This window comes from Acinetobacter sp. MYb191 (assembly GCF_037572605.1).
Taxonomy (GTDB): domain Bacteria; phylum Pseudomonadota; class Gammaproteobacteria; order Pseudomonadales; family Moraxellaceae; genus Acinetobacter; species Acinetobacter johnsonii.
This window is the reverse complement of sequence record NZ_JBBGZP010000005.1, coordinates 115343-229395: the sequence shown is the minus strand read 5'-3', so window position 1 is coordinate 229395 and position 114053 is coordinate 115343. Positions and strand designations below refer to the sequence as shown.

Annotated in this window: 116 protein-coding genes, 3 tRNA genes and 1 pseudogene (2 of these 120 running past the window's edge); 62 read left to right on the top strand and 58 right to left on the bottom strand. The window is 42.8% G+C overall.

All coding sequences use genetic code 11. The annotated features are described in order from the left end of the window. Nucleotides 1–687, bottom strand: the 5' portion of a protein-coding gene (locus tag WH214_RS01160) for a monovalent cation:proton antiporter-2 (CPA2) family protein (protein WP_339421785.1). 1155 nt of this gene lie to the left of the window's left edge; only the first 687 of its 1842 coding nucleotides appear in the window; the start codon lies at nucleotides 685–687; the stop codon falls past the left edge of the window. 82 nt (nucleotides 688–769) lie between these two features. Continuing rightward, nucleotides 770–2992 (bottom strand): primosomal protein N', encoded by a 2223-nt coding sequence (locus WH214_RS01155; RefSeq protein WP_339421784.1) that lies wholly within the window; start codon nucleotides 2990–2992, stop codon nucleotides 770–772. Nucleotides 2993–3144: 152 nt separating this feature from the next. Between WH214_RS01155 and gspF the strand changes: the two genes are divergently transcribed. From gspF to WH214_RS01135, 4 genes are all read left to right on the top strand, one after another. Beyond that, on the top strand, nucleotides 3145–4350 hold the full coding sequence (gene gspF, locus WH214_RS01150) for a type II secretion system inner membrane protein GspF (protein WP_004692652.1): 1206 nt from the start codon (nucleotides 3145–3147) through the stop codon (nucleotides 4348–4350). Between the two features lie 33 nt (nucleotides 4351–4383). After that, entirely contained in the window at nucleotides 4384–4821 is a 438-nt protein-coding gene (gene gspG / locus WH214_RS01145) for a type II secretion system major pseudopilin GspG (RefSeq protein ID WP_339421783.1), read from the top strand. Nucleotides 4822–5104: 283 nt separating this feature from the next. Further along, entirely contained in the window at nucleotides 5105–5440 is a 336-nt protein-coding gene (locus WH214_RS01140) for a hypothetical protein (RefSeq protein WP_004978824.1), read from the top strand. Nucleotides 5441–5600: 160 nt separating this feature from the next. Further along, nucleotides 5601–5939, top strand: a complete 339-nt coding sequence (locus WH214_RS01135) for a tRNA-binding protein (protein ID WP_339421782.1) — start codon at nucleotides 5601–5603, stop codon at nucleotides 5937–5939. A gap of 66 nt (nucleotides 5940–6005) precedes the next feature. On the opposite strand, the gene lnt is transcribed toward WH214_RS01135, so the two are convergent. Further along, a complete protein-coding gene (lnt, locus tag WH214_RS01130; RefSeq protein ID WP_339992720.1) occupies nucleotides 6006–7565 on the bottom strand; it encodes an apolipoprotein N-acyltransferase in 1560 nt (519 codons plus the stop codon). Beyond that, entirely contained in the window at nucleotides 7562–8401 is an 840-nt protein-coding gene (locus tag WH214_RS01125; RefSeq protein ID WP_339992719.1) for an HlyC/CorC family transporter, read from the bottom strand. The genes lnt and WH214_RS01125 overlap by 4 nt, the downstream gene beginning before the upstream one ends. Before the next feature lie 212 nt (nucleotides 8402–8613). On the opposite strand from WH214_RS01125, the gene tusA reads away from it, so the two are divergent. Both tusA and WH214_RS01115 read left to right on the top strand, forming a co-directional pair. After that, complete coding sequence (tusA, locus tag WH214_RS01120) at nucleotides 8614–8871, top strand: sulfurtransferase TusA (RefSeq protein WP_004692640.1); 258 nt, start codon at nucleotides 8614–8616, stop codon at nucleotides 8869–8871. Nucleotides 8872–8943: 72 nt separating this feature from the next. Further along, a complete protein-coding gene (locus WH214_RS01115; protein WP_339421780.1) occupies nucleotides 8944–9471 on the top strand; it encodes a hypothetical protein in 528 nt (175 codons plus the stop codon). Nucleotides 9472–9624: 153 nt separating this feature from the next. Here WH214_RS01115 and WH214_RS01110 read toward each other — a convergent pair whose 3' ends face one another. Beyond that, nucleotides 9625–11337 carry an electron transfer flavoprotein-ubiquinone oxidoreductase gene (locus WH214_RS01110; RefSeq protein WP_224467595.1) on the bottom strand — a complete coding sequence of 571 codons (1713 nt, stop codon included), beginning with the start codon at nucleotides 11335–11337 and terminating at the stop codon, nucleotides 9625–9627. A gap of 191 nt (nucleotides 11338–11528) precedes the next feature. Here WH214_RS01110 and WH214_RS01105 point away from each other — a divergent pair, with 191 nt between their 5' ends. The 5 genes from WH214_RS01105 (at nucleotide 11529) to WH214_RS01085 (ending at nucleotide 15963) form a co-directional block, all read left to right on the top strand. Further along, nucleotides 11529–12140: a DUF1285 domain-containing protein gene (locus tag WH214_RS01105; protein WP_339421779.1), complete on the top strand. Its 612-nt coding sequence runs from the start codon at nucleotides 11529–11531 to the stop codon at nucleotides 12138–12140. 47 nt (nucleotides 12141–12187) lie between these two features. Further along, nucleotides 12188–13057: a glutamate racemase gene (gene murI, locus WH214_RS01100; protein WP_279693584.1), complete on the top strand. Its 870-nt coding sequence runs from the start codon at nucleotides 12188–12190 to the stop codon at nucleotides 13055–13057. 131 nt (nucleotides 13058–13188) lie between these two features. Continuing rightward, entirely contained in the window at nucleotides 13189–14214 is a 1026-nt protein-coding gene (locus WH214_RS01095) for a DUF4062 domain-containing protein (protein WP_259233712.1), read from the top strand. Between the two features lie 69 nt (nucleotides 14215–14283). After that, entirely contained in the window at nucleotides 14284–15306 is a 1023-nt protein-coding gene (gene hemH, locus WH214_RS01090; protein ID WP_339421778.1) for a ferrochelatase, read from the top strand. 12 nt (nucleotides 15307–15318) lie between these two features. Further along, nucleotides 15319–15963 carry an MBL fold metallo-hydrolase gene (locus tag WH214_RS01085; RefSeq protein WP_339421777.1) on the top strand — a complete coding sequence of 215 codons (645 nt, stop codon included), beginning with the start codon at nucleotides 15319–15321 and terminating at the stop codon, nucleotides 15961–15963. A gap of 396 nt (nucleotides 15964–16359) precedes the next feature. Here WH214_RS01085 and WH214_RS01080 read toward each other — a convergent pair whose 3' ends face one another. Next, complete coding sequence (locus WH214_RS01080) at nucleotides 16360–16533, bottom strand: DNA gyrase inhibitor YacG (protein WP_004692619.1); 174 nt, start codon at nucleotides 16531–16533, stop codon at nucleotides 16360–16362. 86 nt (nucleotides 16534–16619) lie between these two features. On the opposite strand from WH214_RS01080, the gene WH214_RS01075 reads away from it, so the two are divergent. From WH214_RS01075 to WH214_RS01065, 3 genes are read left to right on the top strand one after another with little or no spacing between them, the layout of a single operon-like run. Then, nucleotides 16620–17279 carry an SAM-dependent methyltransferase gene (locus tag WH214_RS01075; protein ID WP_339422955.1) on the top strand — a complete coding sequence of 220 codons (660 nt, stop codon included), beginning with the start codon at nucleotides 16620–16622 and terminating at the stop codon, nucleotides 17277–17279. A gap of 3 nt (nucleotides 17280–17282) precedes the next feature. Then, on the top strand, nucleotides 17283–18494 hold the full coding sequence (locus tag WH214_RS01070; RefSeq protein ID WP_339421776.1) for a TIGR03862 family flavoprotein: 1212 nt from the start codon (nucleotides 17283–17285) through the stop codon (nucleotides 18492–18494). Nucleotides 18495–18552: 58 nt separating this feature from the next. Then, nucleotides 18553–18963: a GFA family protein gene (locus WH214_RS01065; protein ID WP_224467582.1), complete on the top strand. Its 411-nt coding sequence runs from the start codon at nucleotides 18553–18555 to the stop codon at nucleotides 18961–18963. Between the two features lie 58 nt (nucleotides 18964–19021). On the opposite strand, the gene WH214_RS01060 is transcribed toward WH214_RS01065, so the two are convergent. Beyond that, on the bottom strand, nucleotides 19022–19582 hold the full coding sequence (locus WH214_RS01060) for a hypothetical protein (protein ID WP_339421775.1): 561 nt from the start codon (nucleotides 19580–19582) through the stop codon (nucleotides 19022–19024). A gap of 12 nt (nucleotides 19583–19594) precedes the next feature. After that, nucleotides 19595–20374, bottom strand: a complete 780-nt coding sequence (locus WH214_RS01055) for a class I SAM-dependent methyltransferase (protein WP_339421774.1) — start codon at nucleotides 20372–20374, stop codon at nucleotides 19595–19597. A 122-nt stretch (nucleotides 20375–20496) separates the two neighbouring features. Between WH214_RS01055 and WH214_RS01050 the strand changes: the two genes are divergently transcribed. From WH214_RS01050 to WH214_RS01040, 3 genes are all read left to right on the top strand, one after another. Continuing rightward, nucleotides 20497–21783: a hypothetical protein gene (locus WH214_RS01050; protein ID WP_339421773.1), complete on the top strand. Its 1287-nt coding sequence runs from the start codon at nucleotides 20497–20499 to the stop codon at nucleotides 21781–21783. A gap of 133 nt (nucleotides 21784–21916) precedes the next feature. Next, a complete protein-coding gene (locus WH214_RS01045) occupies nucleotides 21917–22111 on the top strand; it encodes a hypothetical protein (protein ID WP_339421772.1) in 195 nt (64 codons plus the stop codon). Nucleotides 22112–22234: 123 nt separating this feature from the next. Further along, complete coding sequence (locus WH214_RS01040; protein ID WP_339421771.1) at nucleotides 22235–23191, top strand: 2-hydroxyacid dehydrogenase; 957 nt, start codon at nucleotides 22235–22237, stop codon at nucleotides 23189–23191. Between the two features lie 50 nt (nucleotides 23192–23241). Here the strand turns inward: WH214_RS01040 and WH214_RS01035 are convergent, their stop codons facing one another. From WH214_RS01035 to WH214_RS01025, 3 genes are all read right to left on the bottom strand, one after another. Beyond that, a complete protein-coding gene (locus WH214_RS01035; protein WP_339421770.1) occupies nucleotides 23242–23805 on the bottom strand; it encodes a hypothetical protein in 564 nt (187 codons plus the stop codon). Between the two features lie 168 nt (nucleotides 23806–23973). Continuing rightward, complete coding sequence (locus WH214_RS01030; RefSeq protein ID WP_339421769.1) at nucleotides 23974–24501, bottom strand: hypothetical protein; 528 nt, start codon at nucleotides 24499–24501, stop codon at nucleotides 23974–23976. A 299-nt stretch (nucleotides 24502–24800) separates the two neighbouring features. Next, nucleotides 24801–25190: a hypothetical protein gene (locus tag WH214_RS01025; protein ID WP_336956483.1), complete on the bottom strand. Its 390-nt coding sequence runs from the start codon at nucleotides 25188–25190 to the stop codon at nucleotides 24801–24803. A 213-nt stretch (nucleotides 25191–25403) separates the two neighbouring features. Between WH214_RS01025 and WH214_RS16955 the strand changes: the two genes are divergently transcribed. From WH214_RS16955 to WH214_RS01015, 3 genes are read left to right on the top strand one after another with little or no spacing between them, the layout of a single operon-like run. Beyond that, nucleotides 25404–25595: an AAA family ATPase gene (locus WH214_RS16955; protein WP_445206340.1), complete on the top strand. Its 192-nt coding sequence runs from the start codon at nucleotides 25404–25406 to the stop codon at nucleotides 25593–25595. A gap of 17 nt (nucleotides 25596–25612) precedes the next feature. Then, entirely contained in the window at nucleotides 25613–26047 is a 435-nt protein-coding gene (locus tag WH214_RS01020) for a hypothetical protein (protein ID WP_339421768.1), read from the top strand. Next, a complete protein-coding gene (locus WH214_RS01015; protein WP_339421767.1) occupies nucleotides 26029–27201 on the top strand; it encodes an AAA family ATPase in 1173 nt (390 codons plus the stop codon). Before WH214_RS01020 ends, WH214_RS01015 begins: the two co-directional genes overlap by 19 nt. A gap of 45 nt (nucleotides 27202–27246) precedes the next feature. Here the strand turns inward: WH214_RS01015 and glyS are convergent, their stop codons facing one another. Both glyS and glyQ read right to left on the bottom strand, forming a co-directional pair. Further along, complete coding sequence (gene glyS, locus WH214_RS01010; RefSeq protein WP_339421766.1) at nucleotides 27247–29316, bottom strand: glycine--tRNA ligase subunit beta; 2070 nt, start codon at nucleotides 29314–29316, stop codon at nucleotides 27247–27249. Further along, a complete protein-coding gene (glyQ, locus tag WH214_RS01005) occupies nucleotides 29316–30305 on the bottom strand; it encodes a glycine--tRNA ligase subunit alpha (protein WP_339421765.1) in 990 nt (329 codons plus the stop codon). Before glyQ ends, glyS begins: the two co-directional genes overlap by 1 nt. Nucleotides 30306–31178: 873 nt before the next feature. Here glyQ and WH214_RS01000 point away from each other — a divergent pair. Continuing rightward, nucleotides 31179–32276, top strand: coding sequence for an HPP family protein (locus WH214_RS01000; RefSeq protein WP_010325819.1), 1098 nt, complete (start codon nucleotides 31179–31181; stop codon nucleotides 32274–32276). Nucleotides 32277–32371: 95 nt separating this feature from the next. Here WH214_RS01000 and WH214_RS00995 read toward each other — a convergent pair whose 3' ends face one another. Further along, entirely contained in the window at nucleotides 32372–32647 is a 276-nt protein-coding gene (locus WH214_RS00995) for a PspC domain-containing protein (RefSeq protein ID WP_336956480.1), read from the bottom strand. Nucleotides 32648–32928: 281 nt separating this feature from the next. Between WH214_RS00995 and WH214_RS00990 the strand changes: the two genes are divergently transcribed. Next, a complete protein-coding gene (locus WH214_RS00990; RefSeq protein ID WP_336956479.1) occupies nucleotides 32929–33573 on the top strand; it encodes a hypothetical protein in 645 nt (214 codons plus the stop codon). Nucleotides 33574–33716: 143 nt separating this feature from the next. Here the strand turns inward: WH214_RS00990 and WH214_RS00985 are convergent. The 5 genes and pseudogenes from WH214_RS00985 to WH214_RS00965 all read right to left on the bottom strand — a co-directional run bounded on the left by WH214_RS00985 (nucleotide 33717) and on the right by WH214_RS00965 (nucleotide 39693). Next, nucleotides 33717–33792 (bottom strand) — tRNA-Lys (locus WH214_RS00985). 102 nt (nucleotides 33793–33894) lie between these two features. Beyond that, nucleotides 33895–33970 (bottom strand) — tRNA-Lys (locus tag WH214_RS00980). A gap of 19 nt (nucleotides 33971–33989) precedes the next feature. Next, a tRNA-Lys gene (locus WH214_RS00975) sits at nucleotides 33990–34065 on the bottom strand. A gap of 130 nt (nucleotides 34066–34195) precedes the next feature. Then, nucleotides 34196–36037 (bottom strand): annotated as a pseudogene (locus WH214_RS00970) (long-chain-acyl-CoA synthetase). Nucleotides 36038–36207: 170 nt separating this feature from the next. Next, on the bottom strand, nucleotides 36208–39693 hold the full coding sequence (locus WH214_RS00965) for an Rne/Rng family ribonuclease (RefSeq protein WP_339421763.1): 3486 nt from the start codon (nucleotides 39691–39693) through the stop codon (nucleotides 36208–36210). A 757-nt stretch (nucleotides 39694–40450) separates the two neighbouring features. Between WH214_RS00965 and WH214_RS00960 the strand changes: the two genes are divergently transcribed. Continuing rightward, nucleotides 40451–41389, top strand: coding sequence for an RluA family pseudouridine synthase (locus WH214_RS00960; protein WP_004692575.1), 939 nt, complete (start codon nucleotides 40451–40453; stop codon nucleotides 41387–41389). A gap of 270 nt (nucleotides 41390–41659) precedes the next feature. Then, the gene (locus tag WH214_RS00955) at nucleotides 41660–42328 is read left to right on the top strand and encodes an HAD-IA family hydrolase (RefSeq protein ID WP_339421762.1); all 669 of its coding nucleotides are present in this window, start codon (nucleotides 41660–41662) and stop codon (nucleotides 42326–42328) included. A gap of 261 nt (nucleotides 42329–42589) precedes the next feature. Here the strand turns inward: WH214_RS00955 and WH214_RS00950 are convergent, their stop codons facing one another. Together WH214_RS00950 and hcaR are read right to left on the bottom strand one after the other, a co-directional pair. Beyond that, nucleotides 42590–43267: a DUF1345 domain-containing protein gene (locus WH214_RS00950; protein ID WP_339421761.1), complete on the bottom strand. Its 678-nt coding sequence runs from the start codon at nucleotides 43265–43267 to the stop codon at nucleotides 42590–42592. Nucleotides 43268–43574: 307 nt separating this feature from the next. Then, nucleotides 43575–44474 (bottom strand): DNA-binding transcriptional regulator HcaR, encoded by a 900-nt coding sequence (gene hcaR, locus WH214_RS00945; RefSeq protein WP_010325825.1) that lies wholly within the window; start codon nucleotides 44472–44474, stop codon nucleotides 43575–43577. Between the two features lie 318 nt (nucleotides 44475–44792). Between hcaR and WH214_RS00940 the strand changes: the two genes are divergently transcribed. From WH214_RS00940 to WH214_RS00925, 4 genes are all read left to right on the top strand, one after another. Then, nucleotides 44793–45731, top strand: coding sequence for a cation diffusion facilitator family transporter (locus tag WH214_RS00940; RefSeq protein WP_339421760.1), 939 nt, complete (start codon nucleotides 44793–44795; stop codon nucleotides 45729–45731). A 70-nt stretch (nucleotides 45732–45801) separates the two neighbouring features. Further along, on the top strand, nucleotides 45802–46857 hold the full coding sequence (locus tag WH214_RS00935; protein ID WP_010325827.1) for an MBL fold metallo-hydrolase: 1056 nt from the start codon (nucleotides 45802–45804) through the stop codon (nucleotides 46855–46857). A 433-nt stretch (nucleotides 46858–47290) separates the two neighbouring features. Continuing rightward, complete coding sequence (katG, locus tag WH214_RS00930) at nucleotides 47291–49483, top strand: catalase/peroxidase HPI (RefSeq protein ID WP_010325828.1); 2193 nt, start codon at nucleotides 47291–47293, stop codon at nucleotides 49481–49483. Nucleotides 49484–49620: 137 nt separating this feature from the next. Further along, complete coding sequence (locus tag WH214_RS00925; RefSeq protein ID WP_339421759.1) at nucleotides 49621–50130, top strand: hypothetical protein; 510 nt, start codon at nucleotides 49621–49623, stop codon at nucleotides 50128–50130. Between the two features lie 120 nt (nucleotides 50131–50250). Here the strand turns inward: WH214_RS00925 and WH214_RS00920 are convergent, their stop codons facing one another. After that, nucleotides 50251–50868: a TetR/AcrR family transcriptional regulator gene (locus tag WH214_RS00920; protein WP_339421758.1), complete on the bottom strand. Its 618-nt coding sequence runs from the start codon at nucleotides 50866–50868 to the stop codon at nucleotides 50251–50253. 78 nt (nucleotides 50869–50946) lie between these two features. Here WH214_RS00920 and WH214_RS00915 point away from each other — a divergent pair, with 78 nt between their 5' ends. Continuing rightward, nucleotides 50947–52599, top strand: coding sequence for an acyl-CoA dehydrogenase family protein (locus WH214_RS00915; protein WP_339421757.1), 1653 nt, complete (start codon nucleotides 50947–50949; stop codon nucleotides 52597–52599). A 6-nt stretch (nucleotides 52600–52605) separates the two neighbouring features. Here WH214_RS00915 and WH214_RS00910 read toward each other — a convergent pair whose 3' ends face one another. Together WH214_RS00910 and WH214_RS00905 are read right to left on the bottom strand one after the other, a co-directional pair. Then, on the bottom strand, nucleotides 52606–53742 hold the full coding sequence (locus WH214_RS00910; protein WP_125275009.1) for a DUF389 domain-containing protein: 1137 nt from the start codon (nucleotides 53740–53742) through the stop codon (nucleotides 52606–52608). A gap of 281 nt (nucleotides 53743–54023) precedes the next feature. Then, nucleotides 54024–54476 carry an Lrp/AsnC family transcriptional regulator gene (locus WH214_RS00905; RefSeq protein WP_058868864.1) on the bottom strand — a complete coding sequence of 151 codons (453 nt, stop codon included), beginning with the start codon at nucleotides 54474–54476 and terminating at the stop codon, nucleotides 54024–54026. 150 nt (nucleotides 54477–54626) lie between these two features. On the opposite strand from WH214_RS00905, the gene WH214_RS00900 reads away from it, so the two are divergent. Continuing rightward, nucleotides 54627–55241 carry a LysE family translocator gene (locus tag WH214_RS00900; protein ID WP_339421756.1) on the top strand — a complete coding sequence of 205 codons (615 nt, stop codon included), beginning with the start codon at nucleotides 54627–54629 and terminating at the stop codon, nucleotides 55239–55241. A gap of 189 nt (nucleotides 55242–55430) precedes the next feature. Beyond that, nucleotides 55431–55619, top strand: coding sequence for a DUF7230 family protein (locus WH214_RS00895; RefSeq protein WP_339421755.1), 189 nt, complete (start codon nucleotides 55431–55433; stop codon nucleotides 55617–55619). 6 nt (nucleotides 55620–55625) lie between these two features. Here WH214_RS00895 and ptsP read toward each other — a convergent pair whose 3' ends face one another. Together ptsP and WH214_RS00885 are read right to left on the bottom strand one after the other, a co-directional pair. Next, the gene (ptsP, locus tag WH214_RS00890) at nucleotides 55626–57923 is read right to left on the bottom strand and encodes a phosphoenolpyruvate--protein phosphotransferase (RefSeq protein ID WP_151835511.1); all 2298 of its coding nucleotides are present in this window, start codon (nucleotides 57921–57923) and stop codon (nucleotides 55626–55628) included. Nucleotides 57924–58004: 81 nt separating this feature from the next. Beyond that, entirely contained in the window at nucleotides 58005–58487 is a 483-nt protein-coding gene (locus WH214_RS00885; protein ID WP_004692547.1) for an RNA pyrophosphohydrolase, read from the bottom strand. 182 nt (nucleotides 58488–58669) lie between these two features. Here WH214_RS00885 and WH214_RS00880 point away from each other — a divergent pair, with 182 nt between their 5' ends. The 3 genes from WH214_RS00880 (at nucleotide 58670) to WH214_RS00870 (ending at nucleotide 60355) form a co-directional block, all read left to right on the top strand. Further along, entirely contained in the window at nucleotides 58670–59320 is a 651-nt protein-coding gene (locus tag WH214_RS00880; protein WP_339421754.1) for an HAD family hydrolase, read from the top strand. Nucleotides 59321–59532: 212 nt separating this feature from the next. After that, complete coding sequence (locus tag WH214_RS00875; RefSeq protein WP_004978928.1) at nucleotides 59533–59778, top strand: DUF2789 family protein; 246 nt, start codon at nucleotides 59533–59535, stop codon at nucleotides 59776–59778. Nucleotides 59779–59848: 70 nt separating this feature from the next. Then, on the top strand, nucleotides 59849–60355 hold the full coding sequence (locus WH214_RS00870; protein ID WP_339421753.1) for a DUF2628 domain-containing protein: 507 nt from the start codon (nucleotides 59849–59851) through the stop codon (nucleotides 60353–60355). Between the two features lie 58 nt (nucleotides 60356–60413). Here WH214_RS00870 and WH214_RS00865 read toward each other — a convergent pair whose 3' ends face one another. Next, nucleotides 60414–61271 carry a LysR family transcriptional regulator gene (locus WH214_RS00865; protein WP_004692542.1) on the bottom strand — a complete coding sequence of 286 codons (858 nt, stop codon included), beginning with the start codon at nucleotides 61269–61271 and terminating at the stop codon, nucleotides 60414–60416. Between the two features lie 161 nt (nucleotides 61272–61432). After that, a complete protein-coding gene (locus WH214_RS00860) occupies nucleotides 61433–61669 on the bottom strand; it encodes a DUF2061 domain-containing protein (protein ID WP_004692541.1) in 237 nt (78 codons plus the stop codon). Nucleotides 61670–62170: 501 nt separating this feature from the next. On the opposite strand from WH214_RS00860, the gene leuC reads away from it, so the two are divergent. The 4 genes from leuC to leuB all read left to right on the top strand — a co-directional run bounded on the left by leuC (nucleotide 62171) and on the right by leuB (nucleotide 66053). Further along, a complete protein-coding gene (gene leuC, locus WH214_RS00855; protein ID WP_339421752.1) occupies nucleotides 62171–63604 on the top strand; it encodes a 3-isopropylmalate dehydratase large subunit in 1434 nt (477 codons plus the stop codon). A gap of 21 nt (nucleotides 63605–63625) precedes the next feature. Further along, on the top strand, nucleotides 63626–64276 hold the full coding sequence (gene leuD / locus WH214_RS00850) for a 3-isopropylmalate dehydratase small subunit (RefSeq protein WP_339421751.1): 651 nt from the start codon (nucleotides 63626–63628) through the stop codon (nucleotides 64274–64276). Between the two features lie 99 nt (nucleotides 64277–64375). Continuing rightward, a complete protein-coding gene (locus WH214_RS00845; protein ID WP_005400864.1) occupies nucleotides 64376–64936 on the top strand; it encodes a hypothetical protein in 561 nt (186 codons plus the stop codon). A gap of 37 nt (nucleotides 64937–64973) precedes the next feature. After that, complete coding sequence (leuB, locus tag WH214_RS00840) at nucleotides 64974–66053, top strand: 3-isopropylmalate dehydrogenase (RefSeq protein ID WP_339421750.1); 1080 nt, start codon at nucleotides 64974–64976, stop codon at nucleotides 66051–66053. 53 nt (nucleotides 66054–66106) lie between these two features. Here the strand turns inward: leuB and WH214_RS00835 are convergent, their stop codons facing one another. From WH214_RS00835 to infA, 3 genes are all read right to left on the bottom strand, one after another. Continuing rightward, entirely contained in the window at nucleotides 66107–66535 is a 429-nt protein-coding gene (locus WH214_RS00835; protein WP_339421749.1) for a hypothetical protein, read from the bottom strand. Between the two features lie 117 nt (nucleotides 66536–66652). Next, on the bottom strand, nucleotides 66653–67027 hold the full coding sequence (locus tag WH214_RS00830) for a hypothetical protein (RefSeq protein WP_339421748.1): 375 nt from the start codon (nucleotides 67025–67027) through the stop codon (nucleotides 66653–66655). A gap of 156 nt (nucleotides 67028–67183) precedes the next feature. Next, nucleotides 67184–67405 (bottom strand): translation initiation factor IF-1, encoded by a 222-nt coding sequence (gene infA / locus WH214_RS00825; protein ID WP_004692529.1) that lies wholly within the window; start codon nucleotides 67403–67405, stop codon nucleotides 67184–67186. Between the two features lie 230 nt (nucleotides 67406–67635). On the opposite strand from infA, the gene WH214_RS00820 reads away from it, so the two are divergent. Continuing rightward, nucleotides 67636–68643: an AraC family transcriptional regulator gene (locus tag WH214_RS00820; RefSeq protein ID WP_004692528.1), complete on the top strand. Its 1008-nt coding sequence runs from the start codon at nucleotides 67636–67638 to the stop codon at nucleotides 68641–68643. Between the two features lie 56 nt (nucleotides 68644–68699). On the opposite strand, the gene truA is transcribed toward WH214_RS00820, so the two are convergent. The 5 genes from truA to asd form a co-directional block, all read right to left on the bottom strand. Then, a complete protein-coding gene (gene truA / locus WH214_RS00815; RefSeq protein ID WP_339421747.1) occupies nucleotides 68700–69497 on the bottom strand; it encodes a tRNA pseudouridine(38-40) synthase TruA in 798 nt (265 codons plus the stop codon). A 12-nt stretch (nucleotides 69498–69509) separates the two neighbouring features. Continuing rightward, nucleotides 69510–70478, bottom strand: coding sequence for an asparaginase (locus WH214_RS00810; RefSeq protein ID WP_445206339.1), 969 nt, complete (start codon nucleotides 70476–70478; stop codon nucleotides 69510–69512). 49 nt (nucleotides 70479–70527) lie between these two features. Continuing rightward, nucleotides 70528–71820 carry a hypothetical protein gene (locus tag WH214_RS00805; RefSeq protein WP_339992718.1) on the bottom strand — a complete coding sequence of 431 codons (1293 nt, stop codon included), beginning with the start codon at nucleotides 71818–71820 and terminating at the stop codon, nucleotides 70528–70530. A 65-nt stretch (nucleotides 71821–71885) separates the two neighbouring features. Continuing rightward, a complete protein-coding gene (locus tag WH214_RS00800) occupies nucleotides 71886–73253 on the bottom strand; it encodes a type IV pilus assembly protein FimV (RefSeq protein ID WP_339421745.1) in 1368 nt (455 codons plus the stop codon). Nucleotides 73254–73394: 141 nt separating this feature from the next. Beyond that, nucleotides 73395–74513 carry an aspartate-semialdehyde dehydrogenase gene (gene asd / locus WH214_RS00795; RefSeq protein ID WP_004692521.1) on the bottom strand — a complete coding sequence of 373 codons (1119 nt, stop codon included), beginning with the start codon at nucleotides 74511–74513 and terminating at the stop codon, nucleotides 73395–73397. Between the two features lie 185 nt (nucleotides 74514–74698). Here asd and WH214_RS00790 point away from each other — a divergent pair, with 185 nt between their 5' ends. Further along, nucleotides 74699–75808: an endonuclease/exonuclease/phosphatase family protein gene (locus WH214_RS00790; RefSeq protein WP_339421744.1), complete on the top strand. Its 1110-nt coding sequence runs from the start codon at nucleotides 74699–74701 to the stop codon at nucleotides 75806–75808. Nucleotides 75809–76098: 290 nt separating this feature from the next. On the opposite strand, the gene WH214_RS00785 is transcribed toward WH214_RS00790, so the two are convergent. Then, the gene (locus WH214_RS00785) at nucleotides 76099–77037 is read right to left on the bottom strand and encodes an LpxL/LpxP family acyltransferase (RefSeq protein WP_148826774.1); all 939 of its coding nucleotides are present in this window, start codon (nucleotides 77035–77037) and stop codon (nucleotides 76099–76101) included. A 249-nt stretch (nucleotides 77038–77286) separates the two neighbouring features. Between WH214_RS00785 and WH214_RS00780 the strand changes: the two genes are divergently transcribed. Continuing rightward, entirely contained in the window at nucleotides 77287–77637 is a 351-nt protein-coding gene (locus WH214_RS00780) for a hypothetical protein (protein ID WP_159127123.1), read from the top strand. Between the two features lie 50 nt (nucleotides 77638–77687). On the opposite strand, the gene WH214_RS00775 is transcribed toward WH214_RS00780, so the two are convergent. Continuing rightward, nucleotides 77688–79583, bottom strand: a complete 1896-nt coding sequence (locus WH214_RS00775) for an ATP-binding cassette domain-containing protein (protein WP_339421743.1) — start codon at nucleotides 79581–79583, stop codon at nucleotides 77688–77690. Between the two features lie 35 nt (nucleotides 79584–79618). Here WH214_RS00775 and WH214_RS00770 point away from each other — a divergent pair, with 35 nt between their 5' ends. The 7 genes from WH214_RS00770 (at nucleotide 79619) to WH214_RS00740 (ending at nucleotide 86270) form a co-directional block, all read left to right on the top strand. Further along, entirely contained in the window at nucleotides 79619–79864 is a 246-nt protein-coding gene (locus WH214_RS00770) for a SlyX family protein (RefSeq protein ID WP_004692513.1), read from the top strand. Between the two features lie 179 nt (nucleotides 79865–80043). Further along, the gene (locus tag WH214_RS00765) at nucleotides 80044–81033 is read left to right on the top strand and encodes a hypothetical protein (RefSeq protein ID WP_339421742.1); all 990 of its coding nucleotides are present in this window, start codon (nucleotides 80044–80046) and stop codon (nucleotides 81031–81033) included. A 70-nt stretch (nucleotides 81034–81103) separates the two neighbouring features. Continuing rightward, a complete protein-coding gene (locus tag WH214_RS00760; RefSeq protein WP_339421741.1) occupies nucleotides 81104–81553 on the top strand; it encodes an ammonium transporter in 450 nt (149 codons plus the stop codon). A 36-nt stretch (nucleotides 81554–81589) separates the two neighbouring features. After that, the gene (gene topA, locus WH214_RS00755; protein ID WP_339992717.1) at nucleotides 81590–84232 is read left to right on the top strand and encodes a type I DNA topoisomerase; all 2643 of its coding nucleotides are present in this window, start codon (nucleotides 81590–81592) and stop codon (nucleotides 84230–84232) included. 96 nt (nucleotides 84233–84328) lie between these two features. Beyond that, nucleotides 84329–84775 (top strand): NUDIX hydrolase, encoded by a 447-nt coding sequence (locus WH214_RS00750; protein WP_114836435.1) that lies wholly within the window; start codon nucleotides 84329–84331, stop codon nucleotides 84773–84775. Nucleotides 84776–84822: 47 nt separating this feature from the next. Beyond that, on the top strand, nucleotides 84823–85581 hold the full coding sequence (locus WH214_RS00745) for a hypothetical protein (protein ID WP_339421739.1): 759 nt from the start codon (nucleotides 84823–84825) through the stop codon (nucleotides 85579–85581). Nucleotides 85582–85700: 119 nt separating this feature from the next. Then, nucleotides 85701–86270, top strand: coding sequence for an HdeD family acid-resistance protein (locus WH214_RS00740; RefSeq protein WP_339421738.1), 570 nt, complete (start codon nucleotides 85701–85703; stop codon nucleotides 86268–86270). Nucleotides 86271–86354: 84 nt separating this feature from the next. Here WH214_RS00740 and WH214_RS00735 read toward each other — a convergent pair whose 3' ends face one another. Continuing rightward, nucleotides 86355–86804 (bottom strand): carboxymuconolactone decarboxylase family protein, encoded by a 450-nt coding sequence (locus WH214_RS00735; RefSeq protein ID WP_234965250.1) that lies wholly within the window; start codon nucleotides 86802–86804, stop codon nucleotides 86355–86357. Nucleotides 86805–87105: 301 nt separating this feature from the next. Here WH214_RS00735 and WH214_RS00730 point away from each other — a divergent pair, with 301 nt between their 5' ends. The 6 genes from WH214_RS00730 to WH214_RS00705 all read left to right on the top strand — a co-directional run bounded on the left by WH214_RS00730 (nucleotide 87106) and on the right by WH214_RS00705 (nucleotide 92129). Further along, nucleotides 87106–88266: a glycerate kinase gene (locus tag WH214_RS00730; protein WP_339421737.1), complete on the top strand. Its 1161-nt coding sequence runs from the start codon at nucleotides 87106–87108 to the stop codon at nucleotides 88264–88266. A 149-nt stretch (nucleotides 88267–88415) separates the two neighbouring features. Next, entirely contained in the window at nucleotides 88416–90404 is a 1989-nt protein-coding gene (locus WH214_RS00725) for an ATP-dependent helicase (protein WP_259233670.1), read from the top strand. A gap of 98 nt (nucleotides 90405–90502) precedes the next feature. After that, entirely contained in the window at nucleotides 90503–90763 is a 261-nt protein-coding gene (locus WH214_RS00720; protein ID WP_004692489.1) for an RNA recognition motif domain-containing protein, read from the top strand. 40 nt (nucleotides 90764–90803) lie between these two features. Continuing rightward, complete coding sequence (locus WH214_RS00715) at nucleotides 90804–91166, top strand: ASCH domain-containing protein (protein WP_171304155.1); 363 nt, start codon at nucleotides 90804–90806, stop codon at nucleotides 91164–91166. A 75-nt stretch (nucleotides 91167–91241) separates the two neighbouring features. Next, nucleotides 91242–91745, top strand: coding sequence for a DUF6586 family protein (locus tag WH214_RS00710; protein WP_004692488.1), 504 nt, complete (start codon nucleotides 91242–91244; stop codon nucleotides 91743–91745). Between the two features lie 105 nt (nucleotides 91746–91850). After that, nucleotides 91851–92129, top strand: coding sequence for a hypothetical protein (locus WH214_RS00705; protein WP_004692486.1), 279 nt, complete (start codon nucleotides 91851–91853; stop codon nucleotides 92127–92129). Between the two features lie 58 nt (nucleotides 92130–92187). Here the strand turns inward: WH214_RS00705 and WH214_RS00700 are convergent, their stop codons facing one another. The 4 genes from WH214_RS00700 to WH214_RS00685 form a co-directional block, all read right to left on the bottom strand. Continuing rightward, entirely contained in the window at nucleotides 92188–93903 is a 1716-nt protein-coding gene (locus WH214_RS00700; protein ID WP_004978997.1) for a cation:proton antiporter, read from the bottom strand. Nucleotides 93904–94047: 144 nt separating this feature from the next. Then, on the bottom strand, nucleotides 94048–94203 hold the full coding sequence (gene rpmG / locus WH214_RS00695; RefSeq protein WP_003654787.1) for a 50S ribosomal protein L33: 156 nt from the start codon (nucleotides 94201–94203) through the stop codon (nucleotides 94048–94050). Between the two features lie 12 nt (nucleotides 94204–94215). After that, the gene (gene rpmB, locus WH214_RS00690) at nucleotides 94216–94452 is read right to left on the bottom strand and encodes a 50S ribosomal protein L28 (protein ID WP_000048256.1); all 237 of its coding nucleotides are present in this window, start codon (nucleotides 94450–94452) and stop codon (nucleotides 94216–94218) included. A 159-nt stretch (nucleotides 94453–94611) separates the two neighbouring features. Beyond that, entirely contained in the window at nucleotides 94612–96060 is a 1449-nt protein-coding gene (locus tag WH214_RS00685; RefSeq protein ID WP_004979000.1) for a coniferyl aldehyde dehydrogenase, read from the bottom strand. Between the two features lie 116 nt (nucleotides 96061–96176). Between WH214_RS00685 and WH214_RS00680 the strand changes: the two genes are divergently transcribed. The 5 genes from WH214_RS00680 (at nucleotide 96177) to WH214_RS00660 (ending at nucleotide 99847) form a co-directional block, all read left to right on the top strand. Further along, the gene (locus WH214_RS00680; RefSeq protein ID WP_005400842.1) at nucleotides 96177–96878 is read left to right on the top strand and encodes a TetR/AcrR family transcriptional regulator; all 702 of its coding nucleotides are present in this window, start codon (nucleotides 96177–96179) and stop codon (nucleotides 96876–96878) included. A gap of 71 nt (nucleotides 96879–96949) precedes the next feature. Then, entirely contained in the window at nucleotides 96950–97816 is an 867-nt protein-coding gene (purU, locus tag WH214_RS00675; RefSeq protein ID WP_004692478.1) for a formyltetrahydrofolate deformylase, read from the top strand. Nucleotides 97817–98032: 216 nt separating this feature from the next. Beyond that, nucleotides 98033–98800: an energy transducer TonB gene (locus WH214_RS00670; RefSeq protein WP_114836430.1), complete on the top strand. Its 768-nt coding sequence runs from the start codon at nucleotides 98033–98035 to the stop codon at nucleotides 98798–98800. A 19-nt stretch (nucleotides 98801–98819) separates the two neighbouring features. Continuing rightward, entirely contained in the window at nucleotides 98820–99443 is a 624-nt protein-coding gene (locus tag WH214_RS00665; RefSeq protein WP_004692475.1) for a MotA/TolQ/ExbB proton channel family protein, read from the top strand. After that, nucleotides 99443–99847, top strand: coding sequence for an ExbD/TolR family protein (locus WH214_RS00660; RefSeq protein ID WP_004692473.1), 405 nt, complete (start codon nucleotides 99443–99445; stop codon nucleotides 99845–99847). The genes WH214_RS00665 and WH214_RS00660 overlap by 1 nt, the downstream gene beginning before the upstream one ends. 57 nt (nucleotides 99848–99904) lie before the next feature. On the opposite strand, the gene msrA is transcribed toward WH214_RS00660, so the two are convergent. From msrA to thyA, 5 genes are all read right to left on the bottom strand, one after another. Continuing rightward, nucleotides 99905–100432 (bottom strand): peptide-methionine (S)-S-oxide reductase MsrA, encoded by a 528-nt coding sequence (gene msrA / locus WH214_RS00655; RefSeq protein WP_234965256.1) that lies wholly within the window; start codon nucleotides 100430–100432, stop codon nucleotides 99905–99907. Between the two features lie 114 nt (nucleotides 100433–100546). After that, nucleotides 100547–101005 (bottom strand): META domain-containing protein, encoded by a 459-nt coding sequence (locus WH214_RS00650; RefSeq protein WP_339421736.1) that lies wholly within the window; start codon nucleotides 101003–101005, stop codon nucleotides 100547–100549. Nucleotides 101006–101142: 137 nt separating this feature from the next. Continuing rightward, a complete protein-coding gene (locus tag WH214_RS00645; protein ID WP_339992716.1) occupies nucleotides 101143–102153 on the bottom strand; it encodes an Lnb N-terminal periplasmic domain-containing protein in 1011 nt (336 codons plus the stop codon). A gap of 26 nt (nucleotides 102154–102179) precedes the next feature. Continuing rightward, on the bottom strand, nucleotides 102180–102692 hold the full coding sequence (locus tag WH214_RS00640) for a dihydrofolate reductase (protein ID WP_339421734.1): 513 nt from the start codon (nucleotides 102690–102692) through the stop codon (nucleotides 102180–102182). 116 nt (nucleotides 102693–102808) lie between these two features. Beyond that, complete coding sequence (gene thyA / locus WH214_RS00635; RefSeq protein WP_339992715.1) at nucleotides 102809–103651, bottom strand: thymidylate synthase; 843 nt, start codon at nucleotides 103649–103651, stop codon at nucleotides 102809–102811. Between the two features lie 525 nt (nucleotides 103652–104176). Between thyA and WH214_RS00630 the strand changes: the two genes are divergently transcribed. Then, nucleotides 104177–104686, top strand: a complete 510-nt coding sequence (locus WH214_RS00630; protein ID WP_087011366.1) for a CHAP domain-containing protein — start codon at nucleotides 104177–104179, stop codon at nucleotides 104684–104686. 39 nt (nucleotides 104687–104725) lie between these two features. On the opposite strand, the gene WH214_RS00625 is transcribed toward WH214_RS00630, so the two are convergent. From WH214_RS00625 to lgt, 3 genes are all read right to left on the bottom strand, one after another. Continuing rightward, complete coding sequence (locus tag WH214_RS00625) at nucleotides 104726–105094, bottom strand: hypothetical protein (protein ID WP_279669606.1); 369 nt, start codon at nucleotides 105092–105094, stop codon at nucleotides 104726–104728. Nucleotides 105095–105097: 3 nt separating this feature from the next. Then, on the bottom strand, nucleotides 105098–105481 hold the full coding sequence (locus tag WH214_RS00620; protein WP_183174976.1) for a hypothetical protein: 384 nt from the start codon (nucleotides 105479–105481) through the stop codon (nucleotides 105098–105100). A gap of 100 nt (nucleotides 105482–105581) precedes the next feature. Then, nucleotides 105582–106394 (bottom strand): prolipoprotein diacylglyceryl transferase, encoded by an 813-nt coding sequence (gene lgt, locus WH214_RS00615; RefSeq protein WP_339992714.1) that lies wholly within the window; start codon nucleotides 106392–106394, stop codon nucleotides 105582–105584. Between the two features lie 93 nt (nucleotides 106395–106487). Between lgt and WH214_RS00610 the strand changes: the two genes are divergently transcribed. Continuing rightward, a complete protein-coding gene (locus WH214_RS00610; protein ID WP_339421732.1) occupies nucleotides 106488–107270 on the top strand; it encodes an NRDE family protein in 783 nt (260 codons plus the stop codon). A 39-nt stretch (nucleotides 107271–107309) separates the two neighbouring features. On the opposite strand, the gene WH214_RS00605 is transcribed toward WH214_RS00610, so the two are convergent. The 4 genes from WH214_RS00605 to tatA form a co-directional block, all read right to left on the bottom strand. Beyond that, complete coding sequence (locus tag WH214_RS00605) at nucleotides 107310–109526, bottom strand: PhoX family protein (protein ID WP_339421731.1); 2217 nt, start codon at nucleotides 109524–109526, stop codon at nucleotides 107310–107312. Between the two features lie 173 nt (nucleotides 109527–109699). Continuing rightward, on the bottom strand, nucleotides 109700–110479 hold the full coding sequence (gene tatC / locus WH214_RS00600) for a twin-arginine translocase subunit TatC (RefSeq protein WP_339421730.1): 780 nt from the start codon (nucleotides 110477–110479) through the stop codon (nucleotides 109700–109702). After that, nucleotides 110476–110934 (bottom strand): Sec-independent protein translocase protein TatB, encoded by a 459-nt coding sequence (gene tatB / locus WH214_RS00595; RefSeq protein WP_339421729.1) that lies wholly within the window; start codon nucleotides 110932–110934, stop codon nucleotides 110476–110478. Before tatB ends, tatC begins: the two co-directional genes overlap by 4 nt. A gap of 17 nt (nucleotides 110935–110951) precedes the next feature. Then, entirely contained in the window at nucleotides 110952–111173 is a 222-nt protein-coding gene (tatA, locus tag WH214_RS00590) for a Sec-independent protein translocase subunit TatA (protein ID WP_078425212.1), read from the bottom strand. Between the two features lie 159 nt (nucleotides 111174–111332). Between tatA and WH214_RS00585 the strand changes: the two genes are divergently transcribed. Beyond that, nucleotides 111333–112217, top strand: coding sequence for a permease (locus WH214_RS00585; RefSeq protein ID WP_339421728.1), 885 nt, complete (start codon nucleotides 111333–111335; stop codon nucleotides 112215–112217). A 119-nt stretch (nucleotides 112218–112336) separates the two neighbouring features. On the opposite strand, the gene rdgB is transcribed toward WH214_RS00585, so the two are convergent. The 3 genes from rdgB to metW all read right to left on the bottom strand — a co-directional run. Next, entirely contained in the window at nucleotides 112337–112963 is a 627-nt protein-coding gene (gene rdgB / locus WH214_RS00580) for an RdgB/HAM1 family non-canonical purine NTP pyrophosphatase (RefSeq protein ID WP_339421727.1), read from the bottom strand. A 104-nt stretch (nucleotides 112964–113067) separates the two neighbouring features. Beyond that, a complete protein-coding gene (locus WH214_RS00575; RefSeq protein WP_004692440.1) occupies nucleotides 113068–113658 on the bottom strand; it encodes a tetratricopeptide repeat protein in 591 nt (196 codons plus the stop codon). Then, nucleotides 113655–114053, bottom strand: the 3' portion of a protein-coding gene (gene metW / locus WH214_RS00570) for a methionine biosynthesis protein MetW (protein WP_004979039.1). It continues 195 nt past the right edge of the window; 399 of the gene's 594 nt are visible here — the last part of the coding sequence; its start codon lies off the right edge, out of view — the gene reads right to left on this strand; it ends in the stop codon at nucleotides 113655–113657. The genes WH214_RS00575 and metW overlap by 4 nt, the downstream gene beginning before the upstream one ends.

Sequence of the window (114053 nt, the reverse complement as noted above, 5' to 3'; positions counted from 1 at the left end):
CAGCGCGACTACGCCTAAGACAATAAACAAACCGACTGCAGTAATCAGTTCGTGCGCGCCACTTTTAGCCACAAAGCGGAAAAAAGGGCGCATGAGGTAGCGGCTAAATAAAAACAAGCCTGTAAAGGTAGAAACAATCGCTGCAAAGTAGGCAATGCCATGATGGGTTGAGTTTGTTCCCGCAAGAAGGGGGATAATCGCAATCAGCGGAATCGCAGCGATATCTTGGAAGAGTAAAATAGAAAAAGACTGCTGACCAAAAGTGGTATTGAGCTGCTGTTTTTCGCTTAAAAGCTGTAGCACAAAAGCGGTAGAAGAAAGGGCAAGGGCAAAACCAATCACAACACTGGCCGCAATCTGCTGTTGCAGGGCAAAAAAGACGATGCACGCCAGTAGCACGCCGCAGAGTGTTACTTGTAAACTGCCCATCACAAAAATGGATTTACGCATTTCCCATAAACGTTGTGGGCGAAGTTCTAGTCCAATAATGAACATCAAGAAAATCACGCCGTACTCAGCGAGTTTATGAATGTCTTCAGGGTCATGGACGACATTTAATACACTGGGACCGAGTAAGATACCCGTGAATAAATAGCCGAGTACCGTGGCAATCCCCAGCCGTTTGGCCAACGGAACGATCATCAGTGCCGCAGCCAAAAAGAGGGTGATTTGAAGCAGTAGAGACATTGCCCTGTCCTAAATTTTTTTCTTTATGTTGGAAGTTTAAGGGACACCGCGACTCAGGTCTAAACCTTATTCACGTCAAGTCTTAACTTAACTCTTGTGGATCAATATCAAGGCTCAATTTCATACCATGTGGTTTGTTATGCCAGACATTTTGCCACCACTGACGAATATAAAAATGCATCCGCCCACGGTCTTTGGACAGGAGTACCATATGCGCTTGATAGCGGCCTGCTTTACGCTCCATCGGCGCAGGAATCGGTCCCCAAATATCAATACTGTTTTCTGAGGCTTGGCGCAGTGCTTGCGCATGCTCTTGTAAAAAGTTTTGATTTAGCTCTTGGTCTTTGGATTCACAGCGCAATAAAGCCGCATAGCGATAAGGTGGCATCCATGCAGCTTTACGCTCTTTCAGCGTTTGCTTGGCAAAGCTGCGATAGCCCGACTCTAGCAGGGTATTCAGCAAAGGATGATCTGGACGTAGAGTTTGTAAATAGACTTCGCCTTTTTTCTCGCCACGCCCAGCACGTCCAGCGACTTGGATGATGAGCTGTGCAGTACGTTCTGTGGCACGAAAGTCAACACTGAGTAAGCCTGAGTCGATGTCTAAAATCGCCACCAAAGTCACATAAGGAAAGTGATGTCCTTTGGCCAGCATTTGGGTGCCGAGCAAAATGATGGGTTCACTTTTCTGAATCTTGTTATAGATTTTTTGCCAGCTGCCGACCCGACTGGTCGAGTCACGATCAACCCGAATTACGTCAAAGTTGGGGAACAGTGCTTGTAGGTTTTCTTCAACTTTTGCGGTGCCTAAACCAATTGGTTTCAGTTCATTATGCTGACATTGCGGGCAGTGTTCAGGCATGCGGTGGATGGTGCCGCAGTGGTGACAGTGCAAATGCTGGTAGGGCTGTCGATGCACGGTAAAATTGGCATCGCAGTGGGGGCACTTCGCCTGCCAGCCACAACTTTCACAAATCAACACAGGCGCATAGCCGCGACGGTTTAAAAAAATCAGCACCTGTTCTTTTTTGTCTAAGCGCTTTTGTACTTCATGAATCAGCTGTTGGCTAATGCCATTTTGTTTTTGTGCCACTTTCAGATCGATCACATGCATTTTCGGCATCACGGCCACACCTGCACGTTGGTCCAACTCCAAACGGGTCATTTTACCTTGTTCAACCAATGCATAACTGTCGATACTTGGCGTTGCAGAACCGAGGATAATCGGACAGTTTTCTAAATGTGCACGGTATAAAGCCACATCACGAGCGTGGTAGCGGAAGCCTTCTTGTTGCTTGAAAGATAGATCATGTTCTTCATCTAAAACAATCAAACCCAAATGAGGAAGGGGCGTATAGATGGCAGAACGAGTCCCAATCACAATCGAAGCTTTTCCCGTTTGTGCACTTTGCCAAGCTTGCAGGCGCTTAGAATCATTTAAACCTGAATGTAGTAGTGCAATATGACAGTGAAAACGTGACTGAAAACGGCTCACTGTTTGTGGGGTGAGACCAATTTCAGGCACTAATACCAAGACCTGTTTGCCTTGTTTTAAAATCTCTTGCATGACTTGTAAATAGACTTCAGTTTTCCCACTACCGGTTAAACCATCCAGTAAGAAAGCATGGTAGCTATGACGAGCTTTGAGAATGTTTTGAATGGCTCGCTTTTGTTCATCATTGGGCGTGAGAGGCATTTGCGCCAGTGTCATGGCTTGCGGTTTAAAGTCTTGAGCTTCAAGTATGCACTGGGTGATTTGCTTTTTTTCTAAGGCTTTTAAGGTCGCAGTTTCAATGCCTGCCAAATTTAAAATGTTTTCAGAAGTTCCTGTGGGATGCAGCTTTAAAATTTTATAGGCATCTTGTTGTTTTTCAGAACGCTTCAATTTGTCTTCGGCATGATCATCGATCAGCTTCCACATTCGCGCCAGTAAATTATAGGGTTTACCTTGGCGTAAAAAGCTGGGTAAAGCAGCATGCATCACTTCCCCAATGGGAAATTGGTAATATTGCGCTGACCATGTCAATAAACTTAAAACTTTAGCATCTAGAATAGCGCTGTCATCGAGCAACTCAGTTATGGCTTTAAGTTTAAAGCCTAAATCGAGTGGTTTCTCATCAGTGAGTTTCTCAACAATGACACCGACCACATTTTGGCGACCAAATGAGACAGCCACACGTGCACCCACTTCAGCTTGGTGGTATTGTTCAGCCGTTAAACTATAGTCAAAACAGTCATATAGATAAACGGGAACAGCCACACGAATACGGTAGCTTGGTGTGGTGGAAAGTGTATTTTCTGGCATAAAAAGCTCAAACTGTCCTGATGAAATTGTCGTTGTGCGATGAATGAGTTGTGTTAGAGTGATGACATAATTTATAACTTAGAATATGAATGATTTTGGTGCCGACATGCAACAGCGCCAAATGACTAAATGGACAATTAGAAAGCGTAAACATGCCAGCATATCAATTTACCGCACTCGATGCCGCAGGAAAGCAGCAAAAAGGCGTGCTCGAAGGGGATTCAGCACGTCAAATTCGGCAACAACTTCGTGATAAAGCGCTGATTCCAGTCTCGGTTGATCCTGTTGAACAAAAAGATAAGCACAGCAGTAAAACATGGTTTCAAAAACAAATTACCGCCTATGATTTGGCTTTATTGACACGTCAACTTTCTGTACTTGTGGCGGCGGCCATTCCTCTGGAAGAAGCCATTCGTGCGGTCGGAAAGCAGTCAGAAAAAGCACATGTACAAAATCTATTGATGTCAGTGCGTTCTAAAGTATTGGAAGGCCACTCATTGGCGCAAGGCTTACAGCAATCGGGACGTTTTCCAGAGTTGTACATTGCTACGATTGCCGCTGGCGAACGTTCAGGACATTTAGACTTAATTTTAGATCAGCTGGCAGACTACACCGAAAATCGTTTTGCAATGCAAAAGAAAATCCAAGGCGCGATGATTTACCCGATTATTTTAATGCTGATGTCTTTTGCCATCGTGATGGGACTTATGACCTATGTGGTGCCTGACATTGTCAAAACCTTTGATCAAAGTAAAGATGCCTTGCCATGGATTACGGTTGCCTTGATGAAAGCCAGTGATTTTATTCGAGTGGCATGGCCATTTTTATTGGTGGGCAGTGTACTCGGTATCGGCTTATTACTGCGATTTTTAAGAACCACCGCAGGGCATTATGCCTTTGATCGTTTAACGCTCAAATTGCCATTATTCGGTAAACTTTCACGTGGTATAAATGCCGCACGTTTTGCCAGTACCTTATCGATTTTGACCCAGTCTGGTGTGCCCTTGGTGGATGCATTAAAAATTGGCGCGGCGGTGAGTAATAACTGGGTGATTCGCGATGCGGTCAATCATGCCGCAGAAAAAGTGACTGAAGGCGGGAACCTTGCGACCCAGCTGGAGCGCAGTGGTTATTTCCCACCGATGATGGTACAAATGATTAAAAGTGGTGAAACGTCGGGTGAATTGGATCGGATGTTGGAGCGCGCATCGACCATGCAAGACCGAGAAGTGACAACGCTTATATCGACCTTGCTGGCTTTACTTGAACCACTGATGTTGGTTCTGATGGCAAGCATTGTCTTGGTGATTGTGATCGCCGTGATGCTGCCGATCGTCAACATGAACAATATGATTTAATTTTAAAAATATAAGATGGAAGAGAAAATTCACATGCAATCAAAAATCTATAGACGCCAAGCTTCAGGCTTTACCTTAATTGAAGTCATGGTGGTGATTGTTATTTTAGGTGTGTTGGCAGCCTTAATTGTACCCAATGTGATGGGACGCAGTGAAAAAGCCAAAGTTGATACCACTGTCATTACCCTTAAAGGGGTTGCTGCGGCATTGGATCAATATAAATTGGATAATGGTAAATATCCTTCGATGCAAGAGGGTGGACTCGACGCTTTGGTGAATAAGCCTGAGTCTGCAAAAAATTGGTTGCCCGGCGGTTATGTGAAAGGTGGATATCCGAAAGACAGTTGGGACAATGACATTCAATATGTTGCACCTGGGACTGATGGACGACCATTTGATTTATATTCTTTTGGCGCAGATGGACAGCAAGGTGGTGAAGAAACCGGTGCTGATATTCAGTATCAACCTTAATTGAGAATTATTATATATTGGGTTTAATTGAATATATCATTACAGTGCATAGGTTATGTCAATGTGGACTGTAATGATAATACATCTTAATTTAAAATTAATATCTAAGATTATGATTTTAAAATATTAAATATAATAAGCATCAGCTGAGATTTATAATAATAATTATTCCCATATTTATTGATTACAAATAATGTAAATTATGGATAAAAATAGGCTTTTTATTTATTTAAATCCTTGCATAATGTTCTCAATGGCAACTGATTTGCCTGAGGAGAATAGAATGAAAGCATTAACCTTGTTGGATGAAATGAGTCAATTCCATTGGTCGATGCTCAAATCTGTTCTTTTGATTTTGAGTATGCTTCCTGTTGCTCAAGGTGTTTTAAGTGTCTGGCAGTCGACTGAAGGCAGCAGCCAAATTATGGTGGGTTTCTTTGCAATCAGTCTGTTCAGCACATGGGCGGTTTTGAGCTTTTGGTCTGCGTTAAAAGCAACCGTACTCACACTCGATCAAGTACAGATTACAGCATTAGAACAAAAAGTGGTCATGTTCTACCGTTATACCCCGATGCTCTTTTTAGCTGGTATGGTGTCCTATTTGGTCAGTCAAATTTAATACTGACATTCATAGTTGTGATAAAAAACCGAGCACATACGCTCGGTTTTTTATTGCGTCATGAAGAATGGCGGAAAGATAGGATCGCTTGTCTGTTTCGTTGTATATAATCCTAGTGTTCGCTCCCTATACTGTAAAAAATATAAATATAGAGTGAAATATGGAACAGATTGATTGGACGGATTTTTTAAAAGTAGAGCTCCGAGTCGGGCGTATTATTCAGGCCGAAGTCTTTGAGCAAGCACGTAAGCCCGCTTATATTTTACATGTCGACTTTGGCCATGAAATTGGCATTAAGAAATCGAGTGCGCAGATTACTGAGCGTTATCAACCTGAACTGTTATTGGGTAAATTGGTAGTGGCGGTGGTTAACTTTCCAAACAAACAAATTGGTCCCATCCAGTCTGAGTGCTTAGTGACAGGCTTTCATGATTCAGATGCAGGCGTGGTGCTGTGTGTGCCTGATACAGATGTTCCAGTAGGTACCAAGCTACTATAATTGAAAAAGAAAACCCCAAGCTCAGCTTGGGGTTTTCTTTGGAACAATCTGATCTAACAATAGCAACTATCGACGAGACTTAAACGATACATCGACTTTACGTGGACGATAGATCCAGCCCAAGATCAGTAAAAAGACTGAGAAACCTAAAATTGGCCAGTCACTTAAACGGGTATACAGCGTTTGACCTTGCATAGCAGGCAGTTCGCCGCGAAGCACGGTTGCCACATCTTGTGGGGCACGTTTTACGATATGCCCTTGATGGTCAATAAACGCCGTCACGCCTGTATTAGTGGCACGGATAAACCAGCGTCCATTTTCTTTGGCACGCATTTGAACCATCTGTAAATGCTGTAAAGGGCCTGCGGTTCCTGTAAACCATGCATCATTGGAAACTGTCACCAAGAAATCACTTTGGCTGGCATTACGACGCGTCAAGTTCGGATAAGCCACTTCATAGCAAATGGCCGCGCCTAAGTGCTGCTGATGAATAGAAAGCGGTTGTTGCTGTTGTTCGCCACGTGAAAAACCACTCATCGACGGATCATTCTGCATGGCAGGCAACACCCATTTCAGTAAACCAGATAGTGGAATATATTCACCAAAAGGCACTAAACGTTGCTTTTTATAGAGTCCTTCGGCTTCAGCACCATTGGCCATAATACTGTTGTAGTACAGTGGTCGACCTGCCGCTTCAGAGCCTGAAATATCCCAGTATGGAATACCGGTGACCCACGCCGTGGTGGTTTTCTTGGCCTGTGCCGTCATTGCAACTAAAAAGGGTTCGATATCACTCTGGAACATCGGAATAGAGGATTCAGGCCAAACAATGAGGTCTCGTCCCCATTCTGTTTTGGTTAAATCCGCATAGATTCCAAGTGTTTTCAGTTGATACTCAGTGAGCCATTTTAAGTCTTGTGGGATATTGCCCTGAATTAAAGAAACCGATAATGGTGGTGTATTTTTTGCGGAGACGAATTCAATTTTTGATGCGCCCCATGCGCCGAGCACCAATAAAGCAGAGGGGATGACCCAGAAGACGCGACGGTTTAAAACTTCGACCAGTGCGCAGGCCAACACCAAGACTACAAACGATACCCCGAAGATACCAAATAATGGCGCATACCCATCCAGTAAACGTTCTGTAAAGGCATAGCCTGCAAACAGCCATGGGAAGCCTGTGAAGACCCAGGTTTTTGCCCATTCAAAAAGCACCCAAAGCGGAGCGAAGGTTAGTGGCGTTTCAGGGAAAAAACGGCGGTAAATAAAGCTTTGGACAGCCGTGAATAAGCCCATGACCAAGGCCATAATGCCGATCATACCGATACTTAAGGCACTATTGGTATCGCCATAGACATGGATGGAAGTGTAGAGCCAAAAAGCCCCCACGAACCAGAGGCCAAAACCATAGGCCCAACCAATACCAAAGGCCTGTTTTGCACTGCGCCTGCGTAAAGTGGCATAGAGCAGTGCAGGGGATAAGATTGCCAACCACCAATAATGATAAGGGGCGAGTGCAAAACTAAAGACCGCCCCTGAAAATAAGGCAATTAAAAGTGCATAAATTAAAGGTAACTGTTTTTGTTGTGGATTGGGGGTTAACAGTTTGTCAAAGTAAGCTCTCATTTACGAACGGCTCGAATCAGATGAATAGAACGTGCATCTGCTTCTACAATGGTAAATTCCCAATTTTCAAGATCAATCACCTGACCTTGTAAATCACTCACTAAACCAATTTCTTGAAGCAATAAACCGCCCACAGTTTCAACCTCATCATCAGAAAAGTCTGCATCTAAAAGATTGTTAAAGTGTTCGATTGGTGTAAGTGCTTGAACCAGCCACGTATTTGCGGTCGTTGGGTCATTATCGGGAATAATATATTCAGCTTCCTCATCGATCTTGTCGTGTTGATCTTCAATTTCACCGACGATCTCTTCCAAAATATCTTCTAACGTCACTAAACCTGAGGTCGTGCCATATTCATCAATCACCACCGCAATGTGCGTTTGGGTATTTTTCAACATGCGAAGCACTTGGTCTGAGCGTGCGCTTTCAGGGACATATAAAGGTTGACGCATCAGCGCACGTATATCCACTTTATTGTTTGGTTCAGTCAAAAAAGGCAATAAGTCTTTGGCTAATAAAATGCCCACGACATTGTCTGGTTGATCTGATGAAAAGACAGGGAAACGCGAATGTGCTGACTCAACCAGAGTATGCAAAATGTCGAGTAACTCATCATCTTCTTGTAGGCTGATCATCGATGTACGCGGTGTCATGACCTCGCGGACTTTGGTTGCTGGAAGATCTAATACGCCTTCTAACATCGCAACAGTGTCGGGTTCTAAAAAACGACGTGAATCTTGAACTAACTTTAACAGTTCATCGCGAGTTTCTGGCGCGGTACCTAACCATTTGCGTAAGCCACGCATTCCCCACGACGGGCCTGATTCCTCGTGCATGATCTTTCCTAAAGACGCTTAATATCTAAAAAACTTAATTTTATCATACCGTAGAAAACACAGTTGTCTATTGTAATTAAGCAAGGATTGCATGAATGATTAGATCAATACTTTTAAATACGAGGTTCATCTGCCATCAAGCTATGCAAACAGATATGCGAAATGGGCAGTTGTGTTAAAATTGGCAAGTTTTTAAATTTTTGAGTTTGTATATGTCTGATTTGGAAGTGAGCCCAAGCATCCAATTAAACACCCGTGGTTTACGCTGTCCTGAGCCTGTGATGATGTTGCATCAAGCCATTCGCAAGTCTAAATCGGGAGATGTAGTGGAGGTGTTTGCAACGGACAACTCCACTTCATGGGATATTCCGAAATTTTGTATGCATCTTGGGCATGAACTTTTGCTGCAAGAAGAGCGCTTAGACGAAAATGGCAATAAAGAATTTCATTATTTAGTTAAAAAGGGTTAGGACATTTGTCTTAGCCTTTTAAAATGTACTTGAGTAAAGAAAAAGAAATCAAGTTCATCCAAGGAAATCAGAATGAAAAGAATAAATGTGTTCTTATGGGCTCATATTTTTGCATTATTTTATTCAATTTCTTGGGCAAAATCTTGTGAAGTTCCTGTAGGCACGATGAATGTTGCAGGTTTAAAAATTGGACAGCATATTCGTGAATTTCAACAGCATCATCCCACCGCAAAAACGGTTATTTTAGGGGGCGATAATTATCAGTTTGAATTTGCACAAGGTGTAGATACACAAATTAAAAAAGCTGGTGTGAGCTGGGTTCAGCATATTCGTTACGATCCGCATTCTAAAATGATTATTTCATACAGTTTAAGTTTTCTAGATGGGCCACTTGCGACGTATGAAACCGATTTAGATGTTTTTAAAAGTCGAGTATTAAAACGCTTTCAGGTGGCGCAAAACGGCTGGAAACAAGCTGAAAATAAATATGTCTATCAGTGTGCCGATTATCGGATTGAAATTTATCAAGATCATGGGGTTGGACATACCGCGATAGGGCCAACGGTGATGGTTTTTAGCAAAAAGTCAGATGCCTATTAATTAAAAAAAATCCCTTCAATACTGAAGGGATTTTTTTAATCTAAAAGCGATTACTTGCTCGGAAATGCGCCTCAGCGCAAGCCCGTTTTAACATTACATGTTCGGGTATGAGACACGGTTAGCAAAGCAACCGCTTTGCCGTGTCGTAAGGAATTACATATTTGGGTAATTCGGACCACCACCACCCTCAGGAGTTACCCAAGTAATGTTCTGAGATGGATCTTTAATATCACACGTTTTACAGTGCACACAGTTAGCCGCGTTAATTTGGAAACGCTTCGAACCATCGTTCTCTTCCATAATTTCATAAACACCAGCAGGGCAGTAGCGCTGAGCTGGCTCGTCCCATTTTGGTAGGTTTACATTTACAGGAATAGAAGCATCGGTCAGTTTCAAGTGTGCTGGCTGATTTTCTTCATGTACCGTATTCGATACAAATACTGAAGATAAACGGTCAAAGGTCAACTTGCCATCTGGTTTTGGATAGTTCGGTTTCACTGTTGCTGCATCTACAGTTTTCAGTGTACTGAAGTCAGGCACTAAGTCATGCAGTGTAAACGGGACCTTAAATACATTTTGATCGATGAAGTTAAATGCACCACCACCGAATGTGCCAAATTTGTGCATTGCTGGGCCAAAGTTACGAGAACGATATAACTCTTCTTTTAACCAACTGTTGTTGAACTTGTCTGTGTAAGCGGTTAACTCTTTTGCAAAGAAGTCTTCACCTTCAAGCACACGTGCAATGGCAAGATCACCACCTTTTTCAACGCCTGCTTGAATCGCTTCGAATACTGCCTCACCACACAACATGCCCGATTTCATGGCCGTATGTGAGCCTTTAATTTTAGCAAAGTTTAGGAAGCCTGCATCATCACCAATTAAAGAGCCACCTGGGAAGGTAAACTTCGGCAGTGAGTTTAAACCACCTTTGACCACAGCACGTGCGCCATAAGAAATACGCTTACCACCTTCAAGATATTGCTTAATCAGTGGATGCGTTTTCCAACGCTGCATTTCTGCAAATGGATACATGTGTGGGTTTTCGTAAGATAAATCCACGATCATACCCAAAGTGACTTGGTTGTTTTCAGCGTGATATAGCCACCAACCACCAGAAGAACCTGTTTCAGCTAGAGGCCAACCTGCACCGTGCATCACCAAACCTGGTTTGTGTTTTGCAGGGTCAATTTCCCACAGTTCTTTGATGCCGATACCATAGTGTTGAGGGTCTGCATCTTTATCGAGATCAAACTTGGCAATCAGGCGTTTACCTAAATGACCACGACAGCCTTCCGCAAAAATCGTGTATTTGGCATGTAGTTCATAGCCCGGCGTAAAGTTATGTGTTGGTTCACCATCTTTACCAATCCCCATATCACCGGTTTGGATACCTTTAACCGTACCATCAGCATGATAAAGAATTTCAGATGCAGCAAAACCTGGGAAAATAGACACTTCTAATTCTTCAGCTTTTTGACCTAACCAACGCACCACGTTACCAAGTGAAATCACATAGTTGCCATCATTATGCATGGTTTTAGGAACCATCCAATGCGGCGCTTCTTGTGACTTTTCAGCAGACATTAGGAAATACGTTTTATCTTCAGTTACTGGAACATTTAAAGGCGCACCTTCTTCTTTCCAGTTTGGGAACAACTCATTGATCGCACGCGGTTCGAGCACAGCACCTGAAAGGATATGCGCACCAACTTCAGAGCCTTTTTCTACGACACAAACGGACAGATCATTAAGGTTGTTTTCAATTGCAAGTTGACGAATTTTAATCGCAGCAGAAAGGCCAGCAGGGCCTGCGCCAACGATGACTACGTCAAACTCCATCGATTCACGTTCGATGTGTTCCATGTAGGACTCCTCATATGGTTAAAGGTGGCAACCGTTTTGACTCAAAGAACGGTGCTGCCATGAGTGTTCTTAGTTCCCAGACACAAAATTTATCATCGTGTCTTTTATATTGTGAGCTAGTATAGGTTTAAACCGAGTTCTAGCCAATTGGCTGAATCATATTATTTTTCCGTCAGACAGGCATGAATTTTATGGATAAGCAGCACAACTCAGCAAATCCGACGAAAAAAGTAGCTATTGCTGATAATAAAAACTTAACCGATATTGCACAATACATAAAAGATGGACAGTCCGGTCACAAAAGGTCAATCCCCCCTTTAGATCAATGGCACCCAAAGCATTGTGGCGCAATGGATTTGAAGGTTTTAGCCAATGGAGAATGGTGGCACGAAGGTCAATTGATCAAACGTCCAGCCATGATTGAGCTGTTTGCAACGGTACTTTGGAAAGAAGAAGATAAGTTTTATCTCAAAACCCCAGTCGAGCAGATTGAAATCGAGGTTGAAGATGAGCCTTTATTTGTCAATCAGGTTGATCAAGTCGAAATTGCAGGAAAAATCTACTTACAACTGACCACGACCACACAGGATGTGGTGATTGTTGATGAAGACCATCCCATTTTTATGCGTGCCTTCCAAGGGGAGCTACGCCCTTATGTGCATGTTCGCTTTGGCATCAATGCACTGATTCAACGTGCGGCTTTTTTTCATTTGGTGGAAATGGGTGAGCTAAGCGACGATGCGGAGGGTCAGGTCAAACTGTGCTTACAAAGTGGTGATTTGCTATTGCAATTAGGCACCTGAGGTTTAAGCTTGATTGATCTTTTAACTTTATACTGCAACGAGTTCTCATGAGTGCCATTCAGCCCTTATTTCCTCTGATCAACCCCATGCCAAAAGCGACAGCTAATGCGCCAATCGGGATATTTGATTCGGGAATAGGCGGTTTATCCATCGCTCAAGAAATTGCCAAGCATTTACCACATGAACGATTCATTTATTTTGCCGATACCGCACATGTGCCTTATGGGCCGCGCGATGATCAAAATATTCGAGAATTGACTGCGCAAGCGATTGAGTGGCTTTACCGCAAAGGCTGTAAAGTTGCAGTTGTGGCCTGTAATACCGCTTCAGCCTTTAGTTTGGATTATTTACGCGAGCACTATGGCGACAACTTCCCGATTATCGGCCTTGTTCCTGCCCTAAAACCTGCGGTATTGCAAAGCAAATCCAAAACCGTGGCTGTTCTAGCCACTCCTGCGACCTTTCGCGGGCAGTTGATTAAAGACGTCGTTGATAAATTCGCACAGCCTTCGGGAGTCACGGTGATTCCAGTGACCTGCTTAGATTTAGTGCCTTTTGTTGAGAGCGGCGCGCAGATGAGTGCGGCATGTTTAGCCACGTTAAAAGATATTTTACAACCGGTTGTTGATCAGGGTGCAGATTACTTAGTTTTAGGCTGTACCCATTACCCTTTTTTGAAAATAGCGATACAATCTATTTTTGGTCAGAAACTGACATTAATTGACTCTGGACTGGCAGTTGCACGACAAACAGCCCGTATTTTAATCAAAAATGAGTTATTATTTGAACAAAATCATGATGGTGATGTTCGAATTGAATGTTATGTCAGTGGAAATAATGCAGAAAGTTTGAGACCTATCTTACAACTTTTGCTTGAACCAGAACTAAATTGGACTATTTCAAACATATCTGATTAATTTTTAAACAAATAAGTCGAGTATTTTGATATATAGTCAAAAATTGCAACCTAATATGCTTGAGTTAGTCACAGTGTCTATCTAATGGAATTTGGGGGATGGGATGCTGCGAAGAATAATGAGGATAACCGATGCTCGATAAGCGTTATCAAGTGTTTATAACTACCTCTGGAAGTGAGATGCAACCAGAGCGGATCATTTTGGCCCAAACTTTAGTGGGCATGGGATTTTTTTCTTGGGGATTGGAACAACGGACACCACTTTCAACGGCTTTTGCACGCCGTCAGATCGATGACTGTGACTATGTCATATTGTTGCTGGGCAGCAAATATGGCGAACAGTCCGTGTCAGGGGTGGGATATATGCACCTTGAATACATTTATGCGGTCACCAAACAAAAGCCGATTATTGTATTTATGCATGATGATCCTGATGCCCGTGAGTTATGTTTACATGACGACAAAGCTGAGCTGCGTGAAAAATTCAAAGAGTTTAGAAAACTACTCCAAAACGAAGTCGATCAGGTTTTCACTTATCGCACCATGCGTGACTTGGAAATGGCCGTTCGCTTGAATATGACGCAAATGCTAGAGCGCTATCCTGTGTCCGGTTGGGTACGTCCGCAGAATACTCAAGTGTTGCATGACGAAATAGATAAACTCAAAGCCAAATTGGTGCAATTGGAAACTGAAGTGGGTAAACGTGAAGTCGATCCATTTTTGTCTTTACCCAAAGTGGCTATGCATGAATTTTTTGCTTTTGATTATCGGATGCATGCCTATCAAGATGGCAACTTCAAAGAGCTGAAAATTCAAAAGCAGATGACTTGGGCGCAATTACTCTCTGTTTTGGGGACAACCTTTATTCACCCAACTCCTGAAGAGTATTTCTCCAAACGCATAAATGAGTATTTAAACGAAACTGGTTTGAATGATGCGCGTCTAGAAATGCCTCGTGCCCATGCTGTTGCACGCTCGCAAATTAATATTCGTGCTTTGCACAGCATCAAAATGCAAATGCGTCAAAATGATTGGATTGTTCAGTCGGGTCGAGATGATCGTCAGCGCATGCTTTGGCAGTTGACCCCGAAGGCGACTAAACTTTTGGATAGCAATTTATTGGAAAAGGATCGGCCTTTTCAATTTCAATCTTCGTAGTTATCCATTTAGATAATGAACTGAAAACTGTTACAGTAGAGACATTCGAAAACGAGCCACGAGGGCTGAATGTCTACTGCAACAAAAGCAAAAGTTACTGTTATTTTGGCAAATTTGGGAACGCCTGATGCACCGACGGCTTCAGCAGTGCGTCGCTTTTTGGATCAGTTTTTATCAGACCAGCGGGTGATTGAAATTCCCAAACCGCTTTGGCAAATTATTCTCCGTTTATTTATTTTGCCGTTTCGCCCGAAACGCGTTGCCCATGCTTATGCCATGGTGTGGGGGAGTGATTCTCCAATGCGAGAAATTTTGCTGACTCAAGTGGCCGCGTTACAACAGCAGTTGATTTTGCAATACCCTGAGTTTGAGCTGAATATCGTCCCTGCGATGACCTATGGTAATCCAGGCATTCAGCCTTTACTTGCTGAGTTGAGTCAAAGGCCGCAAGATCACATCGTCCTTTTTCCTTTGTTTCCGCAGTACTCTGCAACATCCAGCGCGCCTTTATATGATGCTTTCGCGAAGTGGATTCCAAAGCAGCGTAATTTGCCAGGGCTGAGTATTATTCGCGATTATTATCAGCACCCGTTATACATTCAGGCTTTAGCGCAAAGTGTGCGCGATTTCCGTGCTGAACATGGGGTGACTGAAAAGCTGTTAATGTCTTTTCATGGTATTCCACAGCCTTATGCAGATAAAGGCGATCCCTATGCCGACCGTTGCCGTATCACAGGGCAGTTGGTGGCGGCCGAATTGGGCCTAGCGAAAGATGAATGGGCAATCAGTTTCCAATCCCGCTTTGGCAAACAAGAGTGGGTGAAACCTTATACCGATGTCTTACTGACCGAATGGGCGGCGCAGGGGGTGAAATCGGTACAAATTATGAGTCCTGCATTTTCAGCGGATTGCTTAGAAACTTTAGAGGAACTGGCGATTCAGAATGCTGAATTGTTTTTGTCTCAAGGTGGAGAACGGTATCAATATATTCCAGCCTTGAACAGCCGAGGAGATCATTTGCAATTGCTCAATACGCTGGTTCAGGCTAATCTTGATGCCTTAAAACAGACATTAGCCAGCAAAACGAATTGAGGTTGATACGCTATGTTGCAAGTTAAAATTGTGCCTGTAACGGCATTTCAGCAGAACTGTTCTATTGTCTGGGACAGTGACAGTAAAGAAGCAATTTTAATTGATGCAGGTGGAGAGCCTGAGAAACTTAAAGCAGAAATCGAAGCGTTGGGTTTGACGGTAAAAGCGCTGTGGTTAACGCACGGGCATTTAGATCATGCTGGAGCAGTCGGGGTATTAAAAAAACTGTGGGATGTCCCTGTGATTGGCCCGCATAAAGAAGATGCCTTTTGGTTGGATATGATCCAAGAAGTCTCGCAGCGTTATGGTTTTCCTATTCCTGAAAAGGTAGATGTCACGACATGGCTAGAAGGTGGTGAAGTCCTTAAACTGGGCAATGAAGAGTTTGAAGTACGTTTTGCCCCTGGACATACCCCGGGTCATGTGATGTTTTATAACAAAAACTATGGTCTGCTTTGGACCGGCGATGTGTTGTTTAAAGGCTCCATTGGTCGTACCGACTTCCCGCGTGGCAATCATCAGCAGTTGATTGACTCTATTCAGCGTGAATGCTTTAGCTTACCCGATGAGACGCAGTTCATTTCAGGACATGGTCCAATCAGTACCATTGGTTTTGAAAAACAACATAACCCTTTTGTGGCAGGAAAAGCAGGCTAAACGCTTTGAGGTCTCATTAAAAAATAAAAAAGTCAGCAGCTGCTGACTTTTTTATTTGCGAAATGGATTATTCAAAATGTGTTGGGTTTCTAGAGCCAACACGATGGAGAATAAGGCTACTAATAATCCAACCGAGAGGATCAACAGATCTTGCATATAGATGCCAAAACTGAATAGACAGATCGCAAGTAAAACGCCAATTAAAACAATAGTCTTACTCAGGATGTTCATCTTATCCCCCTTTAGGATGTTGTTTTTGTGACTTGATCATGCTGTGAGCATGTACCAATTTTGGGGGGAGTATAGTCGATGAATTATCCTTTTAAGCGAATATTAAGATATTAAATAATGAACAATTTCTCTTAAAATATGAAAAATATCATGAAATTAAACATATTATTCTTCTGAGTTTTCTGCTTGCGGTGCATCTTGCGTTGGGAGGCGATATTCATCATTGGCCCATGCACCTAAGTCGATCAGTTTGCAGCGTTCAGAACAAAAAGGACGAAAGGCGTTGTCTTCCCATTGACTCATTTCTCCACAACGGGGACAAGGGAAAGTGTGTGGCATGATCGACTCCAGATAAAATTTTCGGATTGAAATAGGCAAAAACGTTGGCAGTTGTTAGACTGATGCGGTTTTTTTCTTAGTTTGATCTGATTATGCCGATTCGTCAATTTCAAGCCCAGCGTATGCATGCGCCTCGTGATTTTCAAATGATCAGTCCTGATCCACTGTGTGTGGAAATTGGGGCGGGCAAGGGTAAACATGCTTTATTGTTTACGGCCAATCATCCTGAGAAAAAGCTGATTGCGGTTGAGCGTACCCGTGAAAAGTTTGTGGCAATGCAGAAACAACATGGCTTAGAAGGTCAGCAGAATTTACAGCTGGTACATGCCGATGCTCTGCCTTGGGTGGTGCATGCCTTGCGGCCGCAGCAGGTTGAGCAGTTCTTTATTCTCTATCCCAACCCTGAACCGCATAATCCTGCGCAGCGCTGGTTGAATATGCCGTTTTTTGAGTTTCTGATTTCACGTTTACAAGTGGGTGGACAAATTACTTTAGCTAGCAATATTCCTGAATATATCGAAGAAGCACAGCAACAGTTGATTGAGGTATGGAAGTTACCGTTTGTGAAAGAGCGCATTGCGGATAGCTCAGCGAGGACGCATTTTGAAATTAAATATTTAGAACGAGGCGAGCTCTGCCAACAGTTGATCATCACGAAACCTGAAGGTTATTGCACGCGTTTTGATGCGTTTCAGGCCCTGCAAGGTCAGCAACCACAGGCGCAATCTTCAGATCAAGCTGAATAAATCATGCCAAAGCGTATTGCAATTATTGGGGCGGGCCCAGCCGGTTTGATGGCGGCAGAAGTGTTGAGCCAATATGATGTTCAGGTCGATGTATTTGAACAAAAACCATCTGCTGCACGTAAGTTCCTGATGGCGGGTAAAACAGGACTAAATATTTCTCATGCAGAACCTGTGGAACAGTTTATTGGTCGTTATGATCAAGCCGAATGGTTGGCGCCTTGGATTCGTAAGTGGGATGCCAACTGGATTCAAGCATGGATGAAAGATTTAGGCATTGAGTCCTATGTCGGAACGTCTGGGCGTATTTTCCCGATTGAAATGAAAGCCGCGCCTTTATTACGTGCATGGTTGAAACGCTTGGTTGAGTCAGGCGTCAAGTTTTACTATCGTCATCAATGCCTCAGCCTCAAAGAACATACACTTGAAATCAAGACTTTGCTTAGTGATCAAGTGCACAGCCAGAACTATGATGCGATCGTCTTGGCTTGCGGAGCAGTGTCATGGTCTCAGCTCGGTAGTGATGGCGCATGGCAAAACTGGTTGGAGGCCGATGAAATTGAGCCTTTTCAAGCCAGCAATGCTGGGGTAGAACATGAATGGTCTACCTATATGCAACCCGTCTTTGGGCAGCCACTGAAACGTATCGCGGCATGGGTGGGCGATGCGGAAAAAAGTATGGGCGATATCGTCATCACCCATTATGGACTAGAAAGTGGTTTGGTCTATAAGCAAGGTCGAGCGCTGCGTGCGCAGCAAAAACAGCTCCAACCTTTAGTGTTAACGCTTGATTTACTGCCAGATGTCACGGTACAAGAATTGGCTGTGCGTCTGAAACCCACAAAAAAACAGTCGTTAAGTAATGTTTGGCGTAAAGCTGGTTTAGATGCAGCTAAGGCGAGTTTAGTGCGAGAGTTGGTTGCAAAAGATCACTGGAATCACCCTGAACAATTGGCTCAGCAGGTGAAGCAATTACAGATTCCTTTAACTGGTTTTCGTCCGATTGAAGAAGCCATAAGTTGTGCTGGCGGTGTGCGCCGTAAAGGCCTGAACCCGCAGCTACAATTAAAATCCAATCCCGCTGTTTTTTTATGTGGGGAAATGTTGGACTGGGATGCACCCACAGGGGGCTACTTACTCACTGCATGTTTTGCAACAGGACGTGCCGCAGGTGAGGGTGTGATGCAGTATTTGAATGTGGCAAAAAATTCGCCATAAGCGATGCAACTGAAAATCAGCTGTGCTAATTTGAATAAAAAATTTAAGGAACATCATCATGTCGGATCTTCAGCAGTATGTGGGCAGCTGCCTATGCGGTGCAGTGACTTATCAAATTGATGGGCCGATTGGCGATATTATTCAATGCCATTGTCAAAAATGTCGCAAGGCCAATGGAACGGCATATGCAACCAATGCACCGATTGCTAAGGCGGATTTCAAACTGACCTCTGGTCAGGACGTTGTGAAAAAATATGCGTCGAGTGCAGGCACAGAGCGCTGTTTCTGTGGCAACTGTGGTTCACCGATTATCAGCATTAAAGCTGAAACACCTGAGTTTTACCGTTTGCGGATCGGAACTTTAGATACCCCGTTACTGCAAAAGCCGACGCAGCATATTTTTGTGGCATCTCAAGCCGAGTGGGACAACATTTGTGATGCATTACCACAATATGCTGAACGCCCATAGTTAGAATAGATATAAGTAAAAGGGATCATCGGATCCCTTTTCTTTGTCTGCGATTGAGTTAGTAGCCTGTCGACATCGTATCTTGAGCTTTAGGATACTGCGACTGCCAGTGTTCAAGCTGCTCTTGGGCATGAATGAGCTCACCGAGGCCTTTCACGTTATCATGTGGTGCTGCGGCTTTATCTTGGATGATTTTGGCTTGGTTATCCCAATATTGGTACATCAGAGTTTGAATGTAGCGCCCTTGTTCTGTTTTTAAATCCAGTGCTTTCAGCATATTCAGTGCAGACTGAATATTGTCTTGTTGACGTGTTTTTGCAAACTCATCTGTGAGCGTGCCTGCCTCACGCATTTTCATGAGTTCATCTTCCATTTCGTCACTCATGCTACTAAAGCGCTGGTCATAGTCGACCAAGAGCGCAATATCGTGTGGATCATTGGCTGTTTTAGCAAAACTTTTGACGGGTTCGGAGCTGAGTTCTTGCAGAATTTTATCATCGCTTGAAAGCGTGTCTTGCTCAGCAGGTTCATTGGCTTTGTTACAGCCCGTCAGGATTAAGCTACCACCTAACAGAAGCGGCAGTAGAACCTGTTTCAACGAAAGAGTATGTGGGTTCATATCGGTGTCCTATTATTCTGTTATTTTTTGAAAGTGATAGGCATAGGTGATGTAAGGAAAACTGATTTCGTCTTGTGGCTGTTTGCCCGTGTACTGCTGCACAATTTGTTCAAACTGATGTTTTAAATCCTGTTGTTGTTCGAGTGGCATTGCGGCAATAAAGCTGGTCGAAAGGAGGCGTTTTGAGACCACTTGTTCTACTCTACCTGTTTGCTGCTGTGCAAACTGGTGCAGGCTTTTGAGCTGAAATAAGTGTTGATGTTCAAAGACTTTTTGCCATAGCCCACTATGATAACGCGGGGTATCTCCTTCTAAAGGAGCGAGCCGTTCTGCCAGAGCATTGACCCAGTCGACTTGAGTGTCGCGTTGATTCCAGACCAAGCCCAAATGCCCTTGCGGTTTTAGGACACGATGAATTTCTTTTAAACTGTCCATGTTGGCAAACCAGTGGAAGGCCTGTGCAGATAAAACCGCATCGATACTTTGCGAAGGCAGGGGAATATGGTCACTAAAGGCTTGTAATGTTTCCACCTGTGGGTAAGCCAGTTTGAGCTGAGCTAACATTTCGGTAACAGGTTCGATGGCAGTGAGCTGTCCACTATGTGGAATCAGATAAGGCAGAAACTTACCTGTACCCGAGGCAAGATCAATCACACGTGAATTTGCGTTTAAATGCAGTTGCTCGGTGAGCCACGCATGGATCTCTTGTGGATAACTTGGACGCACTTGTTGATAAAGTTCAGCAGCTGCGCTAAACCCGTGTTGTGCCGCAGGATGGAGTAATTGTGTCATATTTTGCGCTTTTTTATCTGCTCTGCATCTATAAAATAACACATTTGGTTCGATGAAATCGCTTATGCTGTATGGAACGAACATGACCTCACTTTATAGGAATGAAATCTCTCAGCATGGACATGGCGAAACAAATTATTTTTGAAGACGAACAGATTCGTGTCATTTTTTTACAGGGTTCATCGGAGGAACTTATTTTCTCTTTTGGCGACCTGATTACCCGTGCCAAGGGAACGTCAATCAATGCAGAAAAGTCGCTGGCGAAGTTTGGCTTTAATGTGGTTGGCATTATGCCGAAACAGAAGTCATGGTTTCCAGAGTCTTCGATGTTGGCCATGTTGGAGGCGATTCGCGCTTGGATTGCGCCCTTTCAAACCCGTATTGCCTATGCAGGGTCAATGGGCGGTTATGCTGCGATTAAATACTCTAAACTGCTTGGTTTTAAGCGCGTGGTGGCATTAGTCCCGCAGTATTCGATCGACCCTGAACAGGTGACCGATAACCGCTATAACATGTTCTATCAGCCTGAGCTGAACCATGACATGCAGGTACAGCCGAAGGATGTCTCGGCAGAGTGTGAATACATTGTTATTTATGACCCTTACTGCCCTGAAGACCGTGCGCATTATGAAAAATTACAAACGGTCGTGCCGAATCTGAATACCCTGAACTTACCTTTTACAGGGCACGATGCGATTGCCGTGTTGGCTAGTTCTGATTTGCTACATGACTTTTTACGTCATGAGTTTGATGCACCGTATTTTTATAAAAAAATTCGTGAAGTGAAAAAGAACAGCAAGTTTTACTACCGTAAAGTGATTGAAAACTTGTTGCCACGCCACCGCTTTTCTTTGGGGCGAATTCTGAAAAATAATGAGCTTGAGTTAGATGGTCAATTTTTTGATGCCAAGCTAAAACAAAGCATTATTCGAGAGTTATTGAGCAATCGCCAAGTGAGCCAGACCGATTTGCTGAAACTGGGTATTCAAGTCAACTTGCCGCAAGAAAATAGCTGTCAGTTGATGGATAGTTTTGGACATGGTTTAGTATTCAATATGATCAGTCAGAAGATTGAAAGCTATGCACCAGATGCTATTGCGCTGAATCATAAGTTTCTGTTGCCGATTTTTGCCAAGGGTAATGGACTGGTACACATTTACTATAATGACATGCGCTATACCGTGGTGATGAATGACCGTCAGATTATGAAGTTGGTGCATGAACAAGCCGAGTTGAGCGCTGGAATGCATCCATTGTTAATGAAAAAATACAGTGATTATTATCTGATTAGCTATAAGCAGTTTAACTTTAGCTGTGATGAATATGGTGGCTTTGATTTGGTCGAAGAGATTCCTGAAACGGCGCAGTTTTTGGTGCCAAGCGATGCTGAGTCAGATGTGTTTCTATGATGTGTTCATGTGATTTATTCATATAGGGCTTTGGTCTAAGGCCAAGCGCTTGTTTTCCGGCCTATTTGGTTTAATATGAAGGTATTGTTTATCTTTTAAACAATACGCATAAAGATCAAATAGGGTGGAAGCAATGCAAAGACATTGGTCGGCTGTATTTATAACATTACTGTTTATTTCAACATCACAAAGCGTACTGGCACAAAGTTTAGCCCCAGCTTATCTGACATTCGGTGGTGGTCTCATTCTCTTACTGATCCTGACGTTTTATGTGATTAAACAAATCAGTATTTCTATTCGTATTCATCGCAATAAGCCCGTTAAATAGCGGGCTTTTTTCTGTGTGTGGCGGCTATTTTTAGGTGGTCAAGACAGTGTTTACCTTGAAAAATGGAGCTGAGTTGGTTTAAATAAGCGCTCTATCATTATGCAGAACAACTGGACGTGAGCAATGAAAGCCGTATTTTTAGATTGTGCATCCTTAGATAAAAATGATTTGGACTTTCAAGCACTGCATGCTGTTTTTGATGAACTGATCCTTTACCCAAGTACCGATGCTGAGATGCTTGTCGCTCGTGTACAAGATGCAGATGTGATTATTAGCAATAAAGTCATGCTGGATGCCGACACCTTAAAACAATGCCCTCAGTTAAAGTTGATTTTAATCTCTGCCACAGGCACCAATAATATCGATTTGCAGCAAGCCAAAGCGCAAGGTGTTGTGGTGTGTAATTGTCAGGGTTATGGCACGGCAGCGGTGGCACAGCACACTTTAATGTTGATGCTCAACCTTGCAACCTCATGCTTGCAATACGACCGCGCGGTGCAGCAGGGTGAATGGAATAAAGCTTCGCAGTTTTGCCTACTGGACTATCCAATTATTGAACTTTCCGGCAAGACATTGGGTATTTTAGGTTATGGGGAGTTGGGGCAGGCGGTGGCTAAACTCGCTGAAGCATTTGGCATGCGGGTTTTGGTGGGTAATTTGCCAAACCGTCCACATGCTGACCCAACACGAGTGGGCTTTGATGACTTGCTGGCGCAATCAGATTTTATCAGTCTGCATTGTCCATTAACCGATGACACGCGTGACCTGATTGATGCTCAAGCTTTCGCAAAAATGAAAAAAAGTGCCTTTTTAATTAATTGTGCACGGGGTGGAATTGTCAATGAAGCAGCTTTGGCAGACGCGTTAAAACAGGGTGAAATTGCGGGTGCTGCAACTGATGTATTGACCGTTGAGCCACCAAAAGAGGGTAATGTTTTATTGGATGCACATTTGCCGAATTTAATCATTACACCACACAGTGCGTGGGGCAGTGTCGATGCACGCCAGCGCATGGTGCAGCAGTTGGTCGAAAATGCTCAAGCTTTTCAAGCAGGGCAGCCAATCCGTCGGGTGAATTAAAGCAAAGGATGACAAGTAAAAAGCCCGTCGAATGACGGGCTTTTTTGATATTAAAGTTTAGTCACTTTAATTTCTTCTTCTGCTTGGGCTGGTGTAAAGGAAGATGGTGCTTGGGTAATCGTGGGCTCATTTACTGTTTGGGGTGCGACAGGCTGTGCAGATGAGGCTGACGGTGTTTGAACCGCAGGAGCATCTACGGGTGCTGATGACGGTTGACTTAAACTGCCTTGGTAAATGGGGGCGGGTTGATCCGTTTGACCAGTAATCACTTGCTTGGTTTCATGCAGCTTTTTATTCACATTTTGGGTAACTTGCTGTCCTGTTTCTTTGGCTTGTTCTGCGGTGTTGTTGGTGATGGTTTTTGCACTGTCCAAGGCTTGGTGTGCAGAAGGGCGAATTTTTTGGATGCCTTTTTCTGTTGCAGTCCCGACTTTTTCCGCCGTGTTAATCACACCTTCTTGAGTTTTATAAGCCCAGACATGCAAGATGTTGGGGTTTTTACCATAAGGCGTAATTGGCTTTTGAGCTTGCTGAATGGTGGTTTCTGTTTGTGCCCATACACCTGCTGTTGTCATTAAAAGAGCGCAGAAGAGTGTTGTTTTCATCATGTTCATAGAGCAGTGTACCTCTTGGGCTATCGTGCATAAATCAGCGTTTTAGCATAAAGCCTCTTTGTGTGAATATCATGTGCTTGGTTGTAAACAAGCGTAGTGTGCAAACGTATATAGCTAAAAAAAAGAGCCCAGCATGTGGGCTCTCTCAACTCTGGAGGAGTTTAACTTTTACTTCGCGCCAACGGTGGCATCAGCAGATGAACCGACTTTGGCTTTAGCGACAGGTGTATCTAGTTCCACTTGGGCCTGCCCATTTACATCTGCACGTTTGGGTTGACCACTGACAGTCTGCTTAGTTTGCTGCCATTTTTGTTTGGTCGCTTGTTGGCCTTGTTTCGCTTTATCCGCTATATAGTGACCACTTTTTTTGGTGTTATGCTCAACAGAGTCTTTAACGTCACCTGCCTTATCTTTTATGACAGCAGATTTTTCAGCTGAAAATTCTTTGGTGTCTTGCCATTTTTCTTTGCTGAATGCTTTGGTTTTGTCGACACCATGCTCAACCGTTTCACCTGTCGCATGCGCGGCATGTTTGACATCATGTTTTAAGTTTTGCAATACGCTTGGCTGCGAGGTTTGAACTTGAACATTGGCCGATGTATTGGCTGTGGTATTTGCAAATAGGGACGTGGAGGCTAAAAGTGCAGTGGTTAAAGTTAAAGCCGAAGCGGTGAGTGTTTTTGTTAAAACTTTCATCTTTGATTTTCTACCTCTTATGACAGAACCCGATGAGGAGTTCAGAACAGCAGTCATCATAGACAGAAATGAGCTCAAAAATAGCGTTTGATATGAAAGTCGCACAATGCGGCAACAGCGCATGAACAATGGGCTGAAAATTGTGTCGTTCAGTTAATTCATTAAAATTATGTAAGTTTATGCGTGGTCGTTGTTTTAAATGTAAAGAATATGGAGACTGGTATTGAAGCAAAGGACACGAAGCGAAAGGCATTTGAGAGAAAGTCATCACTGATGTTGCACCAGTGATGACGATTTGCTTAGTTACATTGAGCTAAGGCTTCTTTTGCAAAGTGATTACGTAGTGCGAGGAAGTTTTTCTGTACTTCTGCATCGTGTAATTCAAATTTGGTTGCTGTGCTTGTGCCATCGAGTGCAAAGGTTGCTGAGCTACCTGTGATGAGGGTGTAGTCACGGAACGCCCATTGTTCTACGACTTTGCCCGCTTTGAGGTTGCCAGTAAATTCGATGACGCATTTGTCTTCAAATTTGGTCAGTTTTGCTTTGTTATTGGTTGTGTCTGGATAGACTTCAATGTCTTGGACTTCTTGTAATACACCCGCTGTCAACTGTGGAATCGTTGGTTGAGATGTACATGCTGTAATAGAAAGGGCAGCAAAAGTAGCGAAAAGTACAGTTTTTAATTTCATAAGGTTTGTTCTTGTTGCGAGTTGTTAGGTTGAGTATAGGGAATTGAAAGTAAAAATCCTATAGGTTTTATAATGTAAGTTTGGTGCCATGTATTGTCGTTGATGATCAATTCTTTGGAGGAGGCTTAAATATTGAGATGATTCTAATAAGTAAATTATTTAGGCTTTAATTATATTTTGTTAATATGTGAAGATAAAAATAGAGGATAATTCATGTACTTAAGAAACCTTCACATCAGAAATATTGGGCCACTTGAGACGTTAGATCTTGAATTTGAGCTGCAAGAAAATTCGAACCCGAAGCCTATTATTTTAGTAGGAAAAAATGGCTCAGGGAAAACGTATACTCTTTCGTATATTGCAGATGCTTTCTTTGAAATAGCAAAAAAGAATTTAGTGATGTAGTTTCAAAGACGGCGAGTATGGATTCACCCTATTTTAGAATGATTTCACCAAGGGATATTAATACTAAAACTCAGAGTCAAAGTGCAGCAGCATATTTAAAGTTTACAAATGACCAAAATCATAAAGAAGTACACTATTATGAGAAAATAGGAAGTATCGATTCAGCTCAAGATTTAATGAATTTATACGCCAATAAAATTAATGATATTGATCGAGGAAGTGGGAATCAAAAAAAAATTTTGGCTTCAAAAGAAGATATTAAGGAACTTTTTTTAAATACAATTGCATTTTTTCCTAGCTTTAGAAAAATTGTTCCACATTGGTTGAATGTAGATGCGCAAATACAAGAAATATTTGATATTGAACAAAAGTTTGGAGGGAACTTAGATAAAGAAATAATGTGTATAGACACATTTAAAAAAATATTCAATGGATGCTTGATGTTATTTTAGATTCAGCTATTTTGCCGGCCGAATTGGATTTTTTGAATGAGGAGGAAAGAAAACAAGCTATACAAGATAAGAATGCAATCAATAACTCATATCGTAATATAAATAAGATATTTCAGACGGTTCTAGATAATGATGAGCTATATTTGAAAACAGGTTGGAGAAATAATTCTTTATCTCGGTTGTCTTTAAGTAATAGAAGTGGAATTGTTATTCCAACGTTAGAACAACTTTCGACTGGTCAATTAATTTTACTTAATTTATTTTTTACTATTATTCGTCATGCTGACTATACAAATATAAATAACAGTATTCTTTTGGAAAATATAGAGGGAATGATTGTTGTTGATGAAATAGATGCTCATTTACATAGTAAACATCAAAGTGAAATTCTACCTAAATTAATGAGATTATTTCCAAAAATTCAATTTATTGTAACGTCACACTCTCCACTTTTTGTATTAGGAATGGAAAAAGAGTTTGGAGCGGAAAATATTCAGTTGATTGATCTGCCATCAGGAATGAATATCACTTCTGAGCGATTCGGTGAGTTTGAAGAATCCTTTAACTTCTATAAAAATACAGCAAAATTTGAAGAAACTTTGCATCGAAAAATCCAAGAAACGCAAAAGTCATTAATTTTAGTTGAAGGTAAAACAGATATAAAATTTCTAAAAAAAGCTTTTGAATTGAAAGGAAAAACTGATTGGTTGGAAAATATTGAAATTGATGAAATTGGTATAACACAAGAAAATGGACAAGTTAAATTTGGAGGAGATAGTAGTTTAGAAAAAGGTTTTGATTTTTTAAAACATAATTTGAATGCAATTACTCGTAAAGTTTTATTTTTATATGATTGTGATACAAGTATTAATAAAGAGGTTGTTGGTTCAGTAGTTAAAAACAAAGTACCACTCAATATGGGAAATTCCAAAGTCAGAAAAGGTTCTGAAAATTTATTAAAAGAAGAATTATTTACCGATGAATTTTATTCAGTACGTGAAATACCAGATGCCTATGGAGGATCTAACACCAAGCGGTCTTTTGATAAAAATAAATTTTGTGATTACATTTATGAAAACATTAATGATCCAACTGTATTTGATAAATACGAGGAATTAGTATTTCCTATAATTGAAGATTTCTTAGTATCTTAGATAAAAAACCCGCTTTAAAGCGGGTTTTTATTTCAATCATTCAGCTTAGTGCTGCAACACCGAAATATCCGCAACACTTGTAAACAAATCACGTAACTGAGCCAGTAAACGTAAACGGTTTGCTTTCAAGTCGCTATCATCTGCCATCACCATGACACCATCGAAGAAGGCATCAATTGGCGCACGCAGCGCAGCTAACTTAGAAAGTGCAGCGGTGTAGTCTTTTGCAGCCAAAAGCGGTTGAACCACAGGCAGGATAGCTTGAATCTCTGCATAAAGTGCTTTTTCAGCATCTTCAACTAACTTAGATTCAATAATCTCACCCGTAGGTGCAGCTTCTTTTGCCAAGATATTCGCAACACGTTTATTCGCAGCAGCCAAAGCAGCAGCTTCAGGCAAACTACGGAAATGATTTACTGCATTTACACGCTTGTCAAAATCTAAAGGTGATTTTGGAGAAAGCGCTTGAACAGCTTGAATCACATCAACAGCAACGCCTTGGTCTTCATATTTCGCACGGTAACGACCTTCAAGGAATGCAACAGCATCCGCCAGAGTCTTGTCATGGTCTTTCAATACATCGCCATAAGCAGCCAAAGCAAGCTTGATCAGTTCTTCAATTGAAACATCAAGGTTATTTTCAGTTACTAAACGCAAAATACCAATCGCAGAACGACGTAAAGCAAATGGGTCTTTCGAACCCGTCGGCGCTTGACCAATACCGAAAATACCTGTGAGCGTATCTAAACGATCTGCAAGGGCAATCGTTGTACCAGTTTTAGTTTGAGGTAAAACGTCACCTGCAAATTTAGGTAAATATTGCTCACCTAAAGCTTCCGCAACTTCATCATTCTCACCTTCAAGACGTGCATAGTAAGTGCCCGCAATCCCTTGAAGTTCTGGGAATTCGCCAACCAATTCAGAAGTTAAATCACACTTTGCAAGCAGTGCTGCTTTTTCAGCATCGGCAGGATTCGCACCTGTGATTGCAGATAAAGCCACAGCCAATTTAGCAATACGTTCAGATTTATTCCAAAGCGTACCTAACTGTGCTTGGAAAACCATATTGGCTAATTTTTCTTTACGAGATGCAAGCGGTTGCTTTTGATCTTGTAAGAAGAAGAATTCTGCATCAGACAAACGAGGGCGTACAACTTTCTCATTTCCTTCAATAATTTGAGTTGGATCTTTCGACTCAATATTTGAAACAGTAATGAAATAAGGCTGTAGTTTGTTATCACTATTCACCAAACAGAAATATTTCTGATTGTCTTGCATTGTCGTGATTAACGCTTCTTGAGGCACAGCAAGGAAACGTTCTTCAAAGCTTGCACGAAGCGCAATAGGCCATTCAACCAATGCGGTCACTTCATCACGTAAATCAGCAGGAACAATCGCAATCGCATTCACTTCATCCGCAAGGGCTTTCACTTGTTGGTCAATGATCGCTTGACGTTCTTCAAAATTCGCTACAACTTTTGCAGCACGAAGCGCATCTAAATAAGCATCTGCATTGGCTAAAGTAATTGCTTCAGGTGCATGGAAACGATGACCATAAGTCACATTGCCTGCTTTATGATCTTGAATGGTTGCATCAACAACATCATTGTCTTTTAACAATACCACCCATTTTACAGGACGTACAAATTCAGTACGGCTTGCCGCAGAACGCATACGTTTTGCAATAGGAAGATTATCTAAAGCAGTTTGTAAAATTTGTGGCAATAAAACGTCAAGGCTTTGACCTTGCACATCTTTTAAATAGCATACTTTTTCAACTTTACCTGCTTGGAAAGTTGAAACTTGATCCGCAGTAATACCTTGACCACGCATAAAGCCTTCAAGTGCTTTGGTTGGCTTACCTTCTGCATCATAAGCAGCTTGTACAGCAGGGCCGTCAAAACGTTTTTGAGTATCAGCTTGCGCACCATCTACATTGATAATTTTCAATGCCAAACGACGAGGTGCGGCATACGCTTCAATGGCTTCAAAAGCCAAACCTGCATCTTTTAAGCCTTTTACGGTTTCAGCTTGCAATGCATCACGTAAAGTTTTTAAGCTTTTTGGAGGGAGTTCTTCACAGCCAAGTTCAAATAAAACGGTATGTTTAGACATTATTTGTTCTCCGCTGGTTTTTCTGCTTGAGCCGCTTCAGCTTCAACCTGAGCTTTCAATTGAGCTAAAACTTCATCACGTAAATGCGGTTCTGCCATCGGGAAACCAAGCTTGGCGCGTGCAGCCACATAGCTTTGCGCAATTGAGCGCGCCAAAGTACGTACACGTAAGATATAGCGTTGACGCTCAGTCACAGAAATCGCACCACGTGCATCGAGCAAGTTAAAGCTGTGTGAGGCTTTAATGACTTGTTCATAGGCAGGCAGTGGAAGTTCAGCTTCCATTAAGCGAGTTGCTTCCGCTTCATAGAAATCAAATAATTCAAACATTTTTTCAACGTTGGCATATTCAAAGTTATAGGTCGATTGTTCCACTTCATTTTGATGGAATACATCACCATAAGTCACAGTACCAAATTGACCTTTGGTCCAAACAAGATCGTAAACAGAATCTACACCTTGTAGGTACATTGCCAAACGCTCAAGACCGTAAGTGATTTCACCTGTTACTGGGTAACATTCAACACCACCGACTTGTTGGAAGTAAGTAAACTGAGTCACTTCCATACCGTTGAGCCAAACTTCCCAACCTAAGCCCCAAGCCCCAAGCGTTGGAGATTCCCAGTTGTCTTCTACGAAACGAATATCGTGAGTAAGGGTGTCGATACCAATCGCTTCTAATGAGTCTAGGTACAGTTGTTGGATGTTGTCTGGATTTGGTTTCAGTACCACTTGGAATTGGTAATAGTGTTGCAAACGGTTTGGGTTTTCACCATAACGACCGTCTTTAGGACGACGTGAGGGTTGAACGTATGCTGCGTTCCATGTTTCAGGCCCAAGTGCGCGTAAGAATGTTGCAGTGTGGAATGTCCCTGCACCCATTTCCATATCGTAAGGTTGTAAAATCACACAACCTTGTTCAGCCCAGTAGTTTTGTAAGGCAAGAATTAAGCCTTGGAATGTATCAATATGCGATATGGCGCGACTCATGCAGCATCCATTATAAATATAAGAAAAAATTGGTTCTAAGTATAAGGATTTTGCAGGGGAGTGGCAAAGGCTCTATTTATTTTTCAGCACTTAATTTTATATTCGCTAAAATGGCTTAGTACGACCTGCACAGAGTAAGTCATGATGAATTTCGCATAAACATTCATCATGCCAACCATAATGAATATCTTTGCATATTTGGTGGGAAATATGCTTTGAGTATCTCAATGTTTCTAAATGAGTATGAAGATCATGGGCTAACATAACAAAATGGGTCTCGGGATAAGGCCATTTGGCATGATTGTCAAAGTGGGAAACTGAATTTCCAAGTGATAATTCAAGTGTTAATAATTCATTTAAGCAGTCGCAGATTTCAAGTTTTTCAGTCATTTTTTTATTCTTTTCATAAATTATCCAATAATAAGGTGATGATGCACGGTGCAGTAAGCATCTGTATGCCAATTAGAATGCATATCTCGATTAACCTGAGCTTGAACATTTGGGTGTTGGGGAAAATTAAGATTTTTTAAATGCAGAGATTGTTTTAGATAAATCAAAAGACTTTCTTCTTTAGGCCACTGTCCATGAGCATCTTAACCAGAGATGTTGTTGCCTTGTTTCACTTCAAATTGAATCAAGGCAATTAAACATTCACATAAACCTAAAGTTTCAAGGTGATCTTCATATTTGAATTTTCCCAAAACGTGTACCTTTCTTCTTATAAAAATGAAACTCTTACGCTAAATATAGACTTTGCTGATAACAATTGAAATAACAAAATTGATATCTCTAAGATGTAAAATAGATGCATCTTATTGCTGAGACCGCGTATAATTTTGCACTGGTTAAGTGCGTAAAAGTAGAAGGGCGGCTGTGTTTCATATGCAACTTGAATGGTTAAATACCTTAAAACCAAATTTTAAAGTGTTACCGCTAAAGGAAAGAATGCTCTGTGGTTTAGGTGCATTGTTGGGATTAGCACTGTCTTCACTCATAAGTTGGTGGCTTTTGGGTGGGATCAATGCATGGTATATCGCCCCGATGGGTGCGTCCTCGGTGTTGCTTTTTGCCGTACCAGCCAGTCCTTTGGCTCAGCCATGGAATATTGTGATTGGGAATACGATTGCAGCCGTCATTGGGGTGACCTGCGCACTCTATATTTCCAACTTAACTGAAGCATTTAGTGTTGCTGTGGCTTTGTCGATTATTTTGATGATGACGACAGATTCTTTGCATCCACCGAGTGGTGCTGTGGCGATTACAGCGGTGCTGGGAGGCGAGACGGTACACGAGCTAGGGTATCAGTTTGTGTTTTATCCTGTTCTACTCAACTCAATCCTACTTCTCGTGATTGCGATCGTGTTCAACCGCTTGCTCGGGAAACAATACCCAACTGTGGCGCAAGTCAATACGCGTAGCACCGACCCGACCCCCACCCAGAAGGTCACAATTCAACCTGAAGATATTCATCAAGTTTTAGCCCAAGAAACACAGTTACTCGACATCAGTGAATATGATTTACAAAAACTGATTTTAAAAGCTCAAGCGCAGGCCGATACTCGCTTTCATATAGACTTACGTTGTCGGGACATTATGAGTAAAGATGTCCTGTGTTTATATGAAGATGAAGACATTCAAGTCGCTGTGGAAAAATTTAAACAGGTCAATTTGATGAGTTTACCTGTGTTAAATCGAGCGGAACAAGTATGCGGTACCTTAGCTTTATATGAAGTGGTGGAATGGTTCCAAAAGGCAACGGATTTGCGTACCTCTTGGCAAGATCAAGTCAAGCACATTATGAAACGTCAGGTGGTCACTGTACAACCAGATCAAGAACTGCAAGATTTGATCCCGTACTTTGTTGAACGTTCTTTTAATTATATTCCCGTGGTTGAAAACAAGGCTTTGGTCGGCATCATTAGCCGTGCCGATATGATTGCAGCGTTGTATCGTCTGTTACAACATCGTTAAGTCATGTGAGTGTCGTAGGCAAAAAAAAGCTACGACACTTTGGGGGAAGTTGTCGTAGCATAAAAAGAAACTTTTTTGAGACGAAAGATGTGCGCCTATGGGTTGCGATGATCTGGATTAACGGTACGCATCGTATTGCTATAACTCGATCGAGTTTGTGGAGAATGCTCGATTTGGTCTTTTTGTTTCGGCATCACCAGCCAAAGAATCAGGTAAACCAAAATTCCGGGGAATGCTGCACTTAACAGTGAAATGGTGATGAAAACAATACGAAGTAAATTTGCGTTCCAACCAAAACGTTCAGCAATACCACCCATCACACCAGCAATCATGTTCGAGCGGTTTGAGCGATATAAACCAACATTGGCCATCTAGGTCTCCTTAAAAATTAAAATCTGAGTGGCTTTATGCACTCATAGTTTAAAAATGGAGATGGAATTACATTTTTAAAGGTGACGAAGTCGATTAAAAAGTAAAGTTATGTAAAGAGATAAAAGCTGGGGTTTTGATCAGGACTAAAATATGCTCTATTTGGCGTTGAGCCAGCTGCTTAAAGTCAGCAAGTCATTTGAATCCGAGAAAACACCAAGGGTCAGGATGGAATATTCGTGATGGTTATGGAGATTAATCACGTGCAGGAAGTGAGTGTGGAATGAAGTTGAAACGAAAGCATCAGGGTTTGATTGGCGCATTACTGCAAGGAGCGGTGGGGCTAATCGGTGTATCGTTAGCTGGCTGTGATGGTGGGCTGTCGGAAGCGTCACAACAACATGAAAATAGCATGGTAGAGGATGCTGCTGTTATGGCTGAGTCGGGGAAGAAGCTGACTGAGGTGGCAGGACGGGCCACCATGCAAGATGATTCGGAGTATGCTCCTCGTAAGCTTGATATTGGTGAACAGCAGTTCATCGGGCGTTATCGCACACAAATTCAATGTGATGGTTATTTTTTCCCTTGTGAAACGGGAAAGGCTGATTTTATTCTCAATTTTTTACCTGATGGTACGGTGCATCGCAGCATTGTGCGCTTAGGTAAGGTCTTTTCGGAAAAACAACGCCCTGGCTTTTCAAACTTAAGTTATCGCCGTGATACATGGACCATGAATAAAGAGCGAACAGAGCTGATTGTTCACCGTAAAGAGGGGATTAATTTTTATTATCGCGTGGTGGATTCGCAAACGCTACAAATGGATTTGGATAAAAGTAATAATCTAGATGCCAATAACCAAAAATTGTATGCGCGAGGCTTTCCGAAATTAGAGCGTGCGTATACGTTAAAGCGTGAGCCTAATTCATAGTTTAAATGGAATTGGGCAAAGCATCAGAATAAGACTGAAGAATGAAAATAGTGAAGAAATGAACAGCGTGCGAATTTTATGACTTAAATAGCATGTTGCTAAATAAATGTCATATCAATGCAATTAAAGAGGATTTAAATAAATGGTGGGTCGTCCGCGATTCGAACGCGGGACCAACGGATTAAAAGTCCGCTGCTCTACCAGCTGAGCTAACGACCCTGAGCAAGGTGTGCGAAAGAGTATTCGCTGAAAGTTTAAAAAAGAAATTTTTAAAGCATTCGAACCTGAGCAGGTTTGTAAAATTAGATTTTACAAGAAAGATGGTGGGTCGTCCGCGATTCGAACGCGGGACCAACGGATTAAAAGTCCGCTGCTCTACCAGCTGAGCTAACGACCCATCAAGGGTATCAAAGGAATGGTGGGTCGTCCGCGATTCGAACGCGGGACCAACGGATTAAAAGTCCGCTGCTCTACCAGCTGAGCTAACGACCCATATCATTTGATGGAGCGTATTGTAGCAAGATATGCATCGAGCGCAAGTAAAAAATCGCAAACTTGTTGATGTTTGATTATAAATACAACAAATCTGCGATTAGGTAGCTAAAAAACAAGCAATTCGCGTTTAGAAGCGATATTGATAGGCTTGAATGTTATCAAAGACTTGTTGTGTTAAATCTGCATAAGAACTGCTGTTGGGTAACAGGACCAGCAAACGTTCATCGGTTTTCTTCGGGTCAAAGGCTTGTTCTTTGAGCTTGTTCTTTTGGTATTTAAACGTTCCCGTAGTTTCAACTTGCTTCTGTACGCGTAAGAAAACGGGTACAGCATAGGCAGGCAGACATTTTTTAAAGCTCACGAGCATTTGGGCCAAATCCTGCTCATTTAGTTCAGCGCCGTCTGCCAGTGTAATCGCAGCCATCCCCGCACGACCATTGGTGTTTGGAATTTCAACACCATATACCACAGCTTCGGTGATTTTGTCATATTCACTAACCATGTTTTCAACTTCAGTCGTGGACACATTTTCGCCTTTCCAGCGGAAAGTATCGCCTAAGCGGTCAACGAATTGAGCATGACGAAAACCAATGTCGCGGACTAAGTCACCTGTGTTGAAATAAGCATCGCCGGACTTGAAGACATCTTTAAGAATCACCGATTTATTTTTTTCAGGGTCGGTATAGCCATCAAAAGGAGAACGGCGAGTAATTTTACCGATCAATAAACCAACTTCACCTTTTTTGACTTTGATACAGCCACCTTTGGCATCATAAACAGGCGCATTTTTTTCTTTATCAAACTGGATAATGGCATAAGGCGTAGGTTAAAAGCCGACAGTGTTGTCAAAGTTGAATACATTGCTAAAGCCGACATTACCTTCACTCGATGCATAAAGCTCTAGAATTTCTTCAATACCAAACCGCTGTTTGAATTTGTCCCAAATATTCGGACGCATGCCATTACCAATCATTTTGGTGACACGGTGGCCTTTTTCTAACGCTGAAGGTGATGCATCCATGAGATAGCGACATAACTCACCGACATAGCCAATGGCTGAGGCATCGAACTTTTGCACATCTTTCCAAAAAGCAGAAGTGGAGTATTTACGGCGCAAAGCCAAGGTGCCAGCACCCGCAATCACGCCACACCAACATACTACAATGCCCGTTGCATGGTACAGCGGCAGGGTGACATACATCACATCGTCTTTACCGAGGTTGAGTACGTGCCCGTAGGTTCCATAAGCCAACGTCCAGCGGCTATGTGTGAAAATAACGGCTTTAGGTAGACCGGTTGTGCCTGAGGTATAAATATAAAATAAGCCATCTTTACCCAGCACACTGTGTGTGGTTGGGGTATTGAACTTGGCAAAGGCATCAATTTTTTCAGCAAGATTACTAAAACCTTGTGGTGCAAGGCCTGCATCTTTTTGGGTTTCTTGGTCGGCAAACCAATAGAAACGATCCGTAGAGAGATTTAAATCATGACGGATTTCATCAACTGCGGCATGGCATTCTTCACCCACGATGACTGCGATAGGTTTGACCAGATTAATACTATGCGCCAGCACTTTACCGACTTGCGAGGTGTTGACTAAAGCCGCAGTAACGCCAATTTTGGCAAGTGCAATCACGGTTGCAACCAATTCAGGACGGTTTTCAATCATCACTGTGATGACATCACCCTTTTTTGCCCCGATGGATAAAAAATAATGCCCGATTTGGTTTGCCCATTCGTTGAGGGCTTGATAGCTAAATTTTTGATCTTCAAAAAGCAAGGCCATACCGTGAGGGTTGCGCTTCACTGCTTTTTCAAAAGCAATCCCGAGGCCTGCTGGGGTGTTTGGGGTACGTAAATATGCTTGCTTTAATCCACTGAGTAAGTTGGGAACTTTACTGATGAATTGAGGAAGTTTTGCTGCAACGTCGGTAATACCAATGAGGTCATGTGATGGGTGTTGGCTCATATGAATCCTAATTATTTTATGCAATCCAATGCGTTTGAATAGTGCTCAGTTTCTACACTTGTTCTTTTAATCGTTTCGGTCTAGTGCAATCAACCTAATCTGACGAAAATAACAAAAAAACCTAGCCACTGACATGACTAGGTTTTTAAAATTTACAACTCTAGGGCGAATTACGACTCAGTCGGGCTCGCTTTTTTCGGTGGACGACCACGTGGACGACGTGGGCGAACTGGCTTGTCCGAGTCTGATTTATCTGACTCGTCCGCAGCTGTTTCCGCTACAGTTTCAGTCACCTCTGCTTTTTCAGCTTGCTTTGACGCTCTAGGCGCTTTGGCTTGAACTGGAGCAACAACGACTTCCACTTCTTCTTCAACCGCAGCTACATCAGCTGAGCTTTTCACTTCACTGCTTTCAACGGCAACAGGCGCTTCGCTTTCTGTTGCAAGAGCAGGTTCGCTTTCCTGTGGAGTTACAACGGGTGCAGCTTCTTCAGCAGGCGTTTCTGCAACAACCGCTGTTTCAGGCGCTGACGATTCAGCAACAGGTGCTGTTTCGCGTGCTTGTTTAGCTTGTTCAGCAGCAAGTTTAGCTAGGCGACGACGTTCACGCGGGTCATTTGCAACACGTTGCTCAGACACAGGTGCAGGCGGTGTCAGGTCCAATACTGGAACTGGCTCTGCTTCAGGCTGCGCTTTTGTGATTTCAACATCACGGGTGACCGGTTTTTTCTCTGCTTCAACAGCAGGCGTTGTCACATTTTTGCTTAACGTTGCTGCATACTCTTCAGTAAATTTCTGAAGGGCACGGTTGAAGGTTGGAATTAAACCAAACTGCTCAATCAGCACTGAACAGTCTTCACCATAGACATGGCGAATCAAGCTGCTGATGGTGTACTGACCTAAAGTTGGCACCTGTGAAGGTGTGAGTTTAGGTGTTTCAGTTTGCTGAGTGTGTGCAGCGCGTTGTTGGCGACGGCGTTGGCGTGGGTCATTGCTGGCACGTTTTACGCTTTCACGTGGTTTTTGCTCTGCTTCTTGTTCAGCAGGTGCTGCTACAACTTCAGTTGCTTTCTCCTGTACCACTTTCTCAGCTTTTACTTCAACTTCTGCTTTCGCAACAGCCGCTTGCTGAGGTTTGGTTTCAGTTTCAGTGTGTGCAGGTGGAGTTAATGCCACGATTTCACTTTGCGCTTGATCGACATTCACCACATGGGCTGTTGTGATCATTTCTTGACGCGGTGCTTCAATCAACTCAACTTTAACTTGAGGTTCTTGAACCACAGCTGGCGCAGCTTCAGTCGCTTGCTCATTCAGTACACTTGGGTCGCGGTGGCGATTTGGGCGTTCTGGACGAGGTTGGTTACGACGGTCACGACGTGGCATTGCATTTTGCTGTTCGTTTTGAACATCAGTGTTTTGCTGTTGCTCACCGTGTTGGCGACGTGAAGAACGCTTGTTTTCACGCGGTTCCTGACGTTGCTGTTCACTGCGCTCTGGACGGTCTTGACGTTGTTGTTCACCGCGCTCAGAACGTTGTTCATGACGCTCTTGGCGTTGTGGTTCATTGCGTTCAGGACGTTGTTCATAACGATCTTGGCGCTGTTGATCTTGACGAGAGACCTGCACAACTTCTTCATGAACTTGGTTGTCATGTTGCGCATTTTGCTCACGTGACTCTTTGTGCTTATTAGGACGCTTTTTGTTATGGCGTGTACCCCGTTCTTCTTTCTCTACATGCTTATCTTCACGGTGTTCAGATTTTGCATGAACAGGGGCAGAACTCATGTAGACATTGTTGCTTGGCGCGACAGGTGCCGCAGCAGGCGTACCAACTTGACCAAACTGACCACGGCTCACTGCACCACCATTAACCATTTGCTCAATGGCAGCAGCAGCATTATTTGCAGAACGTGATTGATCGACAGTCGCAGCTTGTTTTTGTACAAACAAGTTTTCTAACCATGCACATGGGCTGCTTGAAGGTGCAGTTTGGGCAGGGGCTTGTTGAGCGACTTGTTGTTGTGGCGCGTTGTTACGTGGTTTTTTGTTGCCTTTTTCTTGTTGTGCAGGCGCAGGAGCGGCATGTTGATGCACATGATCTGCACCATCTAAATGCCATTCTGATGACTCGTAACCCAACTCTTTTTCGCTTGAACGTGTTGCTTCTGTACGTTCATAGCTGGTTGGTGCAAAGCCTTCAGGGTTATACGAAATTTCGTAATGCGGTGTTTCTAAGTGTGGGTGCGGAAGCACAGTCACACGAACACCTGAGGTTTGTTCGAGGTAAACCAAAGTGTGACGCTTTTCATTCAATAAGAATGCTGCAATTTCAACTGGAACCTGTACTTGAACTTCACCATGACGTTCACGCAGCGCAATTTCTTCTACTTTACGCATGATTGAAAGTGATAATGAACGTAAGTCACGGACCATACCTGTGCCATGACAGCGCGGGCAGACATAACCTGTTGCTTCTTCAAGCGAAGGGCGTAGACGTTGACGGCTCATTTCCATCAAGCCAAAACGAGACAATTGACCGAATTGGATACGGGCACGGTCGCTTTGTGTTGCTTCGCGAAGTTTCGCCTCAACCATACGTTGGTTACGGTCTTTGGTCATGTCGATAAAATCGATCACGACCAAACCACCAATGTCACGTAAACGCAGTTGACGTGCAATTTCTTCCGCTGCTTCAAGGTTGGTATTGAGCGCTGTATCTTCAACGTCACTACCACGGGTTGATTTTGCAGAGTTAATGTCGATAGACACTAATGCTTCGGTTTGGTCAATAACGATTGAACCGCCTGAAGGAAGTTTAACTTCACGTTCATAAGCAGTTTGAATTTGGCTTTCAATACCAAAATGCGCAAATAACGGTTCATTTAGCGTATAAGTTTTTAGCTTGTCGATTTGACGAGGCATGACTGCTTTTACGAAGTTATAGGCTTCGTTATAGGCTTGCTCTGAATCAATTAATATTTCAGCAACATCATCACGTAGATAATCACGAATTGCACGCGTCACCACACCCGCTTCTTGGTGAACCAACATTGGTGACGGACCAGAACTTGCTGTGTTTTGGATTTGCGCCCAAAGATCAAGTAAGTGCTGTAGGTCGAGTTGTAATTCTTCTTGAGAACGGCCGATACCCGCAGTACGTACAATCACGCTCATGCCACGAGGTATATTTAACGACGCCAACATTTCTTTCAATTCTTCACGTACTGAACCTGAAATTTGACGGCTAATACCACCACCTTTCGGGTTATTTGGCATAAGTACCAAATAGCGACCAGCTAGAGAAATGAATGTAGAAAGGGCAGCGCCTTTGTTACCGCGTTCTTCTTTTTCAACTTGAACCAAAAGCTCTGTGCCTTCAGTAATCAATTCGCGAATGTTTGAAGTTTGGCGTGGGTCTGCTTGATAATATGAATTTGCGATTTCGCGCATAGACAAGAAGCCTTGACGTCCCGCACCATATTCAACAAAGACGGCTTCTAAAGAAGGCTCAACGCGAGTCACGTGACCTTTATAGATATTGGATTTTTTTTGTTCACGGGTACGATTCTCTAAGTCAAAATCGTAAAGACGCTGCCCAGTGACAAGTGCAACGCGAATCTCTTCTGCATGTGTTGCATTAATCAACATACGTTTCATGGGTGTAACACCTAATAGTGATACACAGCAAACTATCGCTAAACACGTAGCGAACATCAAACATCACGGACCAATTTTGCTCAGATCTCAAATAAACCGATTGTGGTCTGAGTTTTATTACCTGCCTTTTTGATCGGCTTCGGTTTTGATTCACATATTGATGATGGCAATACGGCTTCAATCTTTAAACGATTAAAGTCTCCTGCGCGTTTCACTGGCGGACAAGCGGTGCATTGGATGTAAGTAACTTTCACTGTCACATTTGCTCGAAGAGCAACCCTTCTGTTTGGATAGGGTGTCTTGATACGGAATTATCATCGTACCTTTACAACTGAACAGATCCATATGCATCAACGCTGTGGCCTGAATACGACATCAGGGAGCGACTAATCTGATGTATATCAGTTTACGTTTAAAAACCAACCTTCGTTGGTCACATATTTTTTTGGGGCAAACTGATTTATGTGCAGATGCACAATTAAACCTAACAGTTTGCTGTTTTGCCGATATAATAAGCCTTCGGCGTCGGCATAATTCTTTTGGGACCGTTCCAAGCTGAGTTGAGTTATTTTCTTAACTATTCAATTTAAAATTGAAATGATTAAGCTTTTGACTCACTTATGGTGGTATCCGTGCGCTGACTATATCAAACCTTGTACCATCTGCCTATGGGCTAAGCTAGTCTTTCTTGTGTAAAGCATAGCCTAAATGGTCATTTTTTATTCAAATTCCGTATTTTTTAGGTCGCAGTAACTGTATGAATTCTACCCAACAATGGCAAAACGTGACGTGGTTTGAAGTGGACGAGCATCAAGCAGGGCAACGGATTGATAACTTTTTATTTAGCCGTTTAAAAGGTGTGCCTAAAAGTCGTATTTATCGCCTGATTCGTGAAGGTCAGGTTCGCGTGAATAAAAAGCGTATAAAAGCAGAAACTAAGCTGTCTATTGGTGACCAGATTCGTGTGGCGCCGATTCGTTATGAACAAAAAGATGAAAATGCGGCGCCTGTTTCTGACAAAGTAGCACAGAGTTTACTCAGCCGTGTGGTGTATGAAGATGAGGGCTTGATGGTTGTTAATAAGCCATCTGGCATTGCCGTACATGGCGGCAGTGGAGTGGCTTATGGTCTGATTGAAGGCTTACGTGCGGCAACAGGTAAAAAATATTTAGAACTGATTCATCGTATTGACCGTGATACCTCAGGTTTGGTGATGATTTCTAAAAAGCGTAGTGTGTTAAAAAGCTTACAAGACATGCTACGTGAACACAAAATTAAGAAAACTTACGCCGCTGTAGTCAAAGGTGTGGTGAGTTTAGACAAGCAGTTAATTGATGCGCCTTTACACCGTTATGAACTGGCCAATGGTGAACGTCGTGTGCGTGTGTCAAGTGAAGGTAAAGAGTCTAAAACGCAGTGGAATGTGGCTGAACGTTTTATGCATGCAACCTTAGTTTATGCATCACCACTTTCAGGTCGTACCCATCAAATTCGTGTGCATGGTTTAAGCATTGGTCATCCATTGGTCGGTGATGATAAATATGGTCATGAAACAGAATATAAAGGACCGAAACCGCGTCGTTTATGTCTACATGCAATGCGTTTAGACATCCCAGGTTATGCGCCGATTGAAGCGCCTTTGCCTGAAGATATGCAGAGTATTGTGGCGCAGTTAAGAGCACAGAAGAAGGACTAAGTCTTTTCCCTTTCATTTTGGGAGAAGTGATAAAGCCATGACTTTTGTTGGTTGTGATTAATTTAAAATGATGCTGTATTGGTCATCTTTATTTTTAAAGATGCAAAGTAACAAAAATCTTTTGTTGGGCTGATGGAACATCCTGAACGCGCTTTAAGCACTGCTCTAAAGCGCAGTGCAAGTCAGCTCAACGGCGTCATCCTTTTCGCCATCGCGTAGCAAATGCATCGTGTAAATTGACTTTATAAAAGTAAATATTGGAACCCCAGAATGAACAAACCTGTAGAACTGATTATCTTCGATTGGGATGGAACTTTATTTGATTCAGTGGGGCAGATTGTGGCGAGTTTATTGTTTGCCGCGCAGCAATTTGCACAGCCTTTAACTGCTGATGCAGCAAAAAGTATTATTGGTTTAGGTTTGCCAGAAGTCGCGCAGCGATTATTTCCTCAAGTGCCTGAGCTACATACTGAAATTTTGCAATGCTATGCCGAGCATTATGTGGCGAACTCGAAAGGTGATGTCTGGTTCGACGGCGTGGCCGAAATGTTGAATGGCTTACGTGAAGCAGGTTTACAATTGGCGGTGGCGACAGGTAAAAGTCGTAAAGGCTTAGATCGAGTATTGGCGCAAACGCAGAGTCAAGCACTATTTGTGACAACGCGTGCTGCCAGTGAGACCAAATCTAAACCGCATCCTTTGATGTTGGAAGAAATTTTAACTGAAACGGGTGTGTCTGCTGAACGCGCGATTATGGTCGGTGATACCAGTTATGATCTAGAAATGGCGCGTAATATTGCCATGCCGAGAATCGGGGTGAGCTATGGGGTGCACACACCTGAAACGCTCAGACAATATCAACCTTTAGCCATCGCGGATGATGTGCCGAGCTTGCAGCAGCATTTATTGCAATATGTTGACCTTAAACAAGTGATTTAACTTGAGTCGTCTAAATATATAGCCTGTGGAAGATGGTCAGAGTGAGCCTACCAGTTTTAGGTCGATCATCTTCAAATCTTTTGTCTTTAGTATGTTTTAAGGCGAATGAACTGTTCATTACATTATTAGGTTTGTGATTTGAAAAAGCTCTTTGATGGGGCTTTTTTTTTGTGATGTTGTCGCCTAAAGAGCTTTAACCATCGTCTTTATATTGGATGGTTGTCATTTGAGCGGATGACCAAGGAATGAAAAACAGGGTACTTAGAGCGTGATAAAACCCGCCGCGACATTGATGCTAATGGCGAGAATAGAGGTATTAAAACCATAAGCTAAAATAATGTGCAGAATATTGAGAATACGCATCGAACGTGAGGTAATGGAAACATCCGCGGTTTGCGCAGAAGTGCCAATCACATAACTAAAATATAAAAAGTCGGGATAGGTCGGTTGAGCCGTTTTGGGAAAGTCTAAGCCTGCATCTTGTTGGTCTGCGAGAGCCAGATAATAGTCATGTGCATAATGAATGGCAAACACGGTATGCATAAAGAACCATGCACTAATAATGGTGAGTAAGGACAGCGCTAAGTGCCCATATTTGATGGTTGGGTCATTCGGAAGATGAGTCAATTCCAATACAATCGCAATTAAGCACATGAGCAAAGTCATGATCACCAACAGTAGAATGATCCATTTACTGGCATCTTGCTGTTGTGCATGTTGCAGAATGTGCTGATGGTCAACAGACCACAGGGTGGTCATGGTTTTGACTAAATAACTTGAGACGGCAATATTCCAACTGATCAATAAATTGGTCGACCAAGACCAGTCGGTAAATGTATTCAGCAGCGTATAAAAAACAGCAGTCAGCAAAAAACTAATGAAAAAGAAGGGGCGAAATTTCATTGCTGTTTTTAAACGCTGCAAAGTGGGCATCGGCATAATTTTTTCCTTCTTCATTTTATTTTTTTTCGTGCAGCTAAAGTTGTATTTTCTACCTCAGCATCAGTTTGTATTTGGACTTCAGTTGTAGGGAACCTGACAAAAGCCTGTTTTTCTTAGCCTATCCTAGCTTAAAAAGAATGCAAAATGAAAAAGCGAGATGTCATCGACATCACTGAAAAACAAAATGGTGAAAATATGCTTGTCTTACAGCGTATAGTTCTATGAGAAAGGCGCGTAACTATTTATTTTATTCAGAAAATAGTGGCGCGCCGAATGAGATGAGTAATTAGAACTCACTGCGGATTTATTCGCGGTTAATATCCAAATAAAATACCCGAGTCAGTAATTCTATAAATTTAGTCACTGCCAGTGAGCTGTTATTTTTACGATAGTTCACATACAGATCCAAATACGGCAGCTCAACCTCAAGTGGACGAATTACCGTGTTGTTCATGCTAAGTGGCGCAACATAACCAGGTAAAATTGTACAGCCGAGCCCCAAGCCAATCGCATTGATATTGAACAGAATATTGTCCGCTTTTTGCACAATGTTGAATTCGACATTATGAGCTTTGGCAAAGTCTAAAATCGTCTGGTGTAAAGTCTGTGACTGCTCGGCTGCGGGAATAATAAAATCAATGCCATTTAATGCTTTAACCGGAATTCGCTCATATTTGGCCAAAGGATGGTCTTTCGGCAACAGGAAAATGAGTGGTTCACGCAGTACAAACTGGCTTTCGATTTCATCACTATGGACATTATTTCGTGTAAAGCTAATGTCCAACTCCCCTTTTTTCAGCAAACGTAGTTGCTCAGTATTGTTCATACTGAATAACTCAATTTTTAACTCTGGGTTTTGTACTCGTAAATTGGGCAGTACATAAGGAAAGATTTTCATTTCCGCCACAGGGACAAAACCAATGCGCAGCATCTGCTGTTTGGCTTGCGACACTTGGCGTGCCATAGCGACCGCTTTGTCTGCCTGAGCTAGGGTGAGACGTGCTTGTTCAAGGAAAACAGCGCCTTCTTCCGTGAGTTCAACTTTTCGCTTGGTTCGATACAGTAACTGTACGCCGACATCTTCTTCAAGGTCTTTGATTTGCTGACTTAATGAAGGTTGAGCGGTATAAAGTTTCAGTGCTGCTTTACTAAAGTTCAGTTCTTCAGCAACAGTAATGAAATAGCGAAGGTGTCTAAGTTCCATATAAATAACCCACTGACTAATCCAAAAAATGTCTTACCATGACTGCGGTAAAGTATAATCGATAAACAATGATGCCGTGAAGATGATTCAATTATTTAGAAAATAAATGATCTTGGATTGAGTCTTAAGACTTTTCTATACGAAATCACTTTTTTAATAATTGCTAAAAGGTATTAATTAAATATTGAAAATAGTTCATTCCAATTACCTGAAAATCGGGTGAGGTGAACTACATAAAAATACAATTGCGTTTTGCTGAAATTGGATATGATAAAAACATAAATATAATTTAATTGAACATATGAGCTAAAAATCGATATGGCAGATTCAAATAAACTGGTGGTCTATGCCGCGCTGTTGGGGAATTTAGCCATTGCGCTGGTAAAATTTATTGCGGCTTATTTGACCAACAGCTCTGCCATGTTGAGTGAAGCCATTCACTCTGTTGTGGATACCTTAAACGAAATTTTACTGTTATATGGACTGAAGAAGTCGAATAAACCTGCCAACTTTAACCATCCTTTTGGCTACGGGCGAGAGCTATATTTTTGGGCCTTCATTGTATCTCTTATGGTCTTTGCCTTAGGGGCATTGGTGTCTATGTACAATGGGATCATGCACATTTTGCACCCTGAACCCATTTTAAACCCGACCATCAATTATGTTGTACTTGGCTTTGCATTTGTAAGTGAAGGTATTTCATGGTGTGTTGCTCTGAAAGTGTTTCGTAAGGCGAAAGGTCAGCAAGGTTATTTTGAGGCCTTTCGTCGCAGTAAAGACCCCACCACGTTTACAGTTCTGTTTGAAGACTCTGCTGCATTAATTGGTCTGTTGATTGCCTTTCTGGGTATTTATTTGGCACATCGTTTAAATATGCCTGCACTGGATGGGGTGGCGTCCATTCTGATTGGGCTGGTTCTGGCGGTGTCTGCTTTTCTTTTGGCACGGGAAACCAAAGGTTTGCTGCTTGGGGAAACCGCAGACCCGCATGTACGGCAAAATATATTAAAAATTGCCCAAGATGATGAAGACGTATTGTCGGCCAACGGCTTACTGACCGAACAAATGGGTGCCAAACAGGTTTTGGCCTCATTGAGCGTGGAGTTTGAAGATCACCTGACTACCGATGAGATAGAAGCGTGTGTCAATCGCATTGAAGCAAAAATTAAACAAAATCATCCTGAGATTGTGGCACTCTTTGTGAAGCCGCAATCAAAAAAAGTGTGGTTAGAGCGAATGCAAGGACGCTTGGAATAGGTTAAGGTAGAGGTCAGTTTTCAAAACTGGTCCTGTTACTGGTGTATTGCAATAAAGATAACGACGTTAAATGAAGCCAAAATCAACTGAACTCCATTATCAAATTCCGACTGAAAATACCATGTCCCATACATGGCGGCAGCCCGAATTTCAGTTCCTACACTCCGACCATTATAACGGGACTCGCTTTGTCAATTCGGTTCGTCGACCTGAGGGCCGTAGTCGAGGCGACTTGCTGAAATGGTTGATTAAGCGTAAATCTTCGACATGGAATGTGGACTTGGCGCAAGAGTATGCGCACTTTCATGCCGATAAAAAGAGCCTACCGCAAGATCGCCCCCATGCCGATTTAAAGGATTGGCAGGTGTGGTTTGTGGGGCATGCCACGGTATTACTTCAAATTGGGCCCTATAACTTATTGACCGATCCTGTTTGGGCGGAACATGTCAGTCCGAAGCAAGGGCGAGGTCCACGCCGTGTTATGCCTGCTGGCATTGCCTTGGAAGATTTACCGACCATCCATGCAGTGCTTTTGAGCCATAACCACTATGACCATATGGATATTGCCAGTCTGAACTGGTTGTATGAGCGTTTCGCCATGCCCATTTACACAGGGCTAGGCAATGCATGGTATTTGCCCAAGCACTTACAAGTGTTGGAAATGGACTGGTGGCAGTCGGCACGTCTGCATGATTTAAAACTGGTCTATACCCCAGCACAGCATGGTTCTGGCCGTGGGCTGCGTGATCAAAACCGTGCGTTATGGGGTGGGTTTAATATTCACTGTGGCGCTGACTATGCTTATTTTGCGGGCGATACGGGTTATTCACCGCACTTTAAAGAGCTGCATCAGCGTTTTGGCGCACCGCGAATTGCATTACTGCCCATCGGGGCGTATGAACCGCGTGAGCTGATGCGCTATATGCATATGAATCCGCAAGATGCCTTTCAAGCGCATAAAGACCTGCATGCCAAATGCTCGATGGCCATTCACTATCGCACTTTTCAGCTGACCGATGAAAGCCGAGAACAGCCTGAGATTGATTTGAAAGTGGCGATGAAAAATAGCTCGAAGCTGATGAATCCATTTGTCTGCTTAAGAGAAGGTCGACGTTTAAGCGTGTAATGAACGCTTTAAGTATAAGATCAGGTGATGGCTGGCAAAACAGTCATCACCGAGACCATACGGACATCACCAAAATATCTTTCAAATAAAATCTAAAAACCGAAAGTATGCCTCTTTTATTGTTTAATTTTGCTCAAGCTGAGCCGCGCTCATTGCTGGTAAGGGTTGTCTAAGTTTTAATCGATAAACTCAATTGAAAATGCCCATCAACCTCGCATAAAAAGCCTTTCTTTTTGCTGTGTTTTCATCGAATCTTATCTTGTTGAAAAATTAAAATTCTTTTTTTCTTAAATATTTACATAGAAGAATCCGATTGTTTTTATTCGTAAAACTCGCTTTTGATTGTCATCAAAAGGGGCTATGTTAGAACAGTAATAATTACTTTAAACGGTTCATGATAATCATAATTTGATGATCAAATTTGGAGCTCGACATGACACAGAATATGCAAGCATCAGGTTGTCCATTTCACCAGAAAGATGGTGGACAAACGAGTTTAGCCAGCACCAATAATTCTGATTGGTGGCCCAATGCGCTCAATCTCGACATCCTGTCGCAACACGATAAAAAAACCAACCCGATGGATCCTGATTTTGACTATGCAGCTGCATTCAAATCATTGGATTTAGAAGCGGTGAAACAAGATCTTCGTGAACTCATCAACAGCAGCCAAGAATGGTGGCCATCTGACTATGGCAGTTACATTGGGATGTTTGTGCGTACCGCATGGCACTTGGCGGGTTCTTACCGTAAACAAGATGGACGTGGCGGCGCCAACACAGGGAACCAACGTTTTGCACCCCTCAACAGTTGGCCTGATAACGTCAACACCGATAAAGGCCGTCGCCTGCTTTGGCCAATCAAACGTAAATATGGCAACAAAATTTCATGGGGCGATTTAATCGTTCTTGCAGGGACCGTGGCTTATGAAGAAGCAGGTCTAAAAACCTTTGGTTTTGGTGGAGGTCGTCTAGATATTTGGGCACCCGAAAAAGACATTTATTGGGGGGAAGAGCGTCAATGGCTGGCACCAACAGCAAACCGTTATGCCAATGACCAAGACCGTAAATCGCTTGAAAATCCATTAGCTGCGGTACAAATGGGTTTAATCTACGTCAATCCAGAAGGGGTTGATGGCGTCCAAGATCCACTTCGTACTGCACAAGACATGCGTGTTACTTTTGACCGTATGGGAATGGATGATGAAGAAACCGTAGCACTCACTGCGGGTGGTCACACCGTAGGTAAAGCGCACGGAAATGGTAAAGCCGAAAAATTAGGGGCAGATGTCGAAAGCGCGGATGTAGAATTCCAAGGTCTCGGTTGGCATAACTCAGAAGGTACAGGCAATGGCGCGAACACCATGGTCAGTGGTTTAGAAGGGGCTTGGACCACACACCCGACCAAATGGGATAACGAGTTTTTCTATCTGTTGTTCACTTATGAATGGGAAAAAACCACCAGTCCTGCGGGTGCGAAACAATGGGAACCGATTAACATCAAAGAGGAAGATAAACCTGTTGATGCACATAACCCGAATGTACGCCGCAACCCAATGATGACTGATGCTGATATGGCGCTGAAAATGGACCCTGAATACCGCAAAATTTCAGAGCGTTTTTATGCAGATCCAGCTTACTTGTCTGAAGTGTTTGCGCGTGCTTGGTATAAGCTCACTCACCGTGACATGGGACCAAAATCCCGCTATTTAGGTGCAGATGTACCGAATGATGATCTGATTTGGCAAGACCCAATTCCATCGGTCGATTATGTTTTGTCTGAAGCTGAAATTGAAGACTTAAAAGCGAAGTTGCTGAATAGCGGTTTAACTTCGGTTGAATTGATTAATACTGCTTGGGATAGTGCTCGGACTTTCCGTGGTTCCGACTACCGTGGTGGCGCCAATGGGGCGCGTATTCGTCTTGCACCACAAAAAGACTGGGTGGGCAATGAGCCTGAGCGTTTAGCTAAAGTTTTGGCGAAACTTGAAGAAATTCAGGCGGGTCTGGCGAAAAAAGTCACTATTGCGGACTTGATTGTATTGGGCGGTACGGCAGCCGTTGAAAAAGCGGCGCATGCTGCGGGTGTGAATATCAAAGTTCCATTCCTTGCAGGACGAGGTGATGCGACTCAAGAGCAAACGGATGTGTATTCTTTTGAAGATTTACTCCCTAAGCATGATGGTTTCCGTAACTGGGTCAAAGAAGATTACAGCGTACAGCCTGAAGAAATGTTGTTAGACCGTGCACAATTACTGGGTTTGACTGCACCTGAAATGACGGTTCTAGTCGGTGGTATGCGTGTACTCGGCACAAACTATGGAGGTACACCAGAAGGCGTGTTGACGGCTCGCGTGGGGGTATTGAGCAATGACTTTTTTGTGAACTTAACGGATATGAAATATAACTGGAAACCCGTGGGTAAAAACCGTTATGAAATTGTAGACCGTGCGACAGGGGCAACCAAATGGACGGCGACACGTGTAGATTTAGTGTTTGGTTCAAACTCGATTTTACGTTCATATGCAGAAGTGTATGCGCAAGATGACAACAAAGAGAAGTTTGTAAAAGACTTTGTTGCGGCTTGGGTGAAAGTAATGAATGCAGACCGTTTTGACGTGAAGTAGTTATCACTGAAATAAAAAACCGCTCAAAAGAGCGGTTTTTATAGATCATAAGGTGCTGATATTGTTTAATTTAAAAGTTTGGTTTTGTATAGTATGTATTCTATTCATTTTATGAAAATTTAAATTTAGAATTACTTATGTCAAACGCTTTTTTGATCTTGATGGCTTTCATTTCACTTTTTACTAATAATTTATTACATGCAGAGACCAATACACTGAATCAAGATAAAGTACTAAAACCGTTTATATTTGAAATTGGTTCAGATTTTTCAACTATTCAGACTAAATTCAATTTAGAAAAACATACTCCAAACGTGAATTTCATCAAAGAATCAAACTGGTATATATTCGCAACTCCAGTTGGATCTATTTCACTTCAAGAATGGCAAGGTAAGCTTCATTGCATCGCTTATGATATTGATACAAATGATATAGAGTTAAAAAAGAAAATTATCGAATTTCTATTTGAAAAATATAAAATGAATTTCGAATGGGTAAATAGAATTGATAACGGATTCTATATCTCATATGAGTCATCTAATGATTCTATTCAAGGAATCTATGCTTATTCACTAGGAACAACTATTTCTTTTACCAGTAATGAAATTAGAAAAGCTGAAACAAAAATTCGCTTTCCAAATCTTTAGCTACTAAAGCTTCAATTTAACATAATATAGCTTATAGGGATCATTTCTTAGTATTATTTTATATATCAAATACCTATAATTTAAATGTAAGCACGAAAATGAATAGAATGCCTATTTTTATTAAAAATTAAGTTTTACCAGACTTTGATGGATATCCTTTTCAAGTTGATACCACTCCCCAAACTCAGGTTCGACCAACAAGGTCTGCGACACAAAGCCATAACATACCCGCTGCACATTTAAACCCATTTGCTGGAGTTGCACTTCATCTCCAACATAAGGCTCAAGCATACTGCGCCACATTTGCACCATCATGGCATAACTCTTGCGATAGCTTTCAATATTCGACACCTGCCGTTCCAGTAAAAAAGTCTGTGCCCAGAGAAACTGTCGAGTCTGAATCTGTTCGAGCTGAAAGTGAATAATCTGCTGTAAATAGTCCTCAAAACTCAATTTTGTGGATAACTCCATCAGGCTTTGTGCATAAGTTTTTAGCTGCTCCGCATTAGTTTTCACATGCTGATGAATGGTCAATGCAACCAAATCTTCCTTCTTTGAAAAGTACTCATAAAAGGTACCTAAACCGACTCCCGCCACATCGGTAATTTCCCGAATGGTAATTTCGTGCGCATGGCGCTCATGCAAAAGCCGAACAAAACTTTCTTGCAAAGCTTCTTGGGTGAGTTTGGCTCTGGATTGGCGTGGTCTACGACGGACTTGGATCTCAGGATTCTTCATGGCATAAAGCTGAACATGGCAGACTCAATTTTTCTCTATACTGAAATGAAAAGCACAGCATAACAAGAGCAAAGTGATATGAATAAGGCATGGATGACCCATCAAATCAGTAATCAGTTTGATGAACTGGAAAATTACAACTTGTTTGAAACCGATACTGTTTTAAAAGAAATTCTCACTCGTTATGGCTGTCAGGATCAGACAAGACTCACGGAGATGGGTAAAGTCGTTGGTTCAGCGGAATATTATGACTATGCCGATCTCGCCAATAGGCATACGCCTATATTGCATGCCTTCGATACGCGCGGACGCCGTAAAGACTTTATCGAGTTTCATCCTGCATGGCATAAATGGATGGGGTTAAATCGTCAGTTCGATACCCATGCACATCCGTTTAATCATCCCAATTCATCCTCAAAATGGGTCGAGTGGGCAGCGCGCTTTTATTTGGCAGGGCAGGTGGAGTGTGGAAACTTGTGCCCAAACTCGATGACTTTGGGCAGTATTCCACTGATTCAACGCGAATCTGAACTGTGGACCAAAATCGGTGATAAGTTACTTTCGACAGAATACGATGAACGTGATGTGCCGATTAGCCAGAAAAAATCGATTTGGCTAGGCATGGGCATGACCGAAAAACAGGGCGGTTCGGATGTGCGTGCCAATGAAACCATTGCTGTACCCGTCGCTGAGTCGGGGCGCGGTCAAGCCTATTTACTCATAGGGCATAAATGGTTTTTCTCTGCGCCCATGTGTGATGCGCATTTGGTGGTGGCGAAGACGGAACAAGATGGTTTGGCTTGTTTTTTTGTGCCGCGTTGGTTGGAGGATGGCACCAAGAACCCAATTCATGTGCAACGCTTAAAAGAAAAAGTGGGTAACCGAAGTAACTCCAGCTCGGAAGTCGAATTTAAAGAGGCGTGGGGCATTATGATTGGGGAAGCTGGGCGTGGTATTCCCACCATTATAGAAATGGCGAATTACACCCGTCTGACCTGTTCGGTGGGTAGTACTGCCATGCTCAGACAAGCCTTGGTGCAATGTATTGCTTATACCCGTCAGCGTAAAGCCTTTGGTAAGCATTTGGCTGAACAACCGCTGATGCAAGCCGTACTGGCAGATTTAGCTTTAGAAACGGAAGCGGCGATGCAACTCAGTTTTCATTTGGCACACTGCTATGAAACGGATGATGCGCGGTCTGTGGCATGGAAACGCATTATGACCCCAGCTTCGAAGTTCTGGATATGTAAACGTGCGGTTGAGCTGACAGGGGAAATGATGGAGGTTTTTGGCGGCAATGGCTATGTCGACAACGGCATCATGGCACGTATTTTTAAAGAAGCCCCAGTCAATACCATTTGGGAAGGCTCAGGCAATGTCATGTGTTTGGATGTATTACGGGCCATCAGCCGTGATGTAGAGTCGATTGAAATACTGTTTCAAGATTTGGCTGCTACGGCTATGCAAGATGAACAGTTGAAACAAGAGCTGCAAAATCTATTTCAGTTGTTCCAGCAGAACCCTGATGAACTACAATTTATGGGGCGCAGTTTGGTCAGCCGTTTGGTAATTTTGGCACAAGCAGTCTTGCTGAAACGGCATGCACCAGACTATGTGGCTGATGGCTTTATTCACAGCCGTTATAGTCCATTTCATGGTCGGGTTGTCGGGATGCTTGAGATGAAACAACCCGACGTAGAACGACTGCTGCATAGAGCATTTGCAGCTTAAAGCTCATTATTGCACTGAAAGCTTTTGCGCTTCATCTTGTTCGAGTTTGACGTTGGGGCTGTCTTCAGCCTGAATAATATCAATCGGAATAAAGCGGACTTGAACAATGCTTGGGTTATCGTTCAAGTCTGGCAATAGCTTTTGATTGAGTGCTGCAATTTGCGCTGGGCTAGGCGGAATATCTCCACGGATAGAGACACGGACTAAAGTGAAACCCTCTTTTTTATCGTATTGGATGGTATCAATAATATTATTGGCATGGTTCAGCTCAGTACTAATGGTCGCCTCGGTACTGCTTTCGTACAGGCGTGTATTGAGCAGCGCATAAAAGTTGAGTGAGAGATAAATCCCTAAAAGCGCCAAGAACATTAGGCTAACAGCATTACGTTTGAGAAACTCTTTGACATTACTCTGTACTTCTTCGGTGGAACCCCGTCTAAAGCCTGCAATCCAAAGGACTAAAGATGAGCTAATCTGAATGGCGAAGATGTTGGTCACCGCCAGTAAAAATGCATTGGCTGAGTTTTTCCATTCCATATGTGCAAATAAAATCCCGCTAGCCACCAACGGCGGAACTAAGGCCGTCGCAACGGCGACACCCACCACGGCCACAGATAGGCGAGGGGATACTGAGGCAAAAGCACCTGCGGCACCGCCTGCTAAAGCAATCATCAAATCTAAAATGGTTGGCTGCGTGCGCGATAAAATTTCATTGGTCATAGGTAGGTCATAGTTCACTAGCCCTAAAATGATCCCAATGCTATAAATCATGGCAACGCCAAGTAACAAGGTCGACAACGCGGTTTTAAACAGCAGCCATCGGTTATCAATTAAAGCTAAGGCAATTCCTGAAATTGGCCCCAGCATCATGGCAACCAGCATTGCGCCAATCACCACCGCAGCCGAGTTGGACAGCAGTCCATAGCCTGCTATGACAGCAGCCAAGGCATTCATAATAAAAAAAGTTTTGCTGGGTAGAGCATCCGCTTGGATATTCAAGCGGACTTTTTGGTGGTCAATTTTTTTGGAGTTTTCGCGCAAGGCCTGCTTATAACGAATTTTTTCTTTTAGAAACTCATACTTTTCTTGGTCAGGTGTATCTTTGACCACAATGGTTGCATCTTTGTCTTTTTCGAGTGGCATGGTGATGCTCTTATTTTGTATGTGATTAAGATTTAATCTAGCGCTTTTATCACGGGAAGCAAACAAAAAAATGGTGAGAAATAATATGATTCACGCTTCAATTTAGAATATGTTCTAGCCACTTTCTTTTTATTGAAACGAGGCTTCTCGATCTTGCTGAACATCACTCAGTAACAAAGATTTTTTAGTTCAGAGCAGGACAGATCTGTTTGAAATCGTTAAATCATCCATAAAAAGACAGATCAATTACAGATGTTTAGCTGACCCTAGAACGTGTTCTTTTAGAACAAAACACTACGATTGGAAATAATATTTTTCATTACCATGGTGGAGATGAGACGTTGCACATTTGGTAGTGCTGACAAGTGCTCATCATAGAGTTTTTGATAACTTTCCAAGTCATAGGTCACGACATGCAGCAAGTAGTCGGGGTCACCAAAAAGTCGCTGCGCTTTCACAATTTGAGGAACCTTAAGAATCGCTTCTTCAAGACGTTGCACCGAATCTTTATCGCCATTTTTGAGCGTCACAAAAACAATGGTGGAGAAATTCAAGCCAAGCTGGGAGATATCCAACTGTGCGCGATAGCCTTTGATAATACCTGCATCTTCTAAGGCTTTGACTCTGCGGTGACAGGGAGAGAGGCTAAGCCCTACCTTATGGGCCAGTTCCGTGACAGATAAACGACCATCGGCTTGTAGTTCAGCAAGAATCTTCTTATCAATTTTATCCATGTGGAAGAATCTCCCCTTTTTAGGCGTTATTGCACAAATATTTGAAAGCACATTTTAGAGCCTAAAGGATATCCTTTCAAAATTATTTGATACAGATCATGTTTTGATTGGATTAAACCTCAAAACGGTGATGGATAAGAGAGGAAAGGGATGTCATTGAATATTTTGATTGCATTTTGGGGTGTTTCGATCCTGTTTGTGATGACACCAGGTATCGATTGGGCCTATGCCATTTCGTCGGGGATACAGGGCAAAAGAGTCTTGCCTGCGGTAACTGGGTTATTAACAGGGCATTTGATGGCGGCACTGATTGTTGCAGCGGGTGTAGGGACATTGGTGACCAGTCAGCCCGTATTGCTTCAAGTGCTCACGGGTGCTGGGGCTGTTTATTTGCTGTGGATGGGGCTGAGCCTATCGATGCGTCCTACAAGTATTAGCAGTGATCAGGTTGTCATTGCATCTTCAAAGTCATGGTACATTCGAGGCGTTTACTTGAGTGGCTTAAATCCGAAAGTCCTGCTGTTATTTTTGGCTTTATTGCCGCCCTTTATCGACCCGCAAGCGGCTTTGTCGCCCACCTCTCAAATTGTTTTATTGGCGGGGATTCACCTTATGAGTTGTGCGGCCGTTTATTTCTTGGTTGGATTTAGTGCGCAGAAAGTTTTGGGCACACGTCCGCAGGCAGCTAGAGTGGTTAGTCGAGTGTCAGGGGTATTGATGATGTTGATTGCGATGATTTTATTGTTAGAACAGTTTTATGTCTAAGCGATATTTTAAGCATATGGATCAAAGGCAGTGCAAAATAAAGCATTGCCATAACCTGTAATTGAATTGGAAAATAGCGCATGAGTTGGGGGACATAGGCCTAGCCAAAATCGCTTGTAATCTGTCCTAAAAGGCGTAAAATTTCTAGCGCATCATCAGCGAAATGATCATATCTACAAGGTGAAAAAAATGGCAAAGAAGAAAGCTGAGTCAAAAGTTGTGATTCACAACTTCGTGGCTAAACACATGCATGAAGTCAACCAAAGCCAAGTCTTTGTAGACCGAAAGAAAAATGCAAAACGAGGCTATGACAAGCACAAAAAAGGGAGATATTCAGATGATTATCTCCCTTTTTTAATGCCTCTTCTTTGGGCTTAAAGACACTTAAGCCGTCACAATCCGTGTTGCAGATTTGACCATGTCGGCCAAACCATGTGTTTTAAAATAATATTCCATCTGACTTTTCACAATGAGTGGATTACTCATTTTCAACGCTCGATCTAATAATTCGACCGCATCTGTCATTGGGATATGACAAATGGCTTTGCGTACACGCAGAATGTTACTTGAGCTCATCGACAGGGTGTTGAAGCCCATCGCCATCAGTAAGATCGCAGACAAAGGATCGCCCGCCATTTCCCCACAAATACTGACTGGTTTGTTGTACTTATGACACTCTTTGACTAAGCGGGTGAGCGCACGTAAAACCGCAGGGTGGAAATGTGAATAGACATTGGCGACACGTGGATTATTACGGTCAACGGCCAGTAAGTATTGCGTCAGGTCGTTTGAACCCACCGAGAAAAAGTCAACCAACTCGGCAAACTCTTCAATCTGTAATAAGACACTTGGTACTTCGACCATGATCCCGATTTTGGGTTTGGTGATTTTGACCTGTTCTTCTTCTTGCACCGCGACCCAGTCACGCTCCAGTAAATACAGCGCTTCTTCTACTTCGCTGACACTGGTCACCATTGGCAGAAGAATGTGTAGGTTGTTAAGACCAATACTGGCTTTGAGCATGGCACGAATTTGTGAAGAAAAAATTTCAGGGTGGTCGAGCGTAAAGCGAATGCCGCGCCAGCCGAGAGCTGAGTTTTCTTCCTCAATTGAAAAATAAGGCAAGTCTTTATCGGCACCGATATCGAGGGTACGCATCACCACAGGTTTGTTGGCAAAGTGGCTTAACTGTTGACGATAAATCGCACGCTGTTCTTCTTCACCTGGGAAGCGATCACGCAGCATGAACGGAATTTCAGAGCGATATAGACCAACACCTTTGGCACCGCGTTGTACACCACGGACCACATCAATCATTAGGCCAGTATTGACGAACAGTTTGACTGCGACACCATCGGGAGTGATGGCATCTTTGGTTTCATACTGTTTTAAATCTTTGGCAATCAGTTCTTCTTCTTTTTGAATTTCTTTATAGCGACTACGTAAGCGGCGAGGTGGATTAATGAACACGCGCCCTTGGTGCGCATCGACGATCATTTCCACATCATCGAGGGTATTAATTGGCAGTTCAGTGACTCCAACAACGGTTGGAATACCGAGTGCGCGCGCCACAATCACCATATGCGAGTTCATGGCGCCTTCGGTAGTTACGATGGCTGCAATTTTATCGACTGGCAGTTCAACTAAGGCTGCGGTTGAGATTTCTTCTCCAATCAGAATACTTTCATCGGTAAGTTCACGGTGGCTGGAGTCGGCTTCTTGCAAATAGGCCAAAATCCGTCGTCCGAGATCTTTTAAGTCCGCGGCACGTTCACGGAGATAGTCATCTTCCATCTGTTCAAACAGATCGATGTGATTATCGATGACGATACGCACCGCACCTTGTGCCCAGTTACCATCACGAATTTGTTCTTTAATTTCCGCTGGCAGCGCATTTTCATCCAACATACGTAAGAACACGCTAAACAGTGCACGCTCTTCCGCCATGAGGGCATCTTGCATTTTGTCATCAAGCGATTTGATTTCATCACGCACTGAGGTGAGGGCACGATCTAGCAGTTCTAATTCTTCACTGATGTCATCGGCTTCACGGTCAGGGACAGCGGCCAAATCCGCAGGGGGATAGAGAATGACGGCACGCCCTAATGCAATTCCACCTGAACCCGGGACACCTTGGAAGGTTTTATAGGCAGGTAGATTGCTGGGTTTACGAAATACATCGATATTGCCCACCGCATGTGCATGCGCAATGACCCCTGAAAGCTGAGCACAGAGCGTGACGAGGAAAGATTCTGCGGCTTCACTAAAGTCTTGCGACTCTTTGTTTTGCACCACGAGCACGCCCATCACTTTACGGCGGTACATGACCGGTACACCGAGGAACGAGTTATAAATTTCCTCACCTGTTTCAGGTAAGTACATAAAACGTTCATGTTTCGGTGCATTGTCAAGGTTGACGATTTCTTCACGTTGCCCCACCAGACCGACCAAGCCTTCGCTGGTATGCAGTGAAACATGGCCGACCGAATCGGGGTTCAAACCTTTCGATGCCATCAACAAATAACGTTGATTGCGTTCGTCGAGTAAATAAATGGAGCAAACATCAACATGCATGGCTTCCGCCACATGGTTGACCATAATGTCGAGTGATTCATGCAAACTGGTGGACGCATTGATTTCTTGTACAATGCGTCGAAGGGTATCCAGTTGCATATTCGACATCGCGTCTACTCCAAAAATAATGTGCGTCCAACTTATTTATAACAAGAGATCCTTAAAAAATCTGTAGGACGTCTAGATTTTTTAAGGCTTTTTTTGAGGGAGCTGATTACACAGCTCCACCATCGCTTTGCGGTATACATCGCGTTTAAAATTTACAACTTGTCCCAATGGGTACCAATAACTGACCCACTGCCATTGGTCAAACTCAGGCGGATCAGACAAATTCAAACGAATGTTCTGAGCGGGAGCAGTGAGTTTGAGTAAAAACCACTTTTGTTTTTGTCCAATACATACGGGATCGGAATCTGTACGAATGTATCGGTGCGGCAAACGATAACGCAGCCAACCTTTAGTTTGCGCTACAATTTGGACGTGTTCGGGCAGTAAGCCAACTTCTTCTCTCAGCTCACGATAAAGTGCCTGTTCAGGGGTTTCTCCATATTGGATACCTCCTTGTGGAAATTGCCAAGCATTGTGTCCAATGCGTTTTGCCCATAAAACTTGTCCAAACTCGTTTGCCAAAATGATCCCGACATTGGGTCGGAAACCTTCCGAATCGATCATTTGGCTACCTAAATATTGTGTAATTTATGACTTTGCGATCGGGGATTTTTATTTCTGTATCCAACTCGAAAAAAGCAAAGTTTAAAAATGTTAAAATTGCTATGATCTTAACGAATTTCTATCGACTAGCGGAGATAGATTTACAAATTTTTTCTTAAATTTCAGTTTTTACGAGTATTTTCATGAAATTGGCGCTATTTGATCTCGATCACACCTTGTTAAACACCGATTCAGATCATTCTTGGGGAGAGTTTTTGGTGAATGAAGGCTTGGTCGATCCAGTTCGCCATCGCGCCATGAACGATAAATTTTATGAAGACTACAAAGCAGGGCAGCTCGACCCGATTGCCTATAATGAATTTGTATTTGAATTTTTAACTCAACATGACAATGCCTATCTTACTGAACTGCATGAGCTGTTCATGCACAAAGTGATTCGCCCGCAAATGCGTCCCGAAGGTTTTGCGGCCATTGAAAAACACCGCGCTGCTGGACATGCTTTGGTTGGTATTACCGCAACCTCTGATTTTATTACCGCACCGATTTTCCGTGAGTTTGGGATTAGCGAAATCATCGCGACCAATGCTGAAGTGGTTGAAGGTAAATACACGGGCAAAGTGATCAATACACCATGCTATCAAAAAGGCAAATTGACGCGTTTAGATCAATGGCTTGCAGGGCGTGATGTTAGCGAGTCTTGGGCGTATTCAGATTCCATCAATGATCGCTTTTTACTTGAATATGCTGACCATGCGATTGCTGTCAATCCAGATGACCGCCTAGAAGCATTGGCTAAAGAGCAGGCATGGGAAATTCAAGACTGGTCGATTTAAGTATCTGTCTTTAGTTGTTTGAAAAGGCTGCTCTCGGGCAGTCTTTTTTATTTGAAAGGCATCGACGTAAAAAATGAAAAGTGTGTAAAGCGATAATAAAATATCGGGCTAGAGGTGGGCTGATCTTGGAAAATTAACCAAATATGCTATGTTGAACCTTGGCTAAAGCTATTTTGACTATGAAAAATTAGAACATAAGCGTGGAGAAAAGTATGAGTGTACGACCAAGAATGACCCACCTGTTTGAGCAACTCGGTTTAGATGCGAGTGAAGAGGCCATCGCGTTGTTTATTGTAACGCATCAGCTCAATGCACAAACCACGATTGTTGACGCAGAGTATTGGACTGAAGCACAACGTCAGTTTTTGGCAGAAAAAATTAAATCGGACGGTGAGTGGGCCATTATTGTAGATCAGCTGAATGAATCTCTGCATGAAGATTCACTGATCCAAAAATAAGTAGAACTCAAAGAGGCTGAGCGTCGAAGCTTTGCCTCTCTTTATAAAAATAAGATAAAAGTAGAAATTTATGTCTTTCGATCATCAAGCTTTGCCTGACTCTACGCCCTTAGAACATGCAGCTTCAGTTAATCAACTAGAACAAGATCGTGCCCTGTTTGTCGGTGTGAAATATGAGTCTTACTATCAAGCTCAATTTGAAAAAATCACGCTAAAGAAACAATATGCAGGCTTTAATATTGCCGCCTTTTTCTTAGGTGTGGTCTGGTTATTTTATCGAAAAATGTACAGTTATGGCTTTATGGCCATTGGTTTGATTGTGGTCATAGGGATGGTTGAAATAATTTTAGGGATTGAAAGTTCTGGTGCAAATATTGGCTTGGCCGTAGCATTTGGAATGTTTGGGAATACCTTGTACAAGCATCATGTCGATAAGCAGATTGCCAAGATTCGTCAGTTGGGAAGTGGTAGCGTCAATACTGAATTAGAAAATCGTGGGGGTACAAATCTCATAGCAGGTTCGATCTTGCTGGTGATTTGGCTTGGGCTGGTTGCATTGTCTATAAGTGCTTCTTAATTCGCTCGCGCAAAATAAAAAAACCATCCTTGTGGATGGTTTTTTTATTTTGCAAAGTTTAGTTCATCATTGCAATCAGCTCTTGCACCGCACGAGATTGGGTTCTGCCTGGATGCCAAACCATACCGAGTTGACGGTTCATTTCGAACTTCACATTCAACTGCTGTAGGTCTTGGTTAATCATCGTTTTTGGAAGCACTGACCAACCCAGTCCAATCGATGCCAACATACGAATCGATTCGAGTGGATTATTACTCATGGTGATTTTAGGTTTCAGCCCTTGTTTTTCAAACTCTGCCAAGGTGATTTGGCTGGTATAGGTTTGTGATGCAGGCAATAAACTTGGGTATTGAATCAGGTCTTCGAGTTGTAAGTTTTGCATTTGTGCTAGCGGATGAAACGGTGCTGCTACAAATACTAGTGGATCTTCCCAAATGGTGACGTACTGCAAACGTTCATCGAGTTTGGGCGGTAGGGTTAAAAATGCCAGCTCCAAATCACCTGCCAGTACTTTTTCATGTGCTTGCTCGGAGTCGACAAAGTGCACATCTAAGGTGACATTTGGAAAGCTTTGCACATAGCTACGTAAATGACTCGGCAAGTGATGCAAACCGATATGGTGACTGGTGCCAATTTTGAGTTTGCCTTGGACCATACCTTGTTCATGACTCAAGGTATGGTGAATGTCACCCAGTTCATTGAGCCAGTTTTTGACTTTAGGCAGTAGTGAATGTGCGGCATGCGTGGCTTGTACACCACGACCAGCAGACTCAAACAGTTTCACACCAAAATATTCTTCTAAACTATGAATACGTTTGGTTACAGCAGGTTGCGTAATGAAGAGTTGATCTGCGGCTAAAGAAATAGAGCCGGTTTCCATGACTTTTACAAAAGCTTCGAAGGCTGCAAGATTCATAAGGATAATCTAGTTATGAAAGTATAATTAAATTATAAAATAATTTTATATGAATTGCGATCTTTAAAATGAACGGTAGGTTATTGGGTCTGGACTGAAATAAAAAAAGATCACTTGATGTGATCTTTTGGGGGAATTGAGAGAGCGCTTGATATAAAGGCTTAAGCAGGAATATTTTCTTCGGTAGTACGGTTCTTTTTTTCCCAAATACGTTCATGGAAAAAGAATGCGAAGGCTTGAACGGTTGGTTCTAATAAGCTGAGGGTTACCGCCATCCATAAGTTACCTGTGACAAAATAAGCCACAATCATGGCCACAGTAATGTGCATGATGTAATAGCTTAGGGTTTTTTTGAATATGCGCTGATTGTTCGCTACAAATTTCTGAATGTTCGCCATGATAAATACCCTCTCAATAATGACTTTCATTTGTAAATAGTAATTATTATCATTAATAAAGTCAAAATGAAATTTTAATTGCTTGTGATTGGGTTTTTGAATGCAAGGCGATGCAGTAGATTGTTTGGGATGTTTTACTTGAGAAAACAAGCTTCTGTAGATTTTACTCTTTTGTCTAGGAATAGGTCGCTGTCTTTCTATTTCAGAGAAACGCAGCGAGCCTTAAAAAGTATTGGTCTAAATAGGGGAGATAAACCTTGCATGGCTGAGCAGGGAAATATACTGTGAGGCCTACAACAGGTTGATAAATAGGTGTATAGGGCTTGAATTAAAACCAGCAGTGAGGGCTTGTAATCAAAGGGATTGAAACAAAGAGGTATGAATTTAAAATAATTCCAAAAAGTTTTTAAATTAATAAAAATGATAAATTAGATTTATGTGAAATCGTCGCTATAATCGATTTTAATGAAAGAATTACCCAGTCCAGTGGAGTCAATCGACATGGCAGGCGAAAACCAACAAGCAAAAACATTGTATGACAAATTGTGGGATGACCACTTAGTAAAACAACGCGACGATGGCTCGGCTTTACTCTATATCGACCGTCATTTATTACATGAAGTGACTTCTCCGCAAGCCTTTGAAGGTTTACAACTTGCGGGTCGTAAACCATGGCGTTTAAGTGCGAATGTGGCAACTCCCGATCATAACGTTCCAACATCAAGCAAAGAGCGTTCAGAGGGAATTGCAGGTATTGAAGATGATACTTCACGTATCCAAGTTCAAACTTTAGATGATAACTGTAAAGCCTTTAATGTGGTGCAGTTCGATATTAATGATGTTCGTCAAGGTATTGCACATGTGGTCGGGCCTGAGCAAGGTTTGACTTTACCGGGTATGACGGTGGTGTGTGGAGACTCTCATACGGCAACACATGGTGCATTCGGCTGTTTGGCGCACGGGATTGGTACATCTGAAGTGGAGCATGTATTGGCAACCCAATGCTTGGTTCAAAAGAAGATGAAAAACATGTTAGTGCGTGTTGATGGAAAATTAGGTCAGGGCGTAACACCGAAAGATGTGGTGTTAGCCATTATCGGTAAAATTGGTACTGCAGGCGGGACAGGTCACGCGATCGAGTTTGGTGGTCAAGTGTTCCGTGATATGTCGATCGAAGGTCGTATGACGGTGTGTAATATGGCAATCGAAGGTGGCGCACGTGTGGGTATGGTTGCTGTCGATGACAAAACCATTGCTTATGTCAAAGACCGTCCATATGCACCACAAGGCGCACAGTGGGATGCTGCGGTTGCGTATTGGAATACTTTACATTCAGATGCAGATGCACATTTTGACACCGTGGTGGTGTTGCAAGGTGAAGAGATTGAGCCACAAGTATCTTGGGGCACATCGCCTGAAATGGTGATTCCTGTTTCACAAGCTGTTCCGACATTAGAACAAGCCAAAGATGAAGTGCAACGCAATGATTGGACGCGTGCTTATAACTACATGGGTTTAACCGCAGGTCAGGCGTTGGCCGATATTCAGTTAGACCGTGTCTTTATTGGTTCATGTACCAACTCTCGCATTGAAGATATTCGTGCAGCAGCGGAAGTAGCTAAAGGCAAAAAAGTGGCAAGTACCATTAAACAAGCCATGGTGGTTCCAGGGTCTGGTTTAGTCAAAGCACAAGCAGAAGCTGAAGGCTTAGACAAAGTCTTGATTGAAGCGGGCTTTGAATGGCGTGAGCCAGGTTGTTCAATGTGTTTAGCAATGAATGCAGACAAATTACAACCCGGTGAGCACTGTGCATCGACTTCTAACCGTAACTTCGAAGGTCGTCAGGGCAATGGCGGTCGTACGCACTTGGTGAGTCCAGCAATGGCAGCCGCAGCAGCGATTGCAGGTCACTTTGTCGATGTGCGTTCATTTTAATTCGGGCTTGGGAGCATAGACATGAAAAAATATACCGTTGAACAGGGTATCGTTGCACCTTTAGACCGTGCCAATGTTGATACAGACTTGATCATTCCAAAACAGTTTTTGAAATCCATTAAGCGCACGGGTTTTGGTGAAAATTTATTTGATGAGTTGCGTTATTTAGATGAAGGTTTTTTAGGACAAGACAATTCTAAACGTCCTAAAAACCCTGATTTTGCATTGAATCAGCCACGTTACCAAGGTGCGAGCATCTTAATTTCTCGTGCGAACTTTGGTTGTGGTTCAAGCCGCGAACATGCGCCGTGGGCATTGGAAGAATATGGTTTCCGTACTGTGATTGCACCCAGCTATGCCGACATTTTCTTTAATAATAGTTTCAAAAATGGCATGTTACCTGTGATTTTGTCTGAAGAAATTGTTGATCAACTTTTCAAAGAATGTGCAGCAACAGAAGGTTATCAGCTAACGATTGATTTGGACGCGCAAGAAGTGCGTACACCATCGGGTGAAGCCTTCACATTTGAAGTCGATCCATTTCGTAAGCACTGTTTGTTAAATGGTTTGGATGATATCGGTTTAACTTTACAGGTCGCAGATGATATCAAAGCCTATGAAGAAAAGACCAGAGCATCTCGTCCGTGGGTGTTTGCTGAAATTCATGCTTAATTGAAAATTCGATGCATCTAGTGCTTGGGTCCATCTCTTGTTAATATCGAGCAAAAGAATTTTAAACGTTTTGCTACTGGTAAAGGTTGGGCTTGAACAATGGTGACGAGTTACAGTCGTATCGCTCTACTGGCGTTGGTGGGAACATTAACTGCCTGCCAAAGTATGAATACGGCAAGCATTAAGCGGATTCAGGATACCCCAGCGAGTAAAAATAATGCGCAGCTTTACTGTACTGGTACAGTGAACTGCGAGTTTGAACGATGGAATCAGATCAAAATTGTTAATGCAGACAATCATCGTGTCAGCCGTGAGGCAATTCGAGAAAAAGTCGTGCGTCTAAAACGAGATGATTTGAATGAAGCGAATGCCTTGTTTCTGTCAGTGCCAGCGGGGCAACATGAACTGGTGATTCGCTTCTATCCTGTTTCGGTCGATCGTGCTGAAACGCTGCATGTGATTCATCGTTTTAAGCCTGCGGAACGCTACACCTTTAGAATGTTTCGTGCACGCAGTCGACATCAGGGAAGCTTGTTGAATATGTCTGCACCTGACCCTTTGTGTGTCGATTTAAAGCAAAACCAAAGAACAATTCGTCGTTTTTGCAAACCTTACAATGTCTTAAATGGCTTGGGCGAGTTTGTAGAACAAAAACTTTAATCGTGTGAGTCAGAACTCACCAACAGTGGAATATTTCATGTCTAAACATATTTTGATTTTGGCTGGTGACGGCATTGGTCCTGAAATTGTAAAAGCCGCAGAACAGGTTCTTACAAGAGTCAATGATCAATTCAATTTAGGTTTAACGTGGGAACAGGGCCTACTCGGTGGGGCTGCCATTGATGCATACGGTTCGCCTTATCCAGATGTGACCGCAGCACAAGCCAAAAATGCAGATGCGATTTTACTCGGTGCGGTGGGTGGTCCGAAGTGGGACAACATTGAGCGTTCGATCCGTCCAGAGCGTGGTTTGTTAAAAATTCGTAGTGAATTAAATTTATTCGCGAACTTACGTCCAGCTATTTTGTATCCGCAATTGGCAGATGCATCAAGCTTAAAGCCTGAAATTGTTGCAGGTCTTGATATTCTTATCGTTCGTGAATTAACTGGCGGGATTTACTTTGGTCAGCCACGTGGTATTCGTGAGCTTGAGAATGGTGAAAAACAAGGCTTTAACACTGACGTTTATGCTGAGTCTGAAATTAAGCGTATTGCGAAAGTGGCTTTTGAAATGGCTAGTTTACGTGGCGGAAAAGTCTGTTCTGTTGACAAAGCTAACGTACTTGAAGTGACGGAGCTTTGGAAGCAAACCGTAACGGCGATGAAAGAAGCTGACTATCCAAACATTAACTTGTCGCATATGTATGTCGATAATGCTGCAATGCAATTGGTGCGCGCGCCTAAACAGTTTGACGTGATTGTGACAGGTAACTTATTTGGTGACATCTTGTCTGATGAAGCCGCGATGTTGACAGGCTCCATTGGGATGTTGCCATCAGCATCCTTAGATGAAAATGCGAAAGGGATGTATGAGCCATGTCATGGTTCGGCACCCGATATCGCAGGACAAAATATTGCTAACCCATTAGCCACTATTCTTTCAGTAGCCATGATGTTGCGTTATACCTTCCGTGAAGAAGCTGCTGCTCAAGCGATTGAAGATGCAGTAGGCAATGTCTTAGATCAAGGCTTGCGTACCGCTGATATCATGTCTGAAGGCATGAGCAAAGTGGGTACTGTGGAAATGGGGCAGGCGGTTGTGGCTGCACTGAACTAAGCCAAAACAATTTGAAAACGCAGCTATCCGCTGCGTTTTTTTATGCCCAAGATTTAATAACCTTTGCAAGCTTTGCCTCGATATTGAATTGATCGCGCAATATTATCTTTTAACAAGAAGTGGACTTGGCACTCTAACTGAACATCATAAAATGGCGTATGTGTGGGAATAGGAATCGCACCGACACTGCTGTCACTGCGCATAGTGGGCATAGGAGTTGGAATTTGAATCCGTCTGACAATGATATAACTCAGTTGGTTTGGTGTTTGAATTGGTGCACCTAAGGTCTCATAACCGAGTTTACGTAAGTTGAGTTCGCGCCGAATGCTCGATACATCTTGGCCAATATATTGTTCTAAATAGTCAGGAAGCGCAATTTTAGTGGGTGAAACGATGGTCTGGTGTTGCGCTGGAGAGCTGCTGCAAGCTTGAAGGAGTAAGAAACAGATGGAACTAAAGAAACTGAAAATAAAGGGCTTCATGATCATCCCCTAAGCAGAGAAAGACCCTTTTAGTATTGTATATCTGAACGTTCGTTTGAGTATGTTTCGAGTAATTTGTGATAAACGGTATGTAGGCGGCTTACCATAACGCGGCCGTTAACACGCTTTGCCGATGTAGTGAATAGATTCCACAAGATCATCATGCAGTCTGAACTCAATTTTGCATTTCATTTCAATATTCAGGCTACCGCTAGAAGGTGTCGGAATGGGTGCGCCCATATTGACACTGGTTCCAAGGTTGGGTGTTCCCATCGGAATAGGCATATTGCGTAATAGGGTGTAGGTCAGCTTCTCGGGGGTATGCACAGGAGCACCGAGCACTTTATAGCCCATGCTATTAAGGTTGAGTTGATTTTGAACTTGCTCTGAAGATTGTCCGATATAGTGTTGTAAGGTTTGGTTGAGCTGAGTTTGGCTTGTTGTGGCACAAGCAACACAGAGCATTGGGAACAGTAAAATTGCTCGCTTCATTGCAGTCATTTTCATTATTGTTTAGGCGTATTAAGTTGTTATCGCATTTAATTATAGTTTGATTTTTGGTTTAAATATAGCCGATGTATAACGTTTAGTCTGAGCGCAGACATTAAAAAAGCCACTTAAAAAGTGGCTTTTTCGCTTCGCTAAAACTTAGCGCGCACGATAAGTGATACGACCCTTAGACAAATCATAAGGTGTCATTTCTACTTTAACACTGTCGCCAGTCAAAATACGAATATAGTGTTTACGCATTTTACCAGAGATGTGAGCAATCACTTCATGACCGTTTTCTAAACGTACACGAAACATAGTATTAGGAAGCGTCTCGGTGACAACGCCTTCGAACTCGATGAGTTCCTCTTTATTGGCCATAGCCTACCTGAATGAATAAATTGGAAAGGCGCAAATTATAGTCAATTTTTTTGCATAAAACAAGGCGGAATGGGCGGTTGCCTGATCATCTGTCAGTAAAATAAGCGAACAAGCGGAATAAATATTTTCAACAAAAAAACTGTATAAGTTGTTGTCAGTTCGGTCAATCACAGTTAATCTAATTTTAATGTTTTATGTATAAATGAAGAACATACAAGGAAGGTTCTAGCGTGGGTCAGCTAACGGATGCATCGGTTGTATTGCGATTAGGCTACCAAGCGATTCGTCGTTCAGGGTTGCCAACAGAAGAAATTTTAACAAAGGCGGGTGTTGCATTAAATCAGATGGAAACCAATGAGCGTACGCCTTTGAGCGCACAATACGCATTTTGGGTGGCGGCAGAAGAGGTGAGCCGCGATCCAGACATTGGTCTACATTTGGGTGAAAATCTGCCTTTATACCGTGGCCAAGTGATTGAGCATTTGTTTATTTCATCCGAAAACTTTGGTGAGGGATTGAAGCGTGCTTTGGCTTATCAGCGATTGATCAGTGATGCCTTTCATGCCAAGTTGGTGGTTGAAGATGACCGGTGTTATTTGACCAATGGGGAACAACCTTGGGCTGAAAATTTAGTCAATCGACATTTTTCTGAATGTGCGATGTCTGGTATTTTACGGTTCTTTAAATTTATTACTGAAGGGCGCTTTGAACCAATCTATATAGATTTTAATTTCAGTAAAGGCGCGTTTGATGATGAGTATTTCCGCGTATATGAGTGCCCTGTTAGTCTAGGGCAAAAAGAAACTCGCTTATATTTTGACCCAAGTATTTTGGCTTATCCGTTGTGGCAGGCGGAACCTGAATTATTGCAACTGCATGAGCAGTTAGCGATTGAAAAACTTCAAGAATTAGCCCGTTATGATTTGGTGGGTGAAGTGCGTCGCGCGATAGGTTCAACCCTAGAAAGTGGCGAAACCACACTTGAAACAGTGGCTTCACAGCTCAGTATTACCCCAAGGCGTTTACGCACACAGCTTAGTGAGGCGAATACCAGCTTCCAGCAAATTTTGTCTGATTATCGCTGCCGATTGGCAAAAAAACTTTTGGCCAATACGGCTGAAAGTGTAGAGCGTATCGTGTATTTGACGGGCTTTTCTGAGCCAAGTACCTTCTATCGTGCATTTAAACGCTGGACCAATGAAACCCCAGTGGAATATCGCAAGCGTAAGCAGCGTTAAGAAATCCCTCCTAACCTCCTTTGAAAAAGCAGGCTAGGGGAGGATTAAAAAATAAATTATTCAGGCATATTTAGCCAGTGTGGCCCAAGCGGTTGTTTAGGTAGCTCAAACTGCGCTGGATAGTCGGCATGAATGAAATACAGCCCATCAGGAGGGGCTGTAATGCCTGCGGCTTTGCGGTCTTCTGCTGCGAAAATAGCCTCAATATGCTCGACTTCATACATACCTTGACCAATTTCAAGTAAGCAGCCCATGATATTGCGGACCATATGGTGCAAGAAGCCATCGGCCTGAATGTCGAGGACCAAATATGGACCATGTTGAATCAAGTGACAATGGCTGACATGGCGCACAGGTTGATTGGATTGGCATGCGGCTGCACGGAAGCTTTCAAAGTTATGCGTGCCTTCGAACTTTTGAGCAGCTTGCATCATCTTCGCCACATCTAGCGCATAATAAGCGTGTGTGACTTGTTTATGCATAAGAGCAGGACGTTGCTGGTGGTTATAAACCACATAGCGATAACGACGTGCCTGCGCTTTGAAGCGCGCATGAAAGTCTTGGTCCATCGCTTTGATCCACTGGATCGAGATATCTTTTGGCAGTTGGCTGTTGCTGCCCATTAACCAACCGCGCTCTGAACGAAGTGCCGAGCTATCAAAATGTGCCACCATATTGGTGGCATGGACGCCAGCATCGGTACGACCTGCACCATGTAAGCTAATCGGTTCATTGGCAATTTTAGAGAGTACTTTTTCAATCGTCTCTTGTACGCTGATCACACCTGTTTGCTGGGTTTGCCAACCACGATAGTGTGTTCCACAAAACTCAATGCCGATCGCAAAACGTTGCATATGTACCTCAAATTAACCCAAATCATGCCAATGGCTGAAGCGTGCTTCAGCGGTGGGGTATTGTAAATACATTTTAAGGGCTTTGGCATACAGATCTGCATGCCCGAGGCAATCACTAACAATTATTTTGGCTTGGGTTGTCCACGCGGCAACTGCATAGCGTTGATCAGTACGGCCGAAAGGGACTTGGGTGCTTAAGATAACAACACAGCCTTGTGCGTAAAATTCATCGAAAAGTGCTATCAACTCGGCATTTACGGCTAAATTACCCGTTCCAAAACCCTGTAAAATAAGGAAATGTGGTGGGGCTGTAAGCAGGTTTTTCAAATTCTGCAATTGTTGCGCTAAGGCAACAGGTTGCATCATCAGATTGAGGCAATTGAACTGGTGGGATTGTTCTACATTATGTGTTTGTACTATGTGTGTTTTTAAGCTATGTGGAATCGGCTGTTCAGCCATGACGCCTGTAAAAGCATCCAGTTCTGTGGTATGTCGTTTTAACGCGGTTTGCGCATGCAATACCTGTTGATGAAAAGCCAGATACACTCCGACAGGATGTTTCATCACCGCATCTAAGGCAAAATTCAAATTACTAATCGCATCGCTAAATTCACGGGTATCTGTGCCTTGAACATTCAGCAATGGATATTGGCTACCTGTGAAAACCACACGTGAGGAGTCTGCGATAAAGTGTGCGGCGACAGCACTGGCATAGCTTAAGGTGTCTGTGCCATGAATCACGACAAAATGCTGGAATTGTTGCAGTTGTAATTGTTGAATCTGCTGAATCAGCAATAACCAGTCTTCAGCCGTACAGGCGCTACTGTCTTTAATGACAGGTGCAATAAAACATTCAATGTCGAGATGAATCGGCAAGACATGTGTGAGCTTGGGAATAAAGTCTTCGGCAGGCATTGGTTGTAAGGGCTCGCCAATACAGCCAAAGGTTCCACCCATATAGATAAGCGCAATTTTTTTCATTATAAAAAAAGCAGTCGGTGATGACTGCTTTAGTTTAAAACGAAATGGCTTAGGATGCTATGCGACTCAGTAACTGTTCTACTTGCTGACGTTGTTCCGTAGAGTAATTTGGTTCTTGTTCAACCAAAATTTCACGTGCAGCTTCGAAAGCGCCAAGTTGAATGTATTGCTCAGCCAATTCAAGGTTTAAGTGTATTTCATTGACTTCGTTCAGTTGAGGGAAAGACTGCAGCAGAGGATCGCTTTGATCCGTCGTATTGGCAGGTGCATTAGACTCTAGACTAAAGCTGAGGTTTGGCGTAATAACTGCTGGTGTTTCTTCTACTATTGCTTCACTTGAGCTCACCGTATCGAAAGAAAAAGCAGGGATGTCTTTTGCAGCTTCAGACGTGGATTCGCTTGAAAAATCAAATGTAAATTCAGGACGCTCATCCGCAGCAAGTGGTGAAGTTTCTACTTCTGGCGCTGTTGTAGCTGCTGTGTCGAGATTGAATGAGAAATCTAAAGGTTGGATGTCGGCTGCAGCAGTTTCTGCTGGTTGAGCAGGCGTGCTTTCTAAAGAGAGTGAACTGAAATCGAGTGGTTTAAGTTCTTCAGCAGGTTTGGCTGGTTCTGCTGTTGGTGTATTTAAACTAGAGATATCAAAATCTAAGCTTTGAACTTCGATACTCGGTTCAGGTTGAGCCGTTGTTGTGGTGGTAAATGCTGAGGTATCAAAATCAAGCGGTTTAATGTCTTGAACAGGTTCAATAACAGAAGCCTGCACAGGATTATTTGATGACATCAGGGCATCGAAGTCAGCAGTATTAGTTGCTTCTACAGGTTTTGGTGCAGATGGTGCAATTTCAGTTGGTTTAAACTCAATCGTGTCACGGCTATTTTGATGTAATTGATCGTAATCCGATTTTTTGGCTTCTGCTTGCGCCAAAATATCATCCAGTTCTAAAGAACGTAAATGATTCAGCAATTGGCTGATGGCAAACTCATCTTTTTGGAGCAAGTGAATATCGAGCAGCAGTAAATATAATTCGTGTTGTGAATTGTCTTTATTTAGGGCTTGGTTGATTTGTGCTTCAGCTGAGAAGAAATTGCGGTCGCGAATTTGACCTTCAATTTTATTAAGTAGATCTGTAGCGAGTGGTGTCGTGGCTTTTTTTGCGACAACATCTTCAACGACTTGAGTTTGTTGTGGGGATTTTTTAGACGAAGTTGTTTTTTTTGCTTTGTTTTTTGCAGCAACCGCTTTTTGAGTTTTTGGTTCTGCTTCTTTACTCGCCTCACGCTTTTTTAAGACTATGGCAACAACCAATAGTAAGATAAATGGAATCACATAAATAAGCATGTTTTACCCCTTTTGAACTTGTCTTTGTGCAAGTTCATCCAAAATCAAATAATCAAAATAACACTTTAGTGTGTTGGCTTTTTCTCAGTTTGTTGTGCTTTCAATTGTTGTTGCAATTGTGCAAGACGAGCGTTTAGTAATTGAATTCTCTGATCTTTCTGATTAAGTGCCACTTCTAATTGTGTTACGTTTCTCTGTAATTTAACGGTTTTTTCACGGGATGTCATAACTTTTAATGACAACTCGTTTGATGTTTGATTCTTTTCTGTCGACTTCTTGGCAGAACCGTGGCTTGAATCTTGCTCTTTCTCTGCAACCAAACTCATCTCGGCTTGATTGAGGCGGTATTTCGCCTTGCCGGATTGCTGTGAGCTTTGTTTTGGAAGTGATGAAACGGAGACTTTTTGCTCTGATTTTGCCGTTTGTAGACCTGTTAAATTGAGGTTAGCACCACGACGTAAGCGGTTTACGTCACCTTGAATAAAGGCATGCTCATTTTTAGCTTTAATTTGTTGCATGACTTCACCGACAGGACGGTTTTCTTCAGCAGCAATACGCGATGCAATACCCCATAGAGATTCATTCGACCGAACAACATGGGCACTTTGAGGTGCAGCTTGGCGTGCAGTAGTTGCAGGGGCAGCAGGTGTTGTTTTTGCTGTCGATGGACTAGTTTTTGGGCTGGCCTGTGCAGAAATGGGTGCATCTGATTTTTGAACTGAATCGGCATACTTTTGCACCAACGGATCTGCCGATTTTTTTGCTTGAGTAATAGGTTCAACCCGTGGATCTGGTGTTTGAGCGGCTGCAGCAATTTGTGTAGAGGCTACTGAAATAACTTGCGTTGGCGCCGAAATAGCGGTCGCACTCATGCTTGGTGGGGTATGGTTATTGAATTTGAGGGGTGTTGTATTTGTCGTCGGCGTAGCTGTTGTTTTTAAGCTATTGAATTGTGTGCTGACAGGTAAGTTCAGCGCAATATCTTTTTCGTTGACAATCACCACCGGTTTTAAGGCTTTTTCATTATTATTCGTGCGGGCTTGAAGTGCTGCCGAGCGTTTATTGGCTGTTTTAATATGTTGTAGCCGTGCCGCATTGCCTTCTTTGATTTTGACGACAATGTTGAGTTCTGCTTCCGTTAAAGGACGTGAAGAAGTAATCGTAATCACACCTGTACTGGCGCTAGTACGACGGGTAAAAAAGTTCAGATTACTGGGCGGCTGATGCATGACACCAAGAGACATCAAATCTTCTGCGCTGGCTAGACTGGCTTGAATCGGAGCATTCGGATCGGCATCGTGAAAGTTCAATTCTGCATATAACAGTTCCCCAGGTGCAGACTGAATTTGAATAGGATCAACAGTGATCGCATTCACATTTTGCGAAGCAATAATGGCTAAAATGGCTATCTTTAATTTGTTATTTACGGTCATCTTAATCTTTAGCTCGGTCACAGATCGCAAAGCGAAAATTATAGATTAGCGAGTTGTGTGTTATTTGTAAAACGTTAACATCATGGTTACAAAAAAAAGCCGATCAAGTGTGATCGGCTTAATACTTTAGCGGGTAAATGCTTAAGTATTTTTGTAGTCAATCAGGATACGGAGCATACGACGTAAGGGTTCCGCAGCACCCCAAAGCAATTGATCACCGACAGTGAAAGCACCTAAGTACTCTTTGCCCATATTCAATTTGCGTAGACGACCAACAGGAACTGTTAATGTGCCTGTTACAGCCACAGGTGTTAAGTCAGTCATAGACGCTTCACGGGTATTTGGAACCACTTTTGCCCATTGGTTTGCGCTACGTAACATATCTTCGATTTCATCAAGAGGCACGTCTTTCTTCAGCTTTAATGTTAAAGCTTGAGAGTGACAACGCATCGCACCAATACGCACACAATGACCGTCAATCGGAACGATTTGCTGGTTGCCCAAGATCTTGTTGGTTTCAACTTGACCTTTCCATTCTTCTTTCGACTGACCACTGTCTAATTGTTTGTCGATATAAGGAATGAGTGAGCCTGCTAATGGCACGCCAAAGTTTGCTGAAGGGAAACCTTCGCCACGTTGTAATTCTGCAATTTTAGAGTCGATATCTAGAATTGGAGAGCGTGGGTCATCTAACAAATCTTTAGTGTTGTTGTACAAATAGCCCATACCAGAGATGAGTTCACGCATATTTTGCGCACCAGCACCCGATGCTGCTTGATAAGTCATCGAGGTTGCCCATTCCACTAAATTGTTTTGGAATAAACCGCCTAAGCCCATCAGCATCAGTGAAACTGTACAGTTACCGCCCACGAATGTTTTGGTGCCGTTCACTAAACCATCTTTAATCACGTTCATGTTGACAGGGTCAAGTACGATGATGGCTTCATCTTCCATACGAAGTGTAGATGCCGCATCAATCCAATAGCCTGTCCAGTTTTCTGCTTTGAGCTTCGGGAAAACTTCTGAGGTATAGTCGCCGCCTTGGCAGGTAATAATGACATCCATTTGCTTCAGACTGTTAATGTCTGATGCATCCATAAGTGCTGGGGCAGTTTTACCGCCAAACGCAGGCGCTTCACCGCCTGCATTACTGGTAGAGAAATAAAATGGCTCAAAATGAGCAAAATCATTCTCTTCAACCATACGTTGCATTAGGACGGAACCAACCATCCCGCGCCAACCGACCAGACCTACTTTCATGTCACTTTGCCTCGGTGCGTTAAAAATTAAAAGGGGATTCGAGTGTATCAAAAGAGCGCTTAACTGCAAGCACTACACAATGAAAACAGCAATTATATTGTGCAATATATCTTGTTTATGTTACATGCAAAATTGATATTAATTTATGAATCTACAAAAAATTAAGAATATAAGAGTGGGTATCTATGATCTGGGTTGAGTTGCTGGCATGTGTTGTGATTTGGTTAAGCTTCTGGTCTCTGATTCCACGAGATGAATGGTGGTTTCGAGGCGCAGATTTTCCACGCTTACAGATTTTGGCATTGGGGTTGATTGCATTTATTTTGATGTTGATTTGGGATGCACCTTGGGATTGGGTGCGTGAAGTCATTTTGCTGGGGTTAATTGCGGCAGTGGCGTACCAACTCAAAATGGTGTTGCCTTATACCTTTGTGTGGAAAAAGCAGGTTAAAACGGTTGCCAAAACAGAGTTACAGCCAGAACGCCAGATTTCTTTAATTGTGTCGAATGTACTAACGCCTAATACTCAATACCACTTATTACTGCAACAAATTCGTCAGCATCAACCGGACTTGATTTTGACTTTAGAGTCGGATGCACATTGGGAACAAGCCTTGAGTGAACTGGAAGATGACTATCCCTATCGGGTTGCAGTGCCTTTGGATAATCTGTACGGCATGCACTTGTATAGTCGTTTAGCGCTTAAAGATATTGAAGTGAAGTTTATTTTGAGCGATGAAATTCCTTCGATTCATGCCACAGTCATCTTAAGGTCAGGACAGCCAGTGCAACTGTATTGCTTACACCCGAAACCGCCAAGTCCGACCGAAGCCAAAGACTCTACTTTACGTGATGCTGAATTATTGATAGTCGGGGATCAGATTAAAGATTTGGATGAGAGCTGCATTGTGATGGGCGATTTGAATGATGTGGCATGGTCGCGCACGACACGACTTTTTCAACGGATCAGTGGACTGCTAGACCCCCGAGTCGGAAGACATTTTGTCAATACTTTTCATGCCGACTATCCCTTACTGCGCTGGTCACTGGATCATGTTTTTCACAGTACAGATTTTGCCTTGGTACAGATGCAGCGTTTAGCACATATTGGCTCAGATCATTTCCCTGTATATGTGGTGCTTCAAACTGGTCGGGTGTTTGAGCAAGTACAAGAAGAGCTAGAACAAACCGAAGCCGATGAGCAAGAAGCGCAGGAGGCGATTGAAGATGGAATTGAAAAAGCGGAACGAGAAGGTAAGCAGGTTACAGATAAAATTGCCAAAGATTACCAGTAAATATAGGGGCGCTCGGATTTCATCAGTGTAGGATATGGCTTACAGGGATTTGGGAATCTGACGAATGGTTAGTCATTTGGTATCCCCGTATTCTAGTCTCATCAGCAGATGGAGCGGGAATGGATTATCCCAGTATGGAAGTTGAAGCTGATGGAAATCATCATGGATATGATGTAGGTATGGAATGCCACCGCATAAAACAAGAATAACGTTGAAAGCACAACCTCATGTACCCGAGTTTTGCAGGACGCAGAACTCGGGTTCTACTTTTTTTAGTCAGCCCTTTTTTGTTAAGAATAAATCTTGTCATAGCCTGCAGGGCGAGTTTTAAAGCGACGGTGGAACCACATATATTGAGTCGGAGCAATACGGAGTTGATTTTCAATAATTTGATTCACTCGTGTCGCATCATCGACTTCATCTTCACTGGGTAAGTTTTCCACCGCAGGTTCAATCAACACTTTGTATTGTGGGTTTTTAATATCACCATCACGATAAAAATACAGAGGGATGGCTGCGGCTTTGGTCATTTTCAATAAGCGACGATGTGCTGTAACAGTCGCTGCGGGAACGCCAAAAAAAGGTGCCATAACACCTTGTTTTAAACCAAAGTCTTGATCTGGACTATACCAAATGGCATGGCCATTTTTTAAGTTGCGGACCAAACCACGCATGTCATCATGATCAATTTGATGTGCATAAATGGTGGCGCGGCAGCGGTAGATGAGCATATCCAGCAGTGGATTATTTTGTGGGCGATACACCACATCTGGTTCAAAATACTGCGCGCATAGATAACCACCCGCATCGAGCAAAGTAGAGTGGGTTCCTAAAAGCAGTGCGCCTTTACCTTCTGCTTGTGCTTTTTGAATATGTTCTAAACCTTCAATACTGACACGGCCAGTAAACCACTTTGGGCTATACCATGCATTCAGCGTTTCAAATACCCCCAGCATTTGATCGACAAAAACTAAACGGGCATTTTCAAGGACTTCTTGGGCCGACCATTCAGGGAAACACACCTCCAGATTACGAACGGTGGTTTTACGTCGCGACTTCAAATATTTAAAGCTGAGGTTACCTAAGAGGGTGGCCAGTCGGTGTTGAATTGCCCATGGGAGAATCGCCAATATCATGAGAAAGACGATACCAATCCAAACGCCCCAATATTTGGGATGCAGAAAAGACCACTGAAATTCACCGGGTTGATAGTCTGGCTTCGAACTCATAAATTGCGATAAAGGCTGAAAAGAGAATGTTTCGAGTTTAGCATGAAGCAAGAATGAAGATGCAATCTTCACCATGAACCTGTTGTACAGGACCTTCTCATATCAAGTTGTGATGGTTTTTATGAGGTGGGCGAAGATGTATTCATGCTCAGTGGAGAACATGGTCTAAACATCTCGCAACATTTGTTTTGTTTTAATTTGGGTGAAATTCACAATACTAAGAAGAAAGATAAGAACAGGGGGATAAAAATGCTAAAAAACATTATCAGTTGCGGCGTGCTATTCATTTCTTTAACGGGCTGTGTCTATAGTCCATATGATGATTATAATCATTATTATCACGGGTTTGGTTGGACAGGGTATGCTCCCTTTCCACTAGAAGACCATCGTCCACCACCTAATGGTCATGGCGGTGGACATCCAGGGGGGCAACATCCTGATCATATCCATCCAGGAGGAGGGCAGCCTGGTGGAGGTGGGTTGCATCCAGGGGGTAGTCATTCAGGTGGTGGTGGAATTCATCCTGGCGGGGGCGGGATACATTCAGGTGGAGGTACTGGCATACATCCTAGCGGAGGTGGGCATCGTCAGCCACGTTAAATAAAAAAACTCCGCGTGGCGCGGAGTTTTTTTATGGAGCTTATGAAAAATTATTTGGTTAAATTTTCCAGTTCTTCCCAACGTTCCAGTTTTTCCAGCAATAGCTCATCAATTTCAGTTAAACGATTCGACAAAGTCATCGCCTTGTCTGCATCTGAAATAAATAATGAACCATCTGCAAGTGAGGCATTGATTTCCGCTTGCTCTTTTTCCAGTGATTCCATTTCGGCAGGCAGTTGTTCAAGCGCTCGTTGATCTTTATAGCTGAGTTTGACTTTTTTAGCAGGTGCTGCGTTCGCTTCAGCTTTCGCCGCTGCTTTTTTCACAGCACTTTTTTGGTCAACCGCAGTTTGGTCTGGTCGCTGTTGTAAGTAATCTTGGTAACCACCGATGTATTCATCGATATTGCCTTTACCATCGAACACCCAAGTTGAGGTTACTACGTTATCCATAAAGGCACGGTCATGCGAAATAAGCAGTAAAGTGCCTTTGTAGTCGGACAACATTTCTTCTAGCAGCTCTAGTGTCACCATATCCAAGTCATTGGTGGGTTCATCCATCACGATTAAGTTCGATGGCTTAAGTAGTAACTTAGCTAAAAGAATACGGTTACGCTCACCGCCTGAAAGGGCTTTGACTGGTGTACGCGCACGTTCAGGTGAGAACAAGAAATCTTGCAAATAGCTGTAAATGTGACGACGGTTACCATTCACATCGACATGGTCAGAACCTTCTGAAACGTTATCTTTGACTGATTTTTCAAGGTCGAGGGCATTACGTAATTGGTCGAAGTAAGCTACTTCCAATTGTGTGCCAGTTTTCACCGTACCCGTATGTTCTTGTTCGCCTAAAATGGCTTTAATGAGGGTGGTTTTACCGACACCGTTGTCACCAACAAGACCAATACGGTCACCACGTAACACTAATGCAGAGAAGTCTTTGATGATCGGCACATCATGACCAAAGCGAACGCTTAAGTTCTCAATTTCAAAGACCACTTTACCTGAACGGCTAGCGTCTTGTGTTGCCATACTGACTTTGCCTTGCTGTGAGCGACGGGCTTTTGATTGTTCACGTAATTCTTTTAAGGCACGTACACGACCTTCGTTACGCGTACGACGCGCTTTAATACCTTGGCGAATCCACACTTCTTCTTCAGCTAAACGTTTGTCAAACAGTGCATTCTGCTTTTCCTCGGCTTCCATTTGCTGTGCTTTCAGCTCGAGGTAACGTGAGTAGTTACCTTCATAGCTGCGTAGAGTGCCGCGGTCGAGTTCAACAATTCGAGTCGCAATACTGTCTACAAATGAACGGTCATGCGAGATGAACAGTAAAGTTAAATTATTTTGATCAAGTAAAAACTTTTCGAGCCATTCAATACTTTCAACGTCCAAGTGGTTGGTTGGTTCGTCTAGTAATAGCACATCGGGTTGGGTAAGGAGTGCACGAGCAAGCAGCACACGACGCTTACGACCACCCGATAAATCGGCCAAATCGGCATCTGGGTCTAGGCCCATTTTACTTAAAATAGAATTGACTTTGGTTTCTAAAGCCCAGCCATCCAACTGATCTAGTTTATGTTGTAGGTTACCCATGCGGTCACATGCTTCCATGTCTCCAAGTACACAAGCATCACTGGCTTCATGATAGGCTCTGAGCACATCTGCGGCTTCACCTGCACCGTCTGCCACGATATCTGCCACTTTGCCCGAGTCCATCGGCACGTCTTGCGCCAACATCGAAATGGTAATGCCATTTTGCAGAGAAACTTCACCAGAATCGGGTAATAAACTTCCCTCGATCAGTTTAAGTAAAGTAGACTTACCTTCACCATTACGACCAATTAAACACACTCGTTCACCGCGCTCCAATGAAAAGTTCGCGCCGTCGAGCAAGGCAGGTCCACCAAACGCAAGTTGGACATCCCTTAAAGTAATATAGGCCATAATGTTTCCTGAAAAATCTCAAATGAGGACTTGAAGTGTCTAAACAACAAAATATTGATAATCAAGCGCCATTGTCCGCACCCATTGAAGATTTGCAAGTCCGAATTGCATTTTTAGATGATTTAGTTGAACAGCTCAATGAACAATTGGTGATTCAAGGGCTGGAAATTGCTGATTTAAAAAAACAAATGCAAATTTTGTATCAACGTGTTGAATCTTCAGATTTGTCTGATGGAATTGCAACATTTGACCCGATGGCCGATCGTCCACCACATTATTAAGTTCATTTGCTGTCTGGGGCTAAAAAATGCTGTGATGTGGGGTGAAGATATTGCTGATCCTTCTCTCTTTTTTTGTTTTACCCAACTCAAAGCTCGATTTGACTGACGAAATCATTTGACCTTTGATGCAGTTCCTACTCTAATACCCGCTTTCTGGTGCATCCCATAAAAACTGTCCTATGACTCAAAAAGTTGTTCTTCTTGACCTTGAAAATAATGTTCCGACGGCCAAATTGTTGCGCGAGATTGTGGAGCATTATCCGACTTTGTATTTGTTTCATTGCCAAGGTCAATTTGAGTATGCATTGCAAGATTTGACGGAACTGGCTGCTTGGATCAGTAGTGGTCAAGTGGTGATTTTAGATACGCCCAAAGCCGAGCAAAAAGAGTTCGAATATGCCGTGGTGGTGGGGCAGTTAATGGCTTTGCTTGAGCCAGAAACGCAGGTTGAAATTATCTCTGCGGTCAATACAGCAGAAATACTTTTGGACTTAATGCAATCTTCGGATATTCAGAGCAATTTGATCCTCATTCAGTCTGAAACGTTACCAAGTCAACGTCATCTTCCCAGTTTAGACAGCATCAAAAATCAGCCTTATTTAAAAATGGTCAAAAAATATTGTGATGCTTTGGGGAAAATGTCAGGTAAGCCGAACACATTGGACGGTCTAAAAAATTCAATAAGTAATATTTTGCAACTCGTACCTGAAAAGACGCAGCGGGTAGTGGGGATGTTGATTAATCTCAAAATCATCAAACGCTATGATGAGCGGATTCGCTTTCGTAAAAAAGTGTTGAAGCAGTGGTTGGCACTGAATTTAGATGAACAAGACCCAGTGTCACAGCCGCAAAGCATGCAACAAGCGCTACAGCAACTGCAAAAAGACAGTGTCGTGGATAAGCTTGAACCAACTGCAGATACGCAGTCCGCGCAACAAGAGTTGTTTAAAGACTTTGCACAGATTGACCCTGTACAGCTTGAGGTCGCACGAAAACTACGCGAGTTAAAAACCAATAAACCCAAAGATATCTATGCACTACGTGATTTGCTTGAGCAAATGTTTCCGAAGTCAGATGTACGTATGTTACTGAAAGAGTTACTCGATAAAGGCTATATTTACTGGAATGGACATGAAGTTCTATATAGTCATGAAATGTTCTTAAATTAATTTTATCGTTCAAACTTGCGTTTTATATTGTGCTTATGCAACTCTAATAAAGGAATAAAAAGGTTGTGCTATGGAAAATACTGGAATTTGGGTTGTCGGATTTATCATCTTATTCATCCTCGGCTCGATTTTTGGACTTCGTGTAAGTCCAAGAGAGAAAGCTTTAGGTGAAATGCGTGATAAAGCGCGCAAGATGTGTTTACACCCGCGTTTAGTCGCAGCACCTGACTGGACGAAAATACCAATGGCTTCGGAAAACCGTGCCAGCATGGTGGCGTACTACAGTGTCCTGATTCCAGAAGCACGCCTACCTTTAATGCGCGCTCGCGTTGTTGATCAACAGCTTGAACTCATTACAGGTGATGACAAGTTTAAACATTTACCCATTGAATTAAAGGGTATTTATGCTATTGATATGCAAGCAAACTGCGTGGGACTCTATTGGGATGAGCATTCTGACTTAAGAGCAACCCAGTTAGATGCCATGAAAGCATATTTACAGTCTTTGGCTGAACTTTAATTTTACAGACCCATTGAAACAGGATTAACGGTTAATATGGCGAAAGCTCCTCGGTCCACATCCAAAAGTACTACAGCAGATTCTCCTGAGGCTGGGAAAAAGCGTGCTTTAGTGATTGTGGAGTCGCCTGCAAAAGCGAAAACAATCAATAAATATTTAGGCTCGAATTACATTGTGAAGTCGTCTGTGGGTCACGTGCGTGATTTACCTACAGGTGGTTCTAGTAAGACTGCAGAAAAGAAGCCAGCAACACGAACCAAACTGACCGATGCTCAGAAAGCTGAAAAAGCACAAAATGCACTGGTCAATCGTATGGGGGTTGATCCTGAGCATGACTGGAAAGCACATTATGAAGTGCTTCCAGGCAAAGAGCATGTGGTTGCTGAACTGAAAAAGCTTGCTTCGCAAGTTGACGAGGTCTATCTCGCAACGGACTTGGACCGTGAAGGGGAAGCGATTGCTTGGCATTTAAAAGAAGTGATTGGTGGCGATGACTCACGTTATCAACGTGTGGTGTTCAACGAAATTACCAAAAATGCCATTCAAGATGCATTTAAGCATCCAGCACGCCTTGATATCGATAAAGTTAATGCGCAACAAGCACGCCGCTTTTTAGACCGCGTCGTCGGCTTTATGATTTCGCCCTTACTTTGGGAAAAAATTGCCCGTGGCTTATCGGCAGGTCGTGTTGAGTCTGTCGCAGTTAAACTGGTGGTTGAGCGTGAGCGTGAAATTCGTGCGTTTATTCCCGAAGAATACTGGCAAGTTTTTGCAGACACCAAGTCACAGACCGATGAGATTCGTTTAGAAGCCGTCAAACAAGCAGGTAAAGCCTTAAAGCTACGCAATAAAGCCGATACCGATGCTTTACTGAAGCTCATTAAAGACACAGATTACAAAGTTTCAGCACGTGAAGATAAACCAACCAAGGTGAATCCGAGCGCGCCGTATATCACCTCGACTTTACAACAAGCCGCTAGTACACGTCTGGGTTTCTCTGTGAAGAAAACCATGATGTTGGCGCAGCGTTTGTATGAAGCGGGTTTTATTACTTATATGCGTACAGACTCGACCTTTTTGAGTGACGATGCGGTGAATATGGTACGTCATCATATTGAGACCGAGTTTGGTGCGAAATATCTGCCTGCTAAGCCGAACCGCTATGGTAACAAAGCGGGTGCACAAGAAGCCCACGAAGCGATTCGTCCATCGAATGTGGCGTTAAAAGGCGACAGCTTGGTGGGGGTGGAACGTGATGCACAGCGTTTGTATGATTTGATCTGGCGTCAATTCGTCGCGTGTCAAATGACACCAGCAGAATACTTGTCATCGACTATTTTAGTGGATGCCAACGGTGTTGAGCTTAAAGCCAAAGGTCGTACCTTAGTCTTTGACGGTTTCACTAAAGTCCGTGGCCAAAACAAGTCAGATGATGATGTGTTATTGCCTGCGGTGAAAGTTGGTGAAATCCTGACGCTTGAAAAATTGGATCCATCGCAACACTTTACCAAGCCACCTGCACGTTTTACTGAAGCATCATTGGTGAAAGAGCTTGAGAAAAAGGGCATTGGTCGTCCGTCGACCTATGCGGCGATTATCTCGACCATTCAAGACCGTGGTTATGTCAAACTCGAGAACCGCCGTCTGTATGCAGAAAAAATGGGTGAAATTGTTACTGATCGTTTAGATGAAAGTTTCAATAACCTCATGAACTATGACTTTACCGCGGACTTAGAAGGTCAGCTCGATAAAGTGGCCGATGGTGAACGCAATTGGAAAGAGTTGCTCGACAGCTTCTATGGCGACTTTAAAAAACGCCTGACCAATGCGCAAGGTGAAGGCGGTATGCGCCGCAATCAACCAGTAGAGGTGGAAGCGGTACACTGTAAAGAATGCGACCGTCCAATGCAGATTCGTACGGGAACCACAGGTGTATTCTTAGGGTGCTCTGGCTATAACTTACCGCCGAAAGAGCGTTGTAAAGGCACGTTGAACTTAACGCCTGTTGAATCACTTGCCGCACTTTCTGATGATGACGCAGCAGAAACAGCAGATTTGATGTCGAAAAAACGCTGTCCAATCTGTGAAACTGCGATGGACAGTTATGTGATCGATGGTGGTCGTAAGCTACATGTCTGTGGTAATAACCCAGATTGTGCGGGTTTTGAACTTGAAGAAGGTGAGTTCAAAATCAAAGGTTATGATGGCCCAACCATTCCATGTGATAAGTGCGATGGGGAAATGCAGCTGAAGACGGGTCGTTTTGGACCTTATTTTGCTTGCTCAAGCTGTGATAACACACGTAAAGTCTTAAAAAGTGGTCAGCCTGCACCTCCGCGTGTAGACCCGATTAAGATGGAACATTTACGTTCAACTAAGCATGATGACTTTTTTGTATTACGTGATGGGGCGGCTGGTTTATTCTTGGCGGCAAGTAAGTTCCCGAAAGTACGTGAAACACGTGCACCTAAAGTTTCGGAACTTCGTAGTGTTGCCGATCAGCTCGATCCGAAGTATCAGTTTATTTTGCAAGCACCTGATGTTGACCCTGAAGGGAATCCAACTTTGGTGAAATTTAGCCGTAAGAATCAAGCGCAATATATTGGTTCTGAAACGCCTGAAGGTAAGCAAACCAAGTGGTCATTGGTGTTCAATGATGGAAAATGGGTTGAAGCTTAAGTTTTAATTGCTTAGAAATAATCAGGAAATGCTCACTTTGGTGGGCATTTTTTATATGATGCACATCTATAAATAAAAAAAGATTCTGGTTAATGTATGATTCCTATTCGCTCTGTTGTTGTATCCGCAGTTTTACTGTCAAAAATTGAGAGTGAAATTAAACTGTTATTGATGAAGCGTGTTAAAGGTGATTATTGGTGCCATGTCGCAGGAAAGGTTGAAGAAAATGAGACCGCCAGCCAAGCGATACTTCGCGAAATCAAAGAAGAAACAGCCATTCAGCCTCAACGTTTATTTAGTGCAGATTACATCGAGCAGTTTTATGAGCCAAGCTTGAATGTGATTGAAATGATTCCCGCATTTGTTGGCTTCTGTGCTGAAAACCAATCTGTTCTATTGAATCATGAGCATACTGAATATCGGTGGTGCAGCTTATCTGAAGCTAAAACTTTGGCTGTATTTTCAAATCAAAGAAAATTATACGACTTTATTTGGGAAAACTTTGTATTACAACAACCTATAATACATTTAGAAATTACGTAATGTGCTGATCATTGTGATAAAAAATTATTAAAAATTGGGGATCAAAGATGTGGAAAAAACTTCGTATTTTAATCTTGCTGCTGATTTTATTGGTGGTTGCTTTGAATGCTTATCGGGATCAGAACCAAGATTGGAGTAAGCCCATTATTGTATTACTACATCCAGTTAATGCAGATGGGCAAGGCACAACTCAGCAATATATACAGCAATTGACGCCTGCGAACTTAAAAGGGGTACAAGGTTATTTAGAGCAGATGTCTGCGACATATCGCGGCCAACCGATTGCGATTTATTTCCAACTTGGGCGCGAACTTAAACAGCTACCGCCGAAAGTGCCTGAGCAAGCAAGTTTATTGGATACGGTCTTGTGGAGTTTAAAGTTCCGTTATTATGCATGGAAAAACCATCAAAGTTCAGATGGTTCACCAGCCGTTACTTTGTATTTAAACTATTATGACCCTGCACTGACCAAAGAACTGAAACACTCGACAGCTTTGCAAAAAGGTAGGATCGGTTCGGTGAATTTATTTGCTTCGACCAAGCAAACTGAGCAAAACAAAGTCGTGCTTACACATGAGCTTTTACATGCCTTTGGTGCTAGTGATAAATACGACTTAGCCACAGGACAGCCGATGTATCCTGCGGGTTATGCTTACCCAAATCAACAGCCGCTGTTTCCTCAAGCCAAAGCTGAATTAATGGCCGGGCACATTCCAACTTCACAAACACAGAGTAAAATGCCTGAGTCGATTGATGAAACATTGGTGAATGAGATCACTGCGATTGAAATTGGGTGGAAAAAGTAACTGTGGATAATGCTAGGTTTATCCACAGCGTGGATTGATTGTGTGGATAAACTCAAGCCTACAAGTTCGCTGCAAAACATGTTAAAACTAAGTGAACGAAAATCAAACTTGAGAAGAAAATGAAAACAGTCGGTAATGATTTAGTTCGCCATCAACTCCATGAAAATCGTAAATGGTATTTGGGTTTAGGGATTTTATTGGTGTTGTTTGGTTTCGTTCTTTTGGCCGCTTTGCCTTTTGCCACCTTATCCGTAGTGTTTATCTTTGGCGTGCTGATGATGATAGGTGGTGTTCTACACTTCATCGCAGCCTTTAAAATTTTTGAGGGTGGCTTCCGCTGGTTATGGGCATTGTTTGGTGTGTTGTATTTGGTCGCAGGCTATTACGCATTTACTACACCTGTGAAAACAGCCATTGTCTTAACCAGTGTTTTAGCGGTTTTCCTGATTATTGCTGGGGTAATTCGTATCTTTAATGCGATATTATTTCGAACATTCCAAGGTTGGGGTTGGACACTTTTTTCTGGTGTTTTAACTCTACTGGCCGGCATTATGATTTTAACCACGCCAGATGCCCCATTTTGGGTACTGGGCTTATTCCTTGCTTTTGATATTTTATTTCAAGGGATTAATTATCTTACTCTAGCGGCAGCCATTAAGCAGATTCCACCAGCAAGCCAATCTAAATAAAGCATTCTTAAAAAATAAAAGGGAGCCTCTGCAGGCTCCCTTTTTTCGTGCGGTTTATATCACTTGCAAAGCTGAATGGCAGGTTTACGGATTGACGGCATATTGACTGGAAATCGCAATACGATTCCACGTATTAATCACAATTGCGATCCATTCAATAGCGGCAACTTCTGCATCGGATAAACTTTTTGCTGCTTCTTGATACGCCGAATCGGGGAAATGCTGCTGGGCAATGAGTGTAATTTCTTCAATTAAAATTAGCGCAGCGCGTTCTTTTTCGGAAAAATATCCACTTTCTTGCCATGCACTGATGAGGGCAATTCGTTCCATTGATTCACCTGCTTTTATGGCATCTTGTGTATGCATACGCACACAGAATGCACATTGGTTAATCTGTGAGGCTTTTAGTTTTAGCAAGTGTGAAAACCCAATCTCAAGACCTGCTTGTTGGATTTTTTGCATGGATAAATTTTCGAGTTCTAATACTGTTTTATACAGTTCAGGTGCGACTTTTCCCAAGTTGATACGTTGCATACACCACCTATTTTTTAAGAGCCTTGAATGTTTGGTAATGATTTTATCGGCTAATTGATTCGTACTTTGTTTAATTTATGCATTAAAACCAAATGGACTATGGTGGCCATTTTGGTGACGCGTACAGTAAAATTCAGAGATGGCTAAAATTAAAAAATCATTGAGGTTATTTTGACTTTATCGAGATGTATACAACTTCAATCATAACGAAGTGTATCAAGGACAATGAAAAGAGAAAAATGCGGGCGGGAAATTTATAAATCGTGTTATTAATAAATTAAATTTTCTAAAAAAATTATGGATGATGACAACTTTTATTTTAGCGCCCGATTCATTCAAAGAAAGTATGACAGCAGAACAGGCCTGTGCGGCGATGCAGCGTGGAATTCAAAACATAATCCCTGATGCTGTATGTATACATGTGCCTATGGCCGATGGCGGCGAAGGCACAGTCGATGCTTTATTAACATCTTTAGCTGGCCAAAAAGTCGAATGTGAGGTGACAGGGCCCTTGCCATCACAACGAGTGAAAACGTATTGGGGTTTATTTGATGGCGGGCAAACGGCTGTTATTGAAATGGCCAAAGCCAATGGTATTCATCTGCTTGAGCCCGCACAGCGAAAACCATTGCTGACCACAACTTTGGGAACGGGGCAAATGATTCGGCATGCATTGGATCTAGGCGTGTCCAAAATCATTTTGGCTCTTGGAGGCAGTGTCACTAATGATGCAGGTAGTGGTATGGCACAGGCGCTTGGAGTACGCTTTTTAGATGCACAAGGGCGGGACGTGCCCGTTGGTGGTGGTCATTTACGAGATATTAAACGGATTGATATGCAGGCTTTAGCCCCACGCTTGCAAAAGATTCAAGTTTTAATTGCCTCCGATGTCACTAATCCGCTATGTGGAGCACAGGGTGCATCGCATGTGTTTGGCCCGCAAAAAGGGGCGAGCGCAGAGATGGTTGAGCAGTTGGATCAAAACTTGAGTCACTTTGCGGATGTGGTGGAAACACAGCTTAATCTACAGGTACGTAATATTGCGGGGGCAGGCGCCGCAGGAGGGCTAGGTTTTGGTCTAATGGCCTTTACAGGCGCTAAGCTTCAGTCTGGCGCGAAGTGGGTGATTGAGCAAACTCAACTGGCGGAGAAAATAAAGCAAGCCGATTATGTCTTTACTGGTGAAGGAAGTATCGACTTCCAAACCAAGTTTGGCAAAACGCCGTGGGCAGTGGCTCAGTTAGCCAAGCAGTTGAATAAACCAGTGATTGCCTTTGCTGGACGTGTCGGAGAGGATGTTGAGGCATTATTTGATGAAGGGTTTAGTCAAATTGTTTCGATCAATGAACCTGACTGTGATTTAGCAACAGCATTGAAAAACGCAGAGCAGAATTTGCAAAACAGTTGTGAGGACATCACTCGACTTTTGCTTTTAAATCATACTGAGCAAGGTGAGTTTTAATTTTTTGAGGCAGTAAGCGGTTCGAGCATAAGGTCTGGACCATAGATCTGAAGGTGTATTTCAGACAGAAATGGATAATCATTGCTGGAGCCTCATATTGACGTCATAGATTTGTTAGACTAGTAGCATCCACGAATTGATGAGTGATTATGAGTTTAGCCAGCCTAATTGATGAATTAAACCCGCAACAAAAACAAGCTGCCACGACTGAGTCGCAACACAGTCTGGTGCTCGCAGGGGCTGGCTGTGGCAAGACGAAAACCATTGTGGCACGTGCTGCATACTTGATTGATCAAGGGATTCCTGCCAACCAAATTCAGATTTTAACCTTTACTCGTCGTTCAGCCAGTGAGATCGTGGCGCGAGTGGAGCTGGCTTTAGGTGAGCAGGCAAAAGGATTGCGCGCTTCCACTTTTCATACTTTTTGTATGTATCTACTGCGCCGTGTACCGAAGGCCTTTGGTTTAGAGCAGTTTTCAATTATTGATCGTGATGATCAGCTGATGATGTTCCGCCTGATTCGTGGGAAAGATGACAAGAAAAATCCCAATCAGCTGCCTAAACCGCAAGAACTGTGTGATCTGTATTCTTTTGCACGCAATACGCGTCAAAAGTTGAGTGATGCCTTAGAAAAACAGCATCCTGAGCATTTGGCTTTTAAAGATCAAATTGCGGAAATCATGAAAGAGTACGAGACACGAAAACGTGCGCGTAGTTTTTTAGATTATGACGATATTCTGGCGATCGTGGCCTCAGCACTCGACCAGTCAGAAGGTTTAGCCGACTATGTGGCATCGCTCTGCAAACACATGTTGGTTGATGAAATGCAGGACACCAATCCTTTGCAGTGGGCGTTGCTTGAGCCCCTTAAAGACAAAGTGAGCCTGTTTTGTGTCGGTGATGATGCACAGTCGATTTATGGTTTCCGTGGGGCAGATTTTGAAAATATTCACCATTTTAAAGACCGTGTGCCGAATGCTCAGGTGTTTAAATTGGAGCAAAATTATCGTTCAACCCAAGAAATTTTAGACCTCTCCAATTGGCTGCTCGATCAATCTGAGATTCAATATAACAAACGCCTAGATGCTCATCGGGGTGAGGGCGTGAAGCCTCGCATGCACATTTTCCCAAATGAGTTTGATGAAGCAAAATGGATTGCGATCGACATTAAAGAGCGCCATTACTTACAAGGCAGTATATGGTCGGATCATATGGTTTTGGTCCGTTCTAGCTTTGCAGCACGGCATATTGAGGCGGCGTGTATTGCGGCCAATGTCCCCTATCGCTTTATTGGGGGTATGAAACTGCTTGAAACCGCGCATGTGAAAGATTTACTGAGCTTGCTGCGCGTGATTGCCAACCCTCTAGATGATATTGCATGGATGCGTTTTCTCACCCTGTGGAATGGGGTGGGAGATGTGGGGGCAAGCCGTCTTGCTCAGCAACTTTTACTGGAGCCTGAGTTTGATTTGATTTTTGATAAATTAGAGAAATTTGGGCGAATTCCAGCTGAAACTGTGCTGATCATGAAGCAAATGACGGTACTGAAACAGGAGGTACAGGCTTGTGTCAGTTTGGGTATTCAGGCGATTGAAGCACAATTGGCAGAAAATTATAAAAAAGACTGGAACCGCCGCCAAGGGGATTTTGAACTGGTCAAACAATTGGCGTCTAAACATACCCAGTTGAGTGAGTTCCTAGAGGAATATGTGCTTGATCCTGTGTCGATTTCGGAAATTGAACGCCAGTCCGATAGCGATGTCGTCACTCTGATTACCATTCACTCGGCCAAAGGTACAGAGCAAAAGGTCTGTTATGTGGTCAATGTCACTCCGGGGCAATATCCGCATGCCCGTGCCCAAGGTGATTTTAATGATGTCGAAGAAGAGCGTCGGGTCTTATATGTGGCGCTGACCCGGGCTCAGAATGAGCTGATTTTAACCAAGCAAAATTTAAGTCTATGGGCGCGAGACGTGATTGATGAGCAAGGGCGCAAAGTCGAAAGTTATTTTTTGAATGATCTGACGCGAAATTTGTGTAGCATGGAAACCCATCATAAGCCTCGTCAGCAAACGGTAAAGAGTGCTTTAATTGAGCGCCAATCGATTAATTTAGATTTTGGGATTAATCTCGATTAAACTAAACAGATTACATTGTGGTATTTGTTGTGCAATGTTCAGAAAGTAGCGTAGGCGATTGCTTTTTGATGATTTTGCCTATTTTTGAAGGTTGTAAGATGAAAATTTTAGTTCGTAATTTAGAGCGTACAGTGGCTGAAGCTGAACTGCTTGAATTATTTAAGCAATATGGCACAGTTGCATCATGTAATTTAATCCTTGATGCAGCAACAGGTAAATCGAAAGGTTTTGCTTTTGTTGAAATGCCGCATGCACGTGAAGCAATTAAAGCCATTAAAGGGCTTAATACACTACGTTTACATGGCACTGGAATTCGCGTCAAACAGGCGGAAGATAAGCCTGAGAAGCCAGAAGCATAAATAAAAAGGAGCAATTGATGCTCCTTTTTTATGGGATAAAATGAAAAAAATCTATCCAGCTTTATCGATTGTTGCGCCGATGGGACGACAAATCTCTCAAGGAAATAAAACCTTAGAGATCCGTTCTTGGCGACCAGAGCAATGGCCACTCAAAGATTTGATTATTGTGGAAAATAAGCACTATTTAACCCACGAGGACGATGAAGAGTTGGGGTATGCTGTTGCTATGGTTGATGTTGATTCGATTCACTCATGGAGAGAAGATGAGCTTGATTCGGCGATGGCATCATATTGGGAAGAGGGATATTGGGCTTGGGTACTCACAAATGTGCGTCCCATGCATATTTCTATGCCTGTCATAGCAAAAAGAAAGATTTATTTTATTGAAATAGATCATGCATAATTTTTATTATGCACTGCTGTATAGAAAGATTACTCTTAGAATTGTTATAAACGCCAAAACTTAGGAACACCCTTCATGACTCGTGTTGCCCGTTACCATGCTGATCGCACTAACCAAAAACTCTACTTTGCTCGACTTTCATGTCAACAAGCAGAACAAATTGATCATGTGCAACAAGCTCAGGCTTACCGTGAGGCTGCTGTGTTTCACTTGCATGGCGCGGTGCTTGCATTTCTACAAGAGTTGGTCCGTTACTACCGCTTAAATGACTTAAACCCAACGTTGAAGTCTATAGAAGAGCATATGGCAGCTAAGGGCCAAGTCTCGCCTGAAGTGACTGTAATGCAACAACTGTCGAAAGAAGGTTTCATTGCCGAGTTAAAACGTGCTTATCGCTTGTGTCAGTATGCGCCAGAGCCGAGTACACCTGAACCTGAGTCAGAAACTTCATCGAATCTGATCATCAAAGTAACTCAAACCCCTCAGGCATGGTTACCCGATACCAAAATATTACGCGAGTGGCATAGAGACTTAACGGCGTTGATTGATGGCTTTCGGAATGAGATGGTTGAATTCTAAAAGCGATGACCAGCGCTTGAAGTTTGAAAATTTGTCCTTATATCAATAAGTCTAAGCGAAGCAAAGTGCAACTGCCTTTGCCACCATGTTGAACATGGAGGAAATATGTCTATAGAACAATTGAAAGAATTATTTGGAAATCAAGAAGCCATTTTAGAATTGGTTCAACTTGAAGGTGGTGAGCTCGCACTACGTAACGCAGGTTCGGAGAGTGCACCCTTAGTCACGATCCAATTTAATGAAGAGCTTAAAGCATTATTGGGCGACCAGACAACAGTCGTTGCTCAGCAGATGGTGCAAGCGGCTTTATACGGCTTACTTGAAAAACAAGTAGGCGAGTGGCAAGCGGAAGTGGTGGATGAAAAGCCACAGTTCTTCAGCTAAGTCGAATAAGAAAAAAACGCACTGAACAGTGCGTTTTTTTGTATCCAGTGTTTGTTCCTTAGTGGGTGGGTGCTTGATGATGTGCAATCTGAATTTGATTTAAAATATGATTGCTCATATTTTTCGCCATTTCCTCTTTTGCAAAATAAACTTCACCAATTTGATCGCGGCGAATCACTTCAGCTTCTTCTTTACTTTCTGCACACACCAAGACCTGAATCTCAGGATTGAGGGTTTTGGCAATATCCACGATTTTATGAATATCTAAAATATCCATCGGGGAAAGTACCAACAGGCGCGCATGCTGAATATGGGCTTGAATCAGTACGCCAGGGTCTGTCGCCATCCCAGAAACAGCCGCAATGCCTTTTTCACGCAGGTTTTCTACAATTTCACGGTTTTCTTCCGCAATCACCACTTTAATGTCTTCGGCCATCAATTGTTTGGTAATGCGACGGCCAACTTCACCATGTCCAACAATTACCACTTGGTCACGTAAGTAGTCTTGTGAGACTTCATCAGGCAGCATTGCCAATGGGTCACCACTACGTTCCAGTAAGCGTGCTAGATGTGAGCGCTCACGAATCCAACGTTGTACAGGCTCAATTGCGGAGAACACAAAACTGTTTAAGGTGATGGAGATGAGTGCTCCTGCCAAAATTAGGTTTTGCCCTTCTAAGGACAAGAGTTTAAGTGAAACCCCGAGTGTCGCTAAGATGAAGGAAAACTCACCAATCTGTGCCAGTGACGCACCGACAGTGAGGGCAGTATTGATGGGGTAGCGGAAAAAGAGCACTAGTGCCATGGCCGCAATGGTTTTGCCGACCATAATAATCGCAACGACTGCAAGTACATGCACAGGTTGTTCCACTAAGATGCGCGGGTCAAATAACATGCCCACTGCAACAAAGAACAAAATGGCAAAAATTTCACGTAGAGGGAGAGTTTCTTCTTCGGCGCGGTGGCTAAAGTCAGACTCTTTAACGACCATCCCGGCAAAGAAAGCGCCCAGTGCCATGGAAACACCGAAAATTTTGTACGCGCCAAAGGCGATTGAGACTGCAGCAGCCACCACGGTTAAGGTAAACAGTTCACGTGAACCAAGTCGAGCAACAAATTGCATGATCATTGGAACAAGACGTTTCCCGATGATCAGCATAAAAGCGATGAAGCCTACTACTTTGAGTAAGGTGATGCCTAAGGTAAGCCAAATGTTGTCATCAGCACCGCCTGCAAGGGCTTCTCCACCGAGTAGAGCTGCTGTTGCGGGTAAGAGTACCAGCACCAAGACCATGACCAGATCTTCGACCAAGAGCCAGCCTACGGCAATTTTACCGTTGACCGAATTGAGTAGACCACGGTCTCCCAGTGCTTTGAGTAATACCACTGTACTGGCACAAGACAGGCTTAAGCCGAAGACTAAGGCAGAGCCAAAACTCCACCCCCAGATCATACTGACGCCTATTCCGAGCAGGGTCGCGACAGCAATCTGTAAAATAGCACCAGGCAATGCAATGCGTCGAACTTGTAATAAGTCATTGAGGGAAAAATGCATGCCCACACCAAACATGAGGAACATGACCCCAAGTTCAGCCAATTGGTTCGCCAAATGAATGTCTGCGACAATACCGGGAGTATTGGGGCTAATAATGATACCCGCGATCAGATAACCAATCAGCGGGGGAAGGCGTAAGCGTACGGCAAGATAGCCGAAAATGAGCGCAAGCCCAAAACCGACAGCAAGTAATATAATGAGATCTACGTCATGAGGCACTAAAAACTCCTTAAGCAAAAGTTAAGGGTGAAAAAGAAGCAAAGCACAAAAGGTGCCAAAAGAGATTAAAAGTTTAACAAGTCGAACGAAAAAAAAGCAAAAAAAAACGACCTAAAGCAGGTCGTTTTTTTCAAAAAACTAAAATTATTTAATTTTAGCTTCTTTGAAGATTACGTGTTGACGGATTTTTGGATCAAATTTTTTGATTTCCATTTTTTCCGGCATAGTACGTTTGTTCTTAGTTGTGGTATAGAAATAACCTGTACCAGCAGTAGAAACTAGGCGAATTTTATCACGCATGGTTCAGACTCCTTAGATCTTTTGACCTTGAGCACGTAGGTCAGCAACAACCTTCTCGATACCCAATTTGTCGATAATACGCATACCTTTTGTAGTTAGACGAAGACGTACGAAACGTTTTTCGCTTTCTAACCAGAAACGGTGGTGATGCAGGTTCGGCTCGAACCGGCGTTTGGTTTTGTTATTGGCGTGCGAGACGTTGTTGCCAACGACTGGACGCTTGCCGGTAACTTGGCAAACCTTAGACATGGTGAACTCCATTGCTAGACAGCACCGATTGTGCGCTAGTTATTAAGTAAACGGATGAAATCATTCAAGGGGCGTTTTATACCAAAAATGCGCTTAAAAGACAAGCGATTTTCATTAAAACTAGGCATGAACCCGTGCGATAGGTCATGCCTTGATCATTTAGCGAAGAAGGGTCTTTGAAATCAACTTGTGAATTGGTTTGTTAAACGGTGGGAGAATGAATTTCAAGCTATATAACTTGGGATTCGACATCACTGACCGTTCATGCGACAAACTGAAGAAACCTTCTGGACCATGATATTTCCCCATACCTGATGCACCAACGCCACCAAATGGTAAATCGTCTTGTGCGACATGGGTCAAAACCGTGTTTTGTCCGAAATGCCCTGAATGAGTACGCTGCGCGACATAATCTGCACGCGCCTGATCAAAGTCGAAGTAGTATAAAGCAAGTGGACGCGGACGGCTATTAATAAACTCGATAACATCGTCTATTTGATCATATTCCATGATCGGCAGCAGTGGCCCAAAGATTTCCTCTTGCATAATACGCATGTCAGGCGTGACCCCAGTTAACAGTGTAGGGGGCACTTTACGTGTATCGGAGAAGGTTTCATGGGCTGGGTTGATTTCAACCACTTGTGCACCATGTTCACGTGCATTTTCGAGATAACCTTGTAAGCGGTTGTATTGACGGTCATTAATAATCGAGGTGTAGTCTGGATTATGCAGAATGTCGGGATACATCTCTTCCACACACTCGCGGAAGTGTTCAATGAACTCGGCAGTTTTACCTTTAGGCAAGAACATATAGTCGGGTGCCACACAGGTTTGACCTGCATTCCACAGTTTTCCTGCGGCAATGCGCTGCGCAACATCCCGTAAATGAATAGAAGGATGTACTAATACTGGTGATTTTCCGCCAAGTTCGAGGATTAGTGGAACGAGGTTCTCTGCCGCAGCAGCCATAACGGTTTTACCGACATTGGTTGAACCTGTGAAAATCAGTTTGTCAAAAGCCAGACGACAAAAGGCATCTGAAATTGCACCACCACCATTGGTCACGGAAACTAACTCTTGAGGAAAGGCTTCGGAGAGTGCTTTTTCAAGAATGCGACCAAAGTTACCCGATGAACTGGAAATTTTGATCATGGCATGGTTGCCTGCTGCCAAAGCACAAATCAGGGGGCCAATCGAGAGTAATAAAGGATAGTTCCATGGGGTAATAATGCCGATCACACCTAAAGGTTGATATTGCACCCATGCTTTAGCCGGTTGGTGAATGATTGAAACGTGACGTTTCGAGGGTTTCATCCACGTGGTTAAATGCTTGCTATAATATTTGATGTGTTCAAGGCAGGTAAGTAATTCCCCAATTTTAGTTTCACTGGTGGAACGGTTGCCGTAGTCTTGATTAATTGCCTCTGCAAATTGATCTTGATACTTAACTAAGATACGCTTAAGTCGTGCCAAACGGTCAATACGCTCTTTTGCTGTTGGCAATGGATAACGTAAATAAGCGTGCTTTTGCTGTTCAAGCACATCATGTAGGTGCTGAATATCATAAGAATGTGGTGTCAATGAAGTTGTTTTTGTTTGACTGTTCATGCCGCACTACCATTTCAAATTTCAATTTATGTTTAATTTTTAGAGTAATTGCTCTAATTAGTCAAGTTACTTTATGTGTTAGTCTTCTAATGCACTGAATGAATGGTTATTTTAGGATGTCTCAAACTAAAACGTTGAAAACCAAAGAACGTATTTTGCAACTCAGTTTGCAGCTTTTTAACGAGCGTGGAGAACGTTCTGTTACGACCAATCATATTGCAGCTGAATTGAATATGAGTCCGGGCAATTTGTATTATCACTTTCGCAATAAAAGTGAAATTATCAAAGAGCTCATGGAACAGTATCAAGGCGAAACGCTACAGATGCTGGCTTTGCCAGATGACCGTCTGTTAGATGCCAATGATAAAATTCGTTATTTTCAGGTGCTGAGCAGCCAGTTGTGGGCTTATCGCTTTTTACACCGTGATGTCTATCATTTGGTTGAAAACAATGAAGACTTCCGCAAGATGTATCCACGTTTTGCAGGGCAGGTAATGCAGCAAGGGCAAAAAATCTATCAGGCCTTTGTTGATGCAGGCTTAATGCAAATGACGTCGTCTGAAATTGAAGCCTTGATTATCAATTTATGGATTGTACTGACCAACTGGACCAACTTCCTTTATATGTCGGGTCATATTACTGACTCCAATACATTAGAAGAAAAGTGGGTCTGGCAGGCACTCCGTCAAATGGTGTTCTTAGAAGGGGCCTATTTGCGTGGTGAAAGTCGTGAGACGTATGAACGCTTGTTGGATACGATGGGGCCGTCTGAACTGTTTTCGAGCTTGGCGTCATTTAAATCGGATGATAAGCCATAAGGTGTTTTGACAGCTGAGTAAAAAGCGCTAGAATACTCGGCTTGATTTTCATTTTACTGATTTAAACTGACATGAATATGACAACTGCTAACACGGCACGTTTACTGATTACTTGTGAAGATAAGCCAGGGATCGTGCAAGCTGTATCGAGCTTTTTGTATCATCAAGGCGCGAATATTACTGCGCTTGATCAATACGCGACTGAAGCTCAGGGCGGACGTTACTTCATGCGTGTTGAATTTGAACTGGACAATTTACAGTCTCGTAAAGAAAGCATCACTCAAACTTTTGCTGCAAATGTAGCTGAGCGTTATGAAATGCAATGGCGTTTGGCGCTGGTCAGCGACGTGAAAAAAGTCGGGATTTTGGTGTCTAAAGTAGACCATGCCTTACTTGAGCTGTTATGGCGTCATGCGCGTGGTGGTTTGCCGTGCGAAATTACCAAAGTGATTTCTAACCACGAAACTTTACGTGAAGCGGTTGAGAACTTTGGTATTCCGTTTGAAGTTGTCCCTGTAACGAAGGACAACAAACGCGAAGCTTATGCTGAAATTGATGAATTAATGCAGGGCAATGACTTATTGGTACTTGCGCGTTATATGCAAATTCTAGATGAAGCATTTGTCGAGAAGTGGGAAATGAAAGTGATCAACATTCACCATTCATTCCTACCTGCTTTTGTTGGCGCAAATCCATATAAACAAGCGCATGAAAAAGGTGTAAAACTTATTGGCGCAACCGCACACTATGTCACTGCGGATCTGGATCAAGGTCCGATCATTGAGCAGGATGTAGAGCGTGTGAACCATGACTTTACGGTTGATCAATTACGTGAATTGGGTCAGGATGTTGAACGTAACGTCTTGGCACGTGCAGTGAAGTGGCACTTAGAAGACCGTATTATTGTTGATGGTAACAAAACAGTCGTTTTCCAATAAAAAATTGGTTGCAAGCACGATTGAAAAAGGCATACATTAAGTATGCCTTTTTTTGTTTGGGTATGATTAGAAAAAACCATAAAAAGTGACAAATTAATAGTTGCAAATGAAAACACTTCTCATTTATGATTGCGCTACTTTATTGTACTAACCGATAAGCGTTATAGTGGAAACCAACCCAGTGGCCACTTCGCTTAAATTAGGTCACCGATTTTAATGAGTTCAACAGTTATTTCTCCTATGCAGACTCCCAACCCGATGAAAAAGAAAGTTCTTGCTGCTTTGATCGCGGTTGTCGTGGGCCATATGGGCGTATTGTGGGCAGTAAACCACATGAAAGCTCCTGAACTCAAACCGATTGAAAAAGAACCCTTGAAGGTTCGCTTCGTTAAAATTCAAGAACCACCAAAACCACTACCGCCTAAGCCGAAAGAAGAACCGAAAAAGGAACCGACTAAGCCGAAGGAAGTGAAGATTGTGGAAAAACCACAACCGACCCCACCGAAAAAGGTAGAAAAGGTTCAACAAGTTAAAAAAGCAGAAGTGGTTAAACCGGTTGTTAAACCAACTGAAACCCCAGTGAAACCAACAGTCACCACGACGATTACAGAGAAAAAAGTCGAAAAGCCTGTCGAGAAACAAGAACAAGCGAAACCTGTTACTCAAGCTGCACCAGCTGATACTTCACCTAAGTCGGTGTCGATTGGTGGTTCAGGTGTACAATGGAGCCGCTCTCCAAAACCAGTTTATAGTAATCAAGATTTACAAGGTGAAAACCGTCGAGTCGTGGTGCTGATTGAGGCGAATGAAAAAGGGTCGATTGTGAATGCCCGTATTACGCGCTCAAGTGGTGTGCCTGCTTTAGATGAAAAGATTTTAAGAGCTGTCAAAGGCGCTAAATTTAAACCTTATAAAGAAAATGGTGTGGCTTATCCAATTCGGGCTGAGCAACCATTTGATTTAGAATTGAATACAAAACGCTAACTTTATCAGGAGTTCGAGTATGAACTTTTCAGTTTATTGGCAACATGCTGATGCAGTCAGTAAGACACTGTATTTCATCTTGTTGGCAATGTCGATTGCAACGTGGACCATCTTTGTTTTACGTATCATGGGTACACGTCAATTGAAACAACAAGCTTATGCTCAACTTTCACAAGCTTTAGCTAAGTTAAAATCAAAGTTTGCTGTACTGAACTTTGAACAACGTAAAGCCGTTGCAGAACAAGCACTCCTTCGTCAAATTTCTGCTGAAAAAGCGAATGCTGAGAAAGGTGTTTCAGTTTTAGGCACGATTGCATCGCTTGCACCGTTCGTTGGTTTGTTCGGTACAGTATGGGGAATTTTCCATGCCCTTGTTGCTGTTGGCAAAAGTGGTCAAGCGGGCTTAGCGCAAGTTGCAACTCCTGTAGGTGAAGCACTGATCATGACGGGTTTAGGTTTGGCTGTCGCGATTCCTGCGGTGTTAGCGTATAACATCTGTGCGCGTGTAAACCGTACTTTGGCACATGAGCTTCAAGACCAAGCACACGGCTTGCTCATTGATACCATGTTGCAACAAGACTCAGCACCTGCGGCAGTAGAAAGTAAAGCGACTCAACAAGGTTTAGTTGGAGGTCAAGCTTAATGGCTTTTCAATTGGGTGACGATAACGATGCTGGCATGAATGAGATGAACCTCATTCCGCTGATCGATATTATGCTGGTTTTGATGATCATCTTCTTGGTGACAGCGACCGTTGCCAACCCATCAATTCCATTAACTTTACCAAAAACGACAGCTGATATTGTAGATCCTCCACCTAAAGCCATTACGGTGAGCATTAATGCAAAAGGCGAAGTGGCTTGGGATAATCAAGTGATTAGCTTGGAAGAACTACAAACGCGTTTTAATGAAGCGGGTGAGTTGGAAACCAAGCCAACGGTTCAACTTCGTGCAGATAAAGAATCTCGTTACGATATGGTGGCACAAGTCATGTCTCGTGCGAGTGAAGCTGGACTGGCGGATATTGCTTTCGTCAGCGATAACTAAGTTGATGTTAAAAAAAAGCGACTCTTGAAGTCGCGTTTTTTTTTGTGAATTATTGAATTATTTGCTGTCTTTCAATAAAGCCTGAAACTTAGAGCGCAGCTTCATCAGTTTTGGCGGAATGGCAAAGTTGCAATAGCCTTGAGAAGGATTACGAGCGTAAAAGTTCTGGTGATAGTCTTCAGCCGAATAGAACGTTGGTACAGGACTGAGTTCGGTCACAATCTCGAGACCTTCTGCCTTTAAGTCGTTAATCGCTTGCTCTGCGTCAGCACGCTGCGCATCATTAAAATAGTAAATGACTGAACGATACTGGGTGCCGACATCATTGCCTTGACGGTTGAGTGTTGTAGGATCATGAGTGGCAAAAAATACATCGAGCAGTTGAGCATAGCTGATTTGAGTTTCATCAAAATCAATTAAAATAACTTCGGCGTGGTTGGTATCGCCACGACAAATGTCTTCATACGTTGGGTTGTCGGTATCTCCACCTGCATAACCACTGGTCACTTTATGTATGCCCTGAAGTTCTAAATAAACCGCTTCTACACACCAAAAACATCCACCACCAAAGAGTGCTTGTTGCATTTTAAAATCCTAATTGTGTTTATATCTGTTTATATAAGGGCAGATTGGTTCAGTACAATGTTGTCTGTTACAGATTTAAAAAGCCTGTGATTACAGGCTTTTTATAGAAACAATTTAACGTGGTTGAATGGCAGAGCCAAACTGTAGCAGCAAGTTACCATGTCGATCGAGTAGTTTCAGAGTTTTACCAAACACTTGGTAATGCGTCACTTTTGCCAGCGCTTCTTGGAACTGTTGTGGAACAGCACTGTTATTGATACAGGCCATTCGGGTGGTTGCGAGCTGGCTCAAGGTGAGCGTATCGCGTCCGACGGTATAGCTGCCCATAATGCGGTTACAGCCATCTGCACCACTGATGCGGTTATCAGCTGAAAACTGAAGGCTTGGAATATTACGTTCATTGGGTGCTGTTTTAATTTCGGTATTGCCCATTTGCGTCAAAATCCAAGCCCGTTGCTGGAGTTGTTGAACGTTGGCCATTTCAATGGTATCGGATGGAGGTGGTGTAGTTTGGCAGCCAGTCATGATTAAGCTACTCGCTAAAAGACTGCTTGCAATCAGTTTTTTTAACATGGGATCAGACTCTTATTGTGATGTATCGTCTGAACTATCAAAGCAAATTTTGTCGTTGATTGCCAGTTTTAACTTGCAGCTTTTCGTTGCAGACTTTAGCGTGTTTGGTCAACGGGTAAGTCCTGACTAATAAGCTGTTAATACTCACGACTGGTTAACTCTGTTTCTTTGCTTACACGTGGATTGATATAGGCTTTTTGATACCATGTTTTCATATCCCACTGTGGACTAATCGCGCCTAAGTCATACAGATAGTTCGGTAAATAACCTGAAGCTAAAATACGATAGTCGGTTGGTAAAGCGTCATGTGAAACGGCTTGAACCATATCAAACACCAATGTGGTACAATTACTGGTAAGGGTGTTATACCACTTAGGATGCTTGGCGAGCTCGTCTGCCTTATGTAAATACTCTACAAACAGTGCTTTACTTTCAGCCTGTCCGAGGCGAACAGGAAAGAAATAGACTTGTTCATGACGAATATTGCTACGGGTATACACAATATCATGTTCGTCTGAGGCCACTAAACTCAGCTCATATTTTCTAAAAAAACCACCAATCGCTGAAAATTCTTCATTTTTCTCTTTGCGAATTTCAATGGAAAAGGTCAGTGGTGCGGTATTGGTAAAATCAAAACTGACCAAGGTATGTGCAATTTGCGGCCCCATCCAGTATGAGGTAATGATATTGACCCCAGTGATTTGATTTAGATCGAAAGAGCGGGTATCCCAATGTTCAGTATAGGAGCCATCTGGGTGCCATGTGAAATTGCGGACATTATGAAGGGTGATATGGTCGCCTTGTTTTTCATAATGCAAGATTTTTGCTACTTCAGGTTGCCAGTCGCGGTCTTGGCGAGCATCTAAACTAAAATACCAAGATAATGCCAGTAAAAAACCAAGGAGATAAAGAATGATATCGAGGCGACGACCAAAAAAGCTTTGGGTGATATAGATACCCAAAATGCTGAGTGCAAAAGCAATCCAGATCCCAATAAAAATACGGCTGACCAACCAGCCCAAAGGCTCTTGAATCCACAATGCAAAACACAGCCAAATTGAACTGAACAAGACAAAAATACTAAACAGGGTGTGGAGTAATCCAAAGCCCAGTGTCCGCCAAAATTCTATTTTGATCATGTTGTGCATCGTGCTTTTAGCAAAAAGAATATGCTTTATTTTTGATAGGTTGCAAACTCAAAAGCAATTCCAGTTTTGTCATCAATATGTTGTTCTGACGCGATTTTTTTAAATGCTGCTGGAATGGCAGGGTAATGCGCATCACCTTGCACATCGAGTGCAACATGCGTGAGTTCTAAACGGTCCGCAATGTCGAGGGTCTGTTTAAAAATTTCACCGCCACCAATGATAAAAATACTGTCGGGTTTTTCTGAAGCTTGAACATCGACAACAGCTTGCGCTAAAGCCTCTTCAATGCTGTAAGCCACCTTTGTGCCTTCAAAAGTCCAAGAAGTGTCGCGAGTAATGACCCAATTGACACGCTTGGGTAATGTACGGCCCATCGATTCCAGCGTTTTACGCCCCATGATGACCACACCACCTTGGGTGATGGCTTTGAAGTGTTTTAGATCGGCTGAAATATGCCAAGGTAGGTCATTGCCTTTACCAATACAGCGTTGCTGATCCATTGCGACTACATGTACAACTTCTAAGTTTTGAAAGGTCATAACGCGCTCAAATGTTGGGTCATATTTCTTATTCTTCCTCAAGGAGAGGAAGAACATCTATAGGTAAATCTCAATCCCGCTGATTCAAGGCGAGATTGTATTGGGCTTTATCTGCTTTAAACAGCGACAGGTGCTTTAATCCCGGGATGTGATTCATAACCCACGATTTCGATATCTTCAAATTTAAAGTCGAAAATATCTTTAACCGCTGGATTGAGTTTCAGTTGGCAAAGCCCTAAAGGTTCACGGCTTAACTGAAGCTTCGCTTGTTCAAAATGGTTGGCATATAAATGCGTATCACCACCCGTCCAGACAAAGTCACCCACGCCTAAACCGCAGACTTGCGCGATCATATGAGTGAGTAGCGCATAACTGGCAATATTGAAAGGCACACCTAGAAAAACATCGGCACTGCGTTGATAGAGCTGACAAGACAGTTTGCCGTTATGGACAAAGAACTGGAAGAGGGTGTGGCACGGAGGAAGGGCGACTTGCCCCGCTTCTTGTGGATTCCAACCCGATACAATCAGACGGCGTGAGTTTGGATTGGTTTTAATTTCATTGACCAACCAAGCAATTTGGTCAAAACCATCTTTTTCATACAAACCATCGGCTTTTTTGGTTGCACCGAAATTACGCCATTGATGTCCATACACCGGCCCCAGTTCACCTTCTGGGCGACCAAAACGCGCAGTTTGTTCTGCGGTTGACCATTCGTCCCAAATACTGACTTTGTTGTCCTGTAAGTATTGCACATTGGTATCGCCTTTTAAGAACCACAACAGTTCAATCACGATCGAACGAAAGTGTACTTTTTTAGTGGTTAATAAAGGGAAGCCTTGAGAAAGATCAAAGCGCATTTGATGACCAAATACCGAGCGCGTACCTGTACCAGTACGGTCGCCTTTATAACCACCGTGATCGAGGATGTGTTGTAACAGGTCTAAATACGTTTTCATAAAACTCTCAAATAAACACTTTGGGGGAACAGACCTCTTAATAGAAGTGCCTGTTCTTTCCACTCTAAATTATAAAATCTGCGGATGATTATACTGAATTGTGCCTTATTGCGCACCCGAGATTAGTAAGTCAGGCAAGATGATTACTCATATAAAAGTTATGTGAAAGCTATTACAGAAAACCAGATTAAAGTGGTTTTGTGCAGGATTTAAACTGAAATAATTTAGTTGTATTGGATCTAAATAGGCAGTCGTTTAGATGGGCAATCCATTCCATATTTAAGGACTTCGTTGCCGATGTTGAAACATTTGGGCTTGAGGCGAATAGCACTTGGTGAAGGATTAAATTTTTTTAGTTAATTTAGGTTTCAAAAAGTACAGAGAAAAGAAAACTTTAGAAAGGTTGTGTTGCATTTTGAAAAAAAATATTACATTTACGACATGAAAGTTCAATGCTGAGCGGTTAGTATTTCGAACTCGAAAAGTTGCACACCCCTAATGATTGGGAGGAGAGTTGGTTTTAGTATGCCTTATGATCAAAACGTAAATATGAATGACGTCTATGCGCCTGCGCAAACCAATATCATAATACGTTCTCAGTCAGAGCGAAATGTCACCGCTTCGGATATTTTAAGCTCGAAGCAGGCACGAGAAAGGGCCATTAGTAACCATCAGCGTGTGGATCTTGAAAAGTTTACAGGTTTCTTAAGAAATATTACCCGTCAAACCAGTACCCAAAAATGTGCTAAAAGTATTCGTATTGGCTTAGAGTCTGCGGGTGCACGCTTCAAGAGTCATCCTGTGGCTGCGGCAGATTGGGGTAAGACCTTAACCAGCATTGGTTATCGTAAAATCAACTTATCTTTTGATCAACCTAAAAAAGGCGATATTTATATTATCGACCGTACTGCAAAAAACCGTTATGGACATATTGCCGCTTATTCAGGCAATGGCTGGGTTTCTGATTTTAAACAAAGTGGTTATGCGGTTTACCGTAACCAAAATGTGAACTACAGCTATTATCGAATGGATTAAGCAGATGTTGACGGGATGTAGAGTAACTCCGCATCCTGATTAAACTCTTTTTTCACGCTGTGCGTGAATCGATACTAAAAATAAACCAATTCCACTAAAGCCGATGCACTGGAGCGCAAGCGCAATTTTATCTTGAGCGGGTAAATAGCCGAGCAAACAAATCAGGGCAATTAGGGGCAGAAAAATAACCAAACGCGAAAAGCCTTCCCGATACGGATTGTCCTGAGCAATCTTCAATTGCACACCACGTAGCAAATGCGTTGCAATGCCAATCACTAGACTCAAACCAATAAAGATTGTGCCAAGCTGTTGAACTTGTGCTGCCATAAAAATCATCACGCAAGTTGCAATACAAATGATGAGTTTAATTTGACGGCTACAGCGTTCAGAATACCAGAAGTTCAACATGGTTTATTTGGACTCAGGCTGAGTATTGTTATGCAAAAGAGATAGGGGGGAAAATAGGCAAATCCCCAGCGCCATAAAACCAATCCCTTGTGCACCTGGAATCAGCAGCTCACCATCTTTAATATTCATAAAAATCAACGCCAAGAGTAGGGCAATAGGAATCCAAGTCAGTAGACGATACAGAAAACCTGTAGGATTTTTGGCCGCAAAGTGAATTTTGCAGTAACGACAAATCAGAAAAATAATCCCCGTACCCAAGAACATTAAAATGGCATTGAGGCTCAGGGGTTCCATCCAATACAACACACCTGTTACAACAGCAATTGCGATAAAAATAAGTAATTTTTTAAGAATAGAAATTGAGGGATTAAACCAAAATTCGAGCATGGGAGTGATGTATTTAAAAACCAAACATATGTCACTTTAGCATAATTTGGTCCTAAAAAAGGGGGCAATGATGCCCCCAATATTTAATCCGCTCATCGGATTAGCCATTATTCTTTTGTGGGCCCCAATCATAGATTTTCTTTTGATAGGCATACCACATCATCCACGTACCAACCAAAATCATTGGCAGACTGAGGAATTGACCTTTACTCATCCATGCGATGAATAGTTGCCCATTGTCAGGCTCACGGAAGAACTCGACGATGAAGCGGGCCATACCATAACCGATCAGGAATAACGCTGAAACCGCCATACGAGGACGTGGCTTTGAACTGAACCACCACAGTACGATGAACAACAATAACCCTTCAAAAAAGGCCTGATAGAGCTGAGAAGGATGGCGAATCAGCTGTAGCGGATCGGTTGGGAAAATCATACCCAGTGCAAAGTTTGGGTCTGCAACAGGACGACCATAAAGCTCTCCGCCAATAAAGTTACCAATACGACCAAACATGAGCCCTGTAGGTACACATGGCGCAATAAAGTCGAGGGTTTGGAACCAAGTCATTTTGTATTTCTTGCACCAGAACAGCATGGCAAGCATTACACCCAAGAAGCCGCCGTGGAAACTCATTCCGCCTGTCCAGACTTGTAATAGCCAAATAGGGTTGGCAAGGAATTGCTCAAAGCCATAAAAGAAGACGTAACCGACACGACCACCAATAACCACACCTAGAGCGCCATAAAAGATCAAATCGGAGACCATATCTGGTGTCCAACCACGTTCTTTCGCGCGGTAGCTTGCAAGTCCCCAAGCAAACAAAAAGGCCAATAAATACATCAGTCCGTACCAATGAACTTGTAAAGGGCCAAGTGCTATTGCGACGGGGTCAATATTTGGATAGGTCAGCATGCATATTCCTAGTCATTATGTTTTGAACAGATTTTAGCTGAAAGAGATGAAAAATGTTGTACATTCAATGTGTAAAGATGATGAGTATCGTTTATGTGTATTGTGGCAATAGCATGGCAGGTCTTGGATGAGATGCCATTGTGTTTGATTTCAAATCGAGATGAGTTCTATCAGCGTCCTTCGAGCCATTTAAAGCAATGGGAAAATAGTCCGATTATTGCAGGGCAAGATTTGCAGTCTGGCGGTACATGGATGGGTATAACACCAACAGGACGTTGGGCGGTTTTGACTAACTTTCGCGATGGAAAGGATCAAACCAGCTATCCAACGACTCGTGGACATTTGATTCAATCCTTTTTAGAGTCTGAACAAACTCCGATTCGTTTTGCGCAGGCTTTAGAGAAAAAACAATGTGACTATGCGGGCTTTAATCTTTTTATGGGGGATCAGCATCAGGCGGTCTACATGAGCAATCGTGGTGAAGCACCACAGGTTCTTCCGAAAGGCGTATATGTGGTGTCAAATGGTTTGATGACCGAACATTGGGAAAAAACCAAACATTTACGTAAGCGCTTTACTCAAGAGTTCCTACCGATGTTGCAACAATCCAACGTCTTACAAAGCGAGTTAGAGAAGACAGCTTGGGATATTCTGGAGGATGAACGAAAGATTATTTCAGACTTGTTGCCGCAAACTGGGATTAGTCAGGATATGGAAGAATTACTGTCTTCGACCTTTATTCAAAGCCCTATTTATGGAACACGCTGTTCTAACTTCCTGTGCATGACCCATGAACAATGGTCTTGGCTTGAAAAGCAGCAGCAGGGTGAGTGTAAAGGAAAAATCACGGAACAGGCCGTACTCTTTAAACCATAAAAAGATGCCGACATAAGTCGGCATCTTTTATGGAATGACTTAAGATACTTTGGTCGTTTCCAATGCTTCTCCAGCAATTGCACCACCATCTACACGTGTAATGACTAATGTGGCAGAACGTGGGCGAGAGCCTAATACCGCTTTGCTTAGATTTAATGCAGATGGATGATTCGCAGGCCAATTATTACCTGGGTGCTGAATGTTGATAAAGATAGCTTTGTAATCAGGTGTCATCGTAACGCCTGTAATCTCACAACCTGCAGGGCCAGTGAGGAAGCGACGGAGTTTGGTGTTGTCTAGCTCCGCACCTGTAGGCGTTGGTAAACCAGCTGTCGTTTTAACTTGACCATCGCCGACTTGACCAGGAAGCGCTGCGAGCATCATACAGTTGGTTTCATCTGTATATGAACCATCATCTGTTTGAATCCACAATACACCACGTGGGTCGAACCACATGCCATCTGGGCTTGAAAAGTCATTGTCTGCGCCAAGTTTTGACAGGTTAACATCTTGAACAGAGTCTTGTTCAGCGCCGAATAGGAAAATGTCCCATGTAAAGGTTGATGCAGTAACGACATCTCCAGTTTCTTTGAAACGTATGATATGGCCGTTAATATTTCCTTTAGGACTACCGCCTTTGTCGGCATCTGCATAGTTACGTGGGTTTGCAGAGTCCAGGGGGTGAGCTGTACCACGGCTACTGTTGTTGGTTAAAGTCACATAGACTTCACCATTTTTGGGATTGACTGCAACCCACTCTGGACGGTCCATTTTGGTTGCACCCACTGCATCTGCTGCAAGGCGAGTATTTACCAAGACGTCAGCCTGATCTGCAAATTTGTATTTTGCATAAGCCGAAATAAGCGGGTTATTGATATTGAGTTCAACCCATTCGCCTGTTGATTTTTGTGTCGCTGTATCAAAGTTAAACTTCGCAACATACAGTTTGCCGCTGTTCATGTATTTGTCACCAGCCGTGTAACCACCATTGACATCTTTAGCATCCCAAAGTGCGTCAGAGACAAACTTATAGATATATTCGCCTTGAGAGTCATCACCCATATAGAATGCGAGTGGCTGACCTGCAATAGCACGGCTTGCGCGACAGTCTTCGTGTGCAAAACGACCGAGTGCGGTGCGTTTAACAGGGGTGTGACTGCCATTAAAAGGATCAATCTCAACAATCCAGCCAAAGGTATTCGTCGTGTTACGGAAGTCATCTTTTGCTTCAGCACCCGATACTTTGGTTAACCAACGGTCATAGATATCTTGGATATTGAGATCTTTAATATCATTTGTACGTGAGTCTTCAGTGGCTTTGACGGTATGCCATTTGTATGAGCTTGCCGCAGGAATTTTGTAGCGGTCTAATGCCACAATGCTATTGGCATCACGACCAATGTCATCACGCGAGAAATACTGGTTAAAGTTTTCTTCTGTAGTTAGATAGGTGCCCCAAGGAGTATAGCCATTACCACAGTTGTTGATGGTGCCTAAACCGAAATCGCCATTTGGGCTGAACTTGGTTTTAACTAGGTTGCTACCTTTCACTGGACCAGTAAACTCAATACGTGAAGCAGCGGTAACACGGCGGTTAAACACTGAAGCTTTATTGATGCCTACCAGTTGCGTTTTGCTGTCTTTTTTCAGTTCAATCACTGAGACACCGTGACAGTTAATTTCACGGAGTGCTTCATCTTCTGAGCGAACTGCTGCATTAATTGTATTAACAGCAGGGTGTAGAATTTTTTTGTCATCGACATATTCGTGATTCATGACCAATAGACCTGAGTCTGATTGGTTTGCATCGAAGCGGCTATTGGTCATGCCAAAGAAGGTCATACCGTCATGACATTCGCCAGAACGACGAACAAATGAAGCGCCTGTTGGAATATTATTTTCGTCCCATTCTGTGAGTCCATCAGAAATCGGGTCACCAAGCGCATATAGAACACGTGCCTCATAGCCTTCTGGAACGCTAACTTGATCTAACACGTTTTTATTTACGGCTTTAAACTTTAGTGAACTTGGCGTTTGGTTTTTATCTGGTGTAACTGGTGTTGTGGGTGTCGAGTCGTTATTGTCGTCATCACCACAGCCCGTCAAAGACGCTGCTAATGTCAGTGCAACAGCACCTCCCGCCGTTTTAGTGATTAAATCACGACGTGTAATTTTTTTATTAAAAAGTTCTGAAAATTCAGCATTCCCCGAATTATTACTATCATAATCGTCGTTAAAAGGCATTTGCTCAGTCATAAGTTTTCCTAGCGTCTTTGCTTGGTCGTTTTTAGAAAGTTACAAACAAGGTAAAGCGTCAATATGACAGCGTGGTGAAGTTTATATGTCAAAAACATGAAATGATCGGTTAGCACATTTAGCCATAAAAAAAGCAGGCAATTTTGCCTGCTCATTGTTTTCAATCGGGGAGCTTAAGCTTCAGCCGCGCGTTTTTTTTCAATCAGTTTTCCCAAAAAGAGACCAATCTCAAATAAAAGCCACATCGGTATCGCGAGCATAATCATCGAAAGAGCATCAGGTGGGGTCACAAACATTGCAACAAAAAAACAGCCGACAATAATGAATTTTCGTTTTTCAACCAATTGTTGTGTGCTCACTACCCCAATCAAGATGAGTATCAAGGTAACAATAGGAATTTCAAATGTTAAGCCAAAAACCAAAAACAGTTTTAGACAGAAGCTGAGATAGCTGTTGATGTCTGTCATTGGGGCCACAGTGTCAGGGGAAACACTGATAAAAAAGTGCAAAATGGATGGCAGCGCAATGAAATAAGCAAAAGCGACACCTGCATAAAACAAAGCAATACTACCAATCAAAAGAGGCGTTGCGAGCGATTTTTCTTTTTCGTATAGCGCAGGTTTTACAAAAGCCCAAAGCTGATAAATGATAAAAGGCATGGCCAGCATGAGAGCCACAAAAAAGTTTAGTTTAAATGGCGCCATAAAGGTGGCGGTAACATCTGTTGCAATCATAGACGAGCTAATTGGAAGTTGTGCTCGTAAGGGTTCAGATAGCATTTGGTAGCTATGATTGGCAAAAGGCAATAAACAAAAAAACAAAATGAGAATTAAACCGACGATTTTAAATAAATGACCTCTTAAGATGATCAAGTGCTTAGTAATCGGCATTTCTTCAAGCAGCAGTTGCTCTGAGTCTTGCGTCACTACAGGGCTTAAGTTGTTAGATTTCATACAGCCTCCCGCATCGGTTCAAAGCTATTTTGAACACAGTCTAAATAAGGTGCCGAATCTACAGATGACTTGTGTTTCATAGGCTGAAGTGTCAGTAATACAGGTGCCTTTTGATTCACATACTGATAAGTATGGGAGATATTTTTATTATCGAGTGTGGCAGTTTCTTGGTGTTTTTCATTTGCCAAAATATTTTGTTGTTGTATGTGTTGCATCTGAGCTTGCATCTTTTGTTCAAGCTCCTGAATTCGCTTCATTTCATTTTGCATTTGTTCACGTAATTCAGACATCCGTAGCTCACGGTCAATGTCATTTTGCACATTACTGACCATGCGTTTGACTTTGCCATACCACTTGCCCGCAAAGCGCGCTGCTTCAGGTAATTTCTCTGGTCCAAGAACCAATAGTGCGATAATGCCAAATACCAAAAGCTCTGTCATGCCGATATTGAGCATTGCAAAACTCCAATGACTTAATGTTTGACGGTTGAGTTGGTTGTGTTGCTATTTTGATGTTCTAAGGTACGTGGCTCATTGAGTTGAGCTGCTTCAGCATCCTCATCACGGATCGACTTTTTAAAGTCTTTCACCGCACCGCCGACATCTTTGCCTAAGTTCTTAAGTTTGGCTGTACCAAAAAGAAGAATAACCACAATTGCAAAAATTAGTACGTGCCAAATTGATAGTCCCGCCATGGGTAGATCCTCATCATTTTTCGTTTTCCCTATATCAACAGGCTTGTGTGACATTGCGGTGACGATGATGTTTCAATTTCAAGACAAAACGATCGCTTCGCACAGATTTTGAGAAAAAGCAGTGTTATGATGATTCGGTGAAATTTCAAGGATATTGAAGTGACGTTGCTGCTCCCTCTGTTGGCCTTTCTTAGTGGTTTACTCCTTGCATCCACCCCTTTGGCAACACGGTTGAAAACAGGCTTTTCAAGTCTTTTAGCGCGTTGCTTTATTCCAATTGTTATTGTCTACAACATGGTTTTTTATCAGGCTGGTAGCTTTAGTCTGATGCTATTCAGTTTTGTCGTGGCAGTGCTCTTATTTTACTTTTTCCTCTATTTTTCAAAGAATAAATTAAGCGCCCTGTGTTTTAGTTATGTCAATATGGCATGGTTAGGCTTTCCTTTTGCGATTGCGTTGTTTGGCACAAAAATTAGTCCAGCAATGGTGGCCTTATATATCGGTGGCTCTATTTTTGGCAATCTCTGGGCAGTTACGGCTGTGAGCCAAACACCGTTACCTTTTTCATTTATTTTAAAAAAAGTGCTCTGTGCTCCACCCATGATTGCTTTGATTCTGGCCCTTATTTTTCGTTCCGTTGGGGTACAACATTGGTCACAGCATGATCTGATTGATGTGGTTTATAGTGCAGCCAAATTTGGTATGAGCTTCTCTGGCATGTGCGTATTGGGCATGTGGTTAAGGCACACCAAAGTTGAGAAAGCGGACCTGTGGCAAAGTAGTCAGACGGCTTTATTAAAATTGGCATGCGGCGTGGTGCTGTGTGGGCTGAGTTATCGTTACCTCGCTATTCCTGATATTGAACAATATATTGGGGTGATGTTCTTATTGTTTTGTTTACCGCCAGCAGCCAATATTGTGGCTTTGGAAACGCATTATCAGGGTACAGGCACGTCGGCAAAATATATTGCTTCAGGTACGATCATCAGCTGTGTCGTGGTGAGTATTTATGGTTTATTGCTGCATGTATTTGCTTTAATTTAAACACTCACTTTTAGCTGGAAATGCGTAGTGCTGCGCAACGGCGATAGAAGAGAATATAGAAAATCTTTTGCCACCGTCCTCCCCGAGGGGAGAAGGGGCAACATTGCGCAGCTTAGTTTTTATTGTTCTAAACTGACTTTAAATAGTTGTATCGCCTGACCACGATGGCTGATTTTATTTTTTTCTTCTTTACTCATTTCTGCACTTGAAAGCCCTAACTCGGGTAACCAGAACAGTGGGTCATAACCAAAACCATTTTCACCACGTGCAGCCTCCAGTACTTCACCTTTCCAAATGCCTTGGAAAATTTGCGGCAGAGGATCATCGGCATGTTGTACTAACGCTAACACGCATACAAACATGCCTTCAATTGCTTGACCATCTTTACGCAGTGGCTTGAGTTCAGCTAATAATTTTTGGTTATTGGCAGCATCATCGCCGTGTTCACCTGCATAACGCGCAGAGTAAATCCCTGGTGCACCATCTAAAATAGGGACACAAATCCCAGAGTCATCTGCAATGGCTGGTTTTCCTGAAATTTTAGAAGCATGGCGTGCTTTAATAATCGCATTTTCGACAAAGCTTAGACCATCTTCAATGGCATCTTCAATATTCAATTTACCTTGAGCAATCACTTCAACAGGTAAGTTGAGCTCTGCAAATAATTTTTCAAATTCCGCAATTTTGCCTTTGTTATTGCTTGCGAGGACTAACGTACCTTGCGATAACCAATCAGTTGATGCCATGTGAAAGATCCGTGCTTTAAAAATTATGGGGTTATTTTAACAAGTCCTACTCATGGATAGGCAATAAAAAAGCACCCGAAGGTGCTGAGTATGGAAATAAAAGCTTATTGAGCTTGAATCCACTTGTCTGCACGGTCACGTGCTTGACGAATTTGATCTTGTGTTAAGTTTGCCGCCAAGGCTGTTTTCTTGCCTTCAGAAAGTGTAATCACTTTATTGTCGAGCATGCCATCACGAGTTGAAAGCTCATACCATTGATAAGCACCCATGTAGTTTTTCTTTTGCTCTTCCATCATCGCCAAGTTAAAGCTTGCACGGTTATCACCACGGCTGGCTGCTTTTTCAAAGTATTGACGCGCTAAAGATTCATCTTTTTTGGTGCCTAGGCCATCTGCAAGCATACGACCAACATTTAGCTGAGCGGCCGAAAGACCTTGATCTGCAGCGGCTTTGTACCAAGCAAAGGCCTGTCGTTCATCTGCAGAGATGTCTTTACCTTGTTGATACTTAGTTGCAAGATAGAACTGCGCAGCAGGCTGACCTGCTTTTGCTGCTTTAATTAAGCTATTGATATCCATAACAGAATATTGTGCAGCTTGACTCGCAACAGACGTGGTTGGGGAAACATAATCTGCATGAGCTTGAATGCTCAAAAGTCCAACCAATAGTGTCGTGCTTAAGAATAGTTTTTTCATAGAGCGCTCACTCGATAAATTGCGACTTCACCAAACAAATTCGGGAGACGTTTACTGAGTAAACTATCTTGTTGATCCCCATTTACAGCGAGTCGATTAATAATTCTGATGTTATTTTCCGCACAAAGTGCTTCAAAATCACGGAAAGTACATAAGTGGATATTGGGCGTGTTATACCACATGTACGGTAAAGCTTCAGAAACAGGCATCATTCCTTTCAGTGCCAAGAAAGAGCGGGTCTTCCAATGGGCAAAGTTCGGAAATGTAATGATCGCCTGTTTCCCTACGCGCACCATATCACGTAATAAAACATCTGGTGCATCTACCGCTTGCAAGGCTTGTGCCATAACGACATAGTCAAAAGACTGGTCTGCAAAGCGGCTTAAACCCAAGTT

What these genes read in the sequence shown, in the direction of transcription:
- WH214_RS01155 (WP_339421784.1), bottom strand. Translation starts at nt 2,992, where the DNA reads ATGCCAGAAAATACACTTTCCACCACACCAAGCTACCGTATTCGTGTG.
- gspF (WP_004692652.1), top strand. Translation starts at nt 3,145, where the DNA reads ATGCCAGCATATCAATTTACCGCACTCGATGCCGCAGGAAAGCAGCAA.
- gspG (WP_339421783.1), top strand. Translation starts at nt 4,384, where the DNA reads ATGCAATCAAAAATCTATAGACGCCAAGCTTCAGGCTTTACCTTAATT.
- WH214_RS01140 (WP_004978824.1), top strand. Translation starts at nt 5,105, where the DNA reads ATGAAAGCATTAACCTTGTTGGATGAAATGAGTCAATTCCATTGGTCG.
- WH214_RS01135 (WP_339421782.1), top strand. Translation starts at nt 5,601, where the DNA reads ATGGAACAGATTGATTGGACGGATTTTTTAAAAGTAGAGCTCCGAGTC.
- lnt (WP_339992720.1), bottom strand. Translation starts at nt 7,565, where the DNA reads ATGAGAGCTTACTTTGACAAACTGTTAACCCCCAATCCACAACAAAAA.
- WH214_RS01125 (WP_339992719.1), bottom strand. Translation starts at nt 8,401, where the DNA reads ATGCACGAGGAATCAGGCCCGTCGTGGGGAATGCGTGGCTTACGCAAA.
- tusA (WP_004692640.1), top strand. Translation starts at nt 8,614, where the DNA reads ATGTCTGATTTGGAAGTGAGCCCAAGCATCCAATTAAACACCCGTGGT.
- WH214_RS01115 (WP_339421780.1), top strand. Translation starts at nt 8,944, where the DNA reads ATGAAAAGAATAAATGTGTTCTTATGGGCTCATATTTTTGCATTATTT.
- WH214_RS01110 (WP_224467595.1), bottom strand. Translation starts at nt 11,337, where the DNA reads ATGGAACACATCGAACGTGAATCGATGGAGTTTGACGTAGTCATCGTT.
- WH214_RS01105 (WP_339421779.1), top strand. Translation starts at nt 11,529, where the DNA reads ATGGATAAGCAGCACAACTCAGCAAATCCGACGAAAAAAGTAGCTATT.
- murI (WP_279693584.1), top strand. Translation starts at nt 12,188, where the DNA reads ATGAGTGCCATTCAGCCCTTATTTCCTCTGATCAACCCCATGCCAAAA.
- WH214_RS01095 (WP_259233712.1), top strand. Translation starts at nt 13,189, where the DNA reads ATGCTCGATAAGCGTTATCAAGTGTTTATAACTACCTCTGGAAGTGAG.
- hemH (WP_339421778.1), top strand. Translation starts at nt 14,284, where the DNA reads ATGTCTACTGCAACAAAAGCAAAAGTTACTGTTATTTTGGCAAATTTG.
- WH214_RS01085 (WP_339421777.1), top strand. Translation starts at nt 15,319, where the DNA reads ATGTTGCAAGTTAAAATTGTGCCTGTAACGGCATTTCAGCAGAACTGT.
- WH214_RS01080 (WP_004692619.1), bottom strand. Translation starts at nt 16,533, where the DNA reads ATGCCACACACTTTCCCTTGTCCCCGTTGTGGAGAAATGAGTCAATGG.
- WH214_RS01070 (WP_339421776.1), top strand. Translation starts at nt 17,283, where the DNA reads ATGCCAAAGCGTATTGCAATTATTGGGGCGGGCCCAGCCGGTTTGATG.
- WH214_RS01065 (WP_224467582.1), top strand. Translation starts at nt 18,553, where the DNA reads ATGTCGGATCTTCAGCAGTATGTGGGCAGCTGCCTATGCGGTGCAGTG.
- WH214_RS01060 (WP_339421775.1), bottom strand. Translation starts at nt 19,582, where the DNA reads ATGAACCCACATACTCTTTCGTTGAAACAGGTTCTACTGCCGCTTCTG.
- WH214_RS01055 (WP_339421774.1), bottom strand. Translation starts at nt 20,374, where the DNA reads ATGACACAATTACTCCATCCTGCGGCACAACACGGGTTTAGCGCAGCT.
- WH214_RS01050 (WP_339421773.1), top strand. Translation starts at nt 20,497, where the DNA reads ATGGCGAAACAAATTATTTTTGAAGACGAACAGATTCGTGTCATTTTT.
- WH214_RS01045 (WP_339421772.1), top strand. Translation starts at nt 21,917, where the DNA reads ATGCAAAGACATTGGTCGGCTGTATTTATAACATTACTGTTTATTTCA.
- WH214_RS01040 (WP_339421771.1), top strand. Translation starts at nt 22,235, where the DNA reads ATGAAAGCCGTATTTTTAGATTGTGCATCCTTAGATAAAAATGATTTG.
- WH214_RS01035 (WP_339421770.1), bottom strand. Translation starts at nt 23,805, where the DNA reads ATGAACATGATGAAAACAACACTCTTCTGCGCTCTTTTAATGACAACA.
- WH214_RS01030 (WP_339421769.1), bottom strand. Translation starts at nt 24,501, where the DNA reads ATGAAAGTTTTAACAAAAACACTCACCGCTTCGGCTTTAACTTTAACC.
- WH214_RS01025 (WP_336956483.1), bottom strand. Translation starts at nt 25,190, where the DNA reads ATGAAATTAAAAACTGTACTTTTCGCTACTTTTGCTGCCCTTTCTATT.
- WH214_RS16955 (WP_445206340.1), top strand. Translation starts at nt 25,404, where the DNA reads ATGTACTTAAGAAACCTTCACATCAGAAATATTGGGCCACTTGAGACG.
- WH214_RS01020 (WP_339421768.1), top strand. Translation starts at nt 25,613, where the DNA reads ATGGATTCACCCTATTTTAGAATGATTTCACCAAGGGATATTAATACT.
- WH214_RS01015 (WP_339421767.1), top strand. Translation starts at nt 26,029, where the DNA reads ATGCTTGATGTTATTTTAGATTCAGCTATTTTGCCGGCCGAATTGGAT.
- glyS (WP_339421766.1), bottom strand. Translation starts at nt 29,316, where the DNA reads ATGTCTAAACATACCGTTTTATTTGAACTTGGCTGTGAAGAACTCCCT.
- glyQ (WP_339421765.1), bottom strand. Translation starts at nt 30,305, where the DNA reads ATGAGTCGCGCCATATCGCATATTGATACATTCCAAGGCTTAATTCTT.
- WH214_RS00995 (WP_336956480.1), bottom strand. Translation starts at nt 32,647, where the DNA reads ATGGCCAATGTTGGTTTATATCGCTCAAACCGCTCGAACATGATTGCT.
- WH214_RS00990 (WP_336956479.1), top strand. Translation starts at nt 32,929, where the DNA reads ATGAAGTTGAAACGAAAGCATCAGGGTTTGATTGGCGCATTACTGCAA.
- WH214_RS00965 (WP_339421763.1), bottom strand. Translation starts at nt 39,693, where the DNA reads ATGAAACGTATGTTGATTAATGCAACACATGCAGAAGAGATTCGCGTT.
- WH214_RS00960 (WP_004692575.1), top strand. Translation starts at nt 40,451, where the DNA reads ATGAATTCTACCCAACAATGGCAAAACGTGACGTGGTTTGAAGTGGAC.
- WH214_RS00955 (WP_339421762.1), top strand. Translation starts at nt 41,660, where the DNA reads ATGAACAAACCTGTAGAACTGATTATCTTCGATTGGGATGGAACTTTA.
- WH214_RS00950 (WP_339421761.1), bottom strand. Translation starts at nt 43,267, where the DNA reads ATGCCGATGCCCACTTTGCAGCGTTTAAAAACAGCAATGAAATTTCGC.
- hcaR (WP_010325825.1), bottom strand. Translation starts at nt 44,474, where the DNA reads ATGGAACTTAGACACCTTCGCTATTTCATTACTGTTGCTGAAGAACTG.
- WH214_RS00940 (WP_339421760.1), top strand. Translation starts at nt 44,793, where the DNA reads ATGGCAGATTCAAATAAACTGGTGGTCTATGCCGCGCTGTTGGGGAAT.
- WH214_RS00935 (WP_010325827.1), top strand. Translation starts at nt 45,802, where the DNA reads ATGAAGCCAAAATCAACTGAACTCCATTATCAAATTCCGACTGAAAAT.
- katG (WP_010325828.1), top strand. Translation starts at nt 47,291, where the DNA reads ATGACACAGAATATGCAAGCATCAGGTTGTCCATTTCACCAGAAAGAT.
- WH214_RS00925 (WP_339421759.1), top strand. Translation starts at nt 49,621, where the DNA reads ATGTCAAACGCTTTTTTGATCTTGATGGCTTTCATTTCACTTTTTACT.
- WH214_RS00920 (WP_339421758.1), bottom strand. Translation starts at nt 50,868, where the DNA reads ATGAAGAATCCTGAGATCCAAGTCCGTCGTAGACCACGCCAATCCAGA.
- WH214_RS00915 (WP_339421757.1), top strand. Translation starts at nt 50,947, where the DNA reads ATGAATAAGGCATGGATGACCCATCAAATCAGTAATCAGTTTGATGAA.
- WH214_RS00910 (WP_125275009.1), bottom strand. Translation starts at nt 53,742, where the DNA reads ATGCCACTCGAAAAAGACAAAGATGCAACCATTGTGGTCAAAGATACA.
- WH214_RS00905 (WP_058868864.1), bottom strand. Translation starts at nt 54,476, where the DNA reads ATGGATAAAATTGATAAGAAGATTCTTGCTGAACTACAAGCCGATGGT.
- WH214_RS00900 (WP_339421756.1), top strand. Translation starts at nt 54,627, where the DNA reads ATGTCATTGAATATTTTGATTGCATTTTGGGGTGTTTCGATCCTGTTT.
- WH214_RS00895 (WP_339421755.1), top strand. Translation starts at nt 55,431, where the DNA reads ATGGCAAAGAAGAAAGCTGAGTCAAAAGTTGTGATTCACAACTTCGTG.
- ptsP (WP_151835511.1), bottom strand. Translation starts at nt 57,923, where the DNA reads ATGTCGAATATGCAACTGGATACCCTTCGACGCATTGTACAAGAAATC.
- WH214_RS00885 (WP_004692547.1), bottom strand. Translation starts at nt 58,487, where the DNA reads ATGATCGATTCGGAAGGTTTCCGACCCAATGTCGGGATCATTTTGGCA.
- WH214_RS00880 (WP_339421754.1), top strand. Translation starts at nt 58,670, where the DNA reads ATGAAATTGGCGCTATTTGATCTCGATCACACCTTGTTAAACACCGAT.
- WH214_RS00875 (WP_004978928.1), top strand. Translation starts at nt 59,533, where the DNA reads ATGAGTGTACGACCAAGAATGACCCACCTGTTTGAGCAACTCGGTTTA.
- WH214_RS00870 (WP_339421753.1), top strand. Translation starts at nt 59,849, where the DNA reads ATGTCTTTCGATCATCAAGCTTTGCCTGACTCTACGCCCTTAGAACAT.
- WH214_RS00865 (WP_004692542.1), bottom strand. Translation starts at nt 61,271, where the DNA reads ATGAATCTTGCAGCCTTCGAAGCTTTTGTAAAAGTCATGGAAACCGGC.
- WH214_RS00860 (WP_004692541.1), bottom strand. Translation starts at nt 61,669, where the DNA reads ATGGCGAACATTCAGAAATTTGTAGCGAACAATCAGCGCATATTCAAA.
- leuC (WP_339421752.1), top strand. Translation starts at nt 62,171, where the DNA reads ATGGCAGGCGAAAACCAACAAGCAAAAACATTGTATGACAAATTGTGG.
- leuD (WP_339421751.1), top strand. Translation starts at nt 63,626, where the DNA reads ATGAAAAAATATACCGTTGAACAGGGTATCGTTGCACCTTTAGACCGT.
- WH214_RS00845 (WP_005400864.1), top strand. Translation starts at nt 64,376, where the DNA reads ATGGTGACGAGTTACAGTCGTATCGCTCTACTGGCGTTGGTGGGAACA.
- leuB (WP_339421750.1), top strand. Translation starts at nt 64,974, where the DNA reads ATGTCTAAACATATTTTGATTTTGGCTGGTGACGGCATTGGTCCTGAA.
- WH214_RS00835 (WP_339421749.1), bottom strand. Translation starts at nt 66,535, where the DNA reads ATGAAGCCCTTTATTTTCAGTTTCTTTAGTTCCATCTGTTTCTTACTC.
- WH214_RS00830 (WP_339421748.1), bottom strand. Translation starts at nt 67,027, where the DNA reads ATGAAGCGAGCAATTTTACTGTTCCCAATGCTCTGTGTTGCTTGTGCC.
- infA (WP_004692529.1), bottom strand. Translation starts at nt 67,405, where the DNA reads ATGGCCAATAAAGAGGAACTCATCGAGTTCGAAGGCGTTGTCACCGAG.
- truA (WP_339421747.1), bottom strand. Translation starts at nt 69,497, where the DNA reads ATGCAACGTTTTGCGATCGGCATTGAGTTTTGTGGAACACACTATCGT.
- WH214_RS00810 (WP_445206339.1), bottom strand. Translation starts at nt 70,478, where the DNA reads ATGAAAAAAATTGCGCTTATCTATATGGGTGGAACCTTTGGCTGTATT.
- WH214_RS00805 (WP_339992718.1), bottom strand. Translation starts at nt 71,820, where the DNA reads ATGCTTATTTATGTGATTCCATTTATCTTACTATTGGTTGTTGCCATA.
- WH214_RS00800 (WP_339421745.1), bottom strand. Translation starts at nt 73,253, where the DNA reads ATGACCGTAAATAACAAATTAAAGATAGCCATTTTAGCCATTATTGCT.
- asd (WP_004692521.1), bottom strand. Translation starts at nt 74,513, where the DNA reads ATGAAAGTAGGTCTGGTCGGTTGGCGCGGGATGGTTGGTTCCGTCCTA.
- WH214_RS00790 (WP_339421744.1), top strand. Translation starts at nt 74,699, where the DNA reads ATGATCTGGGTTGAGTTGCTGGCATGTGTTGTGATTTGGTTAAGCTTC.
- WH214_RS00785 (WP_148826774.1), bottom strand. Translation starts at nt 77,037, where the DNA reads ATGAGTTCGAAGCCAGACTATCAACCCGGTGAATTTCAGTGGTCTTTT.
- WH214_RS00780 (WP_159127123.1), top strand. Translation starts at nt 77,287, where the DNA reads ATGCTAAAAAACATTATCAGTTGCGGCGTGCTATTCATTTCTTTAACG.
- WH214_RS00775 (WP_339421743.1), bottom strand. Translation starts at nt 79,583, where the DNA reads ATGGCCTATATTACTTTAAGGGATGTCCAACTTGCGTTTGGTGGACCT.
- WH214_RS00765 (WP_339421742.1), top strand. Translation starts at nt 80,044, where the DNA reads ATGACTCAAAAAGTTGTTCTTCTTGACCTTGAAAATAATGTTCCGACG.
- WH214_RS00760 (WP_339421741.1), top strand. Translation starts at nt 81,104, where the DNA reads ATGGAAAATACTGGAATTTGGGTTGTCGGATTTATCATCTTATTCATC.
- topA (WP_339992717.1), top strand. Translation starts at nt 81,590, where the DNA reads ATGGCGAAAGCTCCTCGGTCCACATCCAAAAGTACTACAGCAGATTCT.
- WH214_RS00750 (WP_114836435.1), top strand. Translation starts at nt 84,329, where the DNA reads ATGATTCCTATTCGCTCTGTTGTTGTATCCGCAGTTTTACTGTCAAAA.
- WH214_RS00745 (WP_339421739.1), top strand. Translation starts at nt 84,823, where the DNA reads ATGTGGAAAAAACTTCGTATTTTAATCTTGCTGCTGATTTTATTGGTG.
- WH214_RS00740 (WP_339421738.1), top strand. Translation starts at nt 85,701, where the DNA reads ATGAAAACAGTCGGTAATGATTTAGTTCGCCATCAACTCCATGAAAAT.
- WH214_RS00735 (WP_234965250.1), bottom strand. Translation starts at nt 86,804, where the DNA reads ATGCAACGTATCAACTTGGGAAAAGTCGCACCTGAACTGTATAAAACA.
- WH214_RS00730 (WP_339421737.1), top strand. Translation starts at nt 87,106, where the DNA reads ATGATGACAACTTTTATTTTAGCGCCCGATTCATTCAAAGAAAGTATG.
- WH214_RS00725 (WP_259233670.1), top strand. Translation starts at nt 88,416, where the DNA reads ATGAGTTTAGCCAGCCTAATTGATGAATTAAACCCGCAACAAAAACAA.
- WH214_RS00720 (WP_004692489.1), top strand. Translation starts at nt 90,503, where the DNA reads ATGAAAATTTTAGTTCGTAATTTAGAGCGTACAGTGGCTGAAGCTGAA.
- WH214_RS00715 (WP_171304155.1), top strand. Translation starts at nt 90,804, where the DNA reads ATGAAAAAAATCTATCCAGCTTTATCGATTGTTGCGCCGATGGGACGA.
- WH214_RS00710 (WP_004692488.1), top strand. Translation starts at nt 91,242, where the DNA reads ATGACTCGTGTTGCCCGTTACCATGCTGATCGCACTAACCAAAAACTC.
- WH214_RS00705 (WP_004692486.1), top strand. Translation starts at nt 91,851, where the DNA reads ATGTCTATAGAACAATTGAAAGAATTATTTGGAAATCAAGAAGCCATT.
- rpmG (WP_003654787.1), bottom strand. Translation starts at nt 94,203, where the DNA reads ATGCGTGATAAAATTCGCCTAGTTTCTACTGCTGGTACAGGTTATTTC.
- rpmB (WP_000048256.1), bottom strand. Translation starts at nt 94,452, where the DNA reads ATGTCTAAGGTTTGCCAAGTTACCGGCAAGCGTCCAGTCGTTGGCAAC.
- WH214_RS00685 (WP_004979000.1), bottom strand. Translation starts at nt 96,060, where the DNA reads ATGAACAGTCAAACAAAAACAACTTCATTGACACCACATTCTTATGAT.
- WH214_RS00680 (WP_005400842.1), top strand. Translation starts at nt 96,177, where the DNA reads ATGTCTCAAACTAAAACGTTGAAAACCAAAGAACGTATTTTGCAACTC.
- purU (WP_004692478.1), top strand. Translation starts at nt 96,950, where the DNA reads ATGAATATGACAACTGCTAACACGGCACGTTTACTGATTACTTGTGAA.
- WH214_RS00670 (WP_114836430.1), top strand. Translation starts at nt 98,033, where the DNA reads ATGAGTTCAACAGTTATTTCTCCTATGCAGACTCCCAACCCGATGAAA.
- WH214_RS00665 (WP_004692475.1), top strand. Translation starts at nt 98,820, where the DNA reads ATGAACTTTTCAGTTTATTGGCAACATGCTGATGCAGTCAGTAAGACA.
- WH214_RS00660 (WP_004692473.1), top strand. Translation starts at nt 99,443, where the DNA reads ATGGCTTTTCAATTGGGTGACGATAACGATGCTGGCATGAATGAGATG.
- msrA (WP_234965256.1), bottom strand. Translation starts at nt 100,432, where the DNA reads ATGCAACAAGCACTCTTTGGTGGTGGATGTTTTTGGTGTGTAGAAGCG.
- WH214_RS00650 (WP_339421736.1), bottom strand. Translation starts at nt 101,005, where the DNA reads ATGTTAAAAAAACTGATTGCAAGCAGTCTTTTAGCGAGTAGCTTAATC.
- WH214_RS00645 (WP_339992716.1), bottom strand. Translation starts at nt 102,153, where the DNA reads ATGCACAACATGATCAAAATAGAATTTTGGCGGACACTGGGCTTTGGA.
- WH214_RS00640 (WP_339421734.1), bottom strand. Translation starts at nt 102,692, where the DNA reads ATGACCTTTCAAAACTTAGAAGTTGTACATGTAGTCGCAATGGATCAG.
- thyA (WP_339992715.1), bottom strand. Translation starts at nt 103,651, where the DNA reads ATGAAAACGTATTTAGACCTGTTACAACACATCCTCGATCACGGTGGT.
- WH214_RS00630 (WP_087011366.1), top strand. Translation starts at nt 104,177, where the DNA reads ATGCCTTATGATCAAAACGTAAATATGAATGACGTCTATGCGCCTGCG.
- WH214_RS00625 (WP_279669606.1), bottom strand. Translation starts at nt 105,094, where the DNA reads ATGTTGAACTTCTGGTATTCTGAACGCTGTAGCCGTCAAATTAAACTC.
- WH214_RS00620 (WP_183174976.1), bottom strand. Translation starts at nt 105,481, where the DNA reads ATGCTCGAATTTTGGTTTAATCCCTCAATTTCTATTCTTAAAAAATTA.
- lgt (WP_339992714.1), bottom strand. Translation starts at nt 106,394, where the DNA reads ATGCTGACCTATCCAAATATTGACCCCGTCGCAATAGCACTTGGCCCT.
- WH214_RS00610 (WP_339421732.1), top strand. Translation starts at nt 106,488, where the DNA reads ATGTGTATTGTGGCAATAGCATGGCAGGTCTTGGATGAGATGCCATTG.
- WH214_RS00605 (WP_339421731.1), bottom strand. Translation starts at nt 109,526, where the DNA reads ATGACTGAGCAAATGCCTTTTAACGACGATTATGATAGTAATAATTCG.
- tatC (WP_339421730.1), bottom strand. Translation starts at nt 110,479, where the DNA reads ATGAAATCTAACAACTTAAGCCCTGTAGTGACGCAAGACTCAGAGCAA.
- tatB (WP_339421729.1), bottom strand. Translation starts at nt 110,934, where the DNA reads ATGCTCAATATCGGCATGACAGAGCTTTTGGTATTTGGCATTATCGCA.
- tatA (WP_078425212.1), bottom strand. Translation starts at nt 111,173, where the DNA reads ATGGCGGGACTATCAATTTGGCACGTACTAATTTTTGCAATTGTGGTT.
- rdgB (WP_339421727.1), bottom strand. Translation starts at nt 112,963, where the DNA reads ATGGCATCAACTGATTGGTTATCGCAAGGTACGTTAGTCCTCGCAAGC.
- WH214_RS00575 (WP_004692440.1), bottom strand. Translation starts at nt 113,658, where the DNA reads ATGAAAAAACTATTCTTAAGCACGACACTATTGGTTGGACTTTTGAGC.